The following is a 114,224-nucleotide window of genomic DNA, read 5'->3' as shown; positions in this document are numbered from 1 at the left end:
CCACCCCGAGCAGCAGCCAGCTGTTGAACACCGTGGTGGCGAAGGGGCCCTGGGCGTCCTCGAAGAACGTCAGGTCCACCAGGCCCCGGGTGTCGTCGAGCGTCGCGAAGACCACCCGGCGCCCCGACTTCACGGGCGGCGTCTGCGTCGCCACCTTCACCCCGGCCACCAGGAGCCGGCTCTGGCTGCGCCGCTGGAGCAACTGGTCGGACCAGGTGACCCCGATCGCGTCCAGGAAGTCCCGGTGCTCGGCCAGCACGTGGCGCGTGGCGTCCAGGCCGAGCACCGCCAGCTCCGCCTCCAGCCGCTCGGTCGCGGTCATCTCGGGCAACCCGGACGGGCGGACGTCGGCCGGCAACGCCACGTCGGCCGCCAGCGCGACGTCGGCGGGGAACGCACCCCGGGTCGGGACCGCGAGGTCGGCGGGAGTGGCCTCGGCCGGCGGGGCGAAGTCGAACGCCAGTTGGACGGCCTGCTCCGTGGTCGCCCCCTGGCTGCCCAGGCCGCGGGCCCGGCCGTGGGCGCGGGCGTCCACCCGATCGGCCCGGGCGAGGTCGGCGAGGGTGAGCAACAGGTCGCGGCGGGTGACGACGCCCCGGGCGCCGATGCGCCGCGGGCCGCCGATGCGGTAGAGCGTGTCGAACGCCCCGGCCAGCACCAGGTGCTCGGCGACGTCGCTCGACGGGCGGGCGCGCTGCCAGAAGTCGACGAGCCCCGCGTAGGGCCGACCGCTCGCGATGCGGTCGATCTCGGCGTCCGTGATGCCCTTCACCTCGCTCAGCGCCAGCCGGATGCCGAGGGTGTGGACGGCCACCGCCGAGCGAGGCTGCTCCGCAGCACCCAAGGCAGCGGGGGGCCCGGCGTCGGCCACCGACTCGATCCGGTGGACTGCGTCGGAGGCGTTGACGTCCAGCGGCAGGATGGGGACGCCGACGCGCCGCGCCTCCTCCAGGATGAGCCGTTTGGGGTACATGCCGGGGTCGTGGGTGAGGAGCCCCGCGATGAAGGCGGCCGGGTGGTGCCACTTCAACCACGCCGACTGGTAGGTGGGCAGCGCGAACGCCGCCGCGTGGGCCTTGCAGAACCCGAACGACGCGAACGCGACCAGCACCTCCCACACGTGCCCGATCAGCGCCTCGTCGTAGCCCCGCGCCCGCGCGGCGGGCACGAACCAGCGCCGCACGTCTTCCTGCCCCTGCGTCGAGCCGAGCGCGCGCCGCGCCTCGTCGCCGTGGGCGAGCGAGCAGCCGGTCATGACGGCGACCAGCTTGATCACCTGCTCGTGGAACACGACGACCCCCTGGGTCTCCGCGAGGGCGGGCACCAGGTCGGGGTGGGGGTAGCTGGCCTCGTTCCACCCGTTGCGGGCGCGCAGGAACGGCACGACCATGTCGGACTTCACCGGCCCGGGCCGGAACAGGCTGATGTCGATGACCAGGTCGTTGAACTCGCGTGGCCCGAACTTGCCCACCAGCTCGCGTTGGCCCGGCGACTCGATCTGGAAGCAGCCGATCGTCTCCGCGCGGCCGATCATGCCGTACACGTCGGCGTCCTCGTACGGCGCCAGTGCGTCCACGTCCACCCGCTCGCCGGTGACGCGGGCCACCTCGTCGACGGCGTGCGCCATCGAGCTCTGCATCCGGATGCCGAGGATGTCGAGCTTCAACAGCCCGATGTCCTCCACGTCGTCCTTGTCGAACTGGCTCATCGCGTAGCCGCCGAACGATGCCTCGACCGGCGTCCGCTCCCCCAGCGTGGCGTCGGACAGGATCACCCCGCATGGGTGCAGCGCCACGTGCCGGGGCAGCCCGTCGAGGGACTCCACCAGGGTGAACAGCGTCTCCAGCTGGGTGTCGGCCACCTTCAGCCGCCGCAGCTCGGGCAGCTCGCGCAGCGCGTGGCGCACGTCGCGGGCGCGGATGTGCGGGAAGGCCTTGGCCAACGCGTCCACGTCCCCCGGCGGCAGGCTCATCGCCGCGCCCGTGTCGCGGATGGCGTGGCGGACGCGGTACGTCTCCAGCATCGCCACCGCGGCGACCCGGTCGGCGCCGAAATCGGCGAACACCCGGTCGTACACCTCCAGCCGCCGGGCCGACTCCACATCGATGTCGATGTCGGGCAGCGCCCGGCGCAGCGGGGAGAGGAACCGCTCCATGATGAGGTCGTAGCGGATCGGGTCGACCCCCGAGATGCCCAGGCAGTAGTTGACGAGGCTGCCCGCCCCCGAGCCGCGCGCCGCCACGCGGATGCCCATCTCCTTCACCGTGTCGACCACCTGGGCGACCGTGAGGAAGTACGCCGCGAACCCCAGTTGTTCGATGACGCCCAGCTCGTCGGCCAGCCGGTCGTGCGTGGCCGACGGCGCCGCGCCGTAGCGGGCCGCCAGCCCGGCCTCGCACCGGGCGCGCAGCTCGCCGATGCCCCCGGCGAACTCGGGCAGGTGGATCTCCCCCAGCCCCAGATCGGCCCGCGGGTCGAGGCGACAGCGCAGCGCCAGGTGCCGGGTGTCGCCGAACAGGCGGGTCGCGTCCGGCCGGCCGGCGAGGCGGGCGACCTCCTCGGCGGTCGCGACCATGTCCTTGCCCGACTTGAGGTACCCCTCGGCGTTGCGCCGGTCGACGTTGCGGACGTCGAGGGGCACCAGGCGGCGGGCGGCGTCCAGCACGTCGGCGACCGGGGCGTCCGCGCGACGGGCCATGCGGACGGCGTTGGTGAGGACGCCGGCCAGCCCGTGGGCGTCGGCGAAGGCGAGCATGCGCCCCGCCAGGCGCGCCGACCCGACCGCGCAGCCCCCCGGGCCGGGCGCGACGTGGTGGTTGGTGACGCCGAGGACGATCTGGTGGTCCTCCAGCACCGCCCGCCACGCCGCCAGGACGGCCTCGGCCCGGGCGTCGTCGCGCTCGGCGAGGGCCTCCCCCAGGTCGGAGTCGGGGCCGAGGACGACGACGACATCGGTGGCGTGGGCGCCGACGAGGAGCCGGTTGGCGACCGGCTTGCCGCGCTCACCGCGCGCGTGGGTGGCCGAGACCAGCCGGCACAGCGAGCCCCAGCCGCGCCGCGACTCGGCGAGCACCACCACGCGGGGCAGGGCGTCGCCGCCCCGCGTCCAGCCGGCGCCGGCCGCCCGACGGCCGTCCCGCTCCACCGCGAGATCGGCCCCGACCACCGGGGCGACGCCCGCCCCCAGGCACGCCTTGGCGAACCGGATGGCGCCGTAGAGCCCGTCGCGGTCGGTGAGGGCGAGGGTGTCCATGTCATGGTTCGCCGCCTGCGCGACGAGCGCCGACGGGTGCGCGGTGCCGTACTGCAGCGAGTAGCCCGACGCGACCCGCAGGTGGACGAACGGGTCACCCATGCCGCCCACCCCCGCCGCAGTACCAGGCTGCGGCCGCAGCGAACGCCTCGGCATCGCGCACGAGGTCGTCCGCCTCGCGGGTGCCGACCAGCCCGGACGCCCCCGCCGCGACCGCCTGCCGCTTGAGCTCGAGGGTGCCGAAGTAGGCCGCCCACTCGCCCAGCTCGGGCGCGACGGCGGCCACCACCTCCCAGACCCCGCGCCGCCCGCGCAGCCGGGGCCGCCGCACCGCCAGCACCGCCGCGGCCACCCGCAGCGCGGCAGCGTGGGCGGCGAGGTAGCGCGTCGCCGGGCGCGCGGCGTCCTCCGCGGCGGCCAGCGCGGCGGCGACGTCGTCGACCGCCCCGCCCCCGTTCTCGGCCACCAGGGGGCCCGCGCGGTGAGACGTGCGGTGGGGTCCGGGGACGTCGAGGGCGGGCATCAGTCCACCACCGCCCGCAGCGACCAGGCGTCGTGGCTGACCGGGTGCGCCAGCTCGTAGACCCCCGGGGAGGCCCAGGCCCCCGGTGAGGCCACCACCCGCCAGACCTCCGACTCGGCGAGCAGGTCGGCGTCCGCGTCCGCCCCGGTGGACGCCTCCGCGCGCCCCCCGGCCCCGCGCGACCACCAGTCCGCGGTCTCCTTCCACCGTGTCTCGACGCTCAGCACCCGCCACAGCCGGCGCCGCCACAGGAACTGGACGGGGGCGAGCTCGCCGTCCACCTCACCCGAGCGCACCTCGATCGGTTCGTCGTACCGTCGCATGACCACCCTCCCCTTTTCGAACAGAAGTTCGATGGAGCGATCACTCTACGCCGCGCCTCCGACAATCCGTCAAGAGCCCGCGTCCGCCCCCTGCCGCCGGCGGTGCACCACGCCGGGACGGGCGTCGCCCAGCAGCTGCGAGACGGTCACCAGGGTGTAGCCCCGCTCCCGCAGCCCGTCGATGATGCGGGGCACGGCGGCCACGGTCGGGGCGTGAATGTCGTGCATCAACACGATCGAGCCGCGCCGGGTGTCGCGCAGCGCGGCCGCCACGGTGGCATCGGTGTCCCGGGTCTTCCAGTCGAGGGTGTCGACGTCCCACAGGATCACCGGGGCCCCCGCCACGGCGTCGGTGGTGGCGTTGCGCGAGCCGTAGGGCGGCCGGAAGACCGTCGGCGTCGCGCCGGCCGCAGCGATCGCCGCCGCCGCCCGCTCCACCTCCTCGCGCTGGCCGGCCCGGCCCAGCTTGGTGAGCTGCTGGTGATCCCACGTGTGGTTGCCGATCTCGTGCCCCTCGGCCGCCATCCGGCGCACCAACCCCGGCTGTCGGGCCACGTTCTGGCCGGGCAGGAAGAACGTGGCCGGCGCCTTCCGGGCGGCCAGCAGGTCGAGCAACCGGGCCGTGTGCGGCCCGGGGCCGTCGTCGAACGTCAGCGCCACGCACGGCGTGGCCGCGCAGTCCACCGACCCCGCAGCGGTGCCGGACGCCGCCGGCGCGGCCGGGGTGCCCGGCCCTGCCGCCCTACTCGAAGCGGGCGACGCGCTCGGGGTGGCCGACGAACTCGGGGCGGCCGAAGAACTCGAGGTGGGCGGGGCCGTCGGCGTGGCCACGGGAGCGGGCGTCGGGGTGGCCGCGGGAGCGGGGGGCGTCGACGCGGCGATCGGGCCGACCGCGGCGTAGGCGTCCCGGACCCGCCGCCCGTTCGGCGACAACAACCCCTCGGCGACCTCGGCCGGCACCACGGCGTCCACCTCCCCCTCACTGAAGGGTGCCACGACCCCCTCGCCGACGCAAAACGACGAGCTCGCCGGCGCGCGTGAACGTCAGGTCGGCGAACAGCGCCTCGCGCGCGGCCGGCGTGGCGGCCAGGTCGTCGAGCACCGGGTGCCCGGCCGCCCGCAGCGCCGCCAGGGTCGCGTCCGCGAACGCATCGGCGCTCTCGTCGGCCACCAGGTCGCGCCCGGACAGCGCGGCCGTGGCCCCGCGCTCGGCGTGGAACGTGGCCGAGGTCAGCGCCCCGTTGGCACCGCTGAACTCGTACAGCTCCACGCGCACACCCACCATGCCGCCCGGCTCGTCGAGGGTCGCCGCCCACTGCCCGTTGAGCTCGGGCGGCGCCTCCTCGCTGGGGATCTCGTCGGCACGGAAGACCTCCAGACGCTCGTCCAGCCAGGCGCGCACCGCCGTGCCGAGCGGCGCGGCGTCCGGCACCACCGGCCAGGCGAGGAACACGGGCCGGTCGGGCCGATTCTCGACGAGCTGGTCGCTGGCCCACGTCGCCGGGGCCGCCACGGCTGCCGGGGGCGTCACCCCGGGGCGGACGGCGACGGCGTCACGGACGCAGCGGGTGCGCACGCGACGAGAAGGACACTGCACGCCAGGGCCGCCCCCCGGCGGCCGAACCCACGACTCACTCTGGTGAACCTACGCCGCCCCGGACGCCGGCGCGTCGCTCCACGGTCGGGATGCCCCTGCGCCCCGAGCGGCCCCGACGTCCGACCGTGCGCGCAGCCGCCCTCATCCCTGGCGGGGAGCCCTGCGTCAGTCGCCGAGGCGCTCCATCAGGTCGACCCGCGGTGGGCGCAGGATCGAGCGCGCCACGTTGCGGAAGTCGTACGTCTCGAGGATGCGGGCGGCCTCCTCGTCGGAGAGGTCGTAGGCGTGCGCGAGCATGCGGACGTTCTCGGTGTAGAAGGCATGCAGCTTGTCGACACCCTTGATGAATTCCAGTGCGTTGCCCACCGCAACCCTCCCCACCCGCGCGCGCGACGGCGTCCGCCGCCCTGAACCATTCCACTCTAGGCGCGCCGGGGGCGTGGCCGGCACGGGGGTGGGCCGTACCACCAGCGACGAATGGATGACATTGTGGTGAACGGAGCCCGAACGGCGCGTGCGCGCTGTCACCCCCGCCCAGTACCCTCGGCGTCCATGGAGATGCTCCCCGCCGCCTTCGCCTCCGGGTGGGCCAGCGGCGTCAACGCCTGGGCCACCGTGCTGGTGCTGGGGCTGCTGGGCCGCTTCGCCGGCATCGACGGCGTCCCGGCCGGGTTCCAGCGCACCGACGTGCTGGTCGTCGTCGGCGTCCTGTGCCTCATCGAGGTGGTGGCCGACAAGATCCCGTACGTCGACTCCGCCTGGGACGCCGTCTCCACCGTGATCCGCCCCATCGCCGGCGCGGCGATCGGTGCCCTGTGGGCCGGCGCCACGGGCGACCTCACCACGGTCACCCTGGCCGCCGTCGGGGGCGTCACCGCCTTGGTCAGCCACCTCACCAAGGCCGGGATCCGCCTGGCGGTGAACACCTCCCCCGAGCCGGTGACCAACGTGGCCGCCTCGTCGGCGGGCGACGTGGCCGTCACCGGCGTCGCCACCCTCGTCGCGGTGGCGCCGGTGGCCGCGGCGGTCGTCTTCGGCATCCTGCTGCTGGCGGGGCTGGGCGCCCTGTGGTACTTGGCGTCCCGCATCCGCCGCGGGTGGGCGTCCTTCCAGCGCTGGCGCGACCGCCACGCCCCCACCCCCGCCTGACGTGGGCACCGTCGCCGTCCTCGGCGGCACCGTCGCCGGTGTCGCCGCCGCCGCCCGGCTCGCCCACGTCGGCCACGACGTCACCCTGGTCGAGCCCGACCCCGGCTGGCCGGACGCGCTTGCCGCCCAGCTCGGCGCGACGGCGGGCTCGGTGGTGGTCGACTTCCCCGCCCCGTGGCGCGACCTGTTCACCAAGTCGGGCCGCCCCGCCAAGGGCGCGCTGGGCCTCCACGGCCTCGAACTCGTGCCCCACCCCGACAGCCCCGGCGACCGCGGGGAGCAGTGGTACCGCGACGTCGACGCCCTCGGCGAGGACGCCGCCGCCGCCTGGCGCGACCTCGTCGACGCCGCCGACCGCACCTGGCAGGCGCTGCGTCCCCTCGGCCTGGAGGCCGAACTCACCGACGCCGCGGTGGCCCGCGCCGGGCTCGACCCCCGGCGCAGCCTGGCGCACGTGGCCCGCGACCTCCGGCACCCCGTGCTGGCCGACCGCGTCCGCGCCGTCGCCACCGACCGGGGGTTGGACCCGGCCGACGCGCCCGCCTGGCTCACCTCCCGCCTCAGCATCGACCGCACGTTCGGCCGATGGCAGCTCGTGGACGCCGCGGGTGCCCCGGCGCCGGCGTCCGCCCTGGTCGACGTGCTGCGCGGCCGGCTCGCCGCCCGGGGCGTCCCCACCACCGCAACAACGCCGGCCGCCGCCGTCACGATCGACACGCGCGACCCCGGCCTCACCTGGCACCGCCCCCGCCGCTGGCGGCCGCGGGACACCTTCGTCGACCAGTTGCTGGCCCGCCCCCGCCTCGTCGACCCCACCACCCCGGGCCGATTCGTCGTCCACGCCTCCAGCCCGGGCGGGGCAGAACCGTGGGCCCAGGTGCTCAGCGGGGCGCTGGCGTCCTACGCCGCCCACGCGCACCTCACGGGGGAGGACATTCGGCCGACGAACACCCGCCAGGGCCATGGACGGGCGCGGTAGGATGTCAGGTCTTGGTCATGTCACGGTCACCAGGCAGGACGACTCTTGAACGATGCAGAGCTGCTCGCACGCGAGCTGGCCACTGAGCAGGCACACGTGGATGCCGTCCACGCCCGACTGGAGGAGGCGACCCTCTCCGCTCGCTCCGCCGCGAGAACGGGGCGCGCGATCTACACCTCGGACCGCCAGAGCTGGATGCGCGAGGAGGACGGCACGGCGATGTTCGAGCGCGACGCCTTCGCCTTCCAGGCCGCGCGCCGCCTCGCGACGCTGGACGCCGAGCACGAGGGCCTGGTCTTCGGCCGGCTCGACCTCGACGAGACGGGCGACTCCACCGGTTCCGACGGTCGCGAGGTGCGCTACATCGGCCGCATCGGCGTCCGCGACGAGGAGTACGAGCCCCTGGTGATCGACTGGCGGGCGCGGGCCGCCGAGCCGTTCTACCGGGCGACCGCGACCAACCCGATGGACGTCGTGCGGCGCCGCGTCCTGCGCTGCCGCAACGAACAGGTCATCGGCATCGAGGACGACCTGCTCGACACGGACGCCAACCGCGACGGCCTGCCCATCATCGGCGAGGGCGCCCTCATGGCGTCGCTCTCCCGGGCGCGGGGCACGCGGATGCGCGACATCGTCGCCACGATCCAGGCCGAGCAGGACGAGGCCATCCGCGCCGACCACGCGGGCGTGACGATCATCAGCGGCGGGCCCGGCACGGGCAAGACCGTCGTGGCGCTGCACCGGGCCGCCTACCTGCTGTACTCCCACCGGCGCCGCTTCGAGCGTGGCGGCATCCTCGTCGTCGGGCCGGGCCCGGTGTTCATGAACTACATCGAGCGCGTGCTGCCCAGCCTCGGGGAGGACTCGGTGACCCTGCGCGCGATCGGGGACGTCGCGTCCGACGCGCTCGGCGGGCTCACCGCCGAGGTGGTGGACGATGCCCCCACCGCGTTCGTCAAGGGCAGTCTGCGCATGGTGTCGGTGCTGCGGAACCTCGTGAACCTGCCCCTGGTCGACCCCGGCGCCGACGGGCTGTCGCTGCGCGTCACCGTGAAGGGCAACGTGCTGAAGCTCGACGAGGGCCAGCTCGCCCGCCTGCGCGCGAACATCCTCGCCCACCAGAAGGTCAACCTCGCGCGGGACGCCGCCGAGCGGGCACTCACCGACGCGCTCGCCGCGCAGGTGCCGGCCGACCTCGACCTCGAGCAGGAGGCGGTGGACGACCTGATCGCCTCGTCGGCGCCGTTCCAGATGTTCCTCAACGCGTGGTGGCCGGCGCTGTCGCCGACCGATGTGCTGCGGCGGCTGGGCGACCCCGGGGTGGTGGAGCGCGTGGCCGGCGGGTTGTTGGACGCCGACGAGCAGGCCCTGCTGGTCGCGTCGCGCGCCGCGGACCGGCCCTGGACCGTCGCCGACACCGCCCTGCTCGACGAGCTGGCCGCGCTGCTGGGGCCGGTGCCGGTGGAGGAGGAGGTCGACCCGACGCTGTTCCTGCTCGAGGGCGCCGAGGTCTCCGAGTTGGTGACCACCGAGCCCGGCCGAGCCGAGGCGGCGGAGTCGCTCACCGACGACGCCCACGAGACCTACGCCCACGTGCTGGTCGACGAGAGCCAGGACATCACCCCGATGCAGTGGCGCATGCTGCGGCGGCGCGGTTCGCAGGCGTCGTGGACGGTGGTGGGCGATCTGGCCCAGAGCTCTTGGCCGGATCTCGACGAGGTCGGCCGGGCCGTGCGCGACCTCATCGGCCGCGCCCCCCACCGCGAGTTCCGCCTCTCGGTGAACTACCGCTCGCCGGCGGAGGTCTTCGCGCTGGCGGCCCGCGTGGTGAAGGCGCACCACCCGACGGCGGACCTACCGCACGCCGTGCGGTCCACCGGCGTCGAGCCGGCCCTATTGACCGCGGGCGAGCCGGAGCTGGTGGGTGCGGTGGCGGACGCCGTCGCCCGGCTCACCGGCGAGGTCGGCGGCACCGTCGGCGTGATCGTGCCGCCGTCGCGGCTGGCCGCTCTGGGCCAGGGGGTGGGTGCGAAGCTGGACGACGCGGTGACCGAGGAGGCCCGCTCTCGCGTGCTGTTCGTCTCGCCGCTGGAGGCCAAGGGCCTGGAGTACGACGGCGTCGTCGTGGTCGCGCCGGACGAGATCGTCGCGGAGAGCCCCGGCGGCATCCGGGTGCTCTACGTCGCGCTCACCCGCCCGACGCAGCGGCTCGTCACCCTCGACGTGGGCGGGCCCGGCGCCTGGCGGGCCGACCTGCCCGACTGATCGCGCCTGTCGGGGGTGCGGGGCGGACGCCGTTCAGCGGCTCGCGCTGCGCAGCCGGAGGCCGACCACCCCGAGCGGCACGACGGCCAGCGCGGCGACCGACGAGGTCACGAGCGCAGTAGTCGCGTGCGGGCCGGAGCCGACCCACCACCAGCCACCCACCAGGGCGACCAGCGTGCACCAGCCGAGCGCGACGAAGACGGCCCGCCGGTCGGTGCGCCGGTGGGGGCCCTCGGCGCGCCGCGTGACCAGCGCGGTGATGACGAGCCCCAACGCAAGCCAGCCGAGCGCCAGGCCCAAGACGACGGGGCCCCACAACAGGTTGAATGCCTGGAACGCCACGGCCAGGGACGAGCCCAGGATCACGGCGAGCGCCAGCAGGAGCCACCCGTCCGGCCGGCGGGCCGGCGCGGGGGCCGGGGGCGGGGACGCGGCGGTTTCGGTCTCGGCGGGCCGGGGCAACAGCGTCGTCATGACGGTGAGCCTAGGGTGCCCGCGGGGGGCCCGGCGACGTCCGACGCGCGAACCCGACCGAAGACTGGCCGAACGTCCCACCAGGGTCGTACGGCGCGCGATGGTGCGCCGTCGGTCCCGGCCGGGACGGTCACGGGTAGTGTCAGCCCCGCCGGATCCACCACCGCGCCGATACCGATCGGAGGACACCATGCCCCAGCTCACCCCCCGTGCCGCGCGAGCCGCACGCGTCTGGCTCGCTGCGGTCGCGCTCAGCGGGGTTGTCGGGTGCACTGCCCCCGGTGATTCCGCGTCGAGTCCGGCCGCAATGGCGCCGGTGGTGACGGCCAGCCCGGTCACGACCGCACCCTCGGTGACCCCCACCCCCACCCCGACCCCGACCGCGGCGGTGGGGGCCTCCTTCGCCGTCGAGGTCGCCAGCGGCACCCTGCCCGCCGGTTACACCGACCGGACCGAGGCGATGGCCGACGACTTCGGCGAGATGGTCGGGATCGTCCAGCTCTGGGCCGAGGGGCCGACGGACGACAACATCATCACCATCATGGGGCAGGAGATGCCCACGCAGGCCCCGGTGCCGGTCGAACAGCTCGACTGGTTGGTGGAGTCCCAGACCGACGGTGAGCTGCAGGTGCTGGAGCCCCGCACGGTCGGCGGCGTGGCGATGCGCAGGTACGCGGTGAACCAGGACGGGGGGCCGCAGACCGTGCTCGCCAAGGCCGAGGGCGGCTCCGTGGCCCTCATCATGTTGATGTCGGTCACGGACGCCGAGGCCGACATCCTGCTCGACTCGATCGTCTGGAACTGAGGCTCCGGCCGGCCCGGGCGCTCAGGCCGTCCGCACGGGCATGGCGCGGAGGCGCGCCAGGATCTCGGCGGTCGCCCGGGAGCGATTGAGCGTGAAGAACTGCAGCCCCGGGGCGCCGGCGGCCAGCACGTCGTCGGCGAGGCGGGTCATCAGGTCGATGCCGACGGCGCGGAACCGGTCGCGGTCGTCCGCCGCGGCGCGCAACGTGGCCTCGACCTCGGCTGGCATCCGCGCGCCCGAGAGGTGCGCGAAGCGTTCAATCTGGCTCGGCACGGTCACCGGCATGATGCCCGCGACGATCGGCATCGTGCCACCGAGGGCCCGGAACCGGTCGACGAGCGCGACGTAGGCGTCCACCGAGAAGAACAGCTGGGTGATCGCGAACTCCGCGCCGGCCTCCTGTTTCTCGAGCAGGATGCGCGCGTCGAGCTCGGCCGAGCCGTCGGGGTGGACGTCGGGGAACGCGGCGACACCGACCGTGAAGTCGCCGGACTGCTTGGCGAGCCGCACCAGGTCGGTGCCGGTGCGCAGCCCGTCCGCGTGGGGGGCGAACCGCTCCCCGTCGGTGGGGTCGCCGCGCAACGCCAGGATGTGCGTCACCCCCAGGCGCTCGTAGGACTCCAGGGCCCGGCGCACCTCGGCCGTGCTCTGCCCGGCCACCGTGAGGTGCCCCATGGTGGGCGTCGCAGTCTGGCCGCGGATCGCCCCGACGGCGGAGAACGTCTTGTACCGCGCCGCCCCGGTCGCGCCGTAGGTGACCGACACCCAGTCGGGCGCGAGCGGGCCGAGGGCGTCCACGGTGCCGATGAGCTGCTGGACGCCGGCGTCGTCGCTGGGCGGGAAGAACTCGAAGCTGAAGGTGGGGCGTCCGCGCTCGTGGAGACGGTCGACGAGGGGGGACGCGGGCATGCGCGCAACCCTAGGACAGCCGCGCGGACGGCGTCCGGTTAGGCTCAACCCGTGGTCACGCTCGCTCCCGAAGCCCCGCTCGCCGACGCCTTCACCGACGCCGTGTCGGACGCCCTCGCGACACACCTCGACGCGCAGGCTGGGGTGCTCGCCGCCATTGATCCCCGGCTCACCCCCCTCATCGACCGGGCCCGCCTGTTCACCGCCGGCGGCAAGCGTCTGCGGCCCGCGTTCTGCGCCTGGGGCTGGGTGGCCGGCGGGGGCGACCCGTGCCTGCCGGACGGCGTCGTCGCCGCCGCGGCGTCGCTGGACGTGCTGCACGTCGCCGCCCTCGTCCACGACGACGTCATGGACGCCTCCGACTCCCGCCGCGGCGTCCCGGCCGCCCACGTGCAGTTCACCGGCGACCACGCCGAGGCCGGCTGGCGCGGTGATGCGGACGCCTTCGGCCGCGCCGGGGCCGTCCTGCTCGGCGACCTGCTGTTGATGTGGAGCGAGGAGATGGTGCGGCGCGCGGCCCTCCCCGCCGATGCCCTCGAGCGCGCCCGCCCCCACTTGGAGGCGATGCGCACCGAGGTCACGGCCGGCCAGTACCTCGATGTGCTCGCCCAGGCGCAACACCCCCACCCCACGGCCCGGACGCCGGAGGGCCGGGCCGAGTTGACCGATCTGGTGCGCACGGTCGTCACCTGGAAATCGGCCTCCTACACCGTGCGGCGGCCGCTGTTGGTGGGGGCGGCGCTCGCCGGCGCCTCGCCTGCGCAGCTGGACGCCCTCAGCGCGTTCGGCCAGCCGCTGGGCCGGGCGTTCCAGTACCGCGACGACGTGCTGGGCGTGTTCGGCGACGCAGCGCTGACCGGCAAGACCTCCGCCGAGGATCTCCGCGAGGGCAAGCTGACCCTGCTGGCGGTCGAGGCGTTCGCGCGGGCGTCCGAGGCGGACGCCGCCACGCTCGCCGGGTTGTTCGGCGACCCCGCCCTCAGCGCGAAGGACGCCGAGGCGGCCCGGAAGATCATCGTGGCCTCGGGCGCCCGGGAGGCCGTCGAGGCCGAGATCGACCGGGAATTCACCGCGGCACTGGCCGCGCTCGAGGCGTCCGACCTCACCGAGACCGGCCGGGCGGGCCTGATCGCCCTCGCGCACAAGGCGGTGCGTCGCTCCTACTGAACGGCCGCCGGCAGAACTGCCGACGAACTACAGCTCGATCTCCCCGTCGGCGGCACCGGGGCTGGGCGGGAACGTGAGCTTGGGCCCCCCGCCGAACGCCGAGCGGGTGACCTCTTCCATGCGCGCGTCCGCGTTCCACGCCTCGCGCAGCCCGTTCTTCAGGGCGGACGCCACGGCGCCAGGGTCGGCGGCGTCGGTGATCGCGGCGCCGACCGCCACGCGCATCGCGCCGGCCCGCACGACGGCGTCCAGGCTCCGCGGGCTGATGCCGCGCACCGCAAACCAGGGCTTGGCATCCGGGTCATGGGCCGGCGCGACGGAGGCGGCGTACCGCACCAGTTCGAGGCCGGGTCCGACGAGCAGGAAGTCGACACAGGGGTCGGCCAGGGCGGCGTCCACGGCAGCCCTGTCGTGGCACTCCCGGCCGATGACCGACCACTCCCCCAACAGCTGGCGGGCGCGGGCGGTGTTCGCCTCCGGGTCGACCAGGACGACGACGTCGGGGGAGAGCTTGGCGGCCGACACGGTGCGTCCGAAGTAGCCGGACAGACCCTGGGTCACGCGGGCCGCCTCCAGGATGCCGGCCAGCGCGTCGTCGGCCGTGGCGTCCGCGATCGGGTCGGACGGATCATCGGCCAGGGCGATGATGTCGGCTCCCCCGGCGAACACCGGCCGGGCCAGCGAACTCACCACCCCGGTGTCGGGCGCGATCCACAGCAGGCGCGCGAGCTTCAGTCTGGTCGCGATTCCCATCAGAGCGGTCACACGGCCAGCATGGCACATTCCCTCCCGAGCCGAACGGCATCACCGGCGGGTCGCAGGCGGCCCGCTCCCCCGCGCCGCCTACACTCACCGACAAGGCGGGCACGCCTCTTCCTTCCCCGATCCGTGCCTGGAGAGTCCTTGTGTTGACGAGTGAGCGCAGCCGCGACGGCCTCATCGGCCACGTGCTGGACGACCGCTACGAGGTCGTCAGCAAGCTTGCGCGCGGCGGCATGGCCACCGTCTACCTGGCCCAGGACCTGCGGCTCTCCCGCACCGTCGCCATCAAGATCATGAACGACGGTCTCGGCGACGCCGACGACTTCGCCCGCCGCTTCGACGCCGAGGCGCGGGCCGCCGCGCACCTCTCCCACCCCAACGTGGTGAGCGTCTTCGACCAGGGCTCCGACGACGGCCGGCCCTACATCGTCATGGAATACGTGCAGGGCTGCACCCTGCGCAATCTCATCACCCGCGAGGCGCCGATGGAGCCGGGCCGTGTGCTCGACCTGCTCGAACCGGTCTGCTCGGCGCTCGCTGCCGCCCACGCGGCCGGGATCATCCACCGCGACGTCAAGCCCGAGAACGTCCTGATCTCCGACCGGGGCGAGGTCAAGGTGGCCGACTTCGGCCTGGCCCGCGCCATCACCGCGCAGTCGCACGCGGCCACCACGGGTCTCGTGATCGGCACGGTGAGCTACATCGCGCCCGAGCTGGTGACGCGGGGCCGCGCCGACGCCCGCTCCGACGTCTACAGCCTGGGCATCGTCATGTACGAGATGCTGACCGGCCGCAAGCCGCACACCGGGGACGAGCCGATCCAGGTGGCCTACAGCCACGTCCACCACCAGATCACCGCGCCCTCGATGGAGTTGTCGACGACGTGGCGCGACTCCCGCGACCCGCTCCCCGCCTACGTGGACGCCCTGGTGACGACCGCCGCCAACCGCGACCGACCCAACCGGCCGCTGGACGCCGGCGTCCTGCTCGCCCACCTGCGCCAGGCGCGCGCCGCGCTGGGGCGCGGTGTGACCGAGGACGCGCACCTCGTCGCCCGCATGCGCGAGACCACGCTGTCGGAGGAGACCACGGCGGCCGTGCCGCCCGTTCCGCACGCGGCGATGCCCGCGGAGCGGCGGTTCACCCCGGTGACGCCCGTCTCGCCGAGCTTCGACGTGTCGGCCGACGGCGCGCCGTTCTACAGCACCGGCCCGGTGCCCTACTCCCCCCAGTCCCCCATCACCCGTTCGCTGCCCACCCTGGGCCCGGACGACCCGCCCCCCAGCCGCCACCGGGTGCGCTGGGGGCGCCTGGTCGCCCTGCTGGTTGCCCTCGTCGTGCTCGCCGGAGGCGGGTGGGGCAGCTGGTACCTCCTTGCGGGGCGCTGGACGACCGCACCGGCGTTGGCGACGTTGACGCAGGTGGACGCCCAGGCGGCGGCGCAGGCGTCCGACCTCGGCGTGGTGTTCGAGCAGGAGTACTCCGAGGACGTGCCGGCCGGGCAGGTGATCCGAACCGAGCCGGCCGAGGGCGAGCGCGTGCTGCGCGAGGGCGTCCTCACCGCCTACGTCTCGCGGGGGCCGGAGCGCTACGCGGTGCCCGAGCTGGTGGGCCGGACGCGCGCCGAGGCCGAGGCGGCCCTCGCAGCGCTGACCCTGGCCCCGAGCGTCACCGAGGCCTACGATGACGACGCCCCCGCCGGGCAGGTGCTGGCCCAGGGCACCGACGCCGGCACGTCGGTGCGACGCGCGACGACGGTGGGCCTGACCGTCTCCCTCGGCCCCGCCCCCGTCGAGGTCACCGACTTCACCGGCGAGGCCGCCAGCGACGCCCAGGCGTGGGCCGAGGAGAACGCGATCACGCTGAAAGTCACCGAGGAGCACAGCGACACCGTCGCCCGCGGCGTCGTCATGAGCCAGGAGCCCGCCGCGGGCACGCTCCACCGCGGGGACGCGGTCTCGATGGTCGTCTCGAAGGGCCCCGAACTCGTCACGATCCCGTCCGGCCTGCGCGGCCGGGGGGCCGAGGCCGTCGCCGAGCAGTTGCAGGCGCTCGGCTTCCGCACCCAGTACAACCGGCTGGTCAGCGGGCAGCTTGGCCTCGTCCTGCGCATCGAGCCCGCCGAGGGCACCGCGGTGCCGAAGGGGTCGATGATCACGATCCACGTCGTCTGAGGCCGCGGCCCGCCGGCCACGGCCTCACGCCGGCCGCCGCCTCAGGCGCGGAGGTGGGCGATGAGGCGTCCGACGAACTCCTCGCACGCCGCGAGCTGCGAGATCTCGATGAACTCGTCGGCCTTGTGCGCCTGCGCGATGTCGCCGGGGCCGCAGACCACCGCCGAGATGCCCGCGTCGCTGTAGATGCCGGCCTCGGTGCCGTAGGTCACCTTGTCGGGGAGGGGTTCGAGACCCAGCGCCTCGCCCAGCCGGACGGCCGGGGCGTCCAGCGGCGTCTCCAGCCCGACGGTGGAGGTCTCGACGGTCACCGTGACCGACGCCGCCGGATCCTCGTCCCGCATCGTCGCCTCGACCTGCGCGCAGGCGGCCTCCAGCTCGGCGATGACGGCGGCGTCATCCACCTCGGCGATGGCGCGGAACTCGAGGGCGACGTCCGCCTCGGCCGGGATGATGTTGACGCCGTTGCCGCCCGAGATCAGGGTGACCGCGCCGGTGGTGTGGGCGATCGGGTAGCCCTCGTCGTAGGGGCCCTCGTCGCGCCACCGGTCGCAGCGCTCGCGCCACCAGCGGATGATCGAGGCGGCGTGCTCGATGGCGTTGACGCCCTGATCGGTCAGCGAGCTGTGGGCGGCGACGCCGCGGACGGCGATCCGGATGACGTTGATCGACTTGTGGGCGCAGATCATGCGCATGCTGGTGGGCTCGCCGACGAACGTGACCTCGGGGGCGAGACCCAGCTCGGCGAGGGCGTCCACCATGGGCGGGGCACCCTGGCAACCCACCTCCTCGTCGTAGGAGAACGCGAGGTGGACGGGCTGGCGCAGCGGCTGGGCGAGCAGCTCCGGGAGGGCGGCGATCACGACGGCGTTGAAGCCCTTCATGTCCGCCGTACCGCGGCCGTAGAGGCGTCCGTCACGCTTGGTGAGCTCGAAGGGGTCGGACGTCCATGCCTGCCCGTCGACGGGCACGACGTCGGTGTGGCCGCTGAGCATGACCCCGCCGGACGTGTTGTCGTCGGCGTCCGGCACGGTGACGACAAGGTTGGCCTTCGCACCGTCCGGGGTCGGGAAGACGTGGGGGGTCAGGCCGAGCCCCCGGACGTGGTCGGCGACCAGCTCGATCAGGGGCAGGTTGGAATCACGGCTGGTGGTGTCGAGGGCGACGAGCCGGCGCAGCCAGTCGCGGGTCTCGGGGGAAACAGACGTCATGGTTCCTTCCTACCACTGCCCACCCAACCCGCGCCGGGCGCTGGGGGCGCTGTCGGATGCTGGTGGGCGCTGGTGGGCGCTGTCGAGTGCATTTGGACCCGAGGAAGTGGCGCCATGGCACCATTTCCTCGGGTCCAAATGCCCGGCCGTGGGCCCCGGCCCTGGGCCGAGCGTGGAGGTGGACGCCCGGGGCGTCAGCTCTGCCAGGCCTCGCCGCCGCGGAGATCCGCCACGTCGGTGGGCGTCATGTCGGCGAAGCGGCCCTGGATGAGGTTCCAGCCCCGGTCGTTGACGAGCCCGTTGTGGATGCCGAACCCGCGGGGGGCCTTGAGGTCGCGCAGGAAGTCGATGTGCTCCTTCAGCGCGGCCCACGGCCCCATGACCGGGACGGCGACGATGTCGATGCCGCCGGGCACGGCGTCCAGACTGTCGCCGGGGTGGAAGAACGTCGGCTCCCCCTCGGCGTGCACCACGAGGCCGACGTTGCCGATGCGCGGGATGTCGCGGTGGATCACCGCGTGCAGGCCGCCCACGGCGTCGATCCGGACGCCGCCCAGCTCGACGGAGGCGTCCGCGGCCAGCCGGCGGGCGCGCTCGGGCAGCTCCACCGCGTCGAACACCCCCGGCTCGACGTGGATCGCGGCGTCGGGGTTGGCCGCGAAGAGCGCACCCACGTGCTCGGGGTCGATGTGGTCGGGGTGGGCGTGGGTGACGCAGATGGCGTCCAGGTCGGTCAGCGCGTGCCAGCCGTCGGAGAAGTTGCCGGGGTCGAAGAGGATCCGGCGGTCGGCGACCTCGACGAGCACGGCGGAATGGCCCAGGTGCGTGATCTTCATACCCCTACCCTGCCCCATCGCTCCGGTCGGCGCAGCCGGTGGGGCGCGGGGCGGCGCGCTCAGGCCAGCGCAGCCCGCAGATCGGACGCGGTCAGCACCCGCCCGAAGACGGGGCCGCCGGGTTCCAGCAGCTCCGCGGAGTCCATGCCGACCCCGACCGGGTCGAAACCGAGGGCGTCCACCACCGCAGCGACCTGCGCGACGGCGTCCGCGTCGTCACCGGCCACGGCGACGGCGCGGCGTCCGGGGGCGCCGGACGGGCGGGCGTCGGCCAGCAGATCGGCGTAGGCGAAGTGGTTGAGCGTCTTCACCAGCCGCAGCTCGGGGTGGCGCGCGGCGAGCGCGGCCGTCGTGGGCCCATCGGCGCGGACGCCGTCGGTCGCCTCCCAGGCGTTGGTGGCGTCGACCACGACCGCGTCACCAGCCTGCGCCAGCGGGAGGCCGGCGACCACGGGCTGCGGAACGGCCAGGATGACGACGGCGCTGGACGCGAGCAGCGCGGCCGCGTCCACCAGGTGGGCCCCGGGCAGGACGCTGCCCACCACGAGCTCCAGCAGGGGGCGGGACGGGTCGTCGGCGACGGCCACGTCGAGGCCCGCGTCGAGCGCGAGGCGTCCGAGAGCGCTGCCGAGCTTGCCGACGCCGATGATGCCGAGGTCGTAGGTCACGCATGCTGCAACGCCTCTGCGGCCCATCCCATTCCGGGAATAGTTGAAGGTTGCACTACGTTGGGTGGGCATGAACCTGGAACTCGGCATCGACCACTTCGGCGACATCACCCACGACGAGCACGGCCAGCCCCTGCCCCACGCCCAGGTGGTGCGCAACGTCGTGGCCGAGGGCGTGCTGGCGGACGCCGTCGGCGTCGACTTCATCGGGCTGGGCGAACACCACCGCGATGACTTCGCGATCTCCGCACCGGAGATGGTGCTGGCCGCGATCGCTGCGCGCACCGAGCGCATCCGGCTCGGCAGCGCCGTCACGGTGCTCAGCTCCGACGACCCGGTGCGCGTCTGGGAGCGTTTCTCGACCCTGGACGCGCTGAGCGACGGCCGGGCCGAGGTGATCCTCGGCCGCGGCTCGTTCACCGAGTCGTTCCCGCTGTTCGGCTATGCGCTCGGCGACTACGAGGCGTTGTTCGAGGAGAAGCTGGCGCTCTTCGCCGCGCTCCGCACCGAGCAGCCGGTCACCTGGCAGGGCACCCACACGCAGCAGTTGGACGCCGCCACCCTGTACCCCACGCTCGAGCACGGCCCACTGCCGGCGTGGGTGGCGGTGGGCGGCAGCCCGCAGTCGGTGATCCGCGCCGCGCACCACGGCCTGCCGCTCATGCTCGCCATCATCGGCGGGCCGGTGGCCCGGTTCGCTCCGTTCGCCGACCTGTACCGGCGCGCGTTGGCCGAGTTCGAGCAGCCCGAGCAGCCGATCGGCTACCACTCGTTCGGGCACATCGCCGAGACCGATGAGCAGGCCGTCGAGGAGTTCTACGACGCCTGGCTCGCCTCCGTGAGCCGGATCGGTTCGGAGCGCGGCTGGAGCCGGCCCACGCGGGAGTCGTTCCTGCACGAGGTGGAGCACGGCTCCATGGTGGTCGGCTCCCCGGAGACGGCGGCCCGCAAGATCGCCGCGGGGGCGAAGGCGCTCGGCGCCTCCCGGTTCGACGTGAAGGTCAGCACCGGCCCGCTGAGCCACGAGGCCATCAGCCGCAGCATCGAGCTCTACGGCACGACGGTCGCACCGCTCGTGCGTGACATGCTCGCCTGACGCGGGGCCCCGGACGCGCGGGAGAGGAAGCGCCGGCGGGGCCTGACCGGCTCCGGATCCGGCACCGGCGGCGCCACCCGCACTCGACGCCAAACCCGACGAGCCCCGCGCCGATGTCACCGGCGAACCGGGCCAACACCCGGGCCACGGGATCCACCACCGAGCCGTCGGCGAGGCGCAGGGTCAGCGCAGGGCGGGCCTGCTCCTCGTCGGTGGAGGCGTCGGTGGTCGCGTCGAAGGAGGCGTCGGAGAGCGCCACACCGTCGACCAACCATGCGCCGCCGGCGGCGCGCCGGATGACCTCGCCGACGTAGATGCCGAAGGCCTGCAACCGCTCCTCGCGCTCGGTGGCCAACAGCCCGCGGCGCCGCGGCGCGCGCGCCCGCACCTCGTCGTCGAAGAACGCATCCAGCGCCGCAAGGCTCTTGGGAGTGAAATCCGCCTCGTAGCCGCTCGCGGACAGGGCCGCCCAAGGCTGACAATTTTCTCAGGATCGATGACATGCGTACGTAGGCCGCGCCTCAGCCCCGGCCCAGTTCCGCCCTCGCGGCCGGCTGGCTCGCGGCCCCGTGCAACGCCCCATAGACGGCGACGCCGGTGGGCGTCCCCGTGGTGCACAACTCCTCGAACATCCGGCGGACGTCCCGCAGCGGGTGCAGCCGGGCGCCGTCGTCGAGCAGCAACAGCAGACGTCCGTTCTCGGGGTCGTGCAGATCGACCTGCCAGACGCCACCTGCCGCCCTGCGGATGGTCTCCCCCACATAGGCCCCGACGGCATCGAGGCGCCCGTCCAGGTCACGGCCCAGCACGCTCCGCCGCCGGACGCGGCCCGTCCTCGTCTGATCGGCGAAGAACCGGTCCACCTCACCCAAGGTGTCAATGGTGAAATCGACGCCATAGCCGGAGGACGTTAGCGCAGCGCAGGCCCACCCCGCACTCACCCGCACATCTCGCCCCGGGTCATCCTGCCTTTCGGCGCGCCACCGTCGAACCTCGCGCCCGGGGTCACCCAGCATCGGTCGCCCCTCTCTCGCCCGCTTCCCGGCCTCGGCTGTGCGCTCATCGGGCTGGATGTGGGCGACGATACAGGGGTGGATGCAGAAGCTCCCCAGCACGTGAAAAGTTGACGATGATGATTTTCTGGCGTCCCGGGGAGCCCCGGTGGTGACCGGTGCGGTGGCGTCCTGCCGGGGCGCCGGGCCCGGTCAGCCGAGGAGCGGCGCGAGAATCTCCCCGGCGCGCCGTGCCTGGTCGGCCGTGACGCCCAGGTGCGTCACCGCCCGGACGACCCGGGCCCCGACCACCGACAGCGCGATGCCCTCGGCGAGAGCGCGGGCGGCGACCTCCACGGCCGGCACGCCACCGGTGTGCACCACGACGATGTTGGTCCCCGGCTCGGCCACCCGCGCTGGGCTCCCCACCGGCAGCGCTTCTCGGGCCGCATCCGCGAAGGCGCTTGCCGCGGCGTGGTCGTCGGCGAGACGGGCCACGTGGTGGTCGAGGGCGTACAGGCAGGCCGCCGCGAGCAGCCCCGCCTGACGCCACCCCCCACCGAGCCTCTTGCGCAGCACCCGCGCGGTCGCCATCTGGGCTGCCGAACCCACCAGCACCGAGCCGACCGGCGCACCCAGGCCCTTGCTGAAGCACACGCTCACCGTGTCGAACAGCGCGCCGTAGGTGGCCAGGTCTACCCCCGTCACCACGTGGGCGTTCCACAGCCGCGCGCCGTCGAGGTGGCGCGCCACGCCGGCGTCCGCGCACAGCGTCGACACGGCCTGCAGTGCGGCCAGGGGCTGGATCGTTCCGCCACCGAAGTTGTGGGTGTTCTCGAGGGCGACGCACGCCGTCGACACGAGGTAGGGGCCGGCGTCCGGCGCCAGCAGTGCCGCCACCCCGTCGGGGTCGACCCGGCCGTCGGGCGTAACCCACGTGCGCATCGTGACGCCGGTCAGCGCGCCGTGGGCACCCATCTCGGCACGGGCGATGTGCGCGCCGGCATCGCACAGCACCTCCTGACCGGGCCCGACGTGCTGCGCCACCCCGAGAACGTTCGCCAACGACCCGGTGGCGCAGAACAGCCCGGCCTCGTGGCCCAGCAGTGCCGCCGTGCGCGCCTCCAGCTCGGCGATCGTCGGGTCCTCCCCGTAGACGTCGTCGCCGACCGGTGCCGCCGTCATCGCCGCGAGCATGCCGGCGGTGGGCACGGTGACGGTGTCGGAGCGCAGGTCGATCACAGGTCGATCGCCTCGAAGTCCTGGGCGGGGTTGTACCCGCGACGCGTCCGGTCCTCGTTCAGCCGTTCGGCCAGGTAGAAGGCCAGCTCGAGACCCTGGTTGCGGTTCAACCGGGGGTCGCAGGCCGTCTCGTAACGGTGGGCCAGATCGGCCTCGGCCAGCTCGCCGACGCCGCCGACGCACTCGGTGACGTCGTTGCCGGTGAGTTCCAGGTGGACGCCGCCGGGCCAGGTGCCCAGCTCGCGGTGGACGTCGAAGAAGCCGTCCACCTCGTCCCAGATCACCGGGAACGCGCGCGTCTTGTACCCGTTGTCCGTCGCGAAGGTGTTGCCGTGCATCGGGTCGCAGACCCACGCCGGCGTCCGACCCGTGGCCTGCACCGTCTCGATGATGGCGGGCAGCGCGTCGCGCACCTTCTTGGCGCCGAGGCGCGTGATGAGCGTGAGGCGTCCGGGCTCGTTGTCGGGGTCGAGCTTCTCGACCAGGGCCCGCAGGTCGGACGCCGCGACGCTCGGCCCCACCTTGATGCCGATCGGGTTGCGCAGCCGGCTGAGCAGCTCCACGTGGGCCCCGTCGATCTGACGGGTGCGCTCACCGATCCACAGCATGTGCCCGCTCGTGCCGTAGGGCTGGCCGGTGCGGGAGTCGATGCGCGCCAGGGCGTGCTCGTACTCCAGCAGGAGGGCCTCGTGCGAGGCGTAGTAGTGGACGACCTTGAGCGCGTCGTCGCTCACACCGCAGGTCACCATGAAGGCGAGCGCGCGCTCGATCTCGGCCGACAAGGCCTCGTAGCGGGCTTCGACGCGGGAGTTGCGCACGAAGTCGGAGTTCCACGAATGGACGGTCCGCAGGTCGGCGAACCCGCCCTGGACGAACGCGCGCACCAGGTTGAGCGTGGCCGCGCTGAGGTTGTACACCTCGACGAGCCGGTGGGGGTCGTGGGCCCGCCCCTCGGGGGTGAACGCGAGCCGGTTCACCGCGTCGCCGCGGTAGCTGGGCAGCGTGACGCCCTCACGCGTCTCGTCGTCGTTGCTGCGCGGCTTGGCGTACTGCCCGGCGATGCGGCCGACCTTCACCACCGGCACCTGCGCGGCGTACTGCAGCACGACCGCCATCGAGAGCTGCACGCGCAGGGAGTTGCGGATGTTGACGGCCGTCACCGAGTCGAAGGTCTCCGCGCAGTCCCCCGCCTGCAGCAGGAACGCCCGCCCCTGGGCGACGTCGGCGATCCGGGCCTTGAGGTCGTCACACTCGCCGGCGAAGACCAGCGGCGGCCGGGCACCCAGCTCGGCGACGGCGGCGTCCACCGCCGCCCGGTCGAGGTAGGTGGGCTGCTGGCTCGCCCCGATCGCGTGGAGGTCGGGGAGGCTCGGGATGGTCATCGGCACCCCGAAAGGATACGTGAGCGGCCGGGGTTGCGCCGCCCGCGTCCCAGCGCTCCGGACGCGGCGCGCGCGGCTCAGCGCGCGCGGGGTTCGGGCGCCGGGCCACCACCGGGACGCGGCAGCGTCCGCCGCGCGACCTCGTCGGGGGCCATGCCGCCGTACTTGACCGACGTGGAGTAGGCGTTGACGTAGGTCTGGCCGGTGAGCTCCTGGATGGCGGCCATGATCTCGTCGGTGATCCATCGGACGAGGGCGCGATCGTCCGCGCGATCGGCGTACTCGCTGAAGTCGAGGGGGGTGCCGAAGCGGATGACGGGACGCGACGCCCACGGCACCACGCCGAGCTTCTTGCCGGTGATCTGGGTGTCGATGACCCCGACCGGGACGACGGGCGCCCCGGTGAGCATCGCGAGCCGCGCCACCCCGGTCTTGCCCTTGTAGAGACGGCCGTCGGGCGAGCGGCTCCCCTCGGGGAAGATGCCGGCCACCTGACCATCGGTGACGGCCTGCACCACCGGCCCGAGGCCGTCCATGGAGGCCCGCCCTCCCGAACGGTCCAGCGGAACCTGGCCGACGGCCTTGAGGAACCAGGCGACGAGTTTGGACTGCCACCCACGGTCGCCGTCGAACAGCTCCGCCTTGGCCGGGAAGGTGACGCGCCGCCGCATCAGCGCGGGCATCACGTAGGTGTCGATCGCCGAGACGTGGTTGCTGGCCAGGATCACGCCGCCGGTGCTGGGTACGTTCGACTCACCGACCGTCCGGCCGCCGTAGCCCCACTTCGACAAGGCCCGAAACGGCACCTTGAACACCTCGTACCACATGCACGCACTCCCTTCCCGGCCACACCCTAGTGCCCCGCACCCCTACGATGGGGCGCATGCCCGTCCTGCCCCACGCCGAGCCGTACCACCACGACGGTGACGAGATCGGCGTCCTGTTCTGCCACGGCTTCACCGGCACCACGGCGGCCCTGCGCCCCTGGGCCGAGGCCGTGGCGGCCGCCGGCCACACGGTCGCACTGCCCCGCCTGCCGGGCCACGGCACGAGCTGGCAGGAGCTGAACGTCGTCCGGTGGCAGGACTGGTACGACTGCGTGGACGCGGAGTACCTGCGCCTCACGGAACGGTGTTCCCAGGTGTTCGTCGCCGGCCTCTCCATGGGTGGCGCGCTCGCCCTGAGGCTGGCGCAGAACCACACCGACATCGCCGGCGTCGTCCTGGTGAACCCCGCCCTCGGCGCGGTCGACCCCAAAGCACGCCTGGCCGGCATCCTGCGCCACGTGGTGCCCGCCGTGCCCAGCATCGGCAACGACGTCATGCTCGAGGGGGTCGACGAGGGCGCCTACGCCATGACACCCGTGGGCGGCGTCGCCCAGCTCAACAAGCTCTGGGCGGAGGTGAAGGCGCTGCTGGACCTGGTGACCTGTCCGCTGCTGGTCTATCGCTCCCGGGTGGACAACGTGGTGCCCGCCTCGTCGGTGGACACGATCCGGCGGCTCGTCTCCTCGCTCGACTACACCGAGATCTCCCTGTTGGAGAGCTATCACGTGGCAACCATCGACAACGACGCTCCGCGCATCTTCGCCGGCTCGCTGGACTTCATCGAGCGGGTCTCCCAGACACAGGAGGAACTCTCGTGACGGATCTGACCACGGTCGCCGACGTCGCCACCGAGCGGCCCGCCCGCTACGGCAAGCAGCTCGCGGCCCACCTCGGGCGCCGCATGGGCAGCGACTGGTCCGACGACGACCGGGCGGGTTGGATCCAGTTCGGCGCCGGCCGGGCGGTGCTGACGTGCACCGAGAGCACCCTGCGCATCGAGCTCACCACCGAACCCGGGTCGGTCGGCACCCTCGAAGATGTGATCGGACGCCACCTCGTCCGTTTCGGTGCCCGGGACGAGCTGGTCGTCGCCTGGCGGCGCGACGACGGCAGCACGGGCACCCGTCAGGAGAACACCGGCGAGGACGAGGGCCGTCCCGGCCGCGAGGGTGCCGGCCCCGCCCCCACCGGGCTCCCTGAGACGGTGTGACCGCAGTCAGCGGCGCCGGGCCAACTCGGCGCGCAGCAGCTCGGTGAGCGCGGCGGCTGACGGAGCGGGCGCGCCGGCCCAGTCGTGGGCCCACGCGAGGAGCGCGTCGCGGCCGTGCTCCGCCACGATCCCCGCGACGGCGGCCTCGGCGAGGGCATAGGCCCGGGCGACGGTGTCCGGGTCGGCGAAATCGGCGTCGGTGGGCAGTTCCGCGTCGGCGGGGGCCCCGGCCGATGCGGCCCGGTTCTCCGCCCGCAGCTTCGGCCACCACGGCGCCGCGACCCAGTCGGCCACGCCTTCGCGCACCCACATCGGTGCCCGGTCGCCCGAGACCCCCAGGGCGACATGGACGACCTCGTGGGTCAGCAGGCCGGCGACATCGGCGTCCGACCACGCCCTGGTCACCATCGGATCGACCACCACCACGTCCTGGTGGTCGACCTCACGGACGGTGTAGGCGGCCGCGCCGGAGCCCGCGTCGCCGGCGTCACGCAGGTCGAAGTCGCGGCTGTCGACGGGAATCTCCACCACCACGTCCCCCGTCCAGCCGTGCCAGCCGTCCAGGCCCGCATCGCGGACGCGGTCGGCCGCCGTGCGAGCATGTTCCAGCCACGCGTCGGCGTCGACCTCGGCGGCAGCGAGCACGCTCACCGGCCCGGAGCGGGCGAGCACCACCGGGTGCCGCAGCCAGATGGGCAGCGGGCTCGGGTCGTCGACCCCGTCAATCAACGCGCCGAGGAACTTGATCGGCAGCGCGGCCGCCGAGGTGCCGGCCTCCTCCCCCAGGCGCCAGGTCAGCTCGAGATGCCCGTCGGCGGACCCGCCGATCGCCACATCGGTGAACGAACGCCACGCCGCGAACCACACCTCGCCCAGCGATCGGGCGCCCGCCGTGAAGAGATCCACGAACCCCGTCCGGTCCCCGGCCACCAGCGCGTCCCCCAACCGACCCGCCACCACGCGCGTCGTCCGAGGCCGGTCGGTCGTCGCGGTGGACGCCGCCCCCGTCGGTCCGGCGGACGCCGGCGGTGCGGACGCGTCCGTCCGGATGCCGCAGCCGCCGAGGCCGGCCACGCCTGCGCCGGCGACGGCGACCCCCAACAGCCTGCGCCGGGTGACTCCGCGGCCGGGGTGGGAGCAGGCGGGCATGCCGCGCACAGTAGCGCCCCGGGCGGGCAGACCGCACCCGTCCGCCACCCGGCACGCCACGCCAGGACGCGCCACCTCGCGCCACGCCACACCCCTGGGCCCCGGAGGTGGCGCACGGTCAGGCCCGGTGGCGGCGCCTCGAGCGCGCCTCGGCGGGCCGCGGCCAGCGCTCCGGCGGATCGGACGCGACCGGGTGCACCAGGCGCAGCGGCGGCAACAGGCCACCCCCGGCCAGCGCGTCCAGGGCGTCCACCTCGTCCGCCGCGAGTGCGTCCGCGGCCTGCCCCGGCGAGCCCAGCAGCACCGACACCACACACCCCGAGCACGCCGGCCCCCGGGCCGAGCAGGCGTTGCAGTCAACCAACATCGTGTCCATGCCCGCACCCTTGCAGGCCCCTCCGACAGTTTCCGACCGCCGCCCCTTGCCGGCTGGTCGGCCGAACGGTAGCCTGCCCCGATGGCACCCGTTGCGACCGAGCGCGCCGTCCCCATCTTGCCGACGCGGGATCTGGCGGAGTCCCTCGCGTTCTACGAGCGGTTGGGTTTCGAGAACATCGGGGATCCGCCCGAGACGTGGGGTTACTGCATCCTGGCCCGGGGACGGATCGAACTGCACCTGGCCCTGGATCCCGAGACCGATCCGCTGAGCACGGCGTCGAGCTGTTATGTGTACGTCGACGACGCGCAGGCCCTCCACGACGCGTGGGCCCCCTCGGTCGTCCCGGACGCCCACACCGGCATGCGTGTCGTCGCGCCCGTCGACACCGGGTACGGCATGCGCGAGTTCGCGGTCGTCGACCCGTCGGGCAACCTGCTCAGGATCGGCTCACCCGGGGCGCACCCGGCACGGTGACCCGTCTGTCGAGGGCCCCCGGCGCGGGGCCGCAGCGGCCGGGGTGGGGGGCGTCGAGAGCGCCGCACCCCACACGGCACAGGGCAGCGGCGGCGAAAGTGTCAGAGGTGGCTGCGATTCTCTGCGCATGCGATCCCCGGCCCTGCTCCAGCCCAGCTTCGACGACCTCGGCCATGCCCTGGCCACCACCGTGTTCGTGGTCGTCGACCTCGAGACGACCGGCAGCGGACCGCAGGCCTCCATCACCGAGATCGGGGCCGTGCGGGTGCGTGGCGGCGAGGTCACCGGGGAGTTCCAGACCCTGGTGAACCCGGCCGAGGCGATCCCCCCGCTCATCAGCGTGCTCACGGGCATCACCAACGCGATGGTGGTCGGCGCGCCGCGGGTCGCGGAGGTGTTGCCCTCGTTCTGGGAGTTCGCGCGCGGGGCCGTCCTGGTCGCCCACAACGCCGCCTTCGACATGGGCTTCCTGAAGCGCGCGGGTGCGGCGCTCGACACGCCGTGGAGCAACCCGCCGGTCGTGGACACGGTGGCGCTCGCCCGCGGGGTCCTGATGCGTGACGAGGTGCCCAACGTCAAGCTGGCGACGCTGGCCCACCACTTCCGCGCTCCGGTCGAGCCCAACCACCGGGCGCTCACGGACGCCCGGGCGACCGTCCACGTCCTGCACGCGCTGCTGGAGCGCGTGGGCAACCTAGGCGTCGCCACGATGGAGGACCTGCTGGAGTTCACCCGCGGCGTCTCGCCGGAGCGGCGGGCCAAGCGCACGTGGGCCTCCGACCTACCCGCCGCTCCCGGTGTCTACACCTTCGTGGCCGATCTTCCCGACCGTGACGGCGTCGTCCGCCGCCAGGTGCTGTACGTGGGCAAGAGCGTCAACATCCGCTCCCGCGTCCGCTCCTACTTCACCGCGGCCGAGAAGCGGCCGCGCATGGAGGAGATGGTGCGGGTGTCCACCGGGGTGGAGGCCACGGTGTGCCGGACGCCGTTGGAGGCGGAGGTGCTGGAGCTGCGCCTCATCGCCGCGCACGCGCCGCGCTACAACCGGCGCTCCAAGTTCCCCGAACGCCAGCACTGGCTGAAGCTGACTCGCGAACCGTACCCGCGCTTCTCGATCGTGCGAAAGGTGGCCGACGACGGCGGCACCTACCTGGGCCCGTTCGGACGCCGCCAGGGCGCCGAGGAGGCGATGTTCGCCCTCCATGACGCCTTCGCGCTGCGGCAGTGCACCGAGCGGCTCTCCGAGCGGCGACCGGGGACGCCGTGCGCCCTCGGCGAGATGGGGCGCTGCGTCTCTCCGTGTGACGGCAGTGTCAGCCGGGCCGAGTACACCGAGCTGAGCGACCGGGTGCGGGTGGTGTTGGACGCCGACGTCCGACCCGTCCTGTCCGCCCAACGGGACCGGCTCGCGCACCTCATCGCCGCGGAACGGTTCGAGGAGGCGGGGCGGGTCACCGAACGGCTGGGCACTTTCGTCCGGGCGGCCACCCGGACGCGCCGGCTCGCGTCGCTGTCCCGGTGCCCCCAGATCGTCGCCGCCTGCCGCGCGGAGGGGGGCTGGGAGATCCACGTCATCCGCTTCGGACGCCTCGCGGCTGCGGCCGTGGCCCGCCCGGGAGAGGTGCCCCAGGCCGTGGCCCGGGACGCGGTGACCGCGGCGGAACGCGTCGAGCGACCGGTGCCGGGGCTCCCGGCCGCCACCATCGAGGAGGCGGAGCGGGTGGCCGCGTGGCTGGAGCGCCCCGGCGTCCGCCTCATCGAGATCGAGGGCGAGTGGAGCTGGCCCCTGCACGGGGCGATCGCGCTGGGCGACCTGCCCCGGCACGCGCTGGCCGAAGCGTCGCCGACACCGGCCGGGAATGGTTAGGGTGCAGCCATGAACACCGCGATCGTCTTCATCAACGCCGAGGTCGACCAGGTGCCGGAGGTCGCCGAGGCCCTCGCCGCGATCCCGGGCGTGACCGAGGTGTACTCCGTCACGGGCGCCATCGACCTCGTGGCGATCATCCGGACCCGAACCGTCGACGACATCGCCGACATCGTGACCGGCCGCATGAACAAGGTGCCCGGTGTCACCGACACCCAGACCCACCTGGCGTTCCGCGCGTACAGCGCCCACGACCTGGAAGCGGCCTTCTCCCTCGGGGACTGACCCCGGGGGCGAAGGCCGCCTGCCGCGCCGGGCTCAGCCCTCGGTGATCTCGACCGACTCGATGACGACCTCGTCGACCGGGCGATCCCCCCGGGCGGTGCGGACGTGGGCGATCTCGTCAACCACCGCGCGGCTCGCGTCATCGGCCACGACGCCGAAGATCGTGTGCCGGAAGTTCAGGTGCGGCGTGGGGGCCACGGTGATGAAGAACTGCGAGCCGTTGGTGCCCGGCCCGGCGTTCGCCATGGCGAGCAGGTAGGGACGGTTGAACAGCAGCTCGGGGTGGAACTCGTCGCCGAAGCGGTACCCCGGCCCGCCGGTCCCGGTGCCCAGGGGGCAGCCGCCCTGGATCATGAAGCCGTCCATGACGCGGTGGAACACGAGGCCGTCGTAGAAGTTGCCGGTGGTGGCCTGGCCACTCTCCGGGTCCTTGTACTCCTTCGTCCCGTTCGCCAGGCCGACGAAGTTGGCGACGGTCTTGGGCGCCTGCTCGTCGAACAGGTCCAGCACGATGTCGCCGTGGTTGGTGTGGAGGGTCGCCTGGGAGGCCACGGTGGAAGTCCTTTCCTCGGGTCACGCGGTGTGCGAGTCCCCCACGTTACCTGAGCGCCCCGGCGTCTGTTGCAGGCGGCGCCCACCGGCTACCGTGGGTCGTACGCGACCACGCGAACCCAACCCACATACGGAGGAACCGTGAGGAAGAGCAAGCTCGAACGCGCCGTCGGTGACACCACCCACGCCGCGAATGATCTCGGCAAGGACGCCCTCGCCCAGGCACAGGCGTACCTGAAGCAGGCCCAGGACTACCTGGCCCCGCGCGCCGAGGACGCCTACAAGTCGGCCCGCGGCTACGCCGATGACGCCCGCAAGAAGGCGGCCGGTTACGCCGCCGAGGCCATGGACGCCGCCCGTCCGCACATCGACGAGGCACTCGACCGCGTCGGCCCTGCGGTCGACGACGCCTATCAGAAGGTGGCGCCGGTCATCGACAACGCCCGCGGCAAGGTGCAGTACGGCCTGATCCCGTGGGTCAGCTCCGTGCTCCACGATGCGGCCGACACCACGTCGAAGTTCGAGCTGCCCGAAGTTCCCCGCCACGTGGTGCCGCAGCAGCGCAAGAAGTCGGTGTGGGGCACGATCGGCAAGGTGGCGCTGGCCAGCGGGCTCCTGGCCGCTGCCGCCTACGGCGTCAAGCGGTTCCTGGCTCCGGCCGACTCCGGGTGGCAGGCGCACGAGCCCAGCTCGCCCTACGTGCCGACGACCGCGCAGAACCTCGCGGACGACCTCACCGAGGTCGACGAGACCGATGCTGCGGCGCCGCTCCTGGACGACTCGACCGTGGTGACCGAGGAGGTCACGCCCGTCGTGGCCGACGATGCCGACGCCGAGCCGGTGGTGACCGTCGAGGAGACCACCGAGACGGTCGTCGACGACACCGACGCCGCGGAGGGCGATGCCGACCCTTTCGTCGATAGCCCTCACGGTGAGGGGTCCTACGTCGGGACCAACCCGCCGGAGGGCTACGCGATCAAGGGCAACGAGCGCTCGATGAAGTTCCACGTGCAGGGCAACGGGGGCTACGAGCGCACGATCGCCGACGTGTGGTTCAACAGCGAGGAGGCCGCCGAGGCGGCGGGCTTCACCAAGGCCCAGCGCTGACCTGACGACGCAACCCCGAGGGGGGCGTGGCCACGTGCCACGCCCCCCTCGCCGCGTCCCGGGGGCGTACCAAAAAAAATTGGCCCCGAGTGCTCACAATCCGCCCACGGGGCGGGCCTTGTTCGGGTGAGAGCACTCAGGAGGTCTGCATGAGCACCACCCGTCACCCCAGCGACGCCCACCCCTACGCGTGGGTGGATGCCGCCCCGTTCCGCGCCCACCTCCTCCACGTCAGCACCATCGCCGGGCTGCCGTGGCAGGTCGTCGCCCTGAGCGCGGGAGTGTCCATCAGCACCGCGACGTCGCTGGTCCGGGGTCGCAACGGACGCCGGCTGCGCCGCCTCCCGCGGCACGCGGCCCACCTGCTGTTGGCGGTGACGCCCCAGAACGTCACCGCCCTGTCGCACACGTGGGTCGGGGGTGGCCGTACGCGGCAGCGGCTCGCGGAGCTGGCGCGGCGCGGGCACGACCCCCACGAACTCGCCGTGCACATGGGCGTGCCGAAGGAGGTCACCACCGCGTTGCTGGCCGGGGCCAACGGACCCGTGACCACCGCGTGGGCCTACGGCGTGCTGGCCGCCCACGAGCTGATCGACAAGTCGGCGCTGGGCGCGGCCGGACGCGACCGAGGGGTGAGCGCTCGGCCGGCCGCGGTCGCGTCGGCAGCCTAGGCTCGGGCCGTGCCGTGGCCATCGCTCCTGACCGCCATGGTGACCGCTGCGGTCACCACCGCAGCGACGCCGTGGGTGCTGCGCCGCCTCCCCCGCCCGCCGGAGGCACCCGACTACCCGGCTCTCGCCACGCCGCGACTCCTGGTGGCGGTGGGCGCGCTCACCCTCGTCGTCACGGGGCTGGTCACCTGCCTCACCCCCGTGGCCCACTGGCTGGCGTGGGCATCGCTGGCGGTGGTGAACGTCTGGGCGGTCGTGATCGATGCGCGCACCACCTGGCTCCCCGCGGCACTCTCCCGCATCGGCTGGGGGGTGGCCGCCGTCGGTGTGGCGACGGCCGCGCTCGTGCGCGGCGAGCTCGGCCCCGTGGGGGCGGCGGCGCTGGGTGCCGTGACCGTGGGCGGCTTCTTCCACGCCCTGTGGGCGTGGACGCGTCAGGTGGGGTACGGCGACGTCCGCCTCGCCGCCACGATCGGTGCCGTGGCCGCACTCGAGGGGGGCGCCACCCTCACCGCCGCGGCGGTGCTGGCCGGCACGTGTGCCGGCGCTGTCTGGGGACTTGCGCACCGGGCCGGGCGCCACACCGGCCCGTTCCCGTACGGCCCGGGCCTGTGGTCCGGCCCCTTCCTCGCCCTCGTCTGGTGGGCGGTGTCGGGCGCGCTCTGACGGGCGACGCCGCTCGCTCAGGCTTGGGTTGCAGCCACCCAGCGTTCGAGCAGGGCGACCGCCGCCCCGGAGTCGACCGCCTCCGCGGCGCGCGCCAACCGGGGAGCAAGCAGGTCGGCCAGGGGAGCGCTCGCGTCCGGCCCGTCGAAGGCCAGCAGGCCGGCCGCAGCGTTGAGCAGCACGATGTCACGCACGGGGCCGGTCGCGCCGGCCAGGGTGTCGCGCACCACGGCGGCGTTGTGGTCCGGGTCGCCGCCGACGAGGTCGTCGGGCTGTGCGCGGGGCAGCCCCAGATCGGCCGGGTCGAGCCGGGTGCGGGTGACGTCACCGTCGGCCACCACCCACACGTCGCTGGCAGTCGTGGTGGTCAGCTCGTCGAGCCCATCGCCACCGTGGAACACCAGGCCGCGCGCGCCGCGTCCGGCCAGCACGTCGGCCATGAGCGCGGCCATCCGGCCGTCGGCCACCCCCAGAGCGGCGGCACGCGGGCGGGCGGGGTTGGCCAGCGGCCCCAGGTAGTTGAAGGGAGTACGAATGCCGAGCTCGCGCCGGGGAACGGCGGCGTGACGCAGCGAGGGGTGATAGACGAAAGCGAACAGGAAGACGATGCCGGCGGCGTCAAACACGGCCCGCTGCCGCTCAGGCTCGAGGTCCAGCGTCACGCCGAGCGCCTCGAGGCAGTCCGCCGTGCCGCAGGCCGAGGAGGCCGCCCGGTTGCCGTGCTTCACGACCCGCGCGCCCGCCGCCGCGGCCACGATGGCCGCCATGGTCGACACGTTGACGGTGTTCGCGCGATCCCCACCCGTGCCGACGATGTCGACCGCTTCGGACGGCAGCGCGACGGGCCGGGCGTTGTCGAGCATGCCGGACACGAGGCCCGACAGTTCGTCGGCGGTGACGCCCTTGGACTGCAGCGCCACCATGAACCCGGCGATCTGGGCCGGCGTCGCCTCTCCGGAGAGCACCTGGTTCATCGCCCAGGCCGCTTGCCCGGCGTCCAGGTCGCCGTGTCCGACGAGATGGGAGAGCAGGTCGGGCCAGCCGGGGGTCACGACGCGGACGCCTCCCGGGCCAGCCGCGCGCGCAGCAGATCGGCGGCCGCCGCGGGCAGGCGGATCGGATCGACGGGGTACGACACCACCGCGTCGGCGCGCGACCAGGTGGCCAACCAGGCGTCCGCCACGCGGGCCACCAGCAGCAGCACGGGCGGGCAGTCGGGGGTCTCGTCCTTGACCTGCCGGCAGAGCCCCATGCCGCCGGCCGGGGTGGCTTCGCCGTCCATCACCACGAGATCGAAGCCGCCGGCGTCCAAGGCCTTGCTGACGGCCTGGTGGGTGGCGCACTCGGTGATCACCACCGCGGGCACGTCGGCCGCCACGCGGCGCCCGAGCGCCAGCCGGATGCTCTCGCGCACGGTGCGATCGTCGGAATACACCAGAATGCTGGCCTGGTCGGTCATGGCGTCCTCACTGTCGGGCAGGGTCGAGGCTCATGCTATCCCGACCCGGGCTTCCGGGTCGTCCGCACCCGCGCGGGGCCCCCGCACATAACGAACACCCAACTATTTCGCCCGGAACCGCCCCTACGACGTGACTGCGACAGGGTCGAACGGTAATAATGGCGCCCGTGGCGAACATTTCCAGTGCGAGCGCGACCGTGGCCCTGCCCCCCGGCGCCGTCCATCCGGTGCCTGCTGCGCGCCTCCACGGCGTCAAGGGGCGCCCCGACATGGTGGCGATCGGCACCCTCATCTGGCTGGCCAGCGAGCTGATGTTCTTCGCGGCGCTGTTCGCGGCGTACTTCTCCCTCCGCGACCACACGAACGCCACCGCCGCCGCCACGGGCCAGCAGAGCATGTGGGACTGGGGTTCCTCCCACTTCCTCAGCGACCCCGTGGTGTTTGGCCAGCAATGGCCCTGGTTCTCGATGATCAACACCACGATCCTGGTGCTCAGCTCCGTGACCTGCCAGATCGGCGTCTTCCGCGCCGAGCGGGGCCGCGTCGGCCGGTCGGGCAGCATCGTCAACGTCGCCGGCTGGGGCATGCGGGAGTGGTACCTGCTCACGTTCCTCATGGGCGCGGTCTTCATCGGCGGGCAGGCCTTCGAGTACACCGAGCTCGTCTCCGAGGGTTTCGTGCTCTCCACCAATGCCTACACCGGGGCCTTCTTCCTCGCCACCGGCTTCCACGGGCTGCACGTGCTGGGCGGGCTGATCGCCTTCCTCGTGCTCATCGGCCGCACGTACCTCGCCCGCACGTTCACCCACGAGCAGCGGGTCCATGCGATCGTCACGTCGTACTACTGGCACTTCGTCGACGTCGTCTGGATCATCCTCTTCGCGGTGATCTACCTCATCCGCTGACCGCCCGAACCGAAAGGCGCACCACGCTCATGCGACCTCCACGCACCCGACGGCGACACCGGGCGGCCCGCCCCGCGGCCCTCGTCCTCGCACTCATCCTCTTCGGCTCGCTCTACGCCGCGTTCGTCCCGTCCACCCAGGTGGCGGCGGACACGGGCATGTCGGGTCAGGTGGCCGAGGGCAAGGCCCTCTACCAGGTGACCTGCTCCTCCTGCCACGGCCTGAACGGCGAGGGCACGTCCCAGGGCCCGACGCTCGTCGGCGTCGGCGCCGCCGCCGTCGACTTCCAGATGAGCACCGGACGCATGCCCATGGCCCGCCCCGGCATGCAGGCCCCCAGCCGGGTCAACACCTACACGGCCGAGGAGATCGCTGCCATCTCGGCGTATGTGGCCTCCCTCGGCCCCGGCCCGGCGGTCCCGAACTCGTCGCAGTACGACTACAGCACGCTCACCGAGGAGGAGATCGCCCGCGGCGGTGAGATGTTCCGCACCAACTGCTCCGCCTGCCACCAGGCCGCTGGCGTCGGGGGTGCCCTGCCCAACGGCAAGTACGCCCCGCCGTTGACCGGTGTCGAGCCCCTGCACATCTACGAGGCCATGCGGACCGGCCCGCAGCAGATGCCGGTGTTCTCCGAGGGCGCCATCCCGGACGAGGACGTGGCGGCCATCATCGGCTACCTCAAGACGATGGAGGAGCAGCCCACCCTCGGCTTCACCCTGGGTGGCTTCGGTCCCGTCACCGAGGGCCTCGCCGTCTGGGTCGTCGGTATCGGCGGGCTCTGCCTCGTCGCCGTGTGGATCGCATCCCGAGGAGCGCTGAAGCGATGAGCAGCACCGAACACAACAGCCTCGCCCCGGTCGAGGACGGCACCCGCCTCCCCGTCGCCAACCCGGGGCTCGGGGAGCACGTGGAGCGCTACACCGATGCCGACCCTGCGGCGGCCCGGCGTGCCTACCTCCAGGTTCTCACCCTCTTCGGCCTCGTCCCCGTGCTGGCGATCGCGTTCGTCGTGGTCTACTTCGCGGTGCCGCAGCACCTCTGGGTGCCCCTGCTCGGCACCCAGTGGCCGCTGAACAGCCTCCTGCTGGGCCTCACGGGTGGTCTCGCGGTGCTCTTCATCGGCCTCGGGGCCGTGCACTGGGCGCGGCAGCTGATGAGTGACCACGAGATGGTCGAGCAGCGTCACCCGGCATCGTCCGACACCGCGACCCGGGAGGCCTTCGCCGAGAAGGTCCACGCAGGCGTCATGGACGCCGGCGTCTCCCGCCGCGGCATGCTGCTGGGCAGTCTCGGGGGCGCCCTGGGCATCCTCGCCGTCCCCGCGCTCGTGTCCCTCGCCGACATGGGGCCCTGGCCGACCGCGGCCGTCCGCCGCGAGACCATCGAGAAGACGTTGTGGACCGAGGGGGAGGTCGTCGTGAACGACGTCAACGCCCGGCCGCTGCGCCCCGAGGATCTCGAGATCGGCCAACTCGTCAACGCCGAGCCGGCCAGCCTCTTCGACCTCCACGGGGTCGACTACATGACCGAGAAGGCCAAGTCGCCCCTGATCGTGGTGCGGATGGATCCGAACCGCATCCAGATCCCCGAATCGCGCCGCGACTGGCAGGTGGGCGGCATTCTCGCCTACAGCAAGATCTGCACCCACGTCGGCTGCCCCATCACGCTGTGGGAACAGCAGACGCACCACGTCCTGTGCCCCTGCCACCAGAGCACGTTCGACCTCGGCAACTCCGGCGTCGTCGTGTTCGGCCCGGCCGCCCGGTCCCTCCCCCAGCTCCCGCTGCGGGTGAACGCCGACGGCTACCTCGTCGCCCAGAGCGACTTCACCGTCCCGGTGGGCCCGAGCTTCTTCGAGCGCGATTCCCACAACGACTACGTAGAGGGTGATCAGTGATGGCCAGGCCAGCTGACGTTGTCCCCACCCCCGCGGCGCCCGAGCCGCGGGACACCACCGGTGCCAGCGCCGCCCCGCCCCAGCGCACCATGCCGCGGGGAACCACGTGGCTCGACGAGCGCATGGGCCTCGCGAAGATCGGCAAGGCGGGGCTGCGCAAGGTGTTCCCCGACCACTGGTCGTTCCTGCTGGGCGAGATCGCGCTCTACTCGTTCATCGTCCTGCTCATCACCGGCATCTTCCTCACCATCTGGTTCCGGCCGTCCATGGCCGAGATCGAGTACACCGGCACCTACGAGCTGATGCGCGGACGCCACGTGTCCGAGGCCTTCGCCTCGGCGCTGGACATCAGCTTCGACGTGCGGGGCGGCCTGTTGGTCCGCCAGATCCACCACTGGGCGGCGCTGCTGTTCGTGGCGGCCATCACCGCCCACATGCTGCGCGTGTTCTTCACCGGCGCGTTCCGCAAGCCCCGCGAGATCAACTGGCTGATCGGCGTGGGCCTCATGGCGACGTCGCTCATCGCTGGCTTCTCGGGCTACTCCCTGCCGGACGACCTCCTCTCCGGCACGGGCCTGCGCTTCGTGGACGGCCTGATCCGGTCGATCCCCGTCGTCGGCACCTGGCTCGAGTTCTTCGTCTTCGGCGGGCAGTTCCCGGGCGAGTTGCTCATCTCGCGGCTCTACATGGTGCACATCCTGCTGGTGCCGGCCGTCATCCTCGGCCTCATCTCCGCCCACCTCGCCCTCGTGGTGTACCACAAGCACACGCAGTTCCCCGGCCCGGGCCGCACCGAGGCCAACGTGGTGGGGTATCCCCTCTTCCCCGTCTACATGGCGAAGGCCGGTGGCTTCTTCTTTATCGTGTTCGGCGCGCTGATCCTGATGGCTGCCACGATGTCGATCAACCAGGTCTGGCTCTACGGCCCGTACAACCCCGCCGCCGTCACCGCCGGCTCCCAGCCGGACTGGTACATGGGCTGGCTGGAGGGTGCCCTGCGCCTCATCCCACCGGGCTGGGAATCGCACTGGGGCAACACCACCTGGACGTGGTCGGTGTTCCTGCCCGGTGTCGGCCTGATGGGGCTGCTGTTCACGGTGCTGGCGCTGTGGCCCTTCGTGGAGGCCAAGCTGCTCGGGGACACGAGCGAGCACCACCTCCTCGACCGTCCTCGCAACGCCCCGACCCGCACCGCCCTCGGCGTGGCCGGCATGACGTGCTACGGGATGTTCTGGCTCAACGGCGCCAACGACATCATCGCCACCCAGTTCAACGTCTCACTCAACGCCGTGACGATGTCGATCCGGGTGCTGGTCTTCGTCATGCCCGTGATCGCGTTCTTCGTCACCAAGCGCATCTGCCTGTCGCTCCAGCGGGCCGACCGGGAGCGCGTCCTGCACGGCAGCGAATCCGGCGTCCTCGTCCGCGACCCCGCGGGCGGTTATGCCGAGGGCCACGCCCCCATTTCGCAGGGGGAGGCCTTCACCCTCACCCAGCACAAGCAGTACGAGCCGCTCGAGGCGTCCGAGACCGAGGACGAGCACGGCGTCCGCCGCCGCGACCCGAACGCCGTCTCCGGGTTCACCGCCCGCATGTCGCGGTGGTTCGTGGGCGACGACGTGCGCAAGCCGACGGCGGCCGAGCTCGAGGAGGCGCACCACCACGAGGACGCCTCTGACGACGACATGCCGCGGCAGCTGGTCTGATCCACCCACGTCGGCCCCCACCCGGAGCACCGGGTGGGGGCCTTCGTCGTTCCCCGGTGGCACGGGGTTGCCCGGTAGCATGGGCGGGTGCGTTTCACGACCGGCAGGCCCGACTTCGACCTCACCTATGACGACGTGTTCATGTCGCCGACACGATCGGCCGTCCGCAGCCGGATGGAGGTCGACCTCACCTCCACCGATGGTCTCTCGTTGCCGATCCCCCTGGTGGTGGCGAACATGACGGCCATCTCCGGGCGGCGCATGGCCGAGACGGTGGCCCGCCGCGGCGGGCTCGCCGTGATCCCACAAGACCTCTCGGCCGCGGTCGCCACCCGCCTCATCGCCAAGGTGAAGGGGGCCCACGCCGTCTTCGACACCCCGATCCACGTGACGCGCGACACCACGATCAGCGAGGCCCTGGCCCTGATCCTCAAGCGCGCCCACGGCGTCGCCGTGGTGCTCGACGACGAGCGACGGCCCGTGGGACTGGTCTCCCCCGCCGACGGCGAGGGTGTCGACCGGTTCGTGCCCGTCCACGAGCTCATGACGACAGACCTGACGCTCGTCGACGCCGACACCGTCCCCAAGGACGTGTTCGCCAGGCTCACCGAGCGGCGCCACCGCCTCGCGTTGGCCACCGACGGCGACGGACGGCTGGTGGGCGTCCTGACGCTCAAGGGGGCCATGCGCTCGGCCATCTACTCCCCCGCCCTGGACGCGGGCGGGCGCCTGCGCATCGGCGCGGCGGTGGGCATCTCGGGGGACGTGGAGGAACGCGCTCGGGCGATGCTGGACGCCGGCGCGGACGTGCTCGTGCTCGACACGGCGCACGGACACCAGGACCGCATGCTCGAGGCCATCCGCCTCGTGCGCACACTGCGGGACGCCCACGCCGCAGCCGGTGGCCCCCGGGTGCCCCTCGTCGGCGGCAACGTGGTGACCGCGGAGGGCACGGTGGACCTGATCGAGGCCGGGGCGGACATCGTCAAGGTGGGCGTCGGGCCGGGTGCGATGTGCACCACCCGCATGCAGACCGGCGTCGGACGCCCCCAGTTCTCGGCCGTGCTCGACTGTGCGGCGGCTGCGGCCGAGATGGGCAAGGCGATCTGGGCCGACGGAGGCGTCCGTCACCCCCGCGACGTCTCCTTGGCGCTCGCGGCCGGCGCCGGCGCGGTCATGATCGGCTCGTGGTTCGCCGGCACCTACGAGTCCACCGGCGTCATGAACGTCGCCCCGGACGGCCGTGCGTACAAGGAGAGCTTCGGCATGGCGTCCGCCCGCGCCGTCCGCGCGCGCACCCAGGAGCAGAGCTTCTTCGAGCGTGCCCGGGCCGGTCTCTTCGAGGAGGGCATCTCCTCCTCGCGGATGTACTTGGACCCCGGGCGCCCCGGCGTGGAGGACCTCATCGACTTCATCACCTCCGGCGTGCGCTCCTCCTGCACCTACGCGGGAGCCAGGACGCTCAAGACGTTCCACACCCGGGCCAACGTGGGCGTCCAGAGCCGCTCAGGTTACGAAGAGGGCCGGCCCCTGCACCAGTCCTGGTAGCGGACCTGTGCGCCCCCCACGGGCCCACACCGGCCCGCGCAGGCCCCTTTAGGATCCCCCAGGGCTTCAGAGCACCCCAGAGGTGTTCGCAGAGCACATCGCCCCGGGCGGGCCGAAGCCGCCCGGGGCGATGGCGCGTGATAACGCGGCCCTCGCAGCGAGGGGTGGTGATCAGTGGCGGTAGTCGCCGACGTAGAACTCGTACGCCCAGCCGAACACGGTCCAGATGCCGACCGCGACGCCAATCAGCGAGATCCACCAGCCGAAGACCGGGCCCAGCAACAGCAGCATGATGGCGATGGCCGACCAGAACGGCACCAAGCTCTTCGGCGGGAAGAACCCGAGGGCACCGACGCCGTCGATGATCTCGGCGTCTTTCCGGTCCTCGGGGCGGCCGGGCTGGTTGCCCCGGGTCAGCGTCCGCCCGGTGATGGCGAACGTGCCCCAGATCATGGCCGAGAACAGCAGCGTCAGGGCGAGGACGGTGGTGCCGATGGGCTCGAGAGCGCCGTCCAGCCACCAGGTGACACCGGCGTAGGCTGGCGTGACGACGCCGAAGAAGATGACCAGGAACAAAAAGACGCGGGCTTCAGTCCTCATCAGTTCGTCTCCTCCGCGTCGCCATGTACGAGACCTTCCTGCAGCGGGTTCACGCGGTGCGGGCCCTGCTGGGCCGCCTCCGGATGGTACAGGTCGAACGCCGGCGACTCCGAGCGGATGCGCGGCAGCTTGGTGAAGTTGAACCGCGGCGGCGGGCAGGACGTCGCCCACTCCAGCGACCGGCCCCAACCCCAGGGGTCGTCAACGGTCACGCGCGGGGCATTCTTGTGGCTCGTGTAGACGTTCCACAGGAACGGCAGCATCGAGACGCCGAGCAGGAAGGCGCCGACGGTGGAGACCTGGTTGAGGAAGGTGAACCCCTCGCCCGGCAAATAGTCGGCGATGCGCCGCTGCATGCCCTCGATGCCCAGCCAGTGCTGGACGAGGAACGTGGTGTGGAAGCCGACGAACACCAGCCAGAAGTGCAGCTTGGCCAACGGCTCGTTGAGCATGTAGCCGTACATCTTCGGCCACCAGAAGTAGAACCCGGCGAACATCGCGAACACCACGGTGCCGAACAGCACGTAGTGGAAGTGCGCGACCACGAAGTAGGTGTCCGACACGTGGAAGTCCAGCGGCGGGGACGCCAGGATGACGCCGGTCAGGCCACCGAACAGGAACGTGGTGAGGAAGCCGATCGACCACAGCATCGGGCTGTCGAGCCGGACGGAGCCGCCCCACATCGTGCCGATCCAGTTGAAGAACTTCACGCCGGTCGGCACCGCGATGAGGAATGTCATGAACGAGAAGAACGGCAGGTTCACCGCGCCGGTCACGAACATGTGGTGGGCCCAGACCGAGATCGAGAGGCCGCCGATGGACAGCGTCGCGGCGACGAGGCCGACGTAGCCGAACACCGGCTTGCGGCTGAACACCGGCAGGATCTCGGTGATGAGGCCGAAGAACGGCAGGGCAAGGACGTACACCTCGGGGTGGCCGAAGAACCAGAACAGGTGCTGCCACAGCATGGCGCCGCCCGTGGCCGAACCGAGGATGTGCGTCCCCAGCACGCGATCGCTCAGCAGCACCAGCAGGCCCGCGGCCAGCACCGGGAACACGACCAGCACGAGGATGGAGGTGACCAGGATGTTCCAGGTGAAGATCGACATGCGCCACATGGTCATGCCGGGGGCGCGCATGCAGACGATGGTCGTGATGAAGTTGACCGCGCCGACGATCGAGCTCAGGCCCAGCATGTAGAGGCCGACGAGCCAGAGGTCGCCGCCGACTCCGGGCGAGTTCACCGCGTCCGAGAGCGGCACGTAGGCGAACCAGCCGAACGACGCGGCGCCGTCCGGGCTGAGGAAGCCCGCGCACGCGACGAGGGAGCCCACCAGGTAGAGCCAGTAGGCGAACATGTTGAGGCGCGGGAAGGCGACGTCCGGGGCGCCGATCTGCAACGGCAGCAGCGCGTTGGCGAACGCGGCGAACATCGGCGTCGCGAACATCAGCAACATGATCGTGCCGTGCATCGTGAAGAGCTGGTTGAACGCCTCGTAGTTGAAGTACTGGACGCCGGGGAACGCCAGCTCGGCGCGGATGCCGAGGGCCAACAGGCCACCGAGCCCGAAGAACGCCAGGGCCGTCCAGATGTACAGCTTGGCGATGACCTTGTGGTCGGTCGTCGTCATGTAGCTCATGACGAGGGCGCCAAGGTTCTGGCGCCGAGCCGGCCGTACGACGGTGGCGCCGTCGACGCGTGCAGCCGTGGTCATGTCAGCCCTCCGTCCTGGGGCCGGAGCCCGGGAATTCCGGAACCCCTTCGAGCCCCGCATTGCCTGTCTCCGCGAGCTCGGTGATGCGCGCGTTGTACTCCTCGACGCTCACGACCTCCACGTTGAAGACCATGGCGGCGTGGTACGTGCCGCACAGTTCGGCGCACTTGCCGAGGTAGGTGCCCTCGGTCGTCGGCGTCACGTCGAAGCTGTTGTGCCGTCCGGGGACCACGTCGAGCTTGAAGTAGAAGCCCGGGATCCAGAACGAGTGGATGACGTCAGCCGACTCCAGGTTGAACCGCACCGGCTCGTTCACGGGCAGCACCAGGGTGGGGATCTGCTCGATGGTGCCGATCGTGTGGGCGTCCGACCCGATCTCGGGGTTGTCGGCCTCGCGGTAGTTGAAGGTCCAGGACCACTTCTGGCCCACGACGTCGATCTCGTGCACCACGTCGGGGGAATCCTTGGCCAGCACCGCGTTCTGGCTCTGCACCGTGAAGAAGAACAGCACCCCGATGATGAGGAACGGCACCAGGGTGTAGAGGATCTCCAGCGGGAGGTTGTACCGCGTCTGGCGCGGCAGCTCGTCGTCGCTGCGGCGCCGGTAGCGGAAGATCACCCAGCCGATGAGGCCCCACACGAAGACGCCGATCACCATCGAGGCGATCCAGGCGCCGTTCCACAGGTTGCCGATGAACGGGGCACGATCCGAAATGGGTTCGGGCAGGCCCCACCGGCCCCACTGCTCCATCGTCGCCTCTGAACAGCCCGTCAGCGCCACGGTCGACGCGAGCGCCACCGCGGTGAGAGCGACCCGCCGTGCGGCTCGCCCGGATCTCGTACGACCCACGTCACACCCTTCCGTCTGGTTGGCCCGCCGGGGCTGTGCAAGCAGCGCTCGGCCGAGCTGTCGATGCTCAGCCGCAACACTAACCCAAAACGCCCGTCCCACGCCTCATGCGAAGCGGTGGGACGGGCGCTTTTCGCCAGCCGTGGCCGAAATGTGATCAGTGGAAGCTGTCTCCACAGGCGCAGGAGCCCTGCGCGTTCGGGTTGTCGATGGTGAAACCCTGCTGGGAGATCGTGTCCACGAAGTCGATCGTGGCCCCCGACAGGTAGGGCGCGCTCATGCGGTCGGTGACGACCTTGACGCCGTACCACTCCTTCTCGACGTCGCCGTCGAGCTCACGGTCGTCCAGCGCCAACTGGTAGCGCAGGCCCGAGCAGCCGCCGGGCGCGACGCTGATGCGCAGCACCAGGTTCTCCTCGCCCTCGCTCTCGCGCAGGTCGGAGACCTTCTTCGCGGCGACCTCGGTCAGGACGATGCCGTCGGCCTCGGTCTCGGGCGTCAACTCAACACTCATGGGTGGTTCCTCCGATGGATCGGGTGTTCTCGCATCCCCGACAACGCGTCGCGGACGCCAATTGTTCCCCAGGCCGTTGCCTCGCGTCCCCGCGGGCCGCTGTCGCCGCCGCCGGTGGCCGCCCGGGCCTGTGGTGTACGTTCCGTGAACCATGCTAGCCGCACGCCCCACGCCGCCGCGGAAACGGCTAGGTTGGGCGCCTGAGGAGGTCACCACACCATGAACGACGCCGTTCCCATCCGGTTCGCCGCCATAGGGCTCGACCACGCGCACATCTTCGGCCAGACCCGGGGGCTGCTCGCCGCCGGGGCCGAGCTCGTGGGCGTCGCGACGCGTGACGAACGTTCCGGCATCGCCCAGACGTTCCACGAGAACGCCCCCGACGTGCCCACCCGCTCCGAGGCCGAGCTGCTCGCCGACCCCGACATCGACGTCATCGTCACCGCCGCGATCCCCAAGGACCGCGCCGAGATCGCCCTCGCCGCCCTGCGCGCCGGCAAGGATGTGATGACCGACAAGCCGGGCTGCACCACGATGGCCCAGCTCGAGGAGTTGCGCGCCACCGTGGCCGAGACGGGTCGCATCTGGTCGGTCACCTACTCCGAGCGCTTCGAGGTTCCCGCCGTGGCGCGGGCCGGTGAGATCGCCCGGTCGGGCCGGATCGGTCAGGTCGTCCAGACCCTCGGCCTCGGCCCCCACCGCGAGGGCGATCGGGCCCACCTGGGGGCCAGCGGCGGGCGTCCGGACTGGTTCTACGACGAGGCCAACTTCGGCGGCATCCTGGTCGACATCGCCAGCCACCAGTTCGACCAGTTCCTGTGGTTCACGAATTCGACCACGGCAGAGGTGGCGTCCAGCACCGTCGCCAACTACGCCCACCCCGACGACCCGGCCTTCCAGGACTTCGGCGACGTCGTGCTGCGCAACGATCACGCGACCGGGTACGTCCGCGTCGACTGGTTCACCCCCGAGGGCCTGCCCACCTGGGGTGACGGCCGCCTGTTCATCCTCGGGACGCAGGGGTACATCGAGCTGCGCAAGTACGTCGACATCGCCGGACGCGAGGGCACGAACCACCTGTTCGTCGCGGACGCCGACGGCGTCCACCACGAGAGCTGCGACGACCTCCCGGTCACCTACTACCGGCAGTTCTTGGATGACGTCCGCGACCGCACGGAGACGGCCTGCCCGCAGGAGCACACGTTCGAGGTCATGCGGCTGGCGCTGCAGGCCCAGGCCGACGCGGTGCGCCAGGGTCACCTGGCCTGAGGGCGGACGCCGGCGGCGCTACCAGGTCCAGCTGGACGCCACGCCGCCGGCGCGGGCGGTGAGGCCGTCGGCATCGAGGTCGGGCTCGCCGCCGAGCTCGTAGGCGACCTCCAGGCCGAACGTGCGCAGCTCGCGCGCCGACACGTCGACGCGGCGGGCCACCGCCACGCAGGGCCGCAGGACGCGACCGGCCGTGGCGGCCACCTCGGCGACGACGTCGCCGCCCCGCGTGGCGAAGTCAAGGGTGTCGGCCCCGGTGACGAGCACGTCGGCGAGACCCGCGGTGCGTTCGAGACCGGCCACTTGGGCGCACAGCGCGGGCCCGGAGGTGACCTCCGCCCCGAGCGCGGCGAGGGCAAGCACGCACCCGCCCGCGGCGCCGAGACCCGGGGCGTCCGCCTGGCCGAGCGCGGACGCGAGCGCACCGAGGGCGGCGTCCGTGGCCAGCAGCGCCGCGGGGTCGACGCCGGCCGCGTGTCCGCGCCGAGCGGTGAGGCCTCGCAGCCCGAGTAGCAGGTCGCCGAGCTCGGCCGCGGCCACGACGGCGACAAGTTCGGTGGGCCCCACCGCGTCACGGGCGGGTCCCAGCTCCAGGCGGGACAGCCCGGTCAGACCGGCGGCGCCGGCGTCCAGGGCCACGTCGGCACGCGCGCCCAGGGCGTGCAGCAGCCCCGCTCCCCCGTCGTGGGTGACGAGGGCCGTGAGGTCGACCACCACGCGCGCCGGGGCGTCGGCCAGCGCGCGCAGCAGCGCCTCGCCCAGCCCGGCCGAGCTGGCGTGGACGAGGTGCTCCCACGCCGGGGCGTCCCGGTCAGCGTCCCGGTGGATGTCGCCGTGGATGTCCCGGTGCGCGTCACCGGGGGCCCGCACCACGACGGCGTCGTCACCGAGCACTCCCAGGGCGGCACCGAGGGCGTCCCCGCCCGAGGCCAGGGGCACGACGGCCACCTGGGTGGCCGGGGCGGCCGCGCGGAAGGCCCGACCGAGCGCGGCCCCCGCGTCCGCCGACGCGAGGGCCCCGATGGAGTCCGTGCAGATGAGGACCCGCACTCAGCGGTCCCCGGTCGCCCCGGCGCCTCCCGCGGTCTCGCCCGGGAAGAGCCCCTCGAAGTCGGGGTTCTCGTCCATCCAGGCCACGATCTGCTCGGGCGTGGCCTCCGCGTCGGGCAGGATCACGTCGGAGTCGACGAGCACGTCGTCGTCCAGGGGCGTCCCCTGCTCGCGCACCGAGCCCAGCAGGCCGGCCAGGGCGGACGCCAGCCCGGCGGCGTCGCCGGCGCGGGCGGCGTCCTCAACGGTGTCGTCGAGGGCGTTGATGCGGTCGAGGTCGGCGTCCGCGAGGCGGAACTGACCCTCACCGAGGATGCGCACGATCATGGCGTCACCCCTGGTTCCCGCGTGCGGAGTCGCCCTCGGTGACCTCGGTCACCTCGGCGTCGACGGGCTCGCCGGCTGGCAGCTGGGGCGCCGACTGCGGCGCCCCGCCGGTGCCGATGGCGCCCATGGACGCCTTCATCGCGGCGAGCTCGTTCTCGACGGTCGCGTCGGACGCCAGCGCGTCGAGCTCGCGCGTGATGTCGTCCTTGTACGTGCTCGTCGGATCCTCGAGGGCTCCGGAGGCGAGCAGCTCGTCGATGGCGCCGGCACGGGCCTGCATCTGCTGCGTCTTGTCCTCAGCCCGCTGGATTGCCAGGCCGACGTCGCCCATCTCCTCGCCGATGCCGGTGAAGGCCTCGTTGATGCGCGTCTGCGCCTCGGCGGCGGAGTAGGTTGCCTTGATCGTCTCCTTGCGGGTGCGGAAGGCGTCCACCTTGGCCTGGAGGCGCGTGCTGGCGCGCACCAGCTTCTCCTCCTCGCCCTGCAGCTGGGCGTGCTGCGTCATGAGGTCGTCGAGCTGGCTCTGCAGGCCCGACTTGCGGGTGAGCGCCTCGCGGGCCAGGTCCTCACGGTTGGCCTCGAGCGCGCGCTGGGCGCTGAGGGAGAACTTCTTCATCTCGGCGTCGAGCTGGTTCGCCTGGAGTTCGACCCGCTTGCGGCTGGTGGCCACGTCGGCGACGCCGCGGCGCACCTTCTGGAGCAGGTCGAGCTGGCGCTGGTAGGAGTAGTCGAGCGTCTCGCGCGGGTCCTCGAGCTTGTCGAGGGCCTTGTCGGCCTTCGCGCCGAAGACGGTCTTGAGACGGGTGAAGAGACCGGCCATGTCGTGCGTGCGTCCTTCCGTGGGCAGATGACGCGCCCAGCCTAGCTGCCGGGCCGCGGCCCGGGCAGCCCTCGGCGACGACGCAGCCCCCGACCCGTCCCTGAACCGGCCCGCCCCTGAACTAGACTGGCCGGCACATTGCCGGACGTCGAGACCGCACCGAGGAAGAAGATCGTGGCCCTGAGAAAAGCGCCCCAGCCCACCGAGCCGGAGCCGGTGGCCCCCGTCGTGGAGGGCACCGGCCCGCGCAAGAAGTCGGCACCGACGCCGTCACGCCGGGACGCCGAGGCCGCCCGACGCCAGCGCCTCAACCCCAGCCTGTCGCCCAAGGAGGCCCGCAAGCGGCAGCGGCAGCAGGACTTCCAGCGCCGACAGAAGACCATGACGCTGACGGAGAGCCAGCCCGAGCGCCAGCTGATGCGCGACCACGTGGACGCGCGCTGGAACCTCGGCGAGTTCGCCCTGCCGATCTTCATGCTGCTGCTGGTGTTGACCCTGGTGCCGGGGTTCGTGCAGTGGATGAACGTGTTCCTGGTCTTCTCGTGGAGCTACATCCTCGGCATGGTGCTGGACACGATGCTGATGTGGCGCAAGTACAAGAAGCTGGCGTCCGAGCGGCTCGGGCTGACCTCCTTCCGCGGGTTGCTCATGTACGGATTCAACCGGCAGCTGTCGTTCCGCCGGTGGCGCCAGCCCCCGCCGCGGGTCAAGCGGGGCGAGGCGATCTGATGTCGTTCCGCTGGGTGACCGAGCAGACGGTGGACGACCGCGACACCGGCCTGGGGCAGTGCTTCCCCACCCGGGCGGACGCCGAGGCCTGGCTCACCGGTTCGTACGAGGACCTGGTGGACGCCGGCGTCACCGACGTCACGCTGATGGAGGACGACCACGTCCTCTACGGCCCCATGAGCCTCTTGGCATGACCAACGCGCCCCGCGACTCGCTGGCGACTCGCCGGTGACTCGCCGGTGATTTGCATTTGGACCCGAGGAAATGGCGCCATGGCGCCATTTCCTCGGGTCCACATGCTCCTCGACGGCCCCTCCGCGCGTCGGCAGCCGCTCGTGCGGGGCCGCAGCGGGGCGGGGCTCAGGCGCGCACCTGGGGGGTGACCAGGGGCGCCTTCTCGACGCTGAACGGCTCGATGCGGTTGCGCACGGCGACGCCCACCTCGCTGCCCGGCTTGAAGGGCGGGTCGAGCAGGGCCAAGCCGATGCCCACCGTCAGCGTCGGCGAGAAGGTGCCCGAGGTGACGGTGCCGATCACCGCGCCGTCGGCGTCCACCACGTCCATCCCCGGCCGCGGGATGGCCCGGCCCGGTGCCTGCAGCGCGCGCAGGCGGCGCGACGGCCCGGCGGCGCGCTCGGCGCGGAGGGCGTCCGCCCCCCAGAAGGTCGGCTTGTCCCAGCCCACGGCCCACACCAGACCGGCCATGACCGGAGTGATCTCGGGCGACAGCTCGTGCCCGTGCAGGGCGTACCCCATCTCGGTGCGCAGGGTGTCACGGGCGCCCAGGCCACAAGGGGTGATGCCGAGGTCGGCCCCGGCCGCCATCACCGCGTCCCACACCGCGCCGGCGTCCTCGCTGCGGCACACGAGCTCGTACCCACGCTCGCCGGTGTAGCCCGTGCGGCAGACGGTGAGCTCCGCGTCGGCGATGCGGCCGGTGCGGAACTGCATGTAGTCGAACTCCGCATCGACGCCCAGCGCGGTCAGCACGTCGTCCGACAACGGCCCCTGGACGGCGATGACGGCGAACTCGGCGTGCTGGTTCTCCACCGTGAGGCCCTCCGGCGCGGCCTCGGCCAGCAACCGGACGACCTCGGCCGTGTTCGCCGCGTTGGGGATGCAGAACACGTCGTCGTCGGCGCGCAGGTAGACGATCAGGTCGTCGACGACGCCCCCGTCGGGCGCGCAGCACAGCGTGTACTGCGCCTGGCCCGGGCCGATGCGGTCGAGGTCGTTGGTGAGGCAGGCGTTGACGAACGCCCGGGCGCCCGGGCCGCTGATGCGGGCCTTGCCGAGGTGGCTGACGTCGAACACGCCGACGGCCTGGCGCACCGCGTGGTGCTCGGCGACGACGCCGGCGTACTGCAGCGGCATGCTCCACCCGCCGAACTCGGCGAACTTCGCCCCGAGGGCGACGTGACGGTCGTGCAGGGGCGAGGTGAGCAGGTCGGCCATGGCCCCAACGTAGCGTGGGGATAGGGTGGGGACGAGTCTTTGCGCCCAGACTCCAGCACCCAGAGAGGAACCCTCGTGCCCGTCTCCGAACTGCCCACCATCACCTCCGCCACCTCCGTGCCGTCCTCGACGGACGTCCTCGTCGTCGGGATGGCCGAGGCCCTGGGTTCCTCTGTGCTCGTCGGCGTCCCGGACGACGTCGACAAGGCGTGGTCGAAGCGTTCGGGCAGCCCGTTGATGGAGGCGGCCCAGACGCTGGGCGCCCTGCCCAAGCCCGGGACGGTCGTGGCGCTGCCCGGCTCGCCCGTCGTCGTCGTGGTGGGTGTCGGCGGTGTTGACGTGACGCCCGAGCAGGTGCGTCGGGCCACCGGCAACGCCGTGCGCGCGGCCGCGCGCTTGGCCGGCGACCGCAGCCTTTCTGTCGCGGTGAGCCTCGAGGCCGTCGAGCCCGAGGTCATCCGCGGCGTCACGGAGGGCGCCCTGCTGGGCGCCTACAGCTACGCGAAGGCGTCCGCCACGAAGGCCGCGCGCCCGATCGGCGCGGTCACGATCGTGTCGGACGCCCCCGCCGCGGCTGCGGCGGTGGCCGAGGGTGAGACCGTCGCGAAGGCCGTCTGCCGCGCCCGCGACTGGGTGAACACCCCCGCCAACGCCCTCTACCCCGAGACGTTCGCCGACGACGTGCGGGACATGGCCAAGGGCACGCGGCTCGACGTCGAGGTGCTGGACGAGAAGGCCCTGGCCCGGGGTGGCTACGGCGGCATCCTCGCCGTCGGCGGCGGTTCGGCCCGTCCGCCGCGGCTGGTGCGCGCGACGCACAACCCGCGCGGCGCGAAGGCCCACCTGGCGCTGGTGGGCAAGGGCATCACGTTCGACACCGGTGGCCTCAACCTCAAGCCCGCCGACGGCATGTACACCATGAAGTGCGACATGGGCGGGGCGGCCGCGGTGCTCGCGGCCGTGGCCGCCATCGCCGAGTTGAAGCTGAAGGTGAAGGTGACCGCATGGGCGCCCCTGGCGGAGAACATGCCGTCGGGCACGGCCTACCGTCCCTCCGACGTGCTCACCATGTACGGCGGCACGACCGTGGAGAACGCCAACTCCGACGCCGAGGGGCGCATCGTCATGGCGGACGCCCTCGTGCGCGCCGGCGAGGATGACCCCGACCTGCTCGTCGATGTCGCGACCCTGACCGGTGCGTGCCTCGTCGCCCTCGGCGAGCGGACCGCCGGGCTGATGGCGTCCGACGACGCGACCGCCGATCTGCTGCTCGATGCCGCGGAGTCGTCCGGGGAGCCCTTCTGGCACCTGCCGATCCCCGAGGAGATCAAGGACAACCTCTCCAGCGATGTGGCCGATCTGGTGAGCTCCGGCAAGAGCCGCTACGGCGGCGCACTCACGGCGGCCGCGTTCCTGCGCGAGTTCGCCGGCGAGGGACGCCCGTGGGCGCACCTCGACATCGCCGGGCCGGCCTGGAACGGCAACGCCCCGCGTGACTACACGCCGAAGTACGGCACGGGCTTCGCCGTCCGCACCCTGGTCAGCCTCGCGCGGGACCTGGCCCGCGGTTGATCCCGCTCCGCTGAGGAGCACCGTCCGGTTCGCCACGCGATGGGTGTGCGTGTCGGATCGGACGGCTAGGCTGGCCCCCGATCGGCCAACCACGACGACAGCACCGACGAAGGAGCCTGACAGCCATGTCGACAGAAGTCCCTCTCCCCGCACTCGGCGAGTCCGTGACCGAGGGCACCATCAGCCGCTGGCTCAAGGAGGTCGGCGACACCGTCGAGGCCGACGAAGCCCTCGTCGAGGTGTCCACCGACAAGGTCGACACCGAGATCCCCTCCCCCGTGGCCGGCACCCTGCTCGAAATCAAGGTCAACGAGGACGAAACCGCCGAGGTCGGCGCCGTCCTCGCCATCATCGGCGACCCCGACCAGGCCGGCACCTCGTCCGACGCCCCCGCCGACGACAGCGGCCAGGCGGACGCCCCCGCCGACGACGAGCCGCCCCTGGCGCAGGAGGGCAAGCCCTCCACCGAAGCCGACGACGAGGCCGAGGCACCCAAGCCCGCCCCGAAGCCGTCCGGCGGCGGCGCGGCCACCTCCGGCACCGACGTCACCCTCCCCGCACTCGGCGAGTCCGTGACCGAGGGCACCATCAGCCGCTGGCTCAAGGAGGTCGGCGACACCGTCGAGGCCGACGAAGCCCTCGTCGAGGTGTCCACCGACAAGGTCGACACCGAGATCCCCTCCCCCGTCGCCGGCACCCTCCTTGAGATCAAGGTCAACGAGGACGAAACCGCCGAGGGCGGCGCCGTCCTCGCCATCATCGGCGACCCCGACCAAGCCGGCGCGCAGCAGGAGTCCGTGGCTCCTGCCCCGGACGCCGGCGAGGTGGCCGAGGAGGAGGGCGCCGCCGCCGATGCGGCGAACGCGTCCTCCGGGGAGTCCGCTCCGGCAGACACCCCCGGAACCCCCGCCGAGCCGAAGGACGAGGCGCCCGCGAAGGGTTCGGGCTCCGAGGCCCCCACCCCCGGGACGGCCGCACCGCGGCGTGCCGCCGGCTCGAGCGACGTGGGTTACGTGACGCCGCTGGTGCGCAAGCTGGCCTCCCAGCACGACGTGGACCTCAGCTCGCTGACGGGCACCGGCGTGGGCGGTCGCATCCGCAAGCAGGACGTCCTGGCCGCCGCCGAGGAGGCAAAGAAGGCCGCCGAGGCGCCGAAGCAGGAGGCCCCGAAGCAGGAGGCAGCCGCCGAGCAGCCCCAGGCCGCGCCGCAGCCGTCCACGCCGAAGGCCGACGCGAAGCCGGACAGCAAGCGCGGCACGACGGAGAAGATCAGCCGCATGCGCAAGGTGATCGCCTCGCGCATGATGGAGTCGCTCCAGGGCTCGGCCCAGCTGACGGCGACCGTTGAGGTCGACCTGACGGCGATCAGCCAGCTCCGGGCGCGCGCCAAGGACGACTTCAAGGCGCGCGAGGGTGCTTCGCTGTCGTACCTTCCGTTCATCGTGAAGGCGGCGACCGAGGGCCTGCGGCAGTTCGCGATGTTGAACGCGGAGCTGGACACCGAGGCCGGCCAGGTGACCTACCACGACGCCGAGCACATGGGCATCGCGGTGGACACCGAGCGCGGCCTCATGGTGCCGGTGATCAAGGATGCCGGCGACCTCACCGTGACGGCGCTCGCCAAGAAGATCGGCGACATCGCGAAGCGGACCCGTGACGGCAAGATCGGCCCCGACGAGCTGAGCGGCGGCACGTTCACCATCACCAACTACGGCTCGGCCGGCACGCTGTTCGACACGCCCATCATCAACCAGCCGCAGTCGGGCATCCTCGGCACGGGTGCGCTGGTGAAGCGCCCGATGGTGATCAAGGATGCGAAGCTCGGCGAGGTCATCGCGATCCGCGACATGATGTACCTCTCGCTGAGCTACGACCACCGCCTGGTCGACGGCGCGGACGCCGCCCGCTTCCTGAGCTTCGTGAAGGCGCGGCTCGAGGAGGGCGCGTTCGGCGCCGAGTTCGGCCTGTGACGCCCCTGGCCGGGCCGGCCAGCTCCGGCGTCGTGAACGCCGGTGCGGCCGGGCCCGGCCCGCTCGGCTTCCACTACCTGGGGCTGGCCGACACCCCGCCCACCCGGGGGGAGTACATGGCGACCTGGGACGTGCAGCGCGCCGTGCACGCCCAGGTGGTGGCCGGTGAGCTGCCGCCGCAGGTGTTGTTCGTCGAGCACGACCCGGTGTACACGGCCGGTCGGCGGACGCTGCCGGCCGAGCGTCCCTTCGACGGTACCCCCGTCGTCGACGTCGACCGTGGCGGCAAGATCACCTACCACGGCCCGGGCCAGCTCGTGGGCTACCCCATCGTCGGGCTGACCCGCCAGATCGGCCCGTTGGAGTACGTTCGCCGCCTCGAGCAGGCGGTCATCGATCTGCTGGACGCCCACGGCGTCCCCGCCGGCCGCGTCGAGGGCCGCACCGGCGTCTGGCTCGCTCCCTCCGGGGGACGCCCGGAGCGCAAGATCTGCGCGATCGGCATCCGGGTCTCCCGCATGACGACGCTGCACGGCTTCGCGCTCAACGTGCGCGCCGAGGCGACCGGTGCGTTCGGCAACATCATCCCCTGCGGCATCGCCGACGCCGGCGTGACGTCGCTGGAGCACGAGCTCGGACGCCCCGCGCCCGCGTTGGTCGAGGTCGCCCGCCAGCTCGAACCGCTGCTGCGCGAACAGTTGTCCTTCGCCTGGACGGAGGACACCCCCGCGTAACCCGGCTTCGTTAGGCTGGCAGCGGTTCGACGAACGGGAGGAAAGCGCGTGACGGTCCGGATCGGAGTGCTGACGTCGGGGGGCGACGCCCAGGGCATGAACGCGGCCGTGCGGGCCGTCGTCCGGGCCGGCATCCAGGCGGGTGCCGAGGTGTTCGGCATCCACGAGGGCTGGCAGGGCGCCGTCGACGGCGGCGACCAGATCCGCCGCCTGGAGTGGGACGACGTCGGCAACGTCCTGGCCCGCGGCGGCACGGTCATCGGCACCGCCCGGTGCGCGGCGTTCCGCGAGCGCGACGGGCGCAAGCGGGCGGCGCTGAATCTCATCACGCACGGCATCGATCGCATCATCGTCATCGGCGGCGACGGGTCCCTCACCGGCACCGACCGGCTGCGCGAGGAGTGGCCCGCCTTCGTTGCCGAGCTGGCCGACGCGGGCGAGATCACCGCCGAGCAGGCCGAGCGGCACGCGCAACTCGTCATCGCCGGCCTGGTCGGCTCGATCGACAACGACATGGTCGGCACCGACATGACGATCGGCACGGACTCCGCGCTGCACCGAATCACCGAGGCCATCGACGCCATCAGCAGCACCGCCGCCAGCCACCAGCGCTCCTTCGTGGTCGAGGTGATGGGCCGGCACTGCGGCTACCTGGCGGTCATGAGCGCCATCGCGGGGGCGGCCGACTACGTGTTGATCCCCGAGTCGCCGCCGGCCGACGACTGGAAGCAGCACATGTCCCACGTGCTGCGCCAGAGCCGGCGCGCCGGGCGGCGGACGTCCATCGTGGTGATCGCCGAGGGGACGCAGGACCGGCAGGGCAACCCGATCACGCCCGAGGACGTCCGCGCGGTGCTGGCCGACGAGATGGGCGAGGACGCCCGCGTGACGATCCTCGGCCACGTCCAACGGGGCGGGACGCCGAGCGCGTACGACCGCTGGATGGCGACCATGCTCGGCCACGCCGCCGTCGGGGAGGTGCTGCGCGGCGATCGCGAACCGCAGCTCGTCGCCGTGCGCGGCAACCGGCCCACGTTCATGCCGCTCATGGAGGCGGTCGCTGCGACGCGGCGGGTGGCGTCCCTCATCGAGGAGGGCCGCTACGACGAGGCGATGGCCGCCCGCGGGCGATCGTTCGTCCAGATGACGCAGGCTTTTCACCAGCTCTCGGAGGCGCGGCCGGACGCCGAACCGCTCGAGGACTGCCGCCAGATCGGCGTCCTGCACTGCGGTGGCCTGGCGCCGGGCATGAACGCCACGGCGGCGGCCGTCATCCGGCTGGGGATCGACCGCGGGCATGAGATGTTCGGCGTCCACGGCGGCTTCCCCGGGCTGATCGACGGCGACATCCGCCGGCTCGGCTGGGGCGACGTGGAGGGGTGGACGGCATCCGGCGGGGCGAACCTGGGGACGCGCCGGACGATTCCGACCGAGGAGGACCTCTACGCCCTCTCACGCTCGATCGAGACCTCCGGGTTGGACGCCCTCATCATCATCGGCGGCTTCAACGCCTACCGAGCCCTCACGCTGATCCATGCGGAACGCAAGCGGTTCCCGGCGCTGCGGCTCCCGATCGTCGTGGTGCCGTGCTCGATCGACAACAACCTGCCCGGCCTGCAGATGGCGGTGGGGGCGGACACGGCGCTGAACGTGGCCGTGTCGTCGGTGGACCTCATCAAGATGTCCGCCTCGGCGGCGAAGCGTGCGTTCGTGGTGGAGACGATGGGGCGCCACTGCGGCTTCCTGACGCTGACCACGGGCGTGGCCGTCGGCGCCGAGCGGGTCTACCTGCACGAGGACGGCATCACGATCGCCGACCTGAAGACCGACATCGACGCGATGGTCGAGGGGTTCCGCAGCGGCCGGTCGTTCTACCTCGCGATCCGCAACGAAGAGGCGTCCCCCTTCTACACCACCGACCTCATCACCCGGATGTTCGAGGCCGAGGGCCGGGGCGAGTTCAGCGTCCGCGGCAGCGTGCTCGGGCACGTCCAGCAGGGCGGGGCGCCCTCGCCGTTCGACCGCATCAACGGCGTCCGGCTCGCCTCCCAGGCGATGCAGTGGGTGACCGAGCAGCTCGCGTCCGGCGCCGACCAGCACGTGTTCGTCACCCCGGACGGGATGCGGGACGTCCGCGACCTCGACGAGCTGGTGGACTGGCAGGCGCGGCGTCCGCTGGAGCAGTGGTGGCTGGAGCTCAAGCCCGTGCTGCACGACCTCACCCGGACGCCCGGCGTCGCGTCCGCACCCGGGTCGCTGACGGGGCGCGGGGCACGGCCGACTACCATGGAACGGTGACCGACACCCAGCCGCGCCGTCTGCTCCGCATCGAGGCCCGCAACGCCGAGACGCCGATCGAACGCAAGCCGTCGTGGATCAAGACGCGCGCGGTGATGGGCCCGGAGTACCGGGACATGCAGTCGCGGGTGAAGAACTCCGACCTCCACACCGTGTGCCAGGAGGCGGGCTGCCCCAACATCTTCGAGTGCTGGGAGGATCGGGAGGCCACGTTCCTGATCGGCGGGGACGCCTGCACGCGCCGCTGCGACTTCTGCCAGATCGCCACCGCCAAGCCGACCGACTACGACCGTGACGAGCCGCGTCGGGTCGCCGAATCGGTGCGCGAGATGGGGCTGAAGTACGCCACCGTCACCGGCGTCGCGCGCGACGACCTGCCGGATGGCGCCTCGTGGCTCTACGCCGAGACGTGCCGCCAGATCCGCGAGCTCAACCCCGGCACCGGGGTAGAGCTGCTGGTGGACGACTTCAAGGGCGAGGACGGGCCGCTGCAGACGGTCTTCGAGGCGCGTCCCGAGGTGTTCGCCCACAACCTGGAGACCGTGCCGCGCATCTTCAAGCGCATCCGGCCGGCGTTCGACTACGACCGCAGCCTCGCGGTGCTGCAGAAGGCCCGGGCGTTCGGTCTGGTCACCAAGAGCAACCTCATCCTGGGCATGGGCGAGACCCGCGAGGAGATCAGCCAGGCGCTGCGCGACATCCACAACGCGGGCACCGAACTCATCACCATCACCCAGTACCTGCGACCCTCCGCGCTCCACCACCCCATCGACCGGTGGGTGACGCCGGAGGAGTTCGCCGAGCTGGAGGCCGAGGCGAAGGAGATCGGGTTCTCGGGCGTCCTCTCCGGGCCGCTCGTCCGCTCGTCCTACCGCGCCGGACGCCTCTACCGCACCGCACTGCAGGCGCGCCGCTGAGCCTGCGGCCGGCGTCAACACCTGGGCCCAGCACCGGTAGGATGGGCCACCGAGTCGAGCAGGAGTGGTGAGCCCATGGCGAGCGAGAAGGCGAAGGAACTCGCCCGGAAGCAGAAGGAACAGATCCGGGCCGAGAAGCTGCGCAAGAAGAACAGCGACGACCCCAAGGACTGGGGGCGTTGGCGCCAGTTCACCGAGGCGTACAAGCGCACCAACGAGATCGACCCGTCGACGCGGTGGTGGATGCTGGGTGTCGCGGTGGGCGTCATCGTCGTCATCGCGGCCATCGGGCTGCTGACCAACCTGGCCTGGTGGGCGTGGGTGCCGCTGGCCCTCATGTCGGCGCTGCTGGGCGCCATGCTGGTGCTCACGCGCAAGGCCCGCACCGCCATGATCACCCGGTACGCCGGCCAGCCCGGCTCGGCCGAGGTGGCGTTGCAGATGCTCAACAAGCGCCGCTACTCCTACGACCTCGGCATCGCCGCGACCCGCGAGCTCGACCTGGTGCATCGCGTCCTCGGCCCCGGCGGCATCGTCCTGATCGGCGAGGGAGCCCCCGGCCGCACCCGCAAGTTGCTGAGCGAGCAGGAGCGGCGTCACGGGCAGGTCAGCTACGGCACGGCCGTCACCACCCTCATGATCGGCGACGCCCCCAACCAGGTGAAGCTCGGCGACCTGCAGAAGCGCATCGAGAAGATGCCGAAGGTGCTGGCCCCGTTCCAGGTCACCGAGGTGCAGTCGCGCCTCAAGGCGCTGCACCTGCGCAACCAGATGCCGATCCCGAAGGGCCCCATGCCGACCCCGAAGGGCATGAACCGCGCCATGCGAGGCCGTTGATTGAACATCGTCAACGCCGAGCACGTCAGCCTGGCGTACGGCACCCGCACCCTGCTCGACGACGTCTCCCTCGGCCTGTCCGCCGGCGAGGTGGTGGGCGTCGTCGGCCGCAACGGCGACGGCAAGTCGACCCTGCTGAACCTGCTCGTCGGCGCCCTCGAGCCGGACGCCGGCGCCGTGGTCCGCGCCTCGTCGGCGTCCATCGGGCACCTGGCCCAGGCGGAGGAGTTCGCGCCGGGGGCGTCCGTGCGCGACGTGATCGTGGGCGGGGAGCCCGACCACGTGTGGGCGGCGGACGCCTACCGCCGCGGCGTGGTCGAGCACCTGCTGGCCGGCATCGACCTGGCCACCGACACCGGACGCCTCTCCGGCGGTGAGCGGCGGCGCGTGGCCCTGGTGGCGCTGATGCTGGGCCACCACGACCTCGTCGTCCTCGACGAGCCCACCAACCACCTCGACGTCGAAGCCGTCGGCTGGCTCGCCACCCATTTGGCCGAACTTCGCGACCGTGGCACCGCGATGGCGATCGTCAGCCACGACCGCTGGTTCCTGGACGCCGTCTGCACCCGCGTCTGGGAGGTGCACGACGCCACGGTGGACGCCTACGGCGGCGGGTACGCCGCCTACGTGCTGGCCCGGGTCGAACGGCAGCGGCAGGCGGCGGCCAACGAGTCCCGCCGGCAGAACCTGGCCCGCAAGGAGCTGGCGTGGTTGCGCCGCGGCGCGCCGGCGCGGACGAGCAAGCCCAAGTTCCGCATCGACGCGGCGACGACGCTGATCGCCGACGTCCCCGAGCCCCGCGACTCCCTCGCGTTGCAGCGCTTCGCGGTGACCCGGCTGGGCAAGGACGTCTTTGACCTCACCGATGTGGTCGCCGAGGTGCCCGTCCGCACGGCGGACGCCGCGGGGCCGGACGCCGCCGCGCCGGACACCGCCACCCGGCGGCTCTTCGGTCCGCTGACCTGGTCGATCGGGCCCGGGGACCGGATCGGGCTCGTCGGGGTGAACGGCTCGGGCAAGTCCACGCTGCTGCGGCTGCTCGCACACGAGCAGGCACCGACGTCCGGGCGCGTGAAGCAGGGCAAGACGCTGCGGATCGGTCACCTCAGCCAGGCCGTCGTGGAGCTCGACCCGCGCGACCGGGTGCTCGACTCCGTCACCAGGCTCGCGAACGCCACCCGGTTGGAGACCGGACGCGACGTCACCGCCACCCAGCTGTTGGAGGACTTCGGCTTCACCGGCGACCGCCTCGTCACCCGCATCGGGGAGCTCTCCGGCGGGGAGCGGCGGCGGCTGGCCTTCCTGCGCCTGCTCATCGCCGAGCCCAACGTCCTGCTGCTCGACGAGCCCACCAATGATCTCGACATCGACACCCTCACCGTCGTCGAGGACCACCTGGACACCTGGCCCGGCACGCTGGTCGCCGTCAGCCACGACCGGTACTTCCTCGAGCGGGTGTGCGACGTCACCCACGCGATCCTGGACGACGGCCGCGTCGTGATGCTGCCCGGTGGCGTCGAGGAGTACCTCGCGGGTCGCCGGGCGGCGGCGCCGGCCAAGACGTCCGCCTCGGCCCGCTCCACGGGCGGCGCGGCGTCCAGCTCGGCGGCCACGCCGGCAGCGGCGGCGTCCGGGCTCAGCGCGGCGCAGGAGCGCGCGGCGAAGAAGGAGCTGGCCCGGCTGGAGTCGCGACTGACCAAGCTTGGGCGGTCGATCGAGCAGGTCCACCACCGCATGGCCGAACACGCGGCCGACCACGCGCGCCTCACCACGCTGCAGGCCGAGCTCGAGCAGCTCACCGACGAGCAGTCCGAGGCCGAGCTGGCCTGGCTCGAGGCCGCTGAGACGCTCGAGTAGGCGACCACCGGTCACGACGCCCCCCGCGCGCCCCACCGGGGGCGTCGCACTTGGCGCACCGTATGCCACCTGGCCCACCGGGATCTCACTTGGCGCAGTGCAGCTCACGTGGCGCCGTGTGGCTCACGTGGCGGCCCGTGGACAGCCCGCCGGGTGAGCCCCGCTGCGCCACGTGAACCTGAGCTGCGCCACGTGAACCTGGGCTGCGCCACGTGAACCTGGGCTGCGCCACGTGGACCTGGGCTGCGCCACGTGAACCTGGGCTGCGCCGCGTGAACGGCCCGTTGGGCCCCGTGGCCACCGCTCCCCCTCACCACCCGTCCCCGAACGCACGGGCGCCCGGACGGTCGGAACCGTCCGGGCGCACGCGTCGTACCGGCGAGCCTCAGCTCACCAGGTGCTCGCGCTCGATGATCGCGTCGCGCAGCTCGCGGCGCTTGCGCTGCTCGGCCGGGTCGGGCACGGGCACCGCGGAGAGCAACCGCTGGGTGTAGGGGTGCTGCGGGCGGGTGACGATGTCGAGGGTGTCCCCGACCTCGACGAGGTGGCCACGGTGCATGACGGCGATCCGCGTGGAGACCTGCTCGACGACCGCCAGGTCGTGGCTGATGAACAGGCACGCGAAGCCGTACTGCTCCTGCAGCTCCTTGAAGAGCTTCAGGACGCGTGCCTGCACCGACACGTCGAGCGCCGAGGTGGGCTCGTCGGCGATCAGCAGCTTCGGGTTCAGCGCCAGCGATCGGGCGATGCCGATGCGCTGCCGCTGCCCACCGGAGAGCTCGTGCGGGTACCGGTTGCGCATGGAGCGCGGCAGGTGCACGGAGTCGAGGAGATCCTCGACGCGGCGGCTCAGGTCGGCGCCCTTGAGGCCCTCGTGCAGCAGCAGGGGCTCGCCGATGGACTCGCCCACGGGCAGGCGCGGGTTGAGCGAGCTGCCCGGATCCTGGAACACGATGCCCACCGTCTTGCGGAAGGGCTTGAGTTCCTTCATCGAGGCGTTGGTGATGTCGTGTCCCGCGACGGTCAGGCGTCCCTCCCGCACGGGCAGGAGGGCGACGGCGGCGCGTCCGATCGTGGTCTTGCCCGAGCCGGACTCCCCCACCAGGCCGACCACCTCGCCCTGCTCGACGCGCAGGTTGATGTGCTCGGCGGCACGGAACTCCGCCCGCCGGCCCTGCTTGGGGTAGACGATGGCGACGTCCTCCATGAGGAGCGCGGGCGCCGCGTCCGAGAGGGGCTCGTTGAGGGGCACCGGGGTGCCCTCGGCCTCGATGACGGTGCGCGGCGGGGTGTCGAACTCGGTGGATTCGACGTGCTCGGCGAGGTGCGGCACGGACGCCAGCAGCTGCTGGGTGTAGGGGTGCTGCGGGTGGTTGAAGATCTCGTCGGAGGAACCGTGCTCGACGACGCGCCCGTCCTTCATCACGATGATGCGGTCGGCCATGTCGGCCACCACGCCCATGTCGTGGGTGATGAGGATGATGCCGGCGCTGACCCGCTCGCGGAGCTGGCGCATGAGCTTGAGGATCTCGGCCTGCACGGTCACGTCGAGCGCCGTGGTGGGCTCGTCGGCGATCAGCAGCTTCGGCTCACAGGCCAGCGCCTGGGCGATCATGATGCGCTGCCGCTGACCACCGGAGAGCTGGTGGGGGAACTTGTTGAAGCTGTCCTCCGGGTCGGGGATCTCGACCATACGCATGAGGTCGATCGCCCGCTCCTTGGCGGCACCGGGGTTGATGAGGTAATGCGTCCGGAGGGTTTCCACGATCTGGAACCCGACGGTGTACACCGGGTTCAGCGCGGTCATGGGCTCTTGGAAGATCACCGAGATCTCGTTGCCGCGCACCTCCCGCAGCTCCTGAATGCTCATGCCCACGAGCTCAGTGCCCTTGAGATCGGCCGAGCCGGTGGCCCGCCCGGTCGGAGGCAGGAGGCCGAGCAGGCTCATGGAGGACTGCGTCTTGCCCGAGCCGGACTCACCCACGATCGCGAGCACCTCGCCCGCGCGGAGCTGGTAGCTCATGTTCTCGACGGCGGTAAACCACTCCTGCCCCACCCAGAACCGAACGGTGAGGTCCTTGACGTCGAGGATGACGTCACCCTTGGCGACGGGGCCTCCCGTGTCCTTGCTCAACTTGATGGCGTCGGTGAAGACCGAGCGCGAAGGGGTGCTGCTCACGAGGCGTCCTCCTTGCTCTGGACGGCGGTGGCGCCGTTGCTCTGGACGGCGGTCGCGCCGTTGCTCTGGGCGCTGGCGGCCCCCCGGGACGCGACCAACTGCTTCTCGGCCTTGGCCATGGCGCGGGCGGACGGGATCTTCTTCGTGCGCGGGTCGAACGCGTCGCGCAACCCGTCGCCGATGAAGTTGATGCTCAGGGCGATCAGGATGATGAACAGACCGGGCCACCAGAACAGCCACGGACGCGTCGAGAACGCCCCCTGGTTGTCGGAGATGAGGTACCCCAGCGAGATGTTGGGCGGCCCGATGCCAAAGTTGACGAAGCTCAGGGCCGCCTCCAGGGTCACGGCGGCCGACATCAGCAGCGTGCCGTTCACCACGATGACGCCGATGGCATTCGGCAGCATGTGCTTGGTGATGATGCGCCAGTCGCTCGCACCGGCCACGCGGGCCGAATCAACGAACTCGCGCTCGCGCAACGTCAGGAACTCCGAGCGGACGAGTCGTGCCAGGCCGGTCCACAGGATGCACCCGAGGGCGACGGCCAGCATCACCGGCATGTTCTCGCGGATGGATGCCGTCAGTTCCGGCCCCGCCCCGATGCGCAGCGGCACCCGGGAGACCAGGGCGCCGAGCACCGCACCCAGCACGATGACCGGCAGGGTGATGATGAGGTCGGTGAATCGCATGAGCGCCATGTCGACCTTGCCGCGGTAGAAGCCGGCCGCCGACCCGACCGTCACGCCGATGAGCAGCGCGACGATGCCCAGGATGAACGCCACCAGCAGCGACGTCTGCACCCCCAGCATCACCTGGGCGAAGTAGTCACGGCCGAGCGAATCCTGCCCGAACGGGTTGGCGCCAATGGCGAAACCGGTGGCACCACCGATGCCGGGGACGCTCAGCGTGGGGCGCCCGCCGTCGATGACGTCGCCGGAGGTGATCTCCTGCACGCGCCACAGCCCGGGGATGGGGCCAATGCCCATGCTCAGCACCGACAACAGGATCACCAGGCCGAGGGTGACGAGGCCGAAGATCGCGCCGCGGTGCCGGATGAACCGGCTCCAGACGATCTGGCCCTGGGAGAGGCCCTGCACCTCCTGGCCCTCACCGACGCCCTCGCCGCGCCCGTAGGCGTCCGCCGTGGCCTCGCCCGTGCGGGCGCTGGCGGCCTCGCCGGCGTCGTTGGCGTCGACGCCGATCTCGCGATCGGCCTGCGGACCATCCGGCAACGCCTGCTCGAGACGATCCGCGTCGTCCGGTTCGTTGTTCTGGAAACGATCGTTGCTCATGCGTTCACCCGAATCCTCGGATCGATGACGGCGTAGAGGAAGTCGGCGACGAGGTTGGCGATCATCGCCAGGCCGCCGGTCAAGATGATGTAGAACATGACCGGGTCGACCTCCTGGCCGTCCATGGAGGTGATGAACAACCGACCCATGCCGGCCCAGCCGAAGATGGTCTCGGTGATGACGGCGCCACCGATCAGCGTGATGAAGTCCACCGGCACGATGGAGGCCAGCGGCATCAGCGCGTTGCGCAGCGCGTGGCGGACGATGACGACCCGCTCCGACAGGCCCTTCGCCCGGGCGGTGCGGATGTAGTCCTGGTTCAGCACCTCGAGCATCGCGCCGCGCTGGTAACGCACGTAGGTCGCGAAGGAGATGAGCACCAGCGCCAGCGTCGGCAGCATGATGTGGGTCGCCCGGTCGAGCTGCGCCATCCAGAAGTCGGCGTTCAGGCCGGGCGTCGAGGCGCCAATCGTCGCGAGCGGACGGCCCCGGATCTGGGGTGCGTTGTTGTACGGGACCCACGTCTGCAGGACGCGGTCGACGAAGATCAGCACGCTCGTGAACAGGGCGGTGATCATGGCGCCCCGGATCGAGATCTGCCGATCGGGCCCGCCGAACAGCCACCCGATGAGCGCGGCGAGTGCGAGGGACAGCGCGAGCAACCCGATGATCCACAGCCAGTTCATCTCGACGTAGAAGAACAGCCACTGCAGCGGCCACCACAGCACCGTGCCGAGCACGGCGGTCGTCAGCGCCGCGTACAGGGCGCGCTTGTTGTTCATGCCCGCGAACAGGGCGCTGACGCCCAGGGCGAGCGCGACCGAGAGGACGCCGATGCCCACGATGCCGATGGTCGGGTTGTTCACCCAGCCGGTGAGCAGGGCGCCGGCGAACACGGCCAGGGTCACGACGAACGCGCCGACGAACACCTGGATGCGCTTGGCCCGCTTGCCGCCGAGCGCACCGGCCCAGAACAGGCCGGACACGATGCTCAGGATCACGACCAGCGGCCAGTTCACCGTGGGACTTTGCAGGTAGTCGTTGGCACCGATGGCGAGGAACTGCTTGAGCAGCACCGCGACCCAGAAGATCGGCAGGGAGTAGAGCAGGAACGACACGAACGTGATCGCGTAGTCGAAGCTCGTGTACTGACGCAGCGCCGAGACGAGGCCGATGGTCACGCCGAGGAGGATCGAGATGATGGTGGCGGCGAAGACCAACTGCACCGACGTGGCGATGGCGCCACGGACCAGCGTCGCGACCGGCTGCATGGTGCGCCAGGCGATGCCGAAGTCACCGGTGAGGAAGTTGCCCAGCCACAGGAAGTACCGCTGGTACCACGGCACGTCCAGGTTCAGCAGGCGGATGCGGTTGTCGATGAGCTCCTGCCGGTTCGGGGCGGGATTCTCGCGGAGGTCCACCAATGGGTCGAGCGCGAACTCGAGCAGGCCGTACATCAGGAACGACAGGACGAACAGCGTGCCTACTGCGAGCGCGAGACGTCGCGCGATGAAGCGTGCCATGGGCTACTCCGGATCAACAGGTTGGGTCGGTCGGTTGGGTTGGTGCACCCGAGGATGCTAGTGCCCCACACCCGCCGGTGGGGCGCCAGGCAACCTGGCGCCCCACCGTGTCCTGCTCTGGAGATGTCGCTGATCCGAGGATCAGGCGACCTCCCACTCCCAGAAGTTCCAGAAGTAGGTCGGCGCGAGCGGGATGGACGAGACGCCCGTCACCTGGTTGCTGATGCCGGTGATCTCCGGGAACTGGAAGATCGTGATGCCGAAGGCCTCGTCGACCAGGATCTTCTCCACCTCGCGGACGATCTCGTTCTGGCGGTCGGGGTCCGTCGTGACGTTCAGCTCGTTGAGCAGCTCGTCGGCACGGGTGCTGTTGAAACCGCCGTAGTTGTTCTGGCCGTCGCTCAGGAAGTTCGGCGGCACCTGCGAGACGCCCACGGCCGTCGACTGCCACCCGAAGAGCGACGCGTCGTACTGGTCGTTCTGGCTCAGGAGCTGGCCCCAGTCGACGCTGGACACGTCGACCACGGTGAAGCCCGCCTGGCCGGCGGCCTCGCTGATGAGCTGGAACTCCTGCTGACGACGCGTGTTGTTCTGCGCGAACATCATGCGGACCGTCGGGTTGGTGACGCCGGCCTGGGCGAGCAGCTCGCGCGCCGCGTCCACGTTGCCGCCGCCGCCGTAGGTGGCCTCCATGCCGTTGGCCTCTGCCGTCGCGTCGTACTCGGGCGAACCGGGAACGACGCTGAAGCTGTTGCGGACCTCGGCCTCGGGGTTGAGCGGCTTGATGATGTTGTCGATGATCTGCTGGCGCGGGATGGCCTGCAGGAACGCCTGGCGCACCAGACGCGCGGTGTCGGCGTTGCCGCCGTAGGTCGCCGGGTCGAACGGCCCGCCGTTGTTGAACACCAGGTCGACGTGTTCGTAGGTGGCGCCCGACTGGGTCAGCACCTCGACGTTGTCCATCGCCTGGAGCTGCTGGAGGATGTCGGCGGTCGACTGCGGCTGGGTGATGAGCACCTCGCCGTTCTGCAGGGCCTGCACCGACGCCTGGGCGTCAGGGATGATGCGGACCGTGACCTGGTCGATCGACGGGGTGCGCTCGCCCTGGTAGTTCTCGTTGCGCTCCAGCGTGATGTACTGCTCCTCGACGAGGTCGGTGATCACGTACGGGCCGCTGCTGACGAGGAGGTCCTCCTCGGTCGGCATCGACTTGAAGTTGAAGTCGTTGTTGAACACCTTGGCGATCTCCGCCAGCGCGGCGCGGTCGTTGTTCTGGAACGCGTCCAGCACGGCCTGCTTGCCGGCCTCGGCGTCCGCCGCCCCCAGCGCGCGCATGCCCACCACGTGCGCGGGCACGGTGGTCGGGCTCATGGCCAGGATCTCCCAGTCCACGAAGGGCTGGGAGAAGGTGTAGGTGAGCGACTTGCCGTCGTCGGAGATCTCGGGGAAATCCGTGATGAGTTGGTACCCGGGCGAGGCGGCGTTGAAGTAGACCGCGTCGCCCGCGACGCCGGAGACCTCACCGGTGTCGTCGTCGACCTCGATCGACTCCTGCTCCGCCTCGGACACCGTGTTGAAGTTCGTGGACGTGGCGCCCCACAGCAGCACGGCGTCAGCGGCAGTCACCGGCGTGCCGTCGGACCAGGTCGCCGTCTCGGCGAAGTTGATCTCCACCTGCAGCGGATCCTCGGAAACGAGCTCGTAGCTGCCGAACGAGGGGTTCTGGGTGATCTCGAGATCCTGGTTGTAGTAGCCGATCGCGTCGTTGGCCATGTACAGGATGTTGTTGTTCGCGGTCGCGTTGCCGTAGTCGGTGTCGCTGTTGCGGCTGAAGAACGCCTGGTTCCATGCCACGTTGATCGCCGTCGGGGTCGCGGCGTCGCCGCCGGTGCCCGATCCCGTCGTGCCGGGCGTGGTCGGCGTGCAGGCCGACAACGCCAGCGCGCCGGCCACCGCGGTGGCCGCAGCTGCGAAGAGCTTGCGCTTGCTCAATGTTCCTCCAAGTGGTGATGTGCCCTCGGCAGGGCTACTGCGCCACCCTGCCCGGACTCGGGACAGCGTGAACTTCGTGACCAGCACCGTACACAGCTGTATGGGGACGCCCCAACCATGCGTGACGCAGTGAAGTCGTTTCGTTACCGAAGTGGAACCCGAGCGGCACAGCGTCCGCCTCATTGTGAAAGTGAAGGCTGGTGGTGCGGTGACGGTCAGCGGCGTCGGACGACGACGGTGCCGAGGGCGAGGTCGGCGAGGCTGCGTCGCTCGGCGCCGATGACGAGGGCGGGCAGCACCAAGCAGATCAGCGCCGCCCGCACCACGGGGCGCCACCATCCCACGGCGCTGCGGTCGGTGCGGGTGACGCCCACCCCGGCGAGGAGTTGGCCGAAGCTGCTGCCGGTCAGCGCGGTCAGCAGCGCCTTCTCGACGAAGAACACGGCGAGGATCATCCAGGCCCGCCACCCCTGGTCGGTCAGGACGCCGGTGCCGAAGACTCCGACGGCGACGATCATCGATGCTGCCCAGTCCAGGGCCAGGGCCAGAACCCGCTGCGGCCAGGACGCCAGCGACCCGCGTCCTTGCGCGGGCAGACCGAGGGACGCCCCCGGCAGCGGCTCGTCTCCACTCACCCGGCGAGCCTACCGAGGCCACGGCGGGGCGCCGGCGTCCGCCGCTGTCGTTTGGACCCGAGGTTGTGGCGCCATGGCGCCATTTGCTCGGGTCCAAATGCTCAGCCATGCTCCGGCCACCATCCCGCCCGGGTCCGGCAGGGGGCGGAGCCCCCAGGGTGGGGGGCTGGGAGCGAAGCCTCCGGAGCGGGGGGCTGGGAGCGAAGCCTCCGGAGCGGGGGGCTGGGGGCGGAGCCCCCAGGGTGGCGGCAGGGGGTGGGGGGCTGGGGGCGGAGCCCCCAGGGTGGCGTAACACTGCTGAAACATGGACGTAAAGAACGGCCGCGCCGGGACGGTTACTGTCTCAGGGTCCAATCCCTACCGTTTCGGAGGAAAGATGTTCCAAGGCGCCGACGAACTGCTGGCGTACGTGGCCGAGAACGAGATCGAGACGATCGACGTCCGCTTCTGCGATCTCCCCGGTGTGATGCAGCACTTCACGATCCCCGCGTCGTTCCTGACTCCCGACGTCTTCGAGGACGGTCTGAGCTTCGACGGCAGCTCGATCCGCGGCTTCCAGAAGATCCACGAGTCGGACATGGCCCTGCTGCCCGACCCGACGACGGCGTACCTGGATCCCTTCCGCAAGAGCAAGACGCTGGTGCTCAACTGGTTCGTGCACGACCCGATCACCAAGGAGCCGTACAGCCGCGACCCGCGCAACATCGCGCGCAAGGCGCAGGAGTACCTGAAGAGCACGGGCATCGGCGATACCGCCTTCATGGGCCCCGAGGCCGAGTTCTACGTGTTCGACTCGGTGCGCTTCGAGACCAAGCAGAACGCCGGCTACTACTTCATCGAGTCCGAGGCGGGCGCGTGGGCGACCGGCTCGGAGAACGACGTGGACGGCCGCGTCAACCGCGGTTACAAGGTGAAGTACAAGGGTGGCTACTTCCCGGCCGCGCCCGTGGACCACTTCGGTGACCTGCGTGACGACATGGTGCGCCACCTCATCAACGCCGGTCTGGAGATCGAGCGGGCCCACCACGAGGTCGGCACGGCCGGCCAGGGTGAGATCGCCGTCAAGTTCGCCGAGCTGCTGACGGCCGCGGACAACCTGATGAAGTACAAGTACATCATCAAGAACACGGCGTGGGAGGCGGGCAAGACCGCCACGTTCATGCCGAAGCCCATCTTCGGCGACAACGGTTCGGGCATGCACGTGCACCAGTCCATCTGGGCGGACGGCAAGCCGCTGTTCGCGGACGAGGCCGGCTATGCGGGCCTGTCCGACCTGGCGCGCTGGTACATCGGTGGCATCCTGGCCCACGCTCCGGCGCTGCTCGCGTTCACCAACCCCACGGCGAACTCCTACCACCGCCTGATCCCGGGCTTCGAGGCGCCGGTCAACCTGGTCTACAGCCAGCGCAACCGTTCGGCGTGCATCCGCATCCCGATCACCGGCCCCTCGCCCAAGGCGAAGCGGATGGAGTTCCGCTGCCCCGACCCGTCGGCCAACCCGTACCTCGCGTTCTCCGCGATGCTGCTGGCCGGGCTCGACGGCATCGCCAACAAGACCGAGCCGCCGGCGCCGGTCGACAAGGACCTGTACGAGCTGCCCCCCGAGGAGCACGCCGAGATCGCGACCGTTCCCGGCTCGCTGGAGGAGGCTCTCAAGGCGCTCGAGGCCGACCACGACTTCCTCCTCGCCGGTGACGTGTTCACCTCCGACCTGATCGAGACGTGGATCGACCTGAAGAAGGAGGACATCAACGCCCTCCGTCAGCGTCCGCACCCGCACGAGTTCGAGATGTACTTCGACCTCTGACAGGTGCCGTTGACCTGAAAGGGCCCCTGACCTGCATTTTCGCAGCGTCAGGGGCCCTTTTCGCTTGGGCTCGTGGGGGCCAAATACCGCAGAAGTACCGTAGGAGATTCCGCTGAGCGGTTCTCGACGGGTCGTCAGGACGGTTTGAGCTTGCCACCCCATCTCTCGGTGGCCGCCCGGTCGAAACGGTAGACTTGCGTGGACCTCATGTTCTTCCGGACCTGGAGTTTGCCGATGCCCACCCTCCTCGAAGCGCCGTTCACGGCCCAGGGCTTCCCCGCTGCCGGCAACAGCTTGGCGTCGCGTTCCTCATGCATGTGGACCGATACGCGACTCGGCACCGGGTGTTCTTTGGCCTCGGACGGAAGCGCCCCGATCTGTTCGGCATGACGTTGCCGGGAGACTGGATCGTTGCCGAGGCGAAGGGTCGCTCGAACGGCATGGAGAGTGGCTTGCCCTCACAGCTGGCAGCCCAGAAGTCGATGATCAAGAGCATCAATGGTCAGAAGCCTGCTGTCGCCCTCGGTTGCGTCTCATCCTTCCCAGTCCCCTACTCCGGCGTCTGGGATCGGCTCCACGTCGACGTCGTTGATCCCCCACAGGAGGAGGTGGCCGTGGACATCGCCGTTGACCTCGACCTTTTCTGGCGCGCCTACTACGAGCCGTTCGTCCTGGCGGCAAGCACCGGAGAGGCGGTCGTCGATCCTCCTGGTTACGTCGTATCGCGCTTTCCAGGCCTTGGCCTTCGGGTCGGGCTTCGGATCTCGATTTACGAGCTGGTGGTAGGGAGTGAGCCGATCACCGCCGACTTACTCGGCTCCGCGCTTGCAGAATCGACCGCGGACGACGGGCAGGACCCCATCGGCCGTCCTGATGGCACGTTGGTTGAGACCTCGTGGGCTGAAGCCCTCGCCATCCAGGACTACGACGCTTAGTCATCGAGTGGATCGCACGAGCGCGGAGGACCGGCAGCTGCTCTACACGATGCTCACCCGGGTCGCGTCGAGAACCACGCCCACCTCGTCCGCGGCTTCGATGACACACACGCCTTGCCCAGCTCGACTGACAAATGTGCGCTGACCGCAACCGAGGTGCTCGAAGGGATCCTCGCCCGCGACGGTGCGGCCGTCTCCGCCGCCACGACGCAAACTACGGGCGCTTCGCCGGAGGCCCAGCTGCACGACGCGGTCACGCGGTACGCCGACGCGGTCACCCTCGCCGCATCCATGCTGCGTGCTGCCCCTGAGTACGCGGGACCCAGACCCTCCCCTGACTGCCGGGCATCCCCGAGGTTGTGGCCGACCATCCGAGCTGGGGGCCGTACCTGTCCGAGCGCTCGCGCCGAGCCAGCGCGCTGGCTAGCGAAGTCGCCCGACGCGAGAGGTTGCCGGCCTAGACGACGCGATACGACGACGTCCTCACGGCCGAGCTACGGCGAGAGCTCGCCGTCTGGCGCGCTGGCACCGGCGTGCCCGCCGACGAGCGCAGCCTCGCCGGACCTTTACCCCACGACAATGACGAGGCGGCGTACCACCGGAACCTCACCAACCGGATCAACGCCCGGTAGGGCGAAGCCCTCGACGTCTGGCAGGAGCGGATCGTCGCGCACGTCGGGCATCGCGACGAGCAGGCCGGTCAGTTGGCGAAGTACCTCGACGGCCTCCACCGTAAGGGGGTCGACGCCGAGCGGATGCTCGAGCTCGCCTTCGCCCGTGAACCGCTGCCGGTGGACCACCCAACTGCCGCGCTCGCCTATCGGGTGAAGGACCTCGTCGCACGGCGAACCCTGCGCGCGGCTCCGTTCGATGACTTGCGTCGCACGACGCCTTCGAGCAGCGGCCCTGCCCTGGGGCCTTGATGGCCAACTGTGCGCTTGGAATGTATCCACTGAGGCGATACACTCCAAGCATGAAGTCAAAGGATGCCCTCCACGTGCTCGCTGAGGTCACCGCCTACCAGTGGGGCATGGTGACGTCGGCTCAAGCCAGCCTGCACGGCATCACACGCCTCGACCTCTCCCGACTCGCCGCGGACGGCCAGCTAGAACGTCTCGCTCACGGGGTCTACAAGGACGCCGGCGCTCCCGCCGGCCCGCACGACGACCTGAAGGCAGCCTGGCTCAGCACCGATCCGAAGGCGATGGGCGAGGCGCGCATCAAGGACCCCGCCAACGGTGTCGTTGTGGCAGGAGAGTCCGCCGCCGACCTGCACGGCATCGGCGACTTCCGCGCCCTGCGGCACGAGTTCGTCTCCCCCGGCCGCCGCCAGAGTCAGCGCAGCGCCGTTCGCTACCGCCAGCGCACCCTCGACCCCTGCGACGTCACGCTCGTCGATGGTCTGCCGGTCATGACGATGGAGCGCACCATCGCCGATCTCGTCGAAGAGGTGGGCGACCTCAGCCTCGTCGCCGACGCACTCCGCGACGCCACTCGCAAGCGGGAGCTCGACCTCGAGCGGCTCCGATCACTCCTCGCTCACCTCGCCCAGCGCACCGGACTCAAGAAGGGTGATGGAGCCGCGCTGCTGGATCGGCTGATGGAGATCGCAGGCATCGACCCGGAGGCTGTCGCGCGTCGAGTCGCCGCCGACGCGTCGCTCGGCTCTCGGGTCGCTGCGAACTACCTCGTCGGCCTCAGCAAGCAAGACCTCGATCGGCTCGTCATGACACCCGAGATGCAACAGACCAGGCGCTCGATCCAAGAGTCGGTTGCCGCAACAATCCGGAGTTCGATGGCTCCCCAGCTCGCCGGCTTCAACGCAACTATGGAGCGCGTGAGCGCCGACCTGCTCACGAACGCAGGTCTCGACGAGGTCGCGCGCCGAATCTCAGCACAGCTCGTTGACAGCGACGTCATGGAGAAGATCAGCCGGGGATGGGTTACTGCGCTGAGCGACAGCATCGCGCTGAAGCCGGAGACGCTTGCCGCCATTCGTGAGACCCAGAAGGCGGTCACGCGTGGCTGAGCCCGAGCCGTACTCCACTCCGCGCGGCGTCGAAAACGCGATCAAGGACGCAGCGAGGAGGGCAGCTGCTGCCGATCCGTCACTCGACGTCAACAACCGGATCCAGCTGGAGTACTTCAACCGCTTCCTGAGCCGCGTGTTCTCCGAGGCCGGCGACTCCAAGTGGGTGCTGAAGGGCGGCACGGGCATGCTCGCCCGAGTGCCTTCGACCCGCGCCACTCGGGACATCGACCTGTACCGCCGCGGCTTAACTCTCACCGAAGCTCTCGACGACCTGATCCGCCTGACGGAGATCGACCTCGGTGACCACTTCCGGTTCCAGTACGTCAGCCACACCCAGTCGATCGGCAACGACACCCAGCCCTACACCGAAGGCTACCAGGCCAGGTTCGAGATCCTCATCGGCCTCAGCACCAAGGGCTCGCTGCAGGTTGACCTCGCCGTCGGCAGCGGGATCACCGGAGAGGTCACCACGACCGACCCGGCGAACGCACTGGAGCTGCCGCGCCTCGTCAGCCACGAGTACCGCCTCTACCCCGTCGTCGACCAGATCGCCGACAAGGTCTGCGCAACCATGACCGAGTACAACGAACGTACGTCGAGCCGCGAGAAGGACCTCGTCGACCTTGTCGTCATCGCGACTACGCAGGACATCGACGGCAGCGCGCTGCGAGTCGCCATCGTCATCGAGGCACGCCGACGCCAGATGAAGCGGTTCGACAGCTTCGCGGTGCCCTCCGCGTGGGGAGCCGGCTACGCCAAACTCAGCAGGCCCGTCCCCCACTGCACCGACTACCGCAGCGTGGACCTCGCCGCCGATCTCGCGAAACGCCTCATCGACCCCGCACTCTCCGGCGATGCCGATGGCAAGACGTGGTCGCATGAGACGCTGTCCTGGACTTAAGGCCAGTCGTCAGAGCGCCCGCCTTGACGGGCGACCTCCCCCAGCCTGTAGAGCGCATTCGCGGCGTGGCGGCGGATCGTCCGGGCCGCGAGCACGTGATCCTCACTGACCAACTGGGCGACCGACGGCGTGGTCAGCCCAGCCCTGCCACGCCGAAGGGGTGCATCCGCAAGGTTGGCCGCGAGAGCCAGATCCAGGAGCAAACCGCGGTCCTGGTCGGACAGCGCTCCTGAGTCGAGAGCCCGTCGCAGGAGCTCTGTGAGTTGCACCCGTAACTCCTCGGCGTCCGCGTCCCCCGCCGGGATCGTCTCGTCGTACCGCTCGATGAGGACCGAGCTCGCCCACGTGGGATCGCGACGCTTGGCCAGCTCGCCGAAACCGAGCTCAGCCATGGACTCGCGCTCAACACGCCTCAGGATCGTCGTCGCGACGTACGCGTCGTCGGCCATGATCGTGGTCGCAGATCTGGATCCACAGCTGGCCGGCGACCACTTAGCCGAGCCTGCGCAGTCGACCGGCAACCAGCGATGCGCCAGGTACAACCAGCCAGGCGAGTGCGACATAGGCGCGCGGATCTCGCTCGGCCAGACGACGAAGCCCTGCGAGTACAGCGTCCCGCTCGATGGGCGCCGAGTGCTTCATCCAGCGCGGCAGAACCACGAGGTCGTCGACGACGGTCAGCGCCTGCTCAACGTCCTGCCAACAAGGCCATTCGGCGCGTACTTCCTGCATGTTCGGGGCGAGATCATCGACGCCGAGGCACTTCGCGACGCTCATCACGCTGCTCCTTCCTGTCGCCCGAGTCAGCTTCACCGAGCACCCAGCGCCACCGGGATTCCGGTTTCCGTTCACACCGTCCCCGATCGGCTGTGGCGGCTCGAAGCGCCGGCATGCTTCCGCAGGATCAAGTTCTTCGACTTGATCGACGAGGACAACGACGAGTTCTGGCGGGACCGCTCGCTCGGCGCCGACCGAAAGCTCGTCTACGAGCGGCTACTGGCCTACGGCGACGGGGGGGAGCTTGCGCCTCTACCTCGACGCAGCTCCTCATCGACCTGTGGCCCGAGATGGACGTGGCCGAGTCGATGCGCACGCATTGGGCGGCGGTCGTCGACGCACCCTCCAGGCACCGGCCCCAGCCGAATACGACCTGGGCCGTCGCGACGAGGACACCCGGCGCACGACCGTCGACGTAGTCAGCCACACAACGTCGTAGGCCGAGGATGTCCGGGCTCGATTGCCCGGTGCGTGTCGGAGGATGCCGTTAGCGTGTCTCACGACCAAGCGAGGAGCAGCAATGGCGAAGTACTCGGTGACGCAGTCCGATATCACACAGTCGTTGGCAGACGTGAAGAGTGACCCGATAGCGATCCCGGAGCTCCAGCGTCCTTTCGTCTGGGACAGCGTCAAGGTCCGCGGCCTGAGGACTCGCTCTACAAGGGCTACCCCGTCGGTTACCTGATCACCTGGCAGTCGGTCGGCGCCAAACTCAAGCGCGGCCAGGTCGCCCGCTCACCAGCAGATCCTGATCAACGGCCAGCAGCGCATCACCGCGCCCCGGGCGGCCGTTGCCAGCCTCAACGTGATCAACAAGCGGTATAAGTCCGCTCGGATCACGATCCCCTTCAATCCTATTACCGAGGATTTCGCGACGCTGACCCCGGTGATCCGAAAGAACCCACAGTGGATCGCCGACATCAGCGAGTACTTCAACTCCGAGTCGCCCCTGTCCTTCGCGCGCAAGTACCTCGAATGCAACCCCGATGTCGACGCTAAGATTTTCGAGACCAACCTCGTCCACCTGGGCCGGGTCCAGAACGCGTAGATCGGAATCATCGACCTTGAGGCCGAGACCGTCTCCGAAATCGCCATCCAGATCAACTCCAAGGGCGTTCCGCTGAGCAGCGCCGACTTCGCGATGAGCAAGATCGCGACCTACGGCGACCGGTGTCGCAACCTCCGCAAGCTGATCGACTACTTCTGCCACCTCGCCGTCGGTCCGCACGCGTACGCCGACATCAAGGAGGATGCGCTCCCGACCCCGGAGTTGGATGCCGCGCCCCTTTCAAACGGAGACACATGACGCCCTCCAAATACCGCAGTGATACCGCAAGAGAACCGTTCGACGCCGAAATCAGCCGTCACGGGCCAACAAGCCAGATCGACGTTTGCGCAGGTCAAACGGTGTTTGCCCGAGATCTCCAACCCCACCCAACGCCGGCTGGGGAGTTCGAGATTCACTTCGACCTCTGACAGGTGCCGTTGACCTGAAAGGGCCCCTGACCTGCATCTTCGAAGCGTCAGGGCCCTTTCACATGGGCCGATTGGATTCGTGCGTTGACGCGAAGGGTCTCGCCACGGGCGAAGAAGCGTCCTGCCCAGCAGAGCATCGATCCGTTGCCTCGGTCGCCCTCCCCGCGACGGCGGACCGTCGTGGGGGCGATGCGTCAGTACGCGCGCCGTCCCACGCGCTCGGCGAAGGCGTCGAGGGCGTCGATGGCGTCCGGGGCGATCCAGACGCGGTTGCGCTGGTTGCCGCCGGTGCGTGTGAGGACCCCTGCGTCGCCACCTGCTCGACGGCTCGCTGTGCGGCTGACAGCCCGACCCCCGTCGCGGAGCGTTCGCCGTCCCGGGCGGACAACGATCAGACGACGTGGACGGCGGGGCGCGTGCCGGGGTCGTCCCCGATGGCGGCGGGCCGCTCGGTGGCGGCGTACTGCGACCACGACCCCGGGTAGAGGCGCAGGCGGCCGAACCCGGCGCGCTCGAGGGCGATCAGGTTGTGGCACGCGGTGACGCCCGAGCCGCAGTAGACGATCACCTCGGCGTCCTGCGACAACCCGGCGGCGCGGAAACGCTCGGCGAGGGCGTCCGGGGGCAGGAAGCGGCCGTCGGCGTCCAGGTTGCCGGCGAAGGGCAGGCTGATGGCGCCGGGGATGTGTCCCGCGCGGGGGTCGATGGGCTCCGTCTCGCCGCGGTAGCGCTCGGACGCCCGCGCGTCCACCACGTGCCGGGCCGTGGCGGCGTCGTCGATGGTGGCCAGGCCGGCCGGATCCCAGGGGCGGGCCGTGAACTCACCCGGCGCCGGTGGCGTCCACACCCCGGTGGCCAGCTCACCGGGCCAGGCGTCGATGCCCCCGTCGAGCAGGGCCGCGTCCACCCCGCGCGAGCGCAGCAGCCACACGAGCCGAGCCGCGGACGCCCCACCCGCGTCGTCATAGGCCACCACCACGGAGTCGTCGGAGATGCCCGCGGCGCGCATTCCCGCGGCGAACACCTCCGGCGTCGGCAGCGGGTGACGCCCGCCGTCCGGGGTCGGTTCTGCGGCCAACACGGTCGGCAGGTCCACGAACACCGAGTTGGGGATGTGGCCGCGGGCGTGGGCGTCCAGGCCCGAGCGGCCGTCCAGATGCCACCGCAAGTCAGCCAGCACCGCCTCGGGGTGCTCGGCCAGCCATGCCACGTCCACCACCGGTGCGATCATGCGCCGAGCCTAGCCGCGCGCGTCCTATCCTGAGCCCATGGAGACCTCGATCCCCCGCGTGGTGGCCGTGCTGGGCCGGGGCGTCCTGACCCCGGGCTCACCTCTGGTGCCGGCCGACGACCTGGGCTTCACCCGCGGCGACGGCTGTTTCGACGCCCTGCGCGTGGTCCGCGACGCCGAGGGAGTCCGCGTCGACCACGCCACCCGCCACCTCGAACGGTTCGCGCGTTCTGCGGCAGCCATGGGCCTGCCCCCCATCGACGTGGCCGCCTGGACTGGGCTGGTCCACGAGGCGGCCGAGGCGTGGGAGGGCGAGGGCGAGGCGGTCTGCAAGGTCATCTGGACGCGCGGCGGCGAGTTCGTGGCGTCCGACCCGGTGGGGGTGGCGCTGGTGGCCCCCGTGCCGGGCTCGTGCGTGCCACTGCGGGTCGCCGCCCTGACGACGGGTCGACGCGCCGACGCCTTCCGGGACGCCCCGTGGCTGCTCGGCGGCGTCAAGACCATCTCCTACGCCACGAACGCGGCCGCCAAGCGCGAGGCGGCCCGCCGTGGGGCCGACGACGCCGTCTTCGTCAGCAGCGACGGGTACCTGCTGGAGGGGCCGACCAGCGCGCTGGTCGTGGCCCGCCACGGGCTGCTCGACACGACGCCCACCGCGCACACCGGGATCCTGCCGTCCGTCACCCTCGCCGTCATCGCCGAGCACGCCGCCGCGGCGGGCCGCGAGGTGCGGGAACGCCTGATGAAGCCCGAGGAACTGGGGCTGGCCACCGGGGTGTGGCTCGTCTCGGCGATCCGGGGCGTGTGCCCCGTCGTCGAGCTGGACGGGCGCCCGCTGCCGTTCAACCCGCGCATCACCCGCACCCTCGCCCGGTGGGCGGGGTTCGCCCCGGCCGAGGGCTGAGATCCGGCGGCGGCGGGCGGTGGGTGGCGAGGTCGCCGCTCAGATCGGCAGGCGGCGGAAGATGGGCGCCGGCACGTGTTTCAGCACCAGCATCACCACCTGGAACGCCGGCGGCGCCCAGATGAGCTCCTTGCCGGCGCGCGCGGCCGCCACGGCCTGCCGGGCGACGTCGGCGGCGTCCAACGTCAGCGGCGCCTCCTTCAGGCCAGCCGACATGCGCGTGCGCACCTGACCCGGCCGCACGACCAGCACCTTCACCCCACGCGGGGCCAGGGCCTGACCCAGGTTGCGGTAGAAGCCGTCGAACCCGGCCTTGCTCGAACCGTAGACGAAGTTGGAGCGGCGCACCTTCTCCCCCGCCACCGAGCTGAGCGCGATGATCTGGCCGAACCCCTGGGCCGACATCCGCTGCCCCACCAGGACGCCGACGCTCACCGCTCCGGTGTAGTTCACCTGGGCGAGCTCGACGGCCCGCGCCTGGTCCTGCCACAGCTGCTCGGCGTCGCCGAGCACGCCGGACGCCACGATGGCGACGTCCACGTCGCCGTGCTCCCACGCGGCGTCGATCACGCCGGGGTGGGCGTCGGTGTCGCCCGCGTCGAACGCCAGCACGGTCACCTCCCGCGCCCCCCGCCGCCGCAGGTCGGCCACCGCGGCGTCGACGCGCGGGCTGTCGGGCCGTGCCGCCAGCAGGACGCGGGCCGGGGCGTGCGCCAGGTATTCCGCGACGACGGCGAGCCCGATCTCGGACGTGCCGCCGAGCAGCAGGATCGTCTGGGGGTGGCCGGTGGCGTCCAGCATCAGGGGGTTCTCCTTGCGTCGAGGGGTCGGGCGGCGGTGGTCACAGCAGTTCCAGACGCCGCGCCATGTCGGAGGCGAAGACGCCGTCGGGGTCGATCTGACGCCGGGTCGCGATCCACGCGTCGAGCTGTGGATACATCGCGTGGAACGTCGCGGCGCTCGTCCGGGAGTCCTTGGACGTGTAGAGCCGCCCGCCGAACTCGGCGACGCGGGCGTCCAGCCGGGTCAGGAACTCCGACAGCCCGGTTCGGATCGGGAAGTCCACGCACACGTTCCACCCTGCCATGGGGTAGCTCAGCGGCGCCCGGTTGCCCTCGCCGAACAGCTTGAACACGTTGAGGAAGGAGTAGTGGCCCGAGCGCTGGATCTCCTTGATGATGGCCGTGAACTCCGCGACGGCCGCCGGCGGCACGACGAACTGGTACTGCAGGAAGCCGTCGCTGCCGTAGGCGCGGTTCCACTCCCCGAACATGTCGAGCGGGTGGTAGAAGCCGGTGAGGCTCTGGATGTGGTCGGTGTACGTGCCCGACTTGCCGTACCACGCGGCCCCGAGCAGCCCGAACGTCACCTTGTTGGCCAGGCCGTTGGGGAAGACGTCGGGCAGCGTGAGGAACGTCTTGCCGCTGAACCCCAGGGGATCGGCGGCGAGCTTCGGCGCCAGCTCCCGCAACTCGTCGAGCGTCGCGAGGTTGCCCCGGCTGATCGCGGCGCGGCCCAGCTTCGGCGAAGCGCTGATCGCGTCGAACCACGCCGAGCTGTAGTCGTAGCGCTGCTCGGAGCCGTCGGCATGCACGGCGATCGTCTCCGCCAGGGTGTGCGTCACGACGCCGTCGGCCTTGAAGTACGCGGTCTCGGTGCGCGTCATCGCCAGCGTGGCCCGCAGGATGATGCCGGTCAGCCCGATGCCGCCCACCGTGGCCCAGAACAGGCTGGCGTCCGGGTCGTCCGGGCTGCCGTCGGGCGTGAGGGTGAGGACGCGGCCGTCCGCCACGAGCAGGTCCATGCTGCGCACGTGGTCGCCGAAGCTGCCGGCGCTGTGGTGGTTCTTGCCGTGCACGTCGTTGGCGATCGCGCCGCCGACGGTCACCTGCCGCGTCCCCGGCAGCACCGAGACCCACAGCCCGTGGGGCAGCGCGGCGCGCATCAGGGCGTCCAGGCTGACGCCGGCGTCCAGCGTGACGGTCGCGGCGTCCGGGTCGATCGCGTGGATGCGATCCAGCGGTGTCATGTCGACCACCAACCCGCCGCCGTTCTGGGCGACGTCGCCGTAGCTGCGGCCCAGCCCGCGGGCCAACACCCCACGGCCCTGGCCGGACGCCCGGCGCTCGGCCTCGCGCCGCACGGCCGCGGCGAGGGCGTCCACATCGGGGGTGCTGATCACCTCGGCCACGCTCGGGGCCGTACGGCCCCAGCCGGTCAGGCGGGTCGGGGACGGCATGCTGCTCACCCCACCGAGCCTACTGCGGGCCGGACGCCGCCGCGCCGGCCTCAGCGCAGGCCCCAGAACACCCGGTCCATCACCGCCCGGGCGTGGCGGGCGGCACGGGCCCAGTCGTCGGTGAACGTCGACACCTCACCGGGCGGGTAGCCCAGCAGGTCGGCGAGTGCGGCCAGCTCGCGCGCGTCGGTGGGGATGGTGTCGGACGCCCGGCCCCGCAGCAGCATGGCGGCGTTGCGGATGCGCGAGGCCAGGGTCCAGGCCGTCCGCAGGTCGGCCGCGTCGGCCTGACTGAGGTGGCCGGTGGCCTCCAGCACCTCCAGCGCCGCCATCGACCGCGTCGTGCGCAGGCCCGGCTCGGCGTGCGCGTACTCGAGCTGGAGCAGCTGGATCGTCCACTCGACGTCGGACAGCCCGCCCGGGCCGAGCTTCACGTGCCGCCGGGGATCGGCGCCGCGGGGCAGCCGTTCGTTCTCCATCCGCGCCTTGAGCTTGCGGATCTCGGTGACCTGCCGCCGCGTTAGACCCGCCTCGGGGTACCGGACGACGTCGATGGCGCCGAGCAGCGCGCGCGAGAGTTCCCGGTCACCGGCTCCGTGCGCGGCGCGGACGAGGGCCTGGGCCTCCCAGGTGGACGACCACCGCTCGTAGTAGGCGCGGTAGGACGCCAGCGTGCGCACCATCGGCCCGCCCTTGCCCTCGGGGCGCAGGTCCAGGTCGAGCTCGAGGGCGGGGTCGGCCCCGGGCTTGCGCAACCAGTCGCGCAGCCGCGTGATGATGCGGTTGGCCTTGGCGAGGGCCTCGTCGTCCTCGGAGTCGGCGACCACCACCATGGCGTCCGCGTCCGAGGCATAGGAGACCTCCCGGCCGCCCCAGCGGCCCATGGCGATCAGCGCGAGCCGCGGTGGGTTCTCGATGTCGCGGGCAGCGACGCCCAGCGCGGCGTCCAGCGTGGCCGACATGATCGCCGAGAGGGCGTCCCCGACGGCCGCGAGATCGGCGGTCTGGAGGATGCGTGCCATCGCGACGCGCAGCAGCTCCTCCCGGCGCACGGCGCGGATGGCGGCGATGGCGTCCACCGGATTCTCGTGCCGCCGGGCGACCGCCTCCATCGAGGCGAGGATGTCGGCGAACTGCCGCGGCGGCTCGCTGCCACCGGACAGCATCTGCACGGTCTGCGGGGCGCGCAGGAGCAGGTCGACGGCGAACCGGCTCGTGGCCAGCACGCGGGCCAGGTTCTCGGCCATGGCACCCTCGTCGCGCAGCGCCCGCAGGTACCACGCGGTGTCGCCCAACTCCTCGGACACCTGGCGGAACGCGAGGAGGCCGTGATCCGGGTTCGGGCCGGACGCGAACCAGCCCAGCATCGCCGGCAGCAGCTGCCGCTGGATCTCCGCCCGGCGGCTGAAGCCGGTGGACAGCGCCTCGATGTGGCGCAGGGCCGCGGCGGTGTCGTTGAAGCCCAGCGCGCGCAGCCGCGTCTGGGCCGACTCCGACGTGAGCCGCACCGCCGCGCTCGGGATGCGGGCGACGGCTTCCAGCAGCGGGGAGTAGAACATGCGCTGGTGGAGCCGCAACACCTGGCGGGTCGACTGGCGCCACGCGGCGAGCAGGGCGGCGGCGTCCGGGTGCCGCGTGGAGCGCGCCAGACGCCGCAGGGCGGCCGGGTCGTCGGCCGGCATCAGGTGGGTGCGGCGCAGCCAGAAGAGCTGGATCCGGTGCTCCAGCACCCGCTGCAGCCGGTAGGCCCGGGAGAGCTGCTCGCCGTCCTCGCGTCCGACGTACCCGCACGCGACGAGGGCCTCCAGCCCCTCGAACGTGCCCCGGACGCGCAGCCGGTCGTCCGCGCGGCCGTGCACGAGCTGCAGCAACTGCACGGTGAACTCGGTGTCGCGCAACCCGCCGGCGCCGAGCTTGATCTCGACGTCGGCCTCCCGCGCCGGGATGAGCGCGATCACGCGGCGGCGCATGGCCTGGGACTCGCCGACGAACGCCGGATCGTCCGCCACCGCCCACACGTGCGGGGCCACCAGGCCCACGAACTCCTGGCCGAGGGCCCGGTCGCCGGCCATCGGACGCGCCTTGAGCAGCGCCTGGAACTCCCAGTTCTTCGCCCACTTCTCGTAGTACGTCGCCATGGACGCCAGCGAGCGCACCAGCGGGCCGTTCTTGCCCTCGGGGCGCAGGTTGGCGTCCACCTGCCAGATCGTGCCGGCGCCGGTGTGCGCCGAGCAGATGCGGGCGACGCCGGCGGCCAGCTTGGTCGCCAGGGCCAGCGCCTCGCCGGAGGACACGACGGGCTCCCCCGCCGCGTCCAACGCCGGTTCGGCGACGTGGATCACGTCGACGTCGGAGACGTAGTTGAGCTCACGGGCACCGGTCTTGCCCATCGCGAGCACGGCGAGGCGCACCTGTTCGTGGCCGGGGGTCTCGGCGCGGGCCAGCGCGAGGGCCGCCTCGACCGTCGCATCGGCGAGGTCCGCCAGCTCGCGGGCCACGCTCGGCATCGTCTCGAGGGGGTCCTCCGCGTCCAGGTCGCGCGCCGCGATGCGCACCAGGGCGCGGCGGTACGCCAGGCGCAGGTCGTCGGCGCGCCCCGCCTCCGCGAGGGGCACCGGGGCGTCCGGGTCGGCCCCCACGGCTGTCAGCAGGGTGCCGCGCAGGGCGTCCGCGTCAGCTGGCTCGAGCGGCCCGGCCAGCGCCTCGGTGGCGTCGGGGTGGACGCAGACGTGCCGCCCCAGGGCCGCCGAGGCCCCGCAGACGAGCGCGAGACGACGCCAGCGATCCGGATCGGCCCGCACGGCGCCGAAGACGTCCGGGTGCTCGTCGGCCAGGTGGGCCAGGGCCGCCAGTGCCAGATCCGGGTCGGCGCTCGCGATGACGGGGGCGAGCAGCGCCCGGGCCGCCTCCTCGCCGTGCTCGGCGAACCAGGGCTCGATCACCGCGAGGGCCTGGTGGGGTTCCGCGAATCCCTTGCGCGCGAGCTGGCCGGCCTTCGTCGCCCTGCGGTCCATGGGGGCGATGATATCGGCCCTCGGGCACGCAGGTACGCTTGCCAGCGACCCCTTCGACGAGAGGCGACCACCATGAGCTCAGCGGCCCCCGAGTCTTCGCGCGGGCGCACAGGCCCGCGCGGACGGTGGCGCAGTGTGCTCGTGGTCGCCGCGATTCTGGCCCTGGTGGCGGCCATCGCCGTGATGGCCCTGCTCGACGGCGGACGCCGCTCCGCGCACGCGTCGACCGAGGTCGTCGCCGTCGAGCGGTCCGACCAGGTCACGACGGTGCTGCTCTCGGGCACGCTGAGCCCCCGCGAGCAGGCGAACGCCTCCTTCGCGGTGCCGGGAACCGTCAACTCCGTCGCCGTGCAGGTGGGCCAGGAGGTCGCCGTCGGCGAGGCACTGGCCACCGTGGACGACCGCGACCTGCGCAACGCGGTGAGTCTCGCCGAGGCCAACCTGAGTGCCGCCCGAGCCCAGGTGCAGACCATCCGGGACGCCGACAGCGCCACCTCCGCCCAGCTCGCCGCCGCGAACGCGCAGGTGGAGGCCATGGCCGCCTCCGTCGAGAACGCCCGGCAACGGCTCGCCGACGCCGTGCTCACCTCGCCGCTGGCCGGCGTGGTGGCCCAGGTCGACCTCGAGGTCGGCGACCAGGTGAGCGGCAGCGGCGGTTCGCTGGGCTCGCTGGGTTCGGCGTCGGGCTCCGGCGCCCTCGGGGGCATCGACCTGCCCAGCGGCGTCACGGGGGCGGCGTCCGCCGGCTCCGGTGCCCAGATCGTGGTCGTCGTGCCCGACGCCTGGCAGCTGGAGGCCGAGGTGGGCACCGCCGATCTGCCGTCGCTCGCGCCCGGGCAGCCGGCCGTGGTGACCCCCTCGGGCACCGACACCCACGTCACGGCCGTGGTCGACACGGTCGGCATCGTCGCCACCAACGCCACGGGCAGTGCCGCCGCCTTCCCCGTCACCGTCGCCATCACCCAGCCGGGCGTCACCCTGTTCAGCGGTTCGGACGCCGACGCCGTCGTCACCACGGCGACGGTGCCCGACGTGCTGACCGTGCCGGCCGAGGCCGTCACGCACGCCGCAGACGGATCGGCCACGGTGCGCCGCGCCGACGACACGACCCAGACCGTGACGCCGGGACGCCGCTTCGGCGACCGCCTCGAGATCACCGAGGGGCTCGCCGCCGGCGACGAGGTGCTCGTGCCCGTGGGCGTCGTGGTGAGCGCACCGGAGCGCCCGCAGTTCGGGCCCAACGGCACCCTCGCCTCGCCCTCCCCCAGCCCGGAGGCGAGCCGGTGAGCGCCTTGCTGGAGATGGCGGGCGTCCGCAAGACATACGCCACCGGGGCGGTCGCCGTGGAGGCGCTGCGCGGGGTGGACCTGACCGTCGACGAGGGTGACTTCGTCGCCATCGTCGGCCCGTCGGGCTCGGGCAAGTCGACGCTCATGCACATCATCGGCTGCCTCGACGTGCCCACCCAGGGTCGCTACGCGCTCGGCGGAGAGGACGTCAGCTCGATGACCGAGGCCCAGTTGGCCGACGTCCGCAACCGCCGCATCGGCTTCGTCTTCCAGCAGTTCAACCTGTTGCCCTCCATGACGGCCGAACGCAACGTGGCCCTCCCCCTCATGTACGCCGGCGTGCCGCGCGCCGAGCGCGCCCAGCGCGCCCGCGAGGCGCTCGAACGCGTCGGGCTCGGCGACCGCACCCATCACCGCCCCGGCGAACTCTCCGGGGGCCAGCAGCAGCGCGTCTCGGTGGCCCGGGCGCTGGTCACCAACCCCACCCTGATCCTGGCCGACGAGCCGACGGGCAACCTCGACTCCCGGTCGACGACCGACGTGCTCGGCCTGTTCCACGCCCTGCACGACGCCGGCCGCACCATCGTCCTGATCACGCACGAGGCGGAGGTGGCCGCCGAAGCGCGCCGCGTCGTCCGCATCACCGACGGGCTCCTCACGGAGGAGACCCCCGCCCACGCGGCCGGGGCGCCGGTGGCGAAGGGTGGGACGCCGTGAGCTGGGCCGAGACGTTCCGCATCGCCGCCGAAGCCCTCCTGGGGCGGCGGATGCGGTCGCTGCTGACCATGCTGGGCATCCTCATCGGCATCGCCGCCGTGATGTTGACCGTCGGCCTGGGCGAGGGGGCGCGGCTCGAGATCACCCGGGAGATCAACCGGCTGGGCTCGAACCTGCTCATCGTGATGCCCGGTTCGACGTCGGGGAGCAGCCCGCTCGCCGGGGCCACCTCCCTCACCATGGACGACGCCCGCACCCTCGCGGATCCGTCCGTCGCGCCCGACATCGCCGGCGTGGCCCCCATGATGTCGACGCGGGCGAACGTGCAGCACGACGCGGAGCGCACCACGACCACGGTGACGGGGACGACCACGGACTGGGAGTCCGTCCGCTCTCGCAACCTCGTCGACGGCCGCTTCTTCACCGCATCCGAGTACGCCTCGTCCGAGCAGGTGGTGGTGCTCGGCCCCAGCACGGCGGCGGCACTGTTCGGTGACACCCCGCCGGTCGGCGGAGCCGTCGTGGTCAACGGGCAGGCCTTCACGGTGGTGGGCGTCCTGGAGGCCGTGGGTGCGAACGCGCTCAGCAACGATGACGATCTCGTCGTGCTCCCCATGACCACGATGGCGCAGCGGCTGGCACCGCCGGCGACGGCCCGCACCCTCTCGGCCATCTATGTCGCCGCCACCGACGACGCCTCGATCAGCGCCGCGCACCAGCAGATCAGCCGCGCGCTCGTGGTGAACCACGGCACCACCAGCGCCGACCAGGACTTCTCGATCATGACCTTCCAGGCCCTGATGACCGCGATGAACACGATGACGGGCGTGCTCACCACCCTGCTCGGGGGGCTCGCCGGCATCTCGCTGGTCGTGGGCGGCATCGGGGTGATGAACATCATGCTCGTGTCGGTGAGCGAACGCGTCCGGGAGATCGGCCTGCGCAAGGCGCTCGGGGCAACGCCGGCGCTGATCCGGCGGCAGTTCCTGGTGGAGGCCGGCATCCTGGGCCTGCTGGGCGGTGCCCTGGGGGTGGCGCTCGGGCTGGTCGGCGCGGCGATCCTGACGCCGGCGCTCGGCATCGAGGTGGCCGTGTCCTTGCCGGCCACGCTCCTGGCGCTGGCCGTCTCACTCACGATCGGCCTCGTCGCTGGCGTCTACCCCGCCTCGCGAGCCGCCAAGCTCGCCCCGATCGACGCATTGAGGAGTGAGTGATGGCGAGCCCGGGTGTGAGGGAGCGACGCCGGATCGTCGGGGCCGTGCTGGTCGGCGTGGTGCTGGTGGGGCTGCTCGGCTGGGCCCTGCGGCCGCCCGCGGCCGCGGCCGCCTACGTGACCGCGCCGGCCGTGCGCGGCTCGCTGGACCAGACGGTGACGCTGGTCGGCCCCGTCGCCCGCGAATCCCAGGCCACCGTGGCCTTCGACGCCCCGGGTGAGGTGACCGCCGTCCACGTCCGCCTCGGCGACACGGTGGGTGCCGGGCAGCCGATCGCCCAGGTGGACGCGGCCCCCCTGCGCCTCGCGGCGCTCCAGGCCCAGGCCGCCGTCGCCCGGGCCGAGGCGCAGCTGGACGCCGACCTGACCGCGCGCGAGGGCGGGGGCACCGCCGCCACGCCGAGCGGGGCAGGCGCCGGCGCCCTGCCGTCGCTGCCGACGATGGGCGCGGGCGGGCTGCTGCAGGGCGGTTCGGGCCCAGGGACGCCCGCGGCGGGCGCCCCCGCCGCCGCGCCGTCGGCCCCCACCGGTCTCGGCGGCGGCGCTCCGTCGTCCGGGGCCATGCCGGAGTACCTCACCGAACTGACCGCCTCCCTCACCGACGTGCAGGCGGCCGTGAACGCCCAGCAGGCCGTGTGCCAGCCGCTGTTCGCCACGCTCCAACAGCTGCGCGACGCCGGGGTCGACCCCGGCACCCTGCCGGTGCCCACCGCCCCGCCGCTGCCCACCGTCCCCGTCCCGACCGCCCTGCCCACGGTCTCGGTGCCCGGCGTCCCCGACCCCCTCCCCACGCCGACGGTCACGACGACTGTCACGGTCATCCCCGTCCCACCGGCCCCCACCCCACCGGCCGCCGGCTCCCCGACGCCGACCCCGACGGGTGAGCCCACGACCGACCCCGTCCCGACGCCGACCGACGAACCGACCCCGCCCCGGACGCCCGAGCCGCTCCCCTCCGACCTGCCGACGATCGCCTCGACGCCGACGTCGACCGCGTCGCAGCCGACCATGCCCGTCCCGACACCACCGGTTCCGTTGCCGACGAACCTGCCCGCGGGCGAGGTCGGCGGGTTGCTGGAGAGCTTCCAGGCCTGCTCGGACGCCATGGTCGTCACCGGGCAGGCGGAGGCGCGGGCCGGCGCCGCGATCATCGCGGCGTCCCAGGGCCTGGCCGAGGCGAACCGCCAGGCGGGTGCCGCGCTGGCGCAGGCCCAGGCCGAGCTCCAGACGGTGGCGGCGGCCGCGGCGCGCGAGGCCGCCGAACAGGCCGTCTCGCAGGCCATGGCGCAGGCCCAGGCCGAGATCGAACAGCAGATCAACGACCAGATCGCTGCCCTGGCCGGCGGGGCCGTGACCGACGCCACCGTGGCGCGGGATCGGGCGACGCTCCTGCAGGCCCGCCAACAGCTCGAATCCGCCGAGACGGCCCTGGCCGGCGCGACGCTCACCGCCCCCATCTCCGGCACGATCGGCGCCCTGGACCTCGCCCTGGGCGAGTCCTCGGCCGGACGGTCGGCGACCGTGGTGGGCGAGGGCGCGGCCCGGGTGAGCGTCGAGGTGCCGCTGTCGGTCCGGGCGCTGGTCGCGCCGGGGACGTCGGCCGAGGTGGGGGCGCTGGCGTCCGACCCCACCCTGACCGGCCAGGTGCAGACGGTGAGCGTGCTGCCCAGCGGCGGCTCCGGCTCCCCGCAGTACACCGCCGAGGTGCTCGCCGACGATCCGGAGAGCTCGCTGCCCGCCGGGAGCTACGCCCAGGTCACGCTCGCCCTGCGGGCGGCGACCGACGTGGTGACCGTGCCGATCTCGGCCGTCACCACACTGACCGACACCACCGGCACCGTCGAGGTCGTCGACAGCGCGCGGGCCGAGACGGCCAGCTCGGTGACCGTGGTCACCGGCAGCCGCGGCGGCGGCCGCATCGAAATCGTCTCGGGGTTGACGGAGGGCCAGCTCGTCGTGCTGGCCGACCGGCGCCTGCCGGTGCCCGGCGGCATCGACCAGTACCGTCCCGTGCGGGCGTCGGCCAGCCCGACGCCGCAGCGCTGAGGGGCCGGCGCGTGAGCGACGACGCACGGCAGGAGCGCGCGGCGACGGCCGCGGCCGTCCGGACCAGCCTCAAGGCGTTCGCCGCCGCCCACCCCGGGCGGCTGGTCGAGGTGCGGGTGCCGCCCTGGGGTGCGGTGCAGGTGGGCGTGCCGGGGGCCGCATCGGTGCATCGGCGGGGCACCCCGCCCAACGTCGTCGAGACCGACGCAGCCACGTGGCTCGCGCTGGTCGGTGGGTCACTGACGTGGGCGGACGCGGTGGCGGCCCACCGCGTCCGGGCCAGCGGCATCCACGCCGACCTGGGCCCGCTGCTGGGCTGATCAGCCCGTCGGATCGTCGGCGCTGCGGCGCGCCCGGTGTTCGGCGAGGTCGACGACCTCGGCGTCGCGCGCGAACGCGTCCCGGGTGAGGCGGCACAGGATGCCGTCGTCGGCTCCGAACACGACCCCCGGCAGGACGAAGTCGTCGCTCACCTCGGTGAAGCCGAGCTCGGCGTGCAGGTCGCGCGATGCCCGGTTGGACGCGCTGACCACGTAGTACACCGCGTCGTCGTGCTCGAGGACGCTGGCGACCCGCGCCCGGGTCAGCAACCGGCCCACGCCGCGGCGGCGCGCGCCGGGCGCGACGACCATGCCGCTGAGGTACCACCCGTCGGGCGCGCCGCGGCCGCCACCTTCGGTCGGCCGCAGGTAGGACACCCAGCCGTGGCCGACGATCTCCCCCGCGGCCTCGGCCACGAGGAGGCGGTGGTCGCCGTCGGCCAGCTTGTGCGCGTGCCGATCCGCCCACCGCGCCGGCGTGTCGCCCTCACGCTCGGCCGCCAACCGGCCGGTCGGCTCGGCGTCCGCAGGGGTGCCCTCCCGCACCACGACCCCGTCGAGCGGGACGCCGTGCTGCTGGGGCTCATAGGACGCGAAGAGGGACTGCATGGTGGGCCCACCCTGACACACCGCGGGGGGCGGCTCCGGCGCGTCTCAGAGCGACGGCAGCAGCCGGCTGAGCTCCAGCGGTGTGACCTGGCGGAGGTATTCGGCGTACTCGGCGCGCTTGTTGCGCAGCACGAAGTCGAAGACGTGCTCGCCGAGGGTCTCCGCGGCCAGCGTGCTGTTCTCCATGGCGCGCACCGCGGCGTCCAGGCTGTAGGGCAGCGGCTCGATGCCGAGGGCCGCCCGCTGCCGGTCGGTGAGCGACCAGACGTCGTCCTCCGCCGGGTCGGGCAGCGGCAGTTCCTTCTCGATGCCGGAGAGACCCGCGTTCAGGATGAGCGCGAAGGCCAGGTACGGGTTCACCGAGGAATCGAGGGAGCGCAGCTCGACGCGGGCCGAGCTGGCCTTCGTCGGCTTGAACATCGGGATGCGCACCATGGCGGAGCGGTTGTTCTGACCCCAGCAGATGTAGTTCGGCGCCTCTCCCCCGCCGGCGAGCCGCTTGTAGCTGTTGACCCACGGGTTGAGCACGGCGCTGATCTCGGCGGCGTGGTGGAGCAGACCGGCGACGAAGTGGCGTCCGGTCTTCGAGAGATTGAACTCCCCGGCGGCGTCGTAGAAGGCGTTCGTGTCGCCCTCGAACAACGACACGTGGCTGTGCATGCCCGAGCCCGGGTGCTGGGCCAGCGGCTTGGGCATGAAAGACGCGAAGAGGTCCTGCATCACCGCCACCTCCTTCACGACCACCCGGAACGTCATGATGTTGTCGGCCATGGTGAGCGCATCGGCGTAGCGCAGATCGATCTCCTGCTGGCCGGGGCCGCCCTCGTGGTGGCTGAACTCCACCGAGATGCCCATCTGCTCGAGCATCGTGATGGCCGAGCGCCGGAAGTCCGTGCCCGCCGTCATGGTGGTGTGGTCGAAGTAGCCCGAGGTGTCGACGGGCGTGGGCTCCACCCCCGGCACCAGGGGCTGGCGGAACAGGTAGAACTCGATCTCGGGGTGCACGTAGAAGGTGAAACCCATGTCGGCGGCGCGCTTCATCGCGCGGCGCAGCACGTGGCGGGGGTCGGAGAAGGACGGCGACCCGTCCGGCAACGCGATGTCGCAGAACATGCGCGCCGTGCCGCCGGTGGTGCCGCGCCACGGGAGCATCTGGAACGTCTCCGGGTCGGGCTTCGCCACCATGTCGGACTCATACACCCGAGCGAAGCCCTGGATCGCCGAGCCGTCGAAGCCGATGCCCTCGCTGAGGGCCCCCTCCAGCTCGGCGGGCGCGATCGCGACCGACTTGAGGAACCCGAGCACATCGGTGAACCAGAGCCGGACGAACCGGACGTCTCGTTCTTCCATCGTGCGCAGGACGAAATCGGTCTGCTTGTCCATGCGCCCAGTCTGCCCGCCAGCGTGTTACGGAGGTGTTACGCCTCGTGCGGACCGGGGCGCGGCCCCCGCTGGGAACCGCGCTATAGGCTCGCCCCATGAGCAACGGCGCACCTCCCCCCGGCTGGTACCCCGACCCCGCGGCGTCCGATCCTGCGGCGCCCCCGGCCGCCGGGCCCGGTCTGCGCTGGTGGAACGGGACGGCCTGGACGCAGGACGTGCGCGCCGCCGCCTGGCCCCAGGGCGGTGCGGCCGGTGGGCCGGCGGGCCCGCACGGCGCGGCTGCGCCGCAGAGGGCACCGCGCCGCGGGCCCGGCGCGTGGGTGTGGGTGCTGGTGGGCGTCCTCGCGCTGGCGCTGCTGGCCGGCGCCGCCCTGCTCGGCGGGCTCGGCCTGCGGACCACCACGCCAACCCCCCAGCCTGTTGCGACACCCACCGACGAGCCGGCCCCCGCGGAGACGGGCGGGGCGGCGTCCCCCGAGGCCACGTCCCCCGACGCGGCGCCGACCACGACCCTCGCGCCCGGTGACTGCCCCGCGCAACCGCCATCGACCCTGCCGCTGGCGAGCCCCGATCCGCTGCGCGTGGGCGACCTCGCCATGCCGGTCCCCGAGGGCTGGGGCGGCCCCGTCGCGGACACCCGCGTGCCGCGCGCCCGGGACGCGTGGCAGTACTACGTGCAGTCCGACCTCGGCCAGGGGTGGGCGTCCAGCATGACCGTCGGGTTCCTCCACGTGGCGCCGGGGGCGGTGCCGCTCGCCGACGACGCCTCCGGCCTGCTCACGTGCATCGTCGAGGGCAACATGTACTCCGGCACGAACGCGCTGCTCGCCGAGACGGAGGCGTCGTCGGTGACGGTGGGCGGCCTCCCCGCTGCCCGCATCGACGGCACCGTCGCCATCGAGGATCCGACCATCGCCAGCGCCGGATCGGCGGTGGTGGTCGTCGTGGTCGACACGCCCCAGGGGCGGGAGTTCTTCTTCGGCGCCGCCCCGCTGGAGGACGCCGCCCAGGTGCAGGACGTCATGACGACCGCGGACGCGCTGACCATCGAGTGAGGCGCCCCCGGCGCGTCCTCAGCCGCGCAGGGCGTCGAAGGCGGAGCCGCCCTCGTCGTCCTCCTCGTCCGGGTCGTTGAAACGGGGGTCGTTGTCCCACGCCTCGTTGCGTTCCTGCGCGTGGTGCAGCGCCTCGGCCGCCTCCTCGCGCGTGGCGTAGGGCCCGAGCCGGACGTCGGCGGGGCACCCGTCGTAGGGCTCCACGCCGGAGTGCCGCAGGCAGTAGTACCAGGTGCGGTCGTCGGTCATCGCTCCTCCTCGTGGCGGTGTGCAGCCACACTATGATCGGCGGGTGAGTCCCATCAAGCCCCACCGCATCAGCCCACGCCGCCCCGTCCCCGCCACCATCGCCCGCCCCCACTACGTGGATCGCCCGGCGCCGGATCGATACACCGGCTCCCACGTGCAGAGCGCCGAGACGGTCGAACGGATGCGCGTGGCGGGCCGGATCGCCGCGGGGGCCATGTACGAGGCGTCCCGCGCCATCGCCCCGGGCGTGACGACCGACGAGCTGGACGCCGTGGCGCACACCTACATGCTCGACCACGGGGCCTACCCCAGCGCGCTCGGCTACCGCGGCTTCCCCAAGTCGATCTGCACGAGCGTGAACGAGGTGATCTGCCACGGCATCCCCGACGCGCGGCCCCTCGAGGACGGCGACCTGGTGAAGATCGACGTGACTGCGTTCATCGACGGCGTCCACGGCGACAACTGCGGGACGTTCGCCTGCGGCGAGATCGATGAGGACTCACGCCTGCTCATGGAGCGCACGAAGACGGCGCTCGACCGGGCGATCAAGGCCGTCCGCCCGGGGCGGCAGACCAACGTGATCGGTCGGGTCATCGAGTCCTACGCCAAGCGGTTCGGCTACGGCGTGGTGCGCGAGTACACCGGCCACGGCGTCCACTCGGCCTTCCACTCCGGCCTGGTGATCCTCCACTACGACAACAACGCCTACAACGACATCATGGAGCCGGGCATGACGTTCACCATCGAGCCGATGCTCACCCTCGGTGACGCCAGCAGCCACCAGTGGGACGACGACTGGACGGTCGTCACCAACGACGGCTCGCGCTGCGCCCAGTGGGAGCACTCCCTCGTGGTCACCGACACCGGCGCCGAGGTGCTGACGGTGCCGCCGGCCGCCTGAGCCGCCCGCCCGCCGCGAACAGTTGCTTAGGCTAACTCACAGTTCTAGGATTTCGGGGTGGATCCAAACGAGGTGGACGCGCTGCGCGCCGCAGTCAGCCGCCTGGCGCGGCGTCTGCGCAACGAGGGGTCCGGCAGCGACACGCTGTCGGCGACCGGGGTGGCGGTTCTCGCCCGGTTGCGCCGCGACGGGGCGCAGACCCTGCAGGCCCTCGCCGCGGCCGAGCACGTCCGTCCGCCGTCGATGACGCGCATCGTGGACCGCCTGGTCGAGATGGGTCTCGTCACCCGTGCACCACACCCCGACGACGGCCGCGCCGTGCTCGTCCGGCTCGGCGAGCCGGGGGCGTCCTTCCTCGCCGACACCGTCCGGCAGCGCTCCGCCTGGCTCACCGAGCGTCTGGGGGCGTTGGACGCCGCCGATGCGGACGCGTTGCGCGCCGCCCTGCCCGCCCTGCAGCGCCTGGCGGACGCCTCGTGAGGCGGCTCCACGCGCCCGCCCGCGGGGCTCGCGCCCCCCGGGCCGACCACACCCCGACGTTCGCCTCGCTGGGGGTGCGCAACTACCGCCTCTACTTCATCGGCGCCGCCATCTCGAACAACGGCACCTGGATGCAGCGGATCGCGCAGGACTGGTTGGTGTTCCAACTCACCGGCTCCGGGCTGGCGGTCGGCATCACCATGGCGCTGCAGTTCGGGCCCATGCTGGTGCTGGGCCTCTACGGAGGCGTGCTGGCCGATCGGTACGCGCAGCGCCGCATCCTGCTGGCCACGCAGGTCGGGCAGATGCTGTGCGCCGTCGCACTGGCCGCCTTCAGCTTCACCGGGAACATCAGCGTGGCTGCGGTGTACACCCTCGCCCTGGTGCAGGGCGTCATCACCACGCTCGACAACCCGGCCCGCCAGAGCTTCGTCGGCGTCATGGTGCCGCCGCGCCTGCTGCCCAATGCCGTGGCCCTCAACTCGGGCAACTTCAACCTGGCCCGCCTGAGCGGCCCGGCGCTGGCCGGCCTCCTCATCGCGGCCCTGGGCGCGGGGTGGGCCTTCGCGCTGAACGCCCTGAGCTTCGTGGCGATGCTCGCCGCCCTGGCCGCCATGCGGCCTGCCGAGTTCGAGCAGGCCCCCCGCTCCCCGCGCGGCCCGGGCGCCCTGCGCGAGGGGCTCGGCTACGTGCGGGGCCACCCCCGCATCATCGTGACGTTGGTGCTGGTGTTCTTCGTCGGGACGTTCGGCTTCAACTTCCCGATCATCCTCACCGCCTACACGGGCCGCATCTTCACCGGCGACTCCGCGCTCTACGGCATCCTCAACTCGATGATGGCGGTGGGCTCGGTGCTCGGCGCCCTGCTCGCCGCCCGACGCGAGCGCGTGACGCCGGCGCGCCTGCAGGCCACGGCCGCGGCGTTCGGGGCCATGCTGATCGTGCTCAGCCTGCTGCCCTGGCTGGGGGCGTTCATGGCCGGGCTCGTGCTGGCCGGGCTGGCCGCGGTGTCGTTCAACGCCATGGCCAATTCCTCGGTGCAGCTCGAGGCGGACGCGGCGGTGCGCGGCCGGGTCATGAGCCTGTACTTCGTCGTCATGATGGGCACCACCCCGCTGGGTTCGCTCATCGCTGGCTGGATCACCGACACCTGGGGCGCGCCCGCCGCGCTGCAGGTGAGCGGCGTGGTGGTGGCCCTGGCGGCGGCCGGGTGCGCGCGGGCGTCCGTTCTGGTGGAGCGTCGCGCCGCCCGCTGAGCCGCGGTTGCGCGACTGCCCCACCCCCTCGTAGGCTCGGCAACTCTTTCGATCATCGAAACATCAGGAGTGCCATGCCCGCGTCGACCGCGCCCCAGGATCGAGCCGCCACAGCCACCCCGCGGCTCATTCGCCTGGCCGCCGTCGTCCTGCTCGTCCTGTGGCTGGGGCTGGGCGGCCTCGGCGGGCCGCGCATCGGCCAGCTGGCCGGCCTGCAGGAGAACGACTCGACCGCGTTCCTGCCGCCCGAGGCCGAGTCGAGCCTCGCCCGCGCGGAGGCGGCGGCGTTCTCGGACGCGGACACGCTCCCGCTGTTCCTGGTGCTCACCCGGGACGACGCGATCGAGCCCGCCGCGTTCGGCACCGTGCTCGCCCCGTTCGTGGCCGACCTGGGCAGCGTGCCCTTGGCCGAGGGCCTCACCCTGTCCGACGTCGTCACCAGCGAGCCGGAGGCCCTCGTCCCGTCGGAGGACCTCGACGCGGTGCTCGTCCCGATCGCGTTGGCGTCCGACCGGGTTCGCGACCGCGTGGGCGAGGACACCGTCATCCGGTTGGTGCTGGACGCCGTGCGCACCCACGCGACCGACGAGCTGGGCGGGGAGGGCTTCGAGGTGGCCCTGACCGGTCCGGCCGCCTACGTCGCCGACTTCTCGTCCGCCTTCGCCGGCATCGACGGGGTGCTGCTGCTCGTGGCGCTGGTGGTCGTGTTCGTCATCCTCGTGCTCGTCTACCGCAGCCCGTTCCTGCCGCTGGCGGTGCTCCTGTCGTCCGTGTTCGGCCTCGCGGCCGCCGGTGTGGTGGTCTACGAGCTGGCCAGCCGCGGCTGGCTGTCGATCTCCGGGCAGTCCCAGGGCATCCTCAGCATCCTGGTCGTCGGTGCGGCGACCGACTACACCCTGCTCATCGTCGCCCGCTTCCGCGAGGAGCTGACGCGCACCGCGTCCACGTGGCAGGCGATGCGGCGCACCTGGCGGGGCACGGTGGAGCCCGTGAGCGCCAGCGCCGCGACGGTCATCGCCGGCCTGCTCTGCCTGCTGCTCTCCGATCTGGGCAGCACCCGCTCGCTGGGCCCCATCTCGGTGGTGGGCATCGTCGCCGCCCTGCTGGCGGCCCTCACCTTCCTCCCTGCCGTGCTGCTGCTGGCCGGACGCCGCATCTTCTGGCCCCGCATCCCCGCGGTGGCCGGGCCGGAGCCGGACGCCGACGCCCGGCCCGGCCTGTGGGCGCGCGTCGCCGCCGTGGTGGGACGCCGCGCGCGTCCCGTCTGGATCCTCACCACCCTCGCCCTCGTCGCGATGGCCGCCTTCGCCCCGCAGTTCCGGGCCGACGGGCTGGGCAACAACGAGGTGTTCCGCGTGGAGGTCGACAGCGTGGCGGGCGAGCGCGTGCTCACCGAGCACTTCCCCGCGGGCGCCTCCACCCCGGTCACGGTGGTGGTCGACGAGGCGGATGCCGAGGACGTCCTCGCTGCGTTGGCCGATGTGCCGAGCGTGGCGGAGGCCGCGGTCGCCACCGAGGCGCCGGCGGGGCCGCCCGGGGCGGAGGCCCCGCCGCAGGTGGTCGACGGCCGCGTCCTGGTCAACGTGACGCTCGATGCCGAGGGCCAGACCCTCGCCGCCCAGGAGGCGGTCGCCGAGGTTCGCGACGCCGTGCACGGCGTGGACGCCGCCCTGCACGTCGGCGGCCTGCCCGCCCAGGCCCTCGACACCCGGCTCGCCAACGCCCACGACGTGCGCGTGGTGCTGCCGGCCATCGTCCTCGTGGTGTTCGTCGTGCTGGTGGTGCTGCTGCGCGCGCTCGTGGCGCCGCTGGTGCTGATGGCCGCCAACATCGCCTCGTTCCTGGCCACGATCGGGGTGTCCGCGCTGGTGTTCAACCACGGCTTCGGCTTCCCCAACTCCGATCCGTCCACCCCGATCTACGCCTTCGTCTTCCTCATCGCGCTCGGCGTCGACTACACGATCTTCTTGATGACCCGCGTCCGGGAGGAGGTGCCGTTGCGGGGCGCCCGCCCGGCCGTGCTGCACGGGCTGTCGGTCACCGGCGGCGTCATCACGAGCGCCGGCATCGTGCTGGCGGCGACGTTCGCGGCGCTGTTCGTGATTCCCCTGGTGTTCATGGCGCAGATCGCGTTCATGGTGGCGTTCGGCGTGCTGCTCGACACCTTCCTCGTCCGCGCCCTGCTGGTGAGCGGCGCGGCGTACGACCTCGGCCGCTTCGCCTGGTGGCCCAGCCGGTACGCGAAGCCGGGCCCGCGGCGGGCCGTCCCAGGGTCGTGAGCGCCACCCAGGCCGCCCACGCCGCCGCCACCGCCCGCGTCACCCGCCTCCTGCGGGCGCTGACGACGGCGTCCGCCATCTACGCCGACGGGGCCCGGCTCGACGTCGGGCTGCCCCGCAGTGACCTGAACGCGCTCGGGCTGCTGAGCCAGGCGACCGCCGACGGCGAGGCCCTGTCCGCCGGCGAGCTGGGGCATCGGCTGGGGCTGTCGGCGTCCGCGACCACGGCGCTGGTGGACCGGCTGCAGGGCCTGGGCCACGTCCGCCGCGTCCGGCACCCCCACGACGGGCGGAAGGTGGTGATCGACGTCACCGCCAGCGCCCAGGAGACCGGACGCCGCGCCTTCGGCCCCCTCGCCGAGGCTCTGGCAGAGTCGCTGGCCCCCTTCGACCCCGAGCAGCTCGCCGACGCCGCGGCGGTCATGGAGGCCGTCCTGGCCGCCGTGGAGGACGCCGCGCGGGACCGCCCCCGTTCGGAACACTGACCCGCTAGTCTTCCCGCAACCGTTCACTCGGCGTTCACCTCAGCGGAGAGGATCCGACCATGAGCACCCCCCTTCCCCCCGCCGCCCACGAAGATTTCAACGTCGGCCGCGTCGTCCAACTGGCGGCGGTCGCCGCGCTCGGCGGCTTCCTGTTCGGCTTCGACACCGCGGTCATCAACGGCGCGGTCACCCCGATGCGCGACGCCTTCGGCATGGGGCCCGGCCTGACCGGCTTCGTCGTGTCGTCGGCCCTGTTGGCGTGCATGGTCGGCGCCTACGTGGCCGGCATCCTCGCCGACCGGATCGGCCGCATCAAGGTGATGGTGCTCGCCGCCGTGCTGTTCACCATCAGCGCCATTGGCTCCGGCCTGGCGTTCGGGCCGTGGGACATGATCGTCTGGCGCGCCATCGGCGGCATCGGCGTCGGCGCGGCGTCCGTCATCGCCCCCGCCTACATCGCCGAGATCAGCCCCGCCCAGGTGCGCGGACGCCTCGGCTCGCTGCAGCAGCTCGCCATCGTGGTCGGCATCTTCGTGGCCCTGTTGTCGGACTACGCGATCGCCGAGGCCGCCGGCGGGGCGGCCAACGCGTCGTGGTTCGGCCTCGACGCGTGGCGGTGGATGTTCATCGCCGAGGTGGTGCCGGCCCTCGCCTACGGCGTCCTGGCCCTCACGATTCCCGAATCGCCGCGCTACCTCGTGGCCCGGGGCGAGACCGACCAGGCGCGCACCGTGCTCGGGCGCGTCCTGCGGTCGGGGGTCGAGGCGCGCATCACCGAGATCGCGCGCACCGTCCGGCGGGAGTCGAAGGCGTCCCTGGCCGACCTGCGGGGCTCCACCGGCAAGGTGCTGCCCATCGTGTGGATCGGCGTGGCGCTGAGCGTCTTCCAGCAGTTCGTCGGCATCAACGTGATCTTCTACTACTCCGCCACGCTGTGGCAGTCGGTCGGCTTCACCGAGGCGGACGCCCTGGTGCAGACCGTCATCACGTCGGTGACCAACATCGTCGTGACGCTGGTCGCGATCGCCCTGATCGACAAGATCGGACGCCGCCGCCTCCTCCTCATCGGCTCGGCCGGCATGTTCGTGACGCTCGGCGCGATGGCCTGGGTGTTCGCGCAGGCCCCCATCGTCGACGGCGCCCCGGTGCTCGAGGGCAACGCCGGTATCCTCGCGCTCATCGCGGCGAACGGCTTCGTGGTGTTCTTCGGCATGTCGTGGGGCCCGGGCGTCTGGGTGCTGCTGGGCGAGATGTTCAACAACCGCATCCGCTCCACCGCGCTCGGCATCGCTGCGGCGGCCCAGTGGTTGGCCAACTTCGCCATCTCGACGACGTTCCCCGCCATGGCCGAGTTCGGGCTGTGGTTCGCCTACGGCTTCTACACCCTCGCCGCCCTGGCGTCGTTCTTCTTCGTGCTCCGCCTCGTCCCGGAGACCTCCGGCAAGCAGTTGGAGGACATGGACTGAGCGACCGCCACGACGGTCGGTCAGCCCTTGAGCAGAGCGCCCCGCACGTTGGCGAGGAACACCGAGTACCGCATGCCACTGGTGACGACGACGATGCGCTGCGCCACCAGGAGACCTCCCAGCATGACGAGGGCCGCCCACAGCCAGTCCCACCCGGTGACCAGTCCGGCGCCGTTGACGTACAGGATGGTGGCGATCGACACCGGGAACATCGCGAACGCCGCGGTGACCAGACCCGGGGAGTACGGGCGCCTGAGGTCGAACATGCGGATCGCGACGAGGTGCGCGACGACCTCGAGAATGCCGAGCAGCACCCAGGCCAGCTGCAGGAACACGACCCCCGGGAAGAACCACGGCACGATGACCAGGACCGTCACCAGCGCTGCCGTGACGATCTCACCGAAGGAACGACTCTTCGCGGCGAAGTTCAGCTTTCGGGCAATCATCTCGGAGAATCCACCGGGGAACCGGCCCTCCTCCCACAGGTGTGCAACGACGGCCGCCAGGAACAGCGTGCAGAGCCGCTGCACCATGGGCATGGTCGACCAGGTGAGCGCGGCGTACACGCCCATTCCGGCGGCCACTGCGGTGACCACGTACATGTTGTTCCGGGCGAGGAAGCTTCCCATGGCTGGTGTTTCCCTTCTTGGTCTGGTGGTGGTTTCGGGTCACTGGGCGGCACGGCCGTGGAGGAAACGGGAGACATGCTGCTCGACGTCCACACCGGTCGCCCCCCTGCCCCGGGTGTCGGCGGAGAATCCGGTGAGGAAGGGGATGACGATCGGGCCCAGGAAGGCGGGCACGAGCGTTTCGACGGCCTCCGGGCGCAGCACCCCCACCTGCTGGTAGCGCACCAACAACTCCCCGATCGCAGCGAACAGCTGCCCCGGGCCGCGCAGGTCGCGCGACAGTTCGGGGTCGTGGGGAACCTCCGCCAGAATCACCCGGGCAGCAGGGCCGAACCGCTGCAGCGCGGCCTGGTAACCCGACGCCAATCGCGCGAGATCAGCCTCGACGTCCCCCGTGTACAGCGCGAACTCCTGGCTGGCCGCCTCGAAACGGCTCTCGATGGCGGCACGGATCAGCAGGTTCTTCGTCCCGAACTTGCGAAACACGGTGACCTCGTTGACCCCGGCACGCTGCGCGATCAACCGGGTCGTGGCGCCCTTCAGCCCGCGCTCCCCGATCACCTGCAGGGCCGCGTCGAGGATCACCGCCTCGGTGGTCGAGGGCGGGGGCAACTCCGACGGGTCGTCGCGCAGGCTCATGCCACCACCGTAGAGCGGGACAGCCACAACATGCAAGTAAGCACTTGCGCGCTGTGAGGACAGCGCAGGAGAACGCTCTGCGTGGGGGGACGAGCCGGCCTGTAAGCCGGATTCTGTCGAGGATGATCATCCATCTGTGACCGCCGTTGCCGGCGGCCTCCGATCCTCGCGGATCGTGCAGCCTACCCGGACGCCTCGCGCGGGTCACGCTCGAGCGGCGTCCGCGGGCCGAAGCCCTTCTTGGCCTTGCTCCGGGTGGGGTTTGCCGTGCCGCCGATGTCACCACCGACGCGGTGGGCTCTTACCCCACCGTTTCACCCTTACCCCTCTTGCGAGGGGCGGTCTGTTCTCTGTGGCACTGTCCCGCGGGTCACCCCGGGTGGGCGTTACCCACCACCTTGCCCTGTGGAGTCCGGACTTTCCTCAGCCCCGTGGGGCCGCGATCATCCGGCCGACTCGTCCGAGGCGCCACTCTACCCCTCCCGAGCCCTGGGCGCCGCCCGCCGCCGGTGCCTCAGCGCGCGCGGAACTCCACCCTGCCGGCCGCCAGGTCGACCTCGACCAGCTCGGCGGTGATCTCCGAGCCCAGCTCCGCCTCCCCCGTCAGGCGTGCCTGCACGGCCGGCTCTTCGATCTGGATCTCCGCGCCGCCCCGGCGCTCGTCGATGCTGATGACGGTCGCGGCGAACTCCTCGCCCTCGCGTCCGGAGAGCACCAGGGCCTCCACCAGCCCGACGATCCCCCGCTCATAGGCGTTGGCGCGGCGCAGGGCGTCCGCCATCACGTCGGGCAGGGAGAACAGTTCTTCACGCACCCAGCCCGGGATCTCCTCACCGGCGCACACCGACAGGCAGATCTGGCTCACGTACCGATCCACCAGGCGGCGCAGCGGCGCGGTGCAGTGGGCGTAGGGCGCCCGCATCGCGCCGTGCAGCGGTTGCTCGGGGCGCTCGCCGTCGAACGCCGCGTAGCCCGCGCCGCGGAACAGCAGGGTGGAGGCGTTCAGCATCGCCGCGTGCCGAGGGTCGGTCGGGTCCAGCGACCGGACGAACTCCGGGTAGTCGACCGACCCGGGCCAGCGGATCCGCAGGCCCTTGGCGACGCGTCGCAGCCGGTCGACGGACGCCTGCTCGGCGGGCGGCAGCGTGCGCAGGATGCCGACGCCGGCGTCCAGCATGATCTGGGCCGCGGCCATCCCGGTCATCAACGAGATCTGGGCGTTCCAGTCCTCCACCGGCAGCCCGGCGCGGTAGGACAGCTCCCACCGGCGCGGCCCGGTGGCGTGCACCTCCTGGCTCGGCACGTTGAGGCTGACCGCGCCCCGCTCCACCTCCAGCGCCAAGCGCAGCAGGCCGACCTCGCGCAGCCCCACGAGCACCTCGTCGGCGGTCCCGGCGTCGAGATCGGCCTGGACGCCGGCGTAGTCGAGCTGGGCCCGGCTGCGCACCCGGGCCCGCGCCACCGTGGAGTGGGTGACGACGCCGGCGGCGTCCAGCGTGTGCTCCCAGACCAGCGCGGTGCGCACCTGCCCGGCCAGCAGGCTGGCCGCGCCCTCGGCCAGCACCGGCGGGTGCAGGGGCGTCCGCTCGTGGGGCGCATAGAGCGTGACGCCCCGGGCGTGCGCCTCGGCATCGATGGCGCCACCCGGGGTGACGAAACTCATCAGATCGGCGATCGCGTAGAGCACGCGGTAGCCGTCGCCGGCCCGCTCGACGAACAGCGCCTGGTCGAGATCGGTCGAGCCCGGCGGGTCGATCGTCACGAAGGCCACGTCGGTCAGGTCACGCTCGGGCAGCTCCACGGCGGACGCCGCCTGCTCGGCCTCGGCGAGCACCGCGTCGGGGAAGGCGTCCGGGACGTCCAGGGACTCCTTGAGCTCGACGAACCCCGCCCGAATCGGGCCGGGGACGCCGGCTGGGGCCCGGTACTGGCGCCGAGGCACGGGTCAGAGCCCCGACTCGGCGGTGCGCACCAGGATGCGGTTGCACTCCTCGCAACGGAGCACCTCGTCGGCCGGCGCACCGCGGTAGCGCACCATGTCGGCCGACGTAGCCTCCAACTGGCAGCCCCGGCAGCGGCCGCGCTGGAGCAGCGCCGCGCCGACCCCACCGGACTTCTCGGCGATCCGGCCGTACAGCGCCAGCAGGTCGGCGGGCAGGGTCGCGGCGAGGGCGTCCCGCTCGGCGGTGTGGCCGGACGCCTCGGCGTCCAGCTCCGCGAGCGCGGCCTTGCGGGCCTCCAGGACGCCGCGCAACTCCTGCTCGACGGCCGTCTTGTCGCCGGCGATCCGGTCACGCGCCGCCACCGCCTCGTCGAGTGCCTCCATCGCCTCGAGCTGCCGGTCCTCCAGGTCGCCGATGCGGCGACCGAGGTGGGCGATCTCGTCCACCATGGCCGACAGGGCCTTGGGGTCGCCGACCTGACCGGCGTCCACCCGCTGCTGATTGCGCTCGCGCCGCTCGCGCACGGGCACGATGTCGTTCTCCGCCTTGGTGGCCTCGGCGCTCAGGTCGGCCACCCGCGTGTCGGCCTCCACCACCTTCTCGGCGAGCGCCGAACGGCGCGCGTGGAGCTGCTGCGCCGTCGCGGTCTCGGGCAGGGTGCGGCGGCGGTGCTCGACCTGGGCCAGCGCCGTGTCGACCGCCTGGAGGTCGAGCAGTCGCCGCTGGAGTTCCGGGGCAGCCTTCATGGTTCCTCCTCGTGGTTCGCTCGCACGATACCGCAGCCCCACGGCCGGCTCCGGGCCGGGGCGTCCGCCGGGGTGCGCACTAGACTCGGCCCCCAGACCGCACCTGTTCGATCGGGGGATCGATGAACGACCAGCAACCTCGCCTGCCCAACCGGCAGACGCCGTTCTCGGACGCCTTCGTGGCGTTCATCCCGACCGACTGGGCGCCCTACCCCGCCGAGCTGCCCGACCGGCTGCCCGCAGCGGAGTTCACCGAGCACCGGCGGGACACGATCAGCGCCGCCTTCCCCGGCGAACGCCTGGTGATCCCCGCCGGGCCGCTCAGCGTCCGCTCCAACGACACCGACTACCGCTTCCGCCCCCACTCGGCCTTCGCCCACCTGACCGGGTTGGGTTCGGATCGTGAGCCGGACGCCGTCCTGGTGCTCGAGCCGTCCTTCACCGACGCCGACGATCCCGCGGAGGCGTCCGGTGTCGACGCGGAGGGCCACACCGCCACGCTCTACTTCAAGCCACGCGCGCCGCGCACCGACCCCGAGTTCTACGCCGACGCCCGCTACGGCGAGATGTGGGTGGGCACGCGCGATTCCCTCGAGGAGCTGGAGGCCCTCACCGGCCTCCCCTGCCGCCCGCTCGCGGAACTCCCGGCGGCCCTGACCCTGCACATCGACCGGGTGGACACCCGCGTCGTCCGCGAGGTCGACGACCGCCTCACCAAACTGCTCGACGAGCTGCGCCGCTCCAACGCCGTCGAGTTCGACCCGTGCGTGGACGCCGAGCTCGCCACCGCCCTGTCGGAACTGCGGCTGATCAAGGACGACTTCGAGATCGGGCAGCTCCAGCTCGCGTGCGACGACACGGCGGTGGGCTTCGAGGCCGTCGTCCGCGATTTCCCGACCGCGGTGGCCCAGGGCCGCGGCGAGCGCTGGTGCGAGGGCGTCTTCGGCCTGCACGCCCGACACCGCGGCAACGACGTGGGGTACGGCAGCATCTGTGCGGCCGGGGACCACGCGAACACGCTGCACTGGATCCGCAACGACGGCGAGCTCGCCGACGGCGATCTGATCCTGATGGACATGGGGGTCGAGGTCGAGACCCTCTACACGGCCGACATCACCCGGACCTTGCCGGTGAACGGTCGCTTCACCCCCGCGCAGCGGAAGGTGTACGAGGCAGTGCTGGAGGCCCAGCAGGCGGGCATCGACGCGGCGCGCCCCGGAGCGCGGTTCACCGACGTGCACGAGGCGGCGATCCGGGTGGTGGCCCGGCACCTGCACGCGTGGGGGATCCTGCCGGTCTCGGTCGAGGAGTCGCTCGACCAGCTCAACGGCGGCCACCACCGGCGCTGGATGGTGCACGGCACCTCCCACCACCTCGGCATCGACGTCCACGACTGCGCCGAGGCACGCCAGGAGTACTACCGCGGCGGCGTCCTGCGGCCCGGCATGGTGATCACCGTCGAGCCCGGCATCTATCTCAAGGCGACCGACCTGCTGGTGCCCGAGGAACTCCGCGGCATCGGGGTGCGCATTGAGGACGACATCCTCATCACCGAGGACGGCAACCGCAACCTGTCCGACAAGCTCCCCCGCGATCCGGACGCCGTCGAGGCCTGGCTGGCGGGCCTGCTGCCGAAGTCCTGATCGCCCGGAGCCAATCACCCCGCCCACCGACGACCGCCGCCGCCGGCCGCCGCCGCCGGCCACCCGGTGGCCACCCGATGGCATTTGGACCCGAGGTCATGGCGCCATGGCGCCATTACCTCGGGTCCAAAACACCGCACATTCGCCCCGCCCCGGCCGGGCGACCGCCGCGCTCGACGGCTGGTTCCTTCGAGGGCAGGCGTGGGACGCCGGCGCCCCGGCGGCGTCCGACGTCGTCCCGTTGGGGGGAGGAGACGATTCGGGCACGTGCGGGGGTGGAGCCCGCGCGGCGCGCGTTTGGCGCGCCGCCCGAGCTGGTCCCCGGGCAGCGGCGCGTCGCCCGGGCAGCTGAGCGGGAGTTCACGTCCACAACCCATGCACAAGCCCGCCTTCTCGACGCCGCGGCACCCGATCCTGTCGACAACCCAGGCACAAGCCCGCCTCGTCGACGCCACCGGCCCGAATCCTGTCGACAACCCAGGCACAAGCCCGCCTCGTCGACGCCACCGGCCCGAATCCTGTCGACAACCCAGGCACAAGCCCGCCTCGTCGACGCCACCGGCCCGAATCCTGTCGACAACCCAGGCACAAGCCCGCCTCGTCGACGCCGGAACCCTGAGCCCGTCCACGCGGCCGGTCCACATCCGGGCCGACGCGGCCACGAGCCATGCGCACTCGTTACAGTGCGGCCATGACCGAACCGACGAAGGTGTTCCTCGACGAAGAGGAGATCCCGACCCACTGGTACAACCTCGTGGCGGACCTCCCGACTCCCCCGCCCCCGCCGCTCCACCCAGGCACGAAGGAGCCGCTCCAGCCCGACGACCTGACCGCGCTGTTCCCGATGGGTCTCATCGCCCAAGAGGCGAGCACGGAGCGCTGGATCGAGATCCCCGAGCGCGTGCGCGAGATCTACCGGCTGTGGCGTCCCACCCCGCTGCACCGGGCGCGACGCCTCGAGGAGGCGCTCGGCACGACGGCCCGCATCTACTACAAGTACGAGGGTGAGTCGCCGGTCGGCTCCCACAAGACGAACTCCTCGGTGCCGCAGGCCTATTACAACGCCATCGAGGGTCGGACGCGGCTCACCACCGAGACCGGTGCCGGCCAGTGGGGCTCGGCGCTCGCGTTCGCCACGCAGATCTTCGGGCTGACCTGCGACGTCTGGCAGGTGCGCAACACCTACGAGAGCAAGCCCTACCGCCGCATGCTGATGGAGACCTTCGGCGCCTCCGTGACGCCCAGCCCCTCGGAGCTCACGGAGGCGGGCCGGGCCCTGCGCGAGCGGTTCCCCGACACCCCGGGCTCGCTCGGCATGGCGATCTCGGAGGCGGTGGAGGCGGCCGCGCAGGATCCGGACGCGTCCTACGCCCTGGGCTCGGTGCTCAACCACGTCACCCTGCACCAGAGCATCATCGGGCTGGAGGCGCTCAAGCAGCTCGAGAAGTTCGGCGAGGGCCTGCCCGACCAACTGTTCGCCTGCGCCGGCGGCGGGTCGAACCTGGCCGGCATCGCGTTCCCGTTCCTCCGCGAAAACCTGGCCGGACGCGGCGCCGTCGCCGTCACCGCCTGCGAGCCGGCCGCGGCCCCCTCGCTCACCCGCGGGGAGTACCGCTACGACTTCGGCGACACCTCCGGCATGACCCCGCTGCTGAAGATGTACACGCTGGGCAACGACTTCGTCCCCGACCCCGTTCACGCCGGCGGGCTGCGCTACCACGGCATGGCCCCGCTGGTGTCCCACGCCTACCACGAGGGGCTCCTGACGGCCATCGCCGTCAAGCAGCGCGAGGCGTTCGACGCGGGCGTCATCTTCGCCCGCGCCGAGGGCATCGTGCCGGCCTCGGAATCCTGTCACGCGATCGCGGGGGCGCTCGCGGCAGCACGACGGGCCGGCGCGGCGGGCACGAGCCCGGTCATCCTCATCGGCGTCTCCGGGTCGGGCCAGCTCGATCTGCCGGCCTACGCCGAGTACCTGTCCGGCGGCATGCTGGACGCCTGAGGGCGGCCCCGAGCCAAGGCAACACGGGGCTGGGAGTAGCCCCCGGTGATGGTCAGGGCGCACCATCATCTCAGGTCGGCCATCCGAGCCGACCTGAGAGGGCGGCCACGGCCGCCCAGGGGGGAAACTGAACATGGGGGGAATCAAGCGCGCCCAGCGGCCGGACCGGCTGCTGGGTCGGCTCGTCGCCGCGCTGACCGTCACAGCGATCGTGGGCGCCGGGCCGGGTACCGGCGCGGCGATCGCGGCCGAGGACACGACGCCGCCGGCGCCGGTGGCCAAGCTGACCGCGACCGGGGACAAGAGCAGGGTCAAGCTCGACTGGTCGTCGAACAAGGAGAAGGACCTGCGCGGCTACCAGGTGTACCGCGCGGAGAGTGCCGACGGCTCCTTCACGAGGCTGACCAGCTCACCGCGCACGAGCTCGGACTTCTCCGACACCAGTGCGCCGACGGGGGTCGTCTCGTACTATCGCGTCACCGCGATCGACAAGTCCGGCAACGAGTCCGCTCCGTCGGCCGTCTCGGCCGTGCGCAAGGACGCCACGGCACCCGCGGCCCCCACCGGCGCCACCGTCGTCCTCACCGGCACGACGGCCGTCCTGGACTGGGCCGACAGCAGGGAGGCCGACCTGGCCGGCTACCTCGTGCAGCGCGCCACGACGGCGGGCGGCACCTACCGGTCGGTGACCCCGTCGCCGATCCAGGAGTCGACCTTCACCGATGCCACCGGCGCAGCGACTTCCTTCTACCGCGTCGCGGCGGTCGACACGAGCGGAAACGTCTCCTCGTGGACCAAGGTGTCCGCGCCCGACACGATCGCCCCCGCCCCCGTCACCGGCATGGTGGTCACCACCTCTTCGTCGCGGATCAAGCTCGACTGGACCTCCAGCTCAGAGAAGGATCGCGCCGGCTACCACGTGTACCGCGCCTCCACCCCGGACGGCCCCTTCACCCGGCTGACCGCCACGCCCCGCACCAGCTCCGACTTCTCCGACTACGAGGCCGCTGTCGGCCTCGTCTGGCACTACCGGGTGACCGTCATCGACAAGGCGGGCAACGAGTCCGAACCCGTCAGCGCGTCCGCCATCCGCAAGGACGCCGTCGCCCCGGCCGCCCCGACCGGCCTGACCGCGACCCAGGCGGCCACCGGCGTCGTGCTCGACTGGGCCGACAACACCGAGCCGGACGTGGCCGGGTACCGCGTCTGGCGCACAGGCCCCGACGGGGTCGAGACCCTCCTCGCCGACCAGGTGCCCGCGTCCACCCTCACCGACGGTTCCGCGCCCACCGGCGCCCTCACCTACCGCGTGGTGGCGCTGGACGCGTCCGGCAACGTCTCCGCAGCGGCGAGCGCCACGATCACCGTGACGGCACCCATCGAGGGGGCGACCGTCGTGGTCGCCCAGGACGGCAGCGGTGACTTCACCACGGTGACGGACGCCCTCGCCGCCGCCCCCGCGGACGGCAGCGCCTACGTCATCGGCATCCGCCCCGGCACCTACACCGAGAGCTTCACCGTGGCCCGCGCCAACGTGACCCTGCTGGGCGCCACCGCCAACGCGGCCGATGTCGTCATCTCCGGCGACGTGGCGGCCGGGACGCCCAAGCCCGACGGGACGGGCACCTACGGCACCTCGGGCAGCGCCACCGTGCTGATCAGGGGCAACGACGTGACCGTCAAGAACCTGACGATCGAGAACGCGTACGTCGAGACGGGCACCGGCAGCGAGCAGGCCGTGGCGCTCAAGACCCAAGGCGACCGGCTGGTGTTCGCCAACGTCCGGCTCCTGGGCGACCAGGACACCCTCTACGCCGACTCCCCGGCCCCCGGTGCGCTGGCCCGCTCCTACTACACGAACTCCTACATCGAGGGTGACGTCGACTTCATCTTCGGCCGCGGCACGGCCGTCTTCGACCGGTCGACGCTGATGGCCTCCTCGCGGGGGAGCACCACCAACAACGGTTACGTGACCGCCGCGTCCACCAGCAATGCGCTGCCGTACGGCTTCCTGATCACCGACTCGACCATCCTCTCCGACGCCCCGGACCAGACGTTCAGCCTCGGACGCCCGTGGCAGCCGAGCGGCGACGTCACGGCGATCGCCCAGGTCGTCGTCCGCAACACCGAACTGCCGGCGGCCATCAAGAGCTCGCCCTGGACGGACATGACCACGTCCTTCTCGTGGCGCAACGCCCGGTTCTTCGAGTACGCGAACACCGGCCCCGGGGCCGGGGTGAACGCCGACCGGCCCCAGCTCAGCACGGTGGAGGCGGCGTCCTACACGAAGTTCACCTATCTCGCCGGCACCGACGGCTGGAACCCGACCGGCGAGCTGCCGCCCGCCGACACGACACCCCCGGCCGCGCCCGCGGGGCTCACGGCAACGGCCGGCGACTCGGTCGTCGACCTCGCCTGGACGGCCAACACGGACGCCGACCTGGCCGGCTACACCGTCTACCGCTCCACGACCAGCCCTGTCGCCACCACCGCCGAGAACCTCGTCGCGGCGGACCTCACCGCGCCGACGCTCAAGGACCGGGGCGTCACCAACGGCGTCACCTACCACTACGTCGTGACCGCCGTCGACCGGCAGGGCAACCAGTCCCCGGCCTCGGCCGAGGTGGCAGCCGCGCCGGTCGGCGTCCCGCTGCCGCCCCACGACGCCCTCGTGTCGGCCGACGGGTCGGGCGACTTCACGACGGTGCAGGCGGCCATCGACCAGACGCCGGCGGGCACCGCCGACCACCCCGTCGTGATCGTCATCCGCCCCGGCGTCTACCGGGAACTCGTCTCGGTCAAGCGGCCGTACGTGCAGCTCGTCGGGGCCACCGGGGTGGCCGCCGACGTCGTGCTGACCTACGACAACGCCGCTGGGACGACCAACCCGGCCACCGGCCAGCCCTATGGCACCGGCAACAGCCAGAGCGTGCTCGTCACCGGCGCCAACGTGACGGTGAAGGACCTCACCATCGAGAACGCCTTCGACGAGGCGGCCTCCAGCCTGACCAGCAAGCAGGCGGTGGCGCTGAAGACGACGGGCGACCGCGCGGTCTACTCCAACGTCCGGCTGCTCGGCAACCAGGACACCCTGCTGGCCGACACGCCCGACCCGTCCGTGATCTCCCGGGCCTACTTCGTGAACTCCTGGATCGAGGGTGACGTGGACTTCATCTTCGGACGCGGCACGGCCGTGTTCGACCGAACCACGATCTGCGCCCTCAGCCGCGGCTCGTCGAGCAACAACGGCTACATCACGGCCGCCAGCACGTCGGACAAGAACCCCTACGGGTTCCTGATCGTCAACAGCACCGTGACCAGCGACGCCCCGGCGGGCACCTTCTCGCTGGGACGGCCGTGGCGGGGATGGTCCGACGGCTACACCCGCAACGGAGTCGTCTACAACTCCCGGGGCCAGGTGACCATCCGCAACACGACGCTGCCTGCGGCGATCCGCGCCACGCAGCCGTGGGCCGACATGGCTCCGAACCTGTGGACCGACGGGCGGTTCTTCGAGTACGACAACACCGGTGCGGGAGCCACGGTCGTCGATCCGGCGACGCGTCCGCAGCTCACCGACGCGGCGGCGAACGACGCCACCCCGCAGGCCTACCTCGCGGGTTCGGACGGCTGGGACCCCATCGGCTGAGGGGGCGAGGGTCGGCCCCGCTGATGGGGGTCGGCGACGTCCCCATGACGCGGGCCCCTGCTCCGACGGAGCAGGGGCCCGCGACAGGAGTGAGGCGCTCCTGCGATGGGTTCAGCTTCGAGCAGCCTTACTGCGAGCGGTTCTGCTCGGACCCATTCTCGGTGCCGTTCTGGTCGCGGCCCTCCCCCGCGGTCGGGTCGGCCGCCGTCGCACCGGAGGTCCGCCACGGCTCAGCCTGACCGGCCGGCGCCTGCCCCCGCTGGTCCTGCCCCAGCTGGTTCTGGCCCTGCTGCGGCTGGCCGTAGCCCTGGGGGTAGCCGCCCTGACCCGGGTAGCCGTACCCCTGGGGGTAGCCCTGCCCGCCGGGCGCGGGCTGCTGCTGGGGGTAGCCCTGCTGGCCGTACCCCTGGGGAGGCTGACCGTAACCCTGTTGCGGCTGGCCACCCCAGGGCTGCCCCTGGCCGCCCTGCGGGGTGAACGCCTGCTGCGCGCCGGGGCCCCGCGTCAACAGCTCACGGGCCTGGGCGGCGACCTTGTGCTCGCACAGCACCTCGTACTTGGTCGCCACGGTCTGGGTGATCGAGGTGAAGTCGCGCTGCCCCCGGCTCAGCAGGTAGCCGAGGACGGCGAACAGGAGCCCGATGACGACACCGATGACCAGCGCGGTGAACAATGTGGTGAGGAAGTTCCCGGGGAACAGCAGGATCATGAAGATCGCGACGATGAAACCCGTCGAGAGGCCGCTCATGACGCCCTGGCCCAGCACGGTGCCCCACGTCCGCCGCCCGGTGACCCGCTCCATCAGCTTGAGGTCGGTGCCGACGATGGCGAGGTTCTTCACGGGGAAGTCCTGGTCGGCCAGCCGATCGACCGCCTGTTGGGCGTCCGCATAGGTGTCGAACACCCCCACGGACTGGGGGTACTCGAGCTTGAACACCGAGGCGTTGGCGAGCGGGTTCTGCTGGGTCATGCGTGGTCCTCCTCCGCCGCGTGAGCGGCCGTGCCCCGCGCCAGGATGGCTGCGGCGAGCTTGACGCCGGCCTCGTCGACCATCTCGTCGTCCACCACGATAGCTCCCCGGGCGCCGCCCCCCACCGAGGTGGACTCCGCGTAGGCGGCCATGATGCGCTCGGCCCGTTCGACGTCGGCAGCCGCAGGGCTGAAGATCGCGTTGCCTGCCTCCACCTGCGCCGGGTGCAGCACCCACTTGCCGTCATAACCCAGCGCCGCCGCCCGCTCCGCCGCGGTGCGAAACCCGTCGACGTCGCGGATCGCCACGAACGGCCCGTCGATCGCCTGCAGCCCGTGCGCCCGCGCGGCGACCAGAATGCTCATGAGCACGTGGTGGAAGGCGTCCGCGGGGTAGCCCGCCGGCTGGGCCCCCACGTTGAGCCCCCCCATGCCGAGGGACGCCATGAAGTCGCCCGGGCCGAACACGAGCGACTCCAGGCGCGGCGAGGCGGCGGCGATCTCGGCGACGTGCAGCAGGCCGAGGGCGTCCTCGATCTGCACCTCCACGCCGATGCGACCGACCGGCAACCCGGCTGCCTGTTCGACCTGGGTCAGCAGCAGGTCGAGGGCCTTCACCTGGGCTGCGTCGGTGCACTTCGGCAGCACCAGGCAGTCGAGGCGCGCGCCCGCGCCGGAGACGACCTCGATGACATCGGCGTAGGTCCACGGGGTCGACCAGTCGTTGACGCGCACCGTCACGGTGGGTGCGGCGAAGCCGGCCGGATCATTCAGGGCGTCAACGATCCGCTGGCGTGACTCGGCCTTGACGGCCGGTGCGACGGCGTCCTCCAGGTCGAGGAACAGCGCATCGACACCCAGGCCACGAGCCTTGGCGATGAAGCGGTCGGAGCTGCCGGGCACGGCGAGGACGGTGCGTCGGACGCGGGCGGGAGAGGTCGCGGTGGGCATGGCTCCACCCTACGGCGCACCGCGTGGCGCGGCGCGTGCCGCTACGACCCGGTGACCGTCGAGGGCTGCATCGGGTTGCCGAGCCGGCGCGAGAGGTGGCCCAGCTCGGTCACCATCGCGTCGCGCCGCTGGGCGGACGCCTCGGCGTCCAGCAACGTGACGCTGAGCGCCAGCACCGGGGCGTGCAGCCCCCGCGTCGGCACAGCGACCGCCAGGCCGACGACGTGGGGGGCGGATTCCTCCTCATCCACCGCGAAGCCGCGGGCGCGGGCGTCCGCGAGATCGGCCAGCAGCTCGGGCAGGGTCGCCCGGCTGCGGGCGGTCAGCTGCGGCAGGTCAGGGATGCCGTGGTAGAGCCGGCGCACCTCGGCGTCGTCCAGCTTGGCCAACAACGCCTTGCCCTGGGCGGTGGCCGACGCGGGCGTGCGGTCACCGATGCCCGACGTGTAGCGCACGGGCGGGTGCCCCTCGTACCGGGCCAGACACAACGTGTCGATGCCGGCGAGCACCGACAGCCGGAGCGTCTCGCCGGCCATCAACGACGAGCGCGCGCAGGCGTCGTAGAACTCGGTCACCTGGTCGAGCCGCGAGAGGTACGCCCCGCCCAGCTCGACGGTGCGGCGTCCGAGCCAGTAGCCGGCCTCGTCACGCCGGATGAGACCCCCCGCCTCCAGGGCGGTGCAGATCTGCAGGGTCGAGCTCTTCGCGACGCCGACCTCCCGGGCCAGCTCGCTGAGGGCGAGAAACCCCCGCGGGCTGGCCGCGAGCGCGTCGAGCACCGCCGTCGCGCGCACCACGGCGGGCGCGGCGCCGGCGGGGACGTCGTCGCGTCCACTCCGCGCGGGGGCCATGGGTCTCAGTAGAAGTGGACGCGGTCGATGGCGTTCACCAGCGGCTCGCCGTCGAGCAGGCGGCCGGCGTTCTCGGCGAACATGCGCGCGATCAGCTCGTCCTCACCGTCGTTGAGGGCGCCGGTGTGCGGGGACACGATCACGTTGTCCATGCCCCACAGCGGGCTGTCGGCCGGCAGCGGTTCGACCGCGAAGACGTCGAGGGCGGCGAACCCCACCCGGCCGTCGGCGAGCGCGGCGACGAGGGCGTCCTCGTCCACGCACGTGCCGCGACCGGTGCTGGCGAAGATCACCCCGGGCTTGACGTTCGCGAACACCTCGGCCGAGATCAACCCGTCGGTGTCGGACGCCTGCGGCAGGGTGTTGATGATGGCATCGGCGCTGCTGACGACGCGGGCGAGCTCGGCGGTCGGGTACACCTGCTCGACACCGTCGACCTCGCGCAGGGACCGGTTGACCCCGATGACGCGGGCGCCCAGGGCTGCGAAGCGCGCGGCCGTCGTCCGCCCGATGTTGCCCATGCCGACGACGAGCACCGTCATCTCCGAGACCTGCTTCATGGCCCAGCGCGTCGACCACTCCCGGTTGCGCTGCTGCCGCTGGAGCCGCGGCAGGTCCTTGGCGCCGGCGAACACCCCGAACAGCGCGAACTCGGCCAGGGTGTCACCGTGCGCACCCGCCGAGGTGGTGAACTCCACGGCCGCCATCTCCTGGGGGCTGAGGCCGGCCGCCTTCACCTGCGCCCCACCACCGGCGGCCATGGTGTGCACCCAGCGCAACCCGGGGTTGGCCCGCACCGTGCGGGCCAGCGCTGCCGGCTTGGTGTCGGGGATGCCGTAGAGCGCGTCCGCGGCGTCGCACAGCTCCTCGAACCGGGCCTGCTGCTCAGGCGTCCGCTCGAAGGACGGGTCGCCCTCGTGGTCGCCCGGCCAGCGCATGGGGGCCAGCAGGTCCTGCTCCACGACGAGGTCGATGCGGGGTTCGAGATCGGTGAGTAGACCGCAGAGCTCGGGCTCCAGCGGCGTGGCGACGAACACCTTGAGACGGTCGGATGTCATGCGGGCACCTCCAGTGCACGAACGGGGTTGGTCAGGACGCCGATGCCGGCCACCGCGCAGGAGGCGACGACACCGGGAGCGATCGGGAACGCCGTGCCCGGCGCCCCCGTGAGAAGGATGTCACCCGGGCCCAACGTCAGGTGGTGACTCAGGTGGCTGAGCGCCTCGAACGGGTTCCAGGCGAGCGCGGCCGACGAGGACGCCGCCACCTCGACGCCGTCGACGAGCCCCGAGAGGGCCACGTCGAGGGCATTCAGGTCGGTCTCGAGCCAGGGCCCGAGCGGCGTGAAGCCGTCGCCGTTCTTGGCCTGGGTGCGGGTGTCGTCGGCCGCCGCCTGGTCCACCGCGGTGACGTCGTTGCCGATGGTCCAGCCCAGCACGTGGGCGGGGGCGTCCGCCACCGAGACGTTGCGGCAGACGCGCCCCACCACGA

The 114,224-nt window shown here is 72.0% G+C and carries 103 protein-coding genes, 1 other RNA gene and 3 pseudogenes (2 of these 107 cut by a window edge); 53 read left to right on the top strand and 54 right to left on the bottom strand.

All coding sequences use genetic code 11. From position 1 onward, the window contains the following. The 4 genes from IFY26_RS08635 to IFY26_RS08620 all read right to left on the bottom strand — a co-directional run. Positions 1-3,355: the 5' portion of a DNA polymerase III subunit alpha gene (locus IFY26_RS08635; RefSeq protein WP_232548579.1), read on the bottom strand. Its footprint begins 509 nt before the window's first position; 3,355 of the gene's 3,864 nt are visible here — the first part of the coding sequence; its start codon is at positions 3,353-3,355; its stop codon lies off the left edge, out of view. Beyond that, the gene (locus tag IFY26_RS08630) at positions 3,348-3,776 is read right to left on the bottom strand and encodes an SAV_6107 family HEPN domain-containing protein (RefSeq protein ID WP_232548578.1); all 429 of its coding nucleotides are present in this window, start codon (positions 3,774-3,776) and stop codon (positions 3,348-3,350) included. Before IFY26_RS08630 ends, IFY26_RS08635 begins: the two co-directional genes overlap by 8 nt. Further along, positions 3,776-4,099 (bottom strand): DUF6504 family protein, encoded by a 324-nt coding sequence (locus tag IFY26_RS08625; protein WP_232548577.1) that lies wholly within the window; start codon positions 4,097-4,099, stop codon positions 3,776-3,778. The genes IFY26_RS08630 and IFY26_RS08625 overlap by 1 nt, the downstream gene beginning before the upstream one ends. 69 nt (positions 4,100-4,168) lie before the next feature. After that, positions 4,169-4,759, bottom strand: coding sequence for a polysaccharide deacetylase family protein (locus IFY26_RS08620; protein ID WP_232548576.1), 591 nt, complete (start codon positions 4,757-4,759; stop codon positions 4,169-4,171). A gap of 7 nt (positions 4,760-4,766) precedes the next feature. Between IFY26_RS08620 and IFY26_RS08615 the strand changes: the two genes are divergently transcribed. Then, positions 4,767-5,000, top strand: a complete 234-nt coding sequence (locus IFY26_RS08615) for a hypothetical protein (protein ID WP_232548575.1) — start codon at positions 4,767-4,769, stop codon at positions 4,998-5,000. Between the two features lie 78 nt (positions 5,001-5,078). Here the strand turns inward: IFY26_RS08615 and IFY26_RS08610 are convergent, their stop codons facing one another. Then, on the bottom strand, positions 5,079-5,675 hold the full coding sequence (locus IFY26_RS08610) for a hypothetical protein (RefSeq protein WP_232548574.1): 597 nt from the start codon (positions 5,673-5,675) through the stop codon (positions 5,079-5,081). Positions 5,676-5,861: 186 nt separating this feature from the next. Further along, positions 5,862-6,062, bottom strand: a complete 201-nt coding sequence (locus tag IFY26_RS08605; protein WP_232548573.1) for a hypothetical protein — start codon at positions 6,060-6,062, stop codon at positions 5,862-5,864. 186 nt (positions 6,063-6,248) lie between these two features. Between IFY26_RS08605 and IFY26_RS08600 the strand changes: the two genes are divergently transcribed. The 3 genes and pseudogenes from IFY26_RS08600 (at position 6,249) to IFY26_RS08590 (ending at position 10,089) form a co-directional block, all read left to right on the top strand. Beyond that, positions 6,249-6,845 (top strand): DUF4126 domain-containing protein, encoded by a 597-nt coding sequence (locus IFY26_RS08600; RefSeq protein ID WP_232548572.1) that lies wholly within the window; start codon positions 6,249-6,251, stop codon positions 6,843-6,845. Between the two features lie 823 nt (positions 6,846-7,668). Then, a pseudogene (locus IFY26_RS18375) lies at positions 7,669-7,824 on the top strand (carotenoid dehydrogenase); the annotation flags it as partial. Between the two features lie 45 nt (positions 7,825-7,869). Beyond that, the gene (locus IFY26_RS08590) at positions 7,870-10,089 is read left to right on the top strand and encodes a HelD family protein (RefSeq protein ID WP_232548570.1); all 2,220 of its coding nucleotides are present in this window, start codon (positions 7,870-7,872) and stop codon (positions 10,087-10,089) included. A 33-nt stretch (positions 10,090-10,122) separates the two neighbouring features. Here IFY26_RS08590 and IFY26_RS08585 read toward each other — a convergent pair whose 3' ends face one another. Continuing rightward, the gene (locus tag IFY26_RS08585; protein WP_232548569.1) at positions 10,123-10,563 is read right to left on the bottom strand and encodes a hypothetical protein; all 441 of its coding nucleotides are present in this window, start codon (positions 10,561-10,563) and stop codon (positions 10,123-10,125) included. A 319-nt stretch (positions 10,564-10,882) separates the two neighbouring features. Between IFY26_RS08585 and IFY26_RS08580 the strand changes: the two genes are divergently transcribed. Further along, positions 10,883-11,368, top strand: coding sequence for a hypothetical protein (locus IFY26_RS08580; protein ID WP_232548568.1), 486 nt, complete (start codon positions 10,883-10,885; stop codon positions 11,366-11,368). A 21-nt stretch (positions 11,369-11,389) separates the two neighbouring features. Here IFY26_RS08580 and IFY26_RS08575 read toward each other — a convergent pair whose 3' ends face one another. Next, on the bottom strand, positions 11,390-12,277 hold the full coding sequence (locus tag IFY26_RS08575; protein WP_232548567.1) for a methylenetetrahydrofolate reductase: 888 nt from the start codon (positions 12,275-12,277) through the stop codon (positions 11,390-11,392). Between the two features lie 51 nt (positions 12,278-12,328). Here IFY26_RS08575 and IFY26_RS08570 point away from each other — a divergent pair, with 51 nt between their 5' ends. Next, positions 12,329-13,444 (top strand): polyprenyl synthetase family protein, encoded by a 1,116-nt coding sequence (locus IFY26_RS08570; RefSeq protein ID WP_232548566.1) that lies wholly within the window; start codon positions 12,329-12,331, stop codon positions 13,442-13,444. Positions 13,445-13,471: 27 nt separating this feature from the next. On the opposite strand, the gene IFY26_RS08565 is transcribed toward IFY26_RS08570, so the two are convergent. After that, positions 13,472-14,209 carry a thiamine phosphate synthase gene (locus tag IFY26_RS08565; RefSeq protein WP_232548565.1) on the bottom strand — a complete coding sequence of 246 codons (738 nt, stop codon included), beginning with the start codon at positions 14,207-14,209 and terminating at the stop codon, positions 13,472-13,474. 143 nt (positions 14,210-14,352) lie between these two features. Between IFY26_RS08565 and pknB the strand changes: the two genes are divergently transcribed. After that, a complete protein-coding gene (gene pknB / locus IFY26_RS08560) occupies positions 14,353-16,380 on the top strand; it encodes a Stk1 family PASTA domain-containing Ser/Thr kinase (protein WP_232548564.1) in 2,028 nt (675 codons plus the stop codon). A gap of 41 nt (positions 16,381-16,421) precedes the next feature. Here pknB and argE read toward each other — a convergent pair whose 3' ends face one another. The 3 genes from argE to IFY26_RS08545 form a co-directional block, all read right to left on the bottom strand. After that, complete coding sequence (argE, locus tag IFY26_RS08555; RefSeq protein ID WP_232548563.1) at positions 16,422-17,591, bottom strand: acetylornithine deacetylase; 1,170 nt, start codon at positions 17,589-17,591, stop codon at positions 16,422-16,424. A 194-nt stretch (positions 17,592-17,785) separates the two neighbouring features. After that, a complete protein-coding gene (locus IFY26_RS08550; RefSeq protein ID WP_232548562.1) occupies positions 17,786-18,427 on the bottom strand; it encodes an MBL fold metallo-hydrolase in 642 nt (213 codons plus the stop codon). Positions 18,428-18,486: 59 nt separating this feature from the next. Continuing rightward, on the bottom strand, positions 18,487-19,095 hold the full coding sequence (locus IFY26_RS08545; protein ID WP_232548561.1) for an NADPH-dependent F420 reductase: 609 nt from the start codon (positions 19,093-19,095) through the stop codon (positions 18,487-18,489). Positions 19,096-19,165: 70 nt separating this feature from the next. Here IFY26_RS08545 and IFY26_RS08540 point away from each other — a divergent pair, with 70 nt between their 5' ends. After that, positions 19,166-20,191: an LLM class flavin-dependent oxidoreductase gene (locus tag IFY26_RS08540; protein WP_232548560.1), complete on the top strand. Its 1,026-nt coding sequence runs from the start codon at positions 19,166-19,168 to the stop codon at positions 20,189-20,191. Between the two features lie 521 nt (positions 20,192-20,712). Here the strand turns inward: IFY26_RS08540 and IFY26_RS08535 are convergent. The 4 genes from IFY26_RS08535 to IFY26_RS08520 form a co-directional block, all read right to left on the bottom strand. Further along, positions 20,713-21,063 carry a hypothetical protein gene (locus IFY26_RS08535; protein WP_232548559.1) on the bottom strand — a complete coding sequence of 117 codons (351 nt, stop codon included), beginning with the start codon at positions 21,061-21,063 and terminating at the stop codon, positions 20,713-20,715. A gap of 333 nt (positions 21,064-21,396) precedes the next feature. Then, positions 21,397-22,425, bottom strand: coding sequence for a threonine aldolase family protein (locus tag IFY26_RS08530; RefSeq protein WP_232548558.1), 1,029 nt, complete (start codon positions 22,423-22,425; stop codon positions 21,397-21,399). Then, positions 22,422-23,807 carry a class II 3-deoxy-7-phosphoheptulonate synthase gene (locus IFY26_RS08525; protein ID WP_232548651.1) on the bottom strand — a complete coding sequence of 462 codons (1,386 nt, stop codon included), beginning with the start codon at positions 23,805-23,807 and terminating at the stop codon, positions 22,422-22,424. The genes IFY26_RS08530 and IFY26_RS08525 overlap by 4 nt, the downstream gene beginning before the upstream one ends. 77 nt (positions 23,808-23,884) lie before the next feature. Further along, a complete protein-coding gene (locus tag IFY26_RS08520) occupies positions 23,885-24,634 on the bottom strand; it encodes a lysophospholipid acyltransferase family protein (RefSeq protein WP_232548557.1) in 750 nt (249 codons plus the stop codon). 56 nt (positions 24,635-24,690) lie between these two features. On the opposite strand from IFY26_RS08520, the gene IFY26_RS08515 reads away from it, so the two are divergent. Then, positions 24,691-25,452: an alpha/beta hydrolase gene (locus tag IFY26_RS08515; protein ID WP_232548556.1), complete on the top strand. Its 762-nt coding sequence runs from the start codon at positions 24,691-24,693 to the stop codon at positions 25,450-25,452. Then, positions 25,449-25,844, top strand: a complete 396-nt coding sequence (locus IFY26_RS08510) for a DUF2218 domain-containing protein (protein WP_232548555.1) — start codon at positions 25,449-25,451, stop codon at positions 25,842-25,844. The genes IFY26_RS08515 and IFY26_RS08510 overlap by 4 nt, the downstream gene beginning before the upstream one ends. Before the next feature lie 6 nt (positions 25,845-25,850). Here IFY26_RS08510 and IFY26_RS08505 read toward each other — a convergent pair whose 3' ends face one another. Together IFY26_RS08505 and IFY26_RS08500 are read right to left on the bottom strand one after the other, a co-directional pair. Next, entirely contained in the window at positions 25,851-26,993 is a 1,143-nt protein-coding gene (locus tag IFY26_RS08505) for a basic secretory family protein (RefSeq protein WP_232548554.1), read from the bottom strand. Positions 26,994-27,111: 118 nt separating this feature from the next. After that, positions 27,112-27,369 carry a hypothetical protein gene (locus IFY26_RS08500; protein ID WP_232548553.1) on the bottom strand — a complete coding sequence of 86 codons (258 nt, stop codon included), beginning with the start codon at positions 27,367-27,369 and terminating at the stop codon, positions 27,112-27,114. 81 nt (positions 27,370-27,450) lie between these two features. Here IFY26_RS08500 and IFY26_RS08495 point away from each other — a divergent pair, with 81 nt between their 5' ends. From IFY26_RS08495 to IFY26_RS08485, 3 genes are all read left to right on the top strand, one after another. After that, positions 27,451-27,846: a bleomycin resistance protein gene (locus IFY26_RS08495; protein ID WP_232548552.1), complete on the top strand. Its 396-nt coding sequence runs from the start codon at positions 27,451-27,453 to the stop codon at positions 27,844-27,846. Positions 27,847-27,973: 127 nt separating this feature from the next. Further along, entirely contained in the window at positions 27,974-29,713 is a 1,740-nt protein-coding gene (locus IFY26_RS08490; RefSeq protein ID WP_232548551.1) for a DEDD exonuclease domain-containing protein, read from the top strand. A gap of 9 nt (positions 29,714-29,722) precedes the next feature. Next, positions 29,723-29,998 carry an Lrp/AsnC family transcriptional regulator gene (locus IFY26_RS08485; RefSeq protein WP_232548550.1) on the top strand — a complete coding sequence of 92 codons (276 nt, stop codon included), beginning with the start codon at positions 29,723-29,725 and terminating at the stop codon, positions 29,996-29,998. Positions 29,999-30,031: 33 nt separating this feature from the next. On the opposite strand, the gene IFY26_RS08480 is transcribed toward IFY26_RS08485, so the two are convergent. Further along, the gene (locus tag IFY26_RS08480) at positions 30,032-30,550 is read right to left on the bottom strand and encodes a peptidylprolyl isomerase (RefSeq protein WP_232548549.1); all 519 of its coding nucleotides are present in this window, start codon (positions 30,548-30,550) and stop codon (positions 30,032-30,034) included. A gap of 939 nt (positions 30,551-31,489) precedes the next feature. Here IFY26_RS08480 and IFY26_RS18445 point away from each other — a divergent pair. The 3 genes and pseudogenes from IFY26_RS18445 to IFY26_RS08465 all read left to right on the top strand — a co-directional run. Then, positions 31,490-31,657 (top strand): annotated as a pseudogene (locus IFY26_RS18445) (sunset domain-containing protein); the annotation flags it as partial. Positions 31,658-31,806: 149 nt separating this feature from the next. After that, positions 31,807-32,328: a hypothetical protein gene (locus tag IFY26_RS08470; protein ID WP_232548548.1), complete on the top strand. Its 522-nt coding sequence runs from the start codon at positions 31,807-31,809 to the stop codon at positions 32,326-32,328. Between the two features lie 9 nt (positions 32,329-32,337). After that, on the top strand, positions 32,338-32,994 hold the full coding sequence (locus IFY26_RS08465) for an A24 family peptidase (protein WP_232548547.1): 657 nt from the start codon (positions 32,338-32,340) through the stop codon (positions 32,992-32,994). A gap of 17 nt (positions 32,995-33,011) precedes the next feature. Here the strand turns inward: IFY26_RS08465 and trpD are convergent, their stop codons facing one another. Both trpD and IFY26_RS08455 read right to left on the bottom strand, forming a co-directional pair. Continuing rightward, a complete protein-coding gene (gene trpD, locus IFY26_RS08460) occupies positions 33,012-34,046 on the bottom strand; it encodes an anthranilate phosphoribosyltransferase (protein ID WP_232548546.1) in 1,035 nt (344 codons plus the stop codon). Then, on the bottom strand, positions 34,043-34,453 hold the full coding sequence (locus tag IFY26_RS08455; protein ID WP_232548545.1) for a DNA-binding transcriptional response regulator: 411 nt from the start codon (positions 34,451-34,453) through the stop codon (positions 34,043-34,045). The genes trpD and IFY26_RS08455 overlap by 4 nt, the downstream gene beginning before the upstream one ends. Before the next feature lie 176 nt (positions 34,454-34,629). Here IFY26_RS08455 and ctaE point away from each other — a divergent pair, with 176 nt between their 5' ends. From ctaE to IFY26_RS08430, 5 genes are all read left to right on the top strand, one after another. Further along, positions 34,630-35,358, top strand: coding sequence for an aa3-type cytochrome oxidase subunit III (gene ctaE, locus IFY26_RS08450; protein ID WP_463366322.1), 729 nt, complete (start codon positions 34,630-34,632; stop codon positions 35,356-35,358). A 29-nt stretch (positions 35,359-35,387) separates the two neighbouring features. Next, positions 35,388-36,188, top strand: coding sequence for a cytochrome bc1 complex diheme cytochrome c subunit (gene qcrC / locus IFY26_RS08445; RefSeq protein ID WP_232548544.1), 801 nt, complete (start codon positions 35,388-35,390; stop codon positions 36,186-36,188). Continuing rightward, complete coding sequence (qcrA, locus tag IFY26_RS08440) at positions 36,185-37,258, top strand: cytochrome bc1 complex Rieske iron-sulfur subunit (protein ID WP_232548543.1); 1,074 nt, start codon at positions 36,185-36,187, stop codon at positions 37,256-37,258. Before qcrC ends, qcrA begins: the two co-directional genes overlap by 4 nt. Next, positions 37,258-38,964 (top strand): cytochrome bc1 complex cytochrome b subunit, encoded by a 1,707-nt coding sequence (gene qcrB / locus IFY26_RS08435; protein WP_416046563.1) that lies wholly within the window; start codon positions 37,258-37,260, stop codon positions 38,962-38,964. Before qcrA ends, qcrB begins: the two co-directional genes overlap by 1 nt. An 87-nt stretch (positions 38,965-39,051) precedes the next feature. Next, positions 39,052-40,512: a GuaB1 family IMP dehydrogenase-related protein gene (locus tag IFY26_RS08430; protein WP_332836169.1), complete on the top strand. Its 1,461-nt coding sequence runs from the start codon at positions 39,052-39,054 to the stop codon at positions 40,510-40,512. Positions 40,513-40,683: 171 nt separating this feature from the next. On the opposite strand, the gene IFY26_RS08425 is transcribed toward IFY26_RS08430, so the two are convergent. The 4 genes from IFY26_RS08425 to IFY26_RS08410 form a co-directional block, all read right to left on the bottom strand. Then, positions 40,684-41,112, bottom strand: coding sequence for a cytochrome c oxidase subunit 4 (locus IFY26_RS08425; protein WP_232548542.1), 429 nt, complete (start codon positions 41,110-41,112; stop codon positions 40,684-40,686). Further along, entirely contained in the window at positions 41,112-42,827 is a 1,716-nt protein-coding gene (gene ctaD / locus IFY26_RS08420) for an aa3-type cytochrome oxidase subunit I (RefSeq protein ID WP_232548541.1), read from the bottom strand. Before ctaD ends, IFY26_RS08425 begins: the two co-directional genes overlap by 1 nt. A gap of 1 nt (position 42,828) precedes the next feature. Continuing rightward, positions 42,829-43,677, bottom strand: a complete 849-nt coding sequence (gene ctaC, locus IFY26_RS08415) for an aa3-type cytochrome oxidase subunit II (RefSeq protein WP_463366321.1) — start codon at positions 43,675-43,677, stop codon at positions 42,829-42,831. A 157-nt stretch (positions 43,678-43,834) separates the two neighbouring features. Beyond that, a complete protein-coding gene (locus IFY26_RS08410) occupies positions 43,835-44,191 on the bottom strand; it encodes a HesB/IscA family protein (protein ID WP_232548540.1) in 357 nt (118 codons plus the stop codon). Between the two features lie 219 nt (positions 44,192-44,410). On the opposite strand from IFY26_RS08410, the gene IFY26_RS08405 reads away from it, so the two are divergent. Further along, on the top strand, positions 44,411-45,460 hold the full coding sequence (locus tag IFY26_RS08405) for a Gfo/Idh/MocA family protein (RefSeq protein ID WP_232548539.1): 1,050 nt from the start codon (positions 44,411-44,413) through the stop codon (positions 45,458-45,460). An 18-nt stretch (positions 45,461-45,478) separates the two neighbouring features. On the opposite strand, the gene IFY26_RS08400 is transcribed toward IFY26_RS08405, so the two are convergent. The 3 genes from IFY26_RS08400 to IFY26_RS08390 are packed head-to-tail and all read right to left on the bottom strand — an operon-like array spanning position 45,479 to position 47,657. Beyond that, positions 45,479-46,510: a glycerate kinase gene (locus tag IFY26_RS08400; protein ID WP_232548538.1), complete on the bottom strand. Its 1,032-nt coding sequence runs from the start codon at positions 46,508-46,510 to the stop codon at positions 45,479-45,481. After that, positions 46,511-46,837: a PspA-associated protein PspAA gene (gene pspAA, locus IFY26_RS08395; RefSeq protein ID WP_232548537.1), complete on the bottom strand. Its 327-nt coding sequence runs from the start codon at positions 46,835-46,837 to the stop codon at positions 46,511-46,513. It abuts the gene before it with no gap. A 4-nt stretch (positions 46,838-46,841) separates the two neighbouring features. Next, on the bottom strand, positions 46,842-47,657 hold the full coding sequence (locus tag IFY26_RS08390) for a PspA/IM30 family protein (protein WP_232548536.1): 816 nt from the start codon (positions 47,655-47,657) through the stop codon (positions 46,842-46,844). Between the two features lie 138 nt (positions 47,658-47,795). On the opposite strand from IFY26_RS08390, the gene IFY26_RS08385 reads away from it, so the two are divergent. Both IFY26_RS08385 and IFY26_RS08380 read left to right on the top strand, forming a co-directional pair. Then, positions 47,796-48,386, top strand: a complete 591-nt coding sequence (locus IFY26_RS08385; RefSeq protein ID WP_232548535.1) for a DUF3043 domain-containing protein — start codon at positions 47,796-47,798, stop codon at positions 48,384-48,386. Next, positions 48,386-48,580 (top strand): hypothetical protein, encoded by a 195-nt coding sequence (locus tag IFY26_RS08380; RefSeq protein WP_232548534.1) that lies wholly within the window; start codon positions 48,386-48,388, stop codon positions 48,578-48,580. The genes IFY26_RS08385 and IFY26_RS08380 overlap by 1 nt, the downstream gene beginning before the upstream one ends. Before the next feature lie 166 nt (positions 48,581-48,746). On the opposite strand, the gene gcvT is transcribed toward IFY26_RS08380, so the two are convergent. Next, on the bottom strand, positions 48,747-49,841 hold the full coding sequence (gene gcvT, locus IFY26_RS08375) for a glycine cleavage system aminomethyltransferase GcvT (RefSeq protein WP_232548533.1): 1,095 nt from the start codon (positions 49,839-49,841) through the stop codon (positions 48,747-48,749). Between the two features lie 75 nt (positions 49,842-49,916). On the opposite strand from gcvT, the gene IFY26_RS08370 reads away from it, so the two are divergent. From IFY26_RS08370 to IFY26_RS08340, 7 genes are all read left to right on the top strand, one after another. Continuing rightward, complete coding sequence (locus tag IFY26_RS08370; RefSeq protein WP_232548532.1) at positions 49,917-51,413, top strand: leucyl aminopeptidase; 1,497 nt, start codon at positions 49,917-49,919, stop codon at positions 51,411-51,413. Between the two features lie 125 nt (positions 51,414-51,538). Then, entirely contained in the window at positions 51,539-53,383 is a 1,845-nt protein-coding gene (gene sucB / locus IFY26_RS08365; RefSeq protein WP_232548531.1) for a 2-oxoglutarate dehydrogenase, E2 component, dihydrolipoamide succinyltransferase, read from the top strand. Then, entirely contained in the window at positions 53,380-54,117 is a 738-nt protein-coding gene (lipB, locus tag IFY26_RS08360) for a lipoyl(octanoyl) transferase LipB (RefSeq protein ID WP_416046562.1), read from the top strand. The genes sucB and lipB overlap by 4 nt, the downstream gene beginning before the upstream one ends. 48 nt (positions 54,118-54,165) lie before the next feature. Then, positions 54,166-56,415 carry a 6-phosphofructokinase gene (locus tag IFY26_RS08355; protein ID WP_332836168.1) on the top strand — a complete coding sequence of 750 codons (2,250 nt, stop codon included), beginning with the start codon at positions 54,166-54,168 and terminating at the stop codon, positions 56,413-56,415. After that, positions 56,412-57,332 (top strand): lipoyl synthase, encoded by a 921-nt coding sequence (lipA, locus tag IFY26_RS08350; RefSeq protein WP_232548530.1) that lies wholly within the window; start codon positions 56,412-56,414, stop codon positions 57,330-57,332. Before IFY26_RS08355 ends, lipA begins: the two co-directional genes overlap by 4 nt. A 75-nt stretch (positions 57,333-57,407) precedes the next feature. Next, on the top strand, positions 57,408-58,169 hold the full coding sequence (locus tag IFY26_RS08345; RefSeq protein WP_232548529.1) for a DUF4191 domain-containing protein: 762 nt from the start codon (positions 57,408-57,410) through the stop codon (positions 58,167-58,169). Beyond that, positions 58,170-60,026, top strand: coding sequence for an ABC-F family ATP-binding cassette domain-containing protein (locus IFY26_RS08340; protein WP_232548528.1), 1,857 nt, complete (start codon positions 58,170-58,172; stop codon positions 60,024-60,026). Between the two features lie 385 nt (positions 60,027-60,411). Here the strand turns inward: IFY26_RS08340 and IFY26_RS08335 are convergent, their stop codons facing one another. From IFY26_RS08335 to IFY26_RS08315, 5 genes are all read right to left on the bottom strand, one after another. Continuing rightward, entirely contained in the window at positions 60,412-62,205 is a 1,794-nt protein-coding gene (locus IFY26_RS08335; RefSeq protein ID WP_232548527.1) for an ABC transporter ATP-binding protein, read from the bottom strand. Further along, positions 62,202-63,497, bottom strand: a complete 1,296-nt coding sequence (locus tag IFY26_RS08330; protein ID WP_232548526.1) for an ABC transporter permease — start codon at positions 63,495-63,497, stop codon at positions 62,202-62,204. Before IFY26_RS08330 ends, IFY26_RS08335 begins: the two co-directional genes overlap by 4 nt. Then, the gene (locus IFY26_RS08325; RefSeq protein WP_232548525.1) at positions 63,494-65,020 is read right to left on the bottom strand and encodes an ABC transporter permease; all 1,527 of its coding nucleotides are present in this window, start codon (positions 65,018-65,020) and stop codon (positions 63,494-63,496) included. The genes IFY26_RS08330 and IFY26_RS08325 overlap by 4 nt, the downstream gene beginning before the upstream one ends. A 141-nt stretch (positions 65,021-65,161) precedes the next feature. Then, complete coding sequence (locus IFY26_RS08320) at positions 65,162-67,012, bottom strand: ABC transporter family substrate-binding protein (protein WP_232548524.1); 1,851 nt, start codon at positions 67,010-67,012, stop codon at positions 65,162-65,164. A 215-nt stretch (positions 67,013-67,227) separates the two neighbouring features. Continuing rightward, positions 67,228-67,647: an RDD family protein gene (locus IFY26_RS08315; RefSeq protein ID WP_232548523.1), complete on the bottom strand. Its 420-nt coding sequence runs from the start codon at positions 67,645-67,647 to the stop codon at positions 67,228-67,230. 376 nt (positions 67,648-68,023) lie between these two features. Between IFY26_RS08315 and glnA the strand changes: the two genes are divergently transcribed. Beyond that, on the top strand, positions 68,024-69,454 hold the full coding sequence (glnA, locus tag IFY26_RS08310) for a type I glutamate--ammonia ligase (RefSeq protein ID WP_232548522.1): 1,431 nt from the start codon (positions 68,024-68,026) through the stop codon (positions 69,452-69,454). A 386-nt stretch (positions 69,455-69,840) separates the two neighbouring features. Further along, positions 69,841-70,389 (top strand): hypothetical protein, encoded by a 549-nt coding sequence (locus tag IFY26_RS08305; RefSeq protein ID WP_232548521.1) that lies wholly within the window; start codon positions 69,841-69,843, stop codon positions 70,387-70,389. A 566-nt stretch (positions 70,390-70,955) separates the two neighbouring features. Here IFY26_RS08305 and IFY26_RS08300 read toward each other — a convergent pair. After that, positions 70,956-71,189: a hypothetical protein gene (locus IFY26_RS08300; protein WP_232548520.1), complete on the bottom strand. Its 234-nt coding sequence runs from the start codon at positions 71,187-71,189 to the stop codon at positions 70,956-70,958. Positions 71,190-71,362: 173 nt separating this feature from the next. On the opposite strand from IFY26_RS08300, the gene IFY26_RS08295 reads away from it, so the two are divergent. Further along, entirely contained in the window at positions 71,363-72,418 is a 1,056-nt protein-coding gene (locus tag IFY26_RS08295; protein WP_232548519.1) for a type IV toxin-antitoxin system AbiEi family antitoxin domain-containing protein, read from the top strand. Next, the gene (locus tag IFY26_RS08290; protein ID WP_232548518.1) at positions 72,411-73,322 is read left to right on the top strand and encodes a nucleotidyl transferase AbiEii/AbiGii toxin family protein; all 912 of its coding nucleotides are present in this window, start codon (positions 72,411-72,413) and stop codon (positions 73,320-73,322) included. The genes IFY26_RS08295 and IFY26_RS08290 overlap by 8 nt, the downstream gene beginning before the upstream one ends. On the opposite strand, the gene IFY26_RS08285 is transcribed toward IFY26_RS08290, so the two are convergent. Next, positions 73,319-73,771 (bottom strand): hypothetical protein, encoded by a 453-nt coding sequence (locus IFY26_RS08285; protein WP_232548517.1) that lies wholly within the window; start codon positions 73,769-73,771, stop codon positions 73,319-73,321. The genes IFY26_RS08290 and IFY26_RS08285 overlap by 4 nt on opposite strands. 43 nt (positions 73,772-73,814) lie before the next feature. Next, positions 73,815-74,099, bottom strand: a complete 285-nt coding sequence (locus tag IFY26_RS08280) for a hypothetical protein (protein WP_232548516.1) — start codon at positions 74,097-74,099, stop codon at positions 73,815-73,817. A gap of 886 nt (positions 74,100-74,985) precedes the next feature. On the opposite strand from IFY26_RS08280, the gene IFY26_RS08275 reads away from it, so the two are divergent. Continuing rightward, complete coding sequence (locus IFY26_RS08275) at positions 74,986-75,147, top strand: hypothetical protein (RefSeq protein WP_232548515.1); 162 nt, start codon at positions 74,986-74,988, stop codon at positions 75,145-75,147. Positions 75,148-75,240: 93 nt separating this feature from the next. Then, positions 75,241-75,405 (top strand): hypothetical protein, encoded by a 165-nt coding sequence (locus IFY26_RS08270; RefSeq protein ID WP_232548514.1) that lies wholly within the window; start codon positions 75,241-75,243, stop codon positions 75,403-75,405. 561 nt (positions 75,406-75,966) lie between these two features. Here IFY26_RS08270 and IFY26_RS08265 read toward each other — a convergent pair. After that, entirely contained in the window at positions 75,967-76,806 is an 840-nt protein-coding gene (locus IFY26_RS08265; RefSeq protein ID WP_232548513.1) for a sulfurtransferase, read from the bottom strand. Between the two features lie 37 nt (positions 76,807-76,843). Here IFY26_RS08265 and IFY26_RS08260 point away from each other — a divergent pair, with 37 nt between their 5' ends. Then, positions 76,844-77,710, top strand: coding sequence for an aminodeoxychorismate lyase (locus IFY26_RS08260; protein WP_232548512.1), 867 nt, complete (start codon positions 76,844-76,846; stop codon positions 77,708-77,710). A 39-nt stretch (positions 77,711-77,749) separates the two neighbouring features. On the opposite strand, the gene IFY26_RS08255 is transcribed toward IFY26_RS08260, so the two are convergent. The 3 genes from IFY26_RS08255 to IFY26_RS08245 are packed head-to-tail and all read right to left on the bottom strand — an operon-like array spanning position 77,750 to position 82,963. Beyond that, on the bottom strand, positions 77,750-78,511 hold the full coding sequence (locus IFY26_RS08255) for a decaprenylphospho-beta-D-erythro-pentofuranosid-2-ulose 2-reductase (RefSeq protein WP_232548511.1): 762 nt from the start codon (positions 78,509-78,511) through the stop codon (positions 77,750-77,752). Between the two features lie 40 nt (positions 78,512-78,551). Further along, positions 78,552-79,949, bottom strand: coding sequence for an FAD-binding oxidoreductase (locus IFY26_RS08250; RefSeq protein WP_232548644.1), 1,398 nt, complete (start codon positions 79,947-79,949; stop codon positions 78,552-78,554). Between the two features lie 50 nt (positions 79,950-79,999). Continuing rightward, positions 80,000-82,963 (bottom strand): bifunctional [glutamine synthetase] adenylyltransferase/[glutamine synthetase]-adenylyl-L-tyrosine phosphorylase, encoded by a 2,964-nt coding sequence (locus IFY26_RS08245; protein ID WP_232548510.1) that lies wholly within the window; start codon positions 82,961-82,963, stop codon positions 80,000-80,002. A gap of 141 nt (positions 82,964-83,104) precedes the next feature. Here IFY26_RS08245 and IFY26_RS08240 point away from each other — a divergent pair, with 141 nt between their 5' ends. The 5 genes from IFY26_RS08240 to IFY26_RS08220 are packed head-to-tail and all read left to right on the top strand — an operon-like array spanning position 83,105 to position 88,548. Next, positions 83,105-84,250, top strand: a complete 1,146-nt coding sequence (locus tag IFY26_RS08240) for an efflux RND transporter periplasmic adaptor subunit (protein ID WP_232548509.1) — start codon at positions 83,105-83,107, stop codon at positions 84,248-84,250. Between the two features lie 14 nt (positions 84,251-84,264). Then, positions 84,265-84,969 carry an ABC transporter ATP-binding protein gene (locus IFY26_RS08235; protein WP_269779293.1) on the top strand — a complete coding sequence of 235 codons (705 nt, stop codon included), beginning with the start codon at positions 84,265-84,267 and terminating at the stop codon, positions 84,967-84,969. After that, entirely contained in the window at positions 84,966-86,183 is a 1,218-nt protein-coding gene (locus tag IFY26_RS08230; protein WP_232548508.1) for an ABC transporter permease, read from the top strand. Before IFY26_RS08235 ends, IFY26_RS08230 begins: the two co-directional genes overlap by 4 nt. Then, positions 86,183-88,228 carry an efflux RND transporter periplasmic adaptor subunit gene (locus tag IFY26_RS08225; RefSeq protein ID WP_232548507.1) on the top strand — a complete coding sequence of 682 codons (2,046 nt, stop codon included), beginning with the start codon at positions 86,183-86,185 and terminating at the stop codon, positions 88,226-88,228. The genes IFY26_RS08230 and IFY26_RS08225 overlap by 1 nt, the downstream gene beginning before the upstream one ends. Before the next feature lie 11 nt (positions 88,229-88,239). Continuing rightward, positions 88,240-88,548, top strand: a complete 309-nt coding sequence (locus IFY26_RS08220) for a sterol carrier family protein (protein ID WP_232548506.1) — start codon at positions 88,240-88,242, stop codon at positions 88,546-88,548. Here IFY26_RS08220 and IFY26_RS08215 read toward each other — a convergent pair whose 3' ends face one another. Both IFY26_RS08215 and IFY26_RS08210 read right to left on the bottom strand, forming a co-directional pair. Further along, the gene (locus tag IFY26_RS08215) at positions 88,549-89,157 is read right to left on the bottom strand and encodes a GNAT family N-acetyltransferase (protein ID WP_232548505.1); all 609 of its coding nucleotides are present in this window, start codon (positions 89,155-89,157) and stop codon (positions 88,549-88,551) included. Between the two features lie 45 nt (positions 89,158-89,202). Continuing rightward, positions 89,203-90,507: a glutamine synthetase family protein gene (locus IFY26_RS08210; protein WP_232548642.1), complete on the bottom strand. Its 1,305-nt coding sequence runs from the start codon at positions 90,505-90,507 to the stop codon at positions 89,203-89,205. Positions 90,508-90,635: 128 nt separating this feature from the next. On the opposite strand from IFY26_RS08210, the gene IFY26_RS08205 reads away from it, so the two are divergent. After that, the gene (locus tag IFY26_RS08205) at positions 90,636-91,595 is read left to right on the top strand and encodes a DUF2510 domain-containing protein (protein WP_232548504.1); all 960 of its coding nucleotides are present in this window, start codon (positions 90,636-90,638) and stop codon (positions 91,593-91,595) included. An 18-nt stretch (positions 91,596-91,613) separates the two neighbouring features. Here the strand turns inward: IFY26_RS08205 and IFY26_RS08200 are convergent, their stop codons facing one another. Further along, positions 91,614-91,844, bottom strand: coding sequence for a hypothetical protein (locus tag IFY26_RS08200; RefSeq protein WP_232548503.1), 231 nt, complete (start codon positions 91,842-91,844; stop codon positions 91,614-91,616). Between the two features lie 43 nt (positions 91,845-91,887). On the opposite strand from IFY26_RS08200, the gene map reads away from it, so the two are divergent. From map to IFY26_RS08170, 6 genes are all read left to right on the top strand, one after another. Then, positions 91,888-92,745, top strand: a complete 858-nt coding sequence (gene map, locus IFY26_RS08195) for a type I methionyl aminopeptidase (protein WP_232548502.1) — start codon at positions 91,888-91,890, stop codon at positions 92,743-92,745. 57 nt (positions 92,746-92,802) lie between these two features. Beyond that, positions 92,803-93,225 (top strand): MarR family transcriptional regulator, encoded by a 423-nt coding sequence (locus tag IFY26_RS08190; RefSeq protein ID WP_232548501.1) that lies wholly within the window; start codon positions 92,803-92,805, stop codon positions 93,223-93,225. Further along, a complete protein-coding gene (locus IFY26_RS08185) occupies positions 93,222-94,481 on the top strand; it encodes an MFS transporter (protein ID WP_232548500.1) in 1,260 nt (419 codons plus the stop codon). The genes IFY26_RS08190 and IFY26_RS08185 overlap by 4 nt, the downstream gene beginning before the upstream one ends. 74 nt (positions 94,482-94,555) lie before the next feature. After that, positions 94,556-96,760, top strand: a complete 2,205-nt coding sequence (locus tag IFY26_RS08180; RefSeq protein ID WP_232548499.1) for an MMPL family transporter — start codon at positions 94,556-94,558, stop codon at positions 96,758-96,760. After that, on the top strand, positions 96,757-97,245 hold the full coding sequence (locus IFY26_RS08175) for a MarR family winged helix-turn-helix transcriptional regulator (protein WP_232548498.1): 489 nt from the start codon (positions 96,757-96,759) through the stop codon (positions 97,243-97,245). Before IFY26_RS08180 ends, IFY26_RS08175 begins: the two co-directional genes overlap by 4 nt. Positions 97,246-97,304: 59 nt before the next feature. Beyond that, entirely contained in the window at positions 97,305-98,711 is a 1,407-nt protein-coding gene (locus IFY26_RS08170) for a sugar porter family MFS transporter (protein ID WP_232548497.1), read from the top strand. Positions 98,712-98,731: 20 nt separating this feature from the next. On the opposite strand, the gene IFY26_RS08165 is transcribed toward IFY26_RS08170, so the two are convergent. The 5 genes from IFY26_RS08165 to IFY26_RS08145 all read right to left on the bottom strand — a co-directional run bounded on the left by IFY26_RS08165 (position 98,732) and on the right by IFY26_RS08145 (position 102,668). Next, entirely contained in the window at positions 98,732-99,340 is a 609-nt protein-coding gene (locus tag IFY26_RS08165) for an HXXEE domain-containing protein (protein ID WP_232548496.1), read from the bottom strand. 39 nt (positions 99,341-99,379) lie between these two features. Further along, on the bottom strand, positions 99,380-99,979 hold the full coding sequence (locus IFY26_RS08160; protein WP_232548495.1) for a TetR/AcrR family transcriptional regulator: 600 nt from the start codon (positions 99,977-99,979) through the stop codon (positions 99,380-99,382). An 86-nt stretch (positions 99,980-100,065) separates the two neighbouring features. Next, an RNA gene (rnpB, locus tag IFY26_RS08155) (RNase P RNA component class A) lies at positions 100,066-100,438 on the bottom strand. Between the two features lie 55 nt (positions 100,439-100,493). Then, the gene (locus IFY26_RS08150; protein ID WP_232548494.1) at positions 100,494-101,921 is read right to left on the bottom strand and encodes an RNB domain-containing ribonuclease; all 1,428 of its coding nucleotides are present in this window, start codon (positions 101,919-101,921) and stop codon (positions 100,494-100,496) included. Between the two features lie 3 nt (positions 101,922-101,924). Further along, complete coding sequence (locus tag IFY26_RS08145) at positions 101,925-102,668, bottom strand: zinc ribbon domain-containing protein (RefSeq protein ID WP_232548493.1); 744 nt, start codon at positions 102,666-102,668, stop codon at positions 101,925-101,927. 122 nt (positions 102,669-102,790) lie between these two features. Between IFY26_RS08145 and IFY26_RS08140 the strand changes: the two genes are divergently transcribed. The 3 genes from IFY26_RS08140 to IFY26_RS08130 all read left to right on the top strand — a co-directional run bounded on the left by IFY26_RS08140 (position 102,791) and on the right by IFY26_RS08130 (position 109,962). Beyond that, complete coding sequence (locus IFY26_RS08140; protein WP_232548492.1) at positions 102,791-104,311, top strand: aminopeptidase P family protein; 1,521 nt, start codon at positions 102,791-102,793, stop codon at positions 104,309-104,311. A 691-nt stretch (positions 104,312-105,002) separates the two neighbouring features. Next, complete coding sequence (locus IFY26_RS08135; RefSeq protein ID WP_232548491.1) at positions 105,003-106,313, top strand: TrpB-like pyridoxal phosphate-dependent enzyme; 1,311 nt, start codon at positions 105,003-105,005, stop codon at positions 106,311-106,313. 133 nt (positions 106,314-106,446) lie between these two features. Continuing rightward, the gene (locus IFY26_RS08130; protein ID WP_232548490.1) at positions 106,447-109,962 is read left to right on the top strand and encodes a pectinesterase family protein; all 3,516 of its coding nucleotides are present in this window, start codon (positions 106,447-106,449) and stop codon (positions 109,960-109,962) included. 493 nt (positions 109,963-110,455) lie between these two features. On the opposite strand, the pseudogene IFY26_RS08125 reads toward IFY26_RS08130, so the two are convergent. The 5 genes and pseudogenes from IFY26_RS08125 to IFY26_RS08105 all read right to left on the bottom strand — a co-directional run. Then, positions 110,456-110,932, bottom strand: a pseudogene (locus tag IFY26_RS08125) (YflT domain-containing protein); the annotation flags it as partial. After that, on the bottom strand, positions 110,929-111,882 hold the full coding sequence (locus IFY26_RS08120) for an HpcH/HpaI aldolase/citrate lyase family protein (RefSeq protein ID WP_232548489.1): 954 nt from the start codon (positions 111,880-111,882) through the stop codon (positions 110,929-110,931). The gene IFY26_RS08120 and the pseudogene IFY26_RS08125, both read right to left, overlap by 4 nt. Before the next feature lie 41 nt (positions 111,883-111,923). Then, positions 111,924-112,733 carry an IclR family transcriptional regulator gene (locus IFY26_RS08115; RefSeq protein WP_232548488.1) on the bottom strand — a complete coding sequence of 270 codons (810 nt, stop codon included), beginning with the start codon at positions 112,731-112,733 and terminating at the stop codon, positions 111,924-111,926. Positions 112,734-112,738: 5 nt separating this feature from the next. Then, positions 112,739-113,791 carry a D-2-hydroxyacid dehydrogenase gene (locus tag IFY26_RS08110; RefSeq protein WP_232548487.1) on the bottom strand — a complete coding sequence of 351 codons (1,053 nt, stop codon included), beginning with the start codon at positions 113,789-113,791 and terminating at the stop codon, positions 112,739-112,741. Continuing rightward, positions 113,788-114,224, bottom strand: the 3' portion of a protein-coding gene (locus IFY26_RS08105; RefSeq protein ID WP_232548486.1) for a fumarylacetoacetate hydrolase family protein. 322 nt of this gene lie beyond the right edge of the window; only the last 437 of its 759 coding nucleotides appear in the window; its start codon lies off the right edge, out of view; its stop codon occupies positions 113,788-113,790. Before IFY26_RS08105 ends, IFY26_RS08110 begins: the two co-directional genes overlap by 4 nt.

This window comes from Propioniciclava soli, assembly GCF_014858005.1.
In the GTDB taxonomy this organism is placed as follows: domain Bacteria; phylum Actinomycetota; class Actinomycetes; order Propionibacteriales; family Propionibacteriaceae; genus Propioniciclava; species Propioniciclava soli.
This window is presented reverse-complemented; position numbering and strand designations above follow the sequence as displayed.

Bases quoted from the DNA above. Each gene is read 5' to 3' on its own strand.
- IFY26_RS08630 (WP_232548578.1), bottom strand. From the start codon at position 3,776: ATGCCCGCCCTCGACGTCCCCGGACCCCACCGCACGTCTCACCGCGCG.
- IFY26_RS08625 (WP_232548577.1), bottom strand. From the start codon at position 4,099: ATGCGACGGTACGACGAACCGATCGAGGTGCGCTCGGGTGAGGTGGAC.
- IFY26_RS08600 (WP_232548572.1), top strand. From the start codon at position 6,249: ATGGAGATGCTCCCCGCCGCCTTCGCCTCCGGGTGGGCCAGCGGCGTC.
- IFY26_RS08585 (WP_232548569.1), bottom strand. From the start codon at position 10,563: ATGACGACGCTGTTGCCCCGGCCCGCCGAGACCGAAACCGCCGCGTCC.
- IFY26_RS08575 (WP_232548567.1), bottom strand. From the start codon at position 12,277: ATGCCCGCGTCCCCCCTCGTCGACCGTCTCCACGAGCGCGGACGCCCC.
- argE (WP_232548563.1), bottom strand. From the start codon at position 17,591: ATGACGTCTGTTTCCCCCGAGACCCGCGACTGGCTGCGCCGGCTCGTC.
- IFY26_RS08550 (WP_232548562.1), bottom strand. From the start codon at position 18,427: ATGAAGATCACGCACCTGGGCCATTCCGCCGTGCTCGTCGAGGTCGCC.
- IFY26_RS08540 (WP_232548560.1), top strand. From the start codon at position 19,166: ATGAACCTGGAACTCGGCATCGACCACTTCGGCGACATCACCCACGAC.
- IFY26_RS08525 (WP_232548651.1), bottom strand. From the start codon at position 23,807: ATGACCATCCCGAGCCTCCCCGACCTCCACGCGATCGGGGCGAGCCAG.
- IFY26_RS08520 (WP_232548557.1), bottom strand. From the start codon at position 24,634: ATGTGGTACGAGGTGTTCAAGGTGCCGTTTCGGGCCTTGTCGAAGTGG.
- IFY26_RS08515 (WP_232548556.1), top strand. From the start codon at position 24,691: ATGCCCGTCCTGCCCCACGCCGAGCCGTACCACCACGACGGTGACGAG.
- IFY26_RS08505 (WP_232548554.1), bottom strand. From the start codon at position 26,993: ATGCCCGCCTGCTCCCACCCCGGCCGCGGAGTCACCCGGCGCAGGCTG.
- IFY26_RS08500 (WP_232548553.1), bottom strand. From the start codon at position 27,369: ATGGACACGATGTTGGTTGACTGCAACGCCTGCTCGGCCCGGGGGCCG.
- IFY26_RS08495 (WP_232548552.1), top strand. From the start codon at position 27,451: ATGGCACCCGTTGCGACCGAGCGCGCCGTCCCCATCTTGCCGACGCGG.
- IFY26_RS08490 (WP_232548551.1), top strand. From the start codon at position 27,974: ATGCGATCCCCGGCCCTGCTCCAGCCCAGCTTCGACGACCTCGGCCAT.
- IFY26_RS08485 (WP_232548550.1), top strand. From the start codon at position 29,723: ATGAACACCGCGATCGTCTTCATCAACGCCGAGGTCGACCAGGTGCCG.
- IFY26_RS08470 (WP_232548548.1), top strand. From the start codon at position 31,807: ATGAGCACCACCCGTCACCCCAGCGACGCCCACCCCTACGCGTGGGTG.
- IFY26_RS08455 (WP_232548545.1), bottom strand. From the start codon at position 34,453: ATGACCGACCAGGCCAGCATTCTGGTGTATTCCGACGATCGCACCGTG.
- qcrC (WP_232548544.1), top strand. From the start codon at position 35,388: ATGCGACCTCCACGCACCCGACGGCGACACCGGGCGGCCCGCCCCGCG.
- qcrA (WP_232548543.1), top strand. From the start codon at position 36,185: ATGAGCAGCACCGAACACAACAGCCTCGCCCCGGTCGAGGACGGCACC.
- qcrB (WP_416046563.1), top strand. From the start codon at position 37,258: ATGGCCAGGCCAGCTGACGTTGTCCCCACCCCCGCGGCGCCCGAGCCG.
- IFY26_RS08425 (WP_232548542.1), bottom strand. From the start codon at position 41,112: ATGAGGACTGAAGCCCGCGTCTTTTTGTTCCTGGTCATCTTCTTCGGC.
- ctaD (WP_232548541.1), bottom strand. From the start codon at position 42,827: ATGACCACGGCTGCACGCGTCGACGGCGCCACCGTCGTACGGCCGGCT.
- IFY26_RS08410 (WP_232548540.1), bottom strand. From the start codon at position 44,191: ATGAGTGTTGAGTTGACGCCCGAGACCGAGGCCGACGGCATCGTCCTG.
- IFY26_RS08405 (WP_232548539.1), top strand. From the start codon at position 44,411: ATGAACGACGCCGTTCCCATCCGGTTCGCCGCCATAGGGCTCGACCAC.
- pspAA (WP_232548537.1), bottom strand. From the start codon at position 46,837: ATGATCGTGCGCATCCTCGGTGAGGGTCAGTTCCGCCTCGCGGACGCC.
- IFY26_RS08390 (WP_232548536.1), bottom strand. From the start codon at position 47,657: ATGGCCGGTCTCTTCACCCGTCTCAAGACCGTCTTCGGCGCGAAGGCC.
- IFY26_RS08380 (WP_232548534.1), top strand. From the start codon at position 48,386: ATGTCGTTCCGCTGGGTGACCGAGCAGACGGTGGACGACCGCGACACC.
- gcvT (WP_232548533.1), bottom strand. From the start codon at position 49,841: ATGGCCGACCTGCTCACCTCGCCCCTGCACGACCGTCACGTCGCCCTC.
- sucB (WP_232548531.1), top strand. From the start codon at position 51,539: ATGTCGACAGAAGTCCCTCTCCCCGCACTCGGCGAGTCCGTGACCGAG.
- IFY26_RS08345 (WP_232548529.1), top strand. From the start codon at position 57,408: ATGGCGAGCGAGAAGGCGAAGGAACTCGCCCGGAAGCAGAAGGAACAG.
- IFY26_RS08330 (WP_232548526.1), bottom strand. From the start codon at position 63,497: ATGAGCAACGATCGTTTCCAGAACAACGAACCGGACGACGCGGATCGT.
- IFY26_RS08325 (WP_232548525.1), bottom strand. From the start codon at position 65,020: ATGGCACGCTTCATCGCGCGACGTCTCGCGCTCGCAGTAGGCACGCTG.
- glnA (WP_232548522.1), top strand. From the start codon at position 68,024: ATGTTCCAAGGCGCCGACGAACTGCTGGCGTACGTGGCCGAGAACGAG.
- IFY26_RS08305 (WP_232548521.1), top strand. From the start codon at position 69,841: ATGACGTTGCCGGGAGACTGGATCGTTGCCGAGGCGAAGGGTCGCTCG.
- IFY26_RS08295 (WP_232548519.1), top strand. From the start codon at position 71,363: ATGAAGTCAAAGGATGCCCTCCACGTGCTCGCTGAGGTCACCGCCTAC.
- IFY26_RS08285 (WP_232548517.1), bottom strand. From the start codon at position 73,771: ATGGCCGACGACGCGTACGTCGCGACGACGATCCTGAGGCGTGTTGAG.
- IFY26_RS08280 (WP_232548516.1), bottom strand. From the start codon at position 74,099: ATGAGCGTCGCGAAGTGCCTCGGCGTCGATGATCTCGCCCCGAACATG.
- IFY26_RS08270 (WP_232548514.1), top strand. From the start codon at position 75,241: ATGAGCAAGATCGCGACCTACGGCGACCGGTGTCGCAACCTCCGCAAG.
- IFY26_RS08265 (WP_232548513.1), bottom strand. From the start codon at position 76,806: ATGATCGCACCGGTGGTGGACGTGGCATGGCTGGCCGAGCACCCCGAG.
- IFY26_RS08260 (WP_232548512.1), top strand. From the start codon at position 76,844: ATGGAGACCTCGATCCCCCGCGTGGTGGCCGTGCTGGGCCGGGGCGTC.
- IFY26_RS08255 (WP_232548511.1), bottom strand. From the start codon at position 78,511: ATGCTGGACGCCACCGGCCACCCCCAGACGATCCTGCTGCTCGGCGGC.
- IFY26_RS08250 (WP_232548644.1), bottom strand. From the start codon at position 79,949: ATGCCGTCCCCGACCCGCCTGACCGGCTGGGGCCGTACGGCCCCGAGC.
- IFY26_RS08245 (WP_232548510.1), bottom strand. From the start codon at position 82,963: ATGGACCGCAGGGCGACGAAGGCCGGCCAGCTCGCGCGCAAGGGATTC.
- IFY26_RS08235 (WP_269779293.1), top strand. From the start codon at position 84,265: ATGGCGGGCGTCCGCAAGACATACGCCACCGGGGCGGTCGCCGTGGAG.
- IFY26_RS08225 (WP_232548507.1), top strand. From the start codon at position 86,183: ATGGCGAGCCCGGGTGTGAGGGAGCGACGCCGGATCGTCGGGGCCGTG.
- IFY26_RS08215 (WP_232548505.1), bottom strand. From the start codon at position 89,157: ATGCAGTCCCTCTTCGCGTCCTATGAGCCCCAGCAGCACGGCGTCCCG.
- IFY26_RS08210 (WP_232548642.1), bottom strand. From the start codon at position 90,507: ATGGAAGAACGAGACGTCCGGTTCGTCCGGCTCTGGTTCACCGATGTG.
- IFY26_RS08205 (WP_232548504.1), top strand. From the start codon at position 90,636: ATGAGCAACGGCGCACCTCCCCCCGGCTGGTACCCCGACCCCGCGGCG.
- IFY26_RS08200 (WP_232548503.1), bottom strand. From the start codon at position 91,844: ATGACCGACGACCGCACCTGGTACTACTGCCTGCGGCACTCCGGCGTG.
- IFY26_RS08180 (WP_232548499.1), top strand. From the start codon at position 94,556: ATGCCCGCGTCGACCGCGCCCCAGGATCGAGCCGCCACAGCCACCCCG.
- IFY26_RS08170 (WP_232548497.1), top strand. From the start codon at position 97,305: ATGAGCACCCCCCTTCCCCCCGCCGCCCACGAAGATTTCAACGTCGGC.
- IFY26_RS08165 (WP_232548496.1), bottom strand. From the start codon at position 99,340: ATGGGAAGCTTCCTCGCCCGGAACAACATGTACGTGGTCACCGCAGTG.
- IFY26_RS08160 (WP_232548495.1), bottom strand. From the start codon at position 99,979: ATGAGCCTGCGCGACGACCCGTCGGAGTTGCCCCCGCCCTCGACCACC.
- IFY26_RS08145 (WP_232548493.1), bottom strand. From the start codon at position 102,668: ATGAAGGCTGCCCCGGAACTCCAGCGGCGACTGCTCGACCTCCAGGCG.
- IFY26_RS08140 (WP_232548492.1), top strand. From the start codon at position 102,791: ATGAACGACCAGCAACCTCGCCTGCCCAACCGGCAGACGCCGTTCTCG.
- IFY26_RS08135 (WP_232548491.1), top strand. From the start codon at position 105,003: ATGACCGAACCGACGAAGGTGTTCCTCGACGAAGAGGAGATCCCGACC.
- IFY26_RS08130 (WP_232548490.1), top strand. From the start codon at position 106,447: ATGGGGGGAATCAAGCGCGCCCAGCGGCCGGACCGGCTGCTGGGTCGG.
- IFY26_RS08120 (WP_232548489.1), bottom strand. From the start codon at position 111,882: ATGCCCACCGCGACCTCTCCCGCCCGCGTCCGACGCACCGTCCTCGCC.
- IFY26_RS08115 (WP_232548488.1), bottom strand. From the start codon at position 112,733: ATGGCCCCCGCGCGGAGTGGACGCGACGACGTCCCCGCCGGCGCCGCG.
- IFY26_RS08110 (WP_232548487.1), bottom strand. From the start codon at position 113,791: ATGACATCCGACCGTCTCAAGGTGTTCGTCGCCACGCCGCTGGAGCCC.